We start from the raw sequence: 113,431 nt of genomic DNA on the forward strand, positions 1-113,431 counted from the left end.
TTCTTCACGGCCGCAGTGCCCGTGATGTTCGTCAACACCGTCTACACGTGGCCGAAACTCCTGGCCGCCGGCATGATGGTGGCCGCGCTTGCTGTTCTCGTGGCCGCCATTCGAGGCCGTATCCCGGTCTCGACCGGCAGCGTCCTGGGCGCGGCGCTTTCGGTGCTCGGGGTCCTCGCCCATGGAGGGGGCGCGTTCGTGCTGCCCGCGGTCGGAGTGCTGTGGCTGGTGCTGATCATTCGGTCCCCTCGGCGGTGGCGTGCTGTCTCCGCAGCTCTCGGTGTCGCTGTCGTTCTTTACCTGCCCTGGGCTCTCTTCCAGCGACTCGCGTACCCGCCCGGGGACCGGCTGCTGAAGTGGCATCTCGCCGGCGTCATCCCCATCGATTCTCGGTCGTTCCCGGAGGCCCTTGTCGACTCCTACTCGAAGCTGGGATGGGGCGCGTGGCTTGAGGGGCGCGAAGCGAATCTCTCGCGCGCCTTCGATCCGGGTGTGCTGGCGGATCTCGATTTCTGGGTTCCCGCAGCCCGCTCGGCGCGCCAGACGCTGGAGTTCTCCGCGACCCCTCCCGCGCTCGCGGTCGGCGCCCTCATCCTCTGCGCCTTTTTGATCGCCGCCGTGGTCGGCATCCTGCGCCGCCGCTTCGATGCGGAGCTGCGCTGGCCGGTGATGATCGTCCTCAGCATGGTGGGCTGCATCCTCATCTGGGCGATAGTGATGTTCCTACCCGGGGCGGCCATCGTGCACCAGGGGTCGCACACCTGGATCGTGGTGCTGCTCTGCGTCCCGTTCGCATGGCTCGCATCCCGCAGTCGCGTCATCGCGACGGCGGCCGCGGTCGTCCAGGTCGCCTGGGCGGTAGTTCTGTACAACTCCGCTCCGCTGTCGCCCGCGAGCCGTCTCGACCGCTGGGCGCTACTCCTCCTGGTCATTTCAGCGGTCCTCGCCGTGGGTGCGATGATGTTCAGGGTGCGCAGACCGCTGATGTCCCAGCAGCCGCCCGTCGCCACGACCTGAAATCCAGTCGGTGCGCGTCTACGCCGCGTCTGTTCAGAAAGAGTCATCCATGGATCTCCTCATCGTCGGCTCCGGCTTCTTCGGCCTCACGATCGCCGAGCGGGCGGCCGCATCCGGTCGCAAAGTCACGGTCATCGACCGCCGTCCGCACATCGGCGGCAACGCGTACAGCGAGGACGAGCCGACGACGGGGATCGAGGTGCACAAGTACGGGGCGCACCTGTTCCACACGTCGAATCCCGGAGTGTGGGAGTACGTCAACCGCTTCACCACGTTCACGAACTACGTGCACCGCGTCTACACGAACCACAAGGGCGTCGTGTTCCCGCTGCCGATCAACCTCGGGACCATCAACCAGTTCTTCCAGGCCGCGTACACGCCGGACGAGGCGCGCGCCCTGGTGCACGAGCAGGCGGGCGAGTACGACGCGAAGGATGCCGCGAACCTCGAGGAGCGCGGCATCGGGCTGATCGGCCGTCCGCTCTATGAGGCGTTCATCCGCGATTACACAGGCAAGCAGTGGCAGACCGACCCCAAGGACCTGCCCGCCGAGGTCATCAGCCGACTGCCGGTCCGCTACACCTACGACAACCGCTACTTCAACGACACGTGGGAGGGTCTTCCGACGGACGGCTATACCGCGTGGCTCGAGCGGATGGCGGACCACCCGAACATCGAGGTCAAGCTCGACACCGACTACTTCGACGAGTCGCAGCCACTCAACAAGAAGGCGACCGTCGGACAGCTGCCTGTCGTTTACACCGGCCCGGTGGACCGCTATTTCGACTACGCCCAGGGCGCGCTCTCGTGGCGGACGATCGACCTCGAGCAGGAGGTGCTGGATGTCGGCGACTTCCAGGGAACGTCGGTCATGAACTACGCGGATGCGGACGTCCCGTATACCCGCATCCACGAGTTCCGGCACTTCCATCCGGAGCGCGCCGACCGATACCCCACCGACAAGACGGTCATCATGCGGGAGTTCTCGCGCTTCGCCTCCCGCGAGGACGAGCCGTACTACCCGGTGAATACCGCGGAGGACCGAGCCGGTCTGCTCGGCTATCGCGAACTCGCCAAGGGCGAGAAGGACGTCCTCTTCGGGGGGCGGCTCGGGACCTACCAGTACCTCGACATGCACATGGCGATCGGATCTGCGCTGTCGATGTGGAGCAACCAGCTCGCGTGACGTGCGACGGGATGAGCCGGTAATCCATCGGGGCGGGGTGGCGGGTCAGCGTTGCTGACCGGCCCGGACACAGCCAGGGCGTCGGTCTCGCCTGGGCCCGTGTCCGAGGCGTCGCGTCGGGGGGTCAGCACCACCCGAGGGAAACTATTGAGGACCAGGGATGCTCAGGGGCACTGGTTCACCCGAAACGGTGTAGCTCGGTGCATCTATGTCGCCGCAGTTCACCAGGCTACCGATAGCGGACGAGAGGGCGGCCGGACCGCCGAGAAGAACGGCCCCGTTCGCGTGTCCATTGCGTAGCACGACGTATCCGCCGGCATCCAGGCATTCGGGGCGAGTGAGAGCGATCGGTGCGCCGAGCCTCGCCGCGAGCGGAGCGCCGGCGAGGGCGTCGGGGAAGTTGAAGCCGGTCGCCAAGAACGCGCGGTCCGTTGTCGGGAACGCCCACTCGTTGAGGCGGATCGAGGTTGAGAATCGATCTCCGCCATCGATTCTCTGCACGGGGTAGGTCGCGCCGGAGAGTGATGAGAGTTGCGCCTCGATGCCTGTGGAGACGGCCTGCTCGCCCCCCACGATGATGATCTTGTTGACCATCAGATCGGTAAGGAGCGTTGTGGTCTCACCCGAAAGCTCGGGCAAGGTCCCGTCCACGATCACAACTGGTGCCCTGAGGCGGCTGGCAGCCGGGCCCGCGGATAGAGCGTCCGGATAGTCTCGGCCGGTCGCGACAATGACGGTCTGGGTACCGGGCGACAACGGAACGAATGCATCGCGGACAATGGCTTCCGCCGTAGCGTACCTGTCCGACCCACCCAGCCGCACGACATTCGTCGGAGTCGTGATTCCTGCGGCGTCGGCCGCGGTCGCCGCCACACCGTCCGATATGGCGCTCTTACCGCCGACGACGATGAGACGCTCGGGACGCAGGCGCGCGAGCTCCGTTGCGGTGCTTGACGGCAGCGACGTTGGCGACGTCAGGAGGATCTCGCCATCCTGGATGGCTGCCGCAGGTCCAGCGCTCAGAGCATCAGGATAGTTGAGCCCGTCAACGAGGTACACAACTGGTGTCACCGTCGCCGGATGATCGATTGCAGTTGGACTGCCTGGATGAGCTGCTCTAGACACCGTGACCGCGGTCTCGAAGCGGTCAGATCCCTGCAGGCGGGAGACGTCCTCGACTACGGGGGGAAGATTGACGGTCCCGAGCGCGAAAGTTTGACCCGCGGTGAGCGTGACGTCGGGTGCCGTTTCGAGATAGCGGGCCAGTCCGGCCGGCTCCCAGTATCCCTGGCCGATGTCCTCGCGGACGGGTACGAACTCGATCCGGTAGGTGCCAGGTTCGATGCCCGACTCGGTCCACACTCCGCTCGAATCCTGAATCCAGACGAACGGGGCCGGTGTCGATGAGTAGCTACCATCGCCGGGCTCGTATCGCCAGAACTCGACGCGCAATCCGGCACTTGTGCTCGAATCCGACGGATTAAGGGCGAGCGATGCGGAACCTGGGACGTCGCCCAAGAAGGTCCCCGTCACACTGGCCGTGGGCGGCATGATTGCCTCGACCGGGGTTGGCGTGAGCAATGCGATGGTGGCCGCCAGAATGACGACCGCGAGCGTCGTATGACGAAGCCTCTTCATTTTTCTCCGTATGAGCGGGCGGGGCAGCGCCTCGCACCGTTGAACGATACTCCAAGGACTTTGCGAATGCTGGTTCGCGGCTGGAGTCCCGACTCTTCGGCACGACGGTGTATGCCTCGAACGTGCTACTGTTCCTCGACTCTGTGGAGGTGAACTGATGCTGATGCGCCGTTTAAGCATCACTGTCGTCGCTCTTGTCGTCGCACTCGTTGCGACTGCGGTTGGCGCGACGCCGGCGCTGGCGACTACCGGAACCGGCATCTCCAATCCGGCCGACCTCGTGTTCTCCGGCGACGGTGCCATGGCGTTCGTGGCCGCGGGTATGACAATCTCCGTGATCGAAACGGCGACCGACGCGGTCGTTCGCAGCGTGGAGCTTCCCCAGAAGCCGCTCGTTATCGCAACGCGCGCGGATGACCGCGTTCTTTATGTGATCACCGACTACTGCGACCCAACGCTCGGAAACCAGACCCGAATACTGAGCGTCGACACCGCGACGATGGTGGTTGCTCCGACCGCACTGATCGCGAGCTGCTCTGCGCGTGCTCTTGCTATCACAGCCGATGGCTCGAAGGCCTATCTGCCCGCATATGACGTCCTCCAGGTTCGCGACGTGGCCTCGGGGCAACTCCTCGGGAGTGCGCGACAGTATCAGAGCGGGCCGATCCAGCGAATAGCGCTCGGCCCAGGTGATCGACATGTATACATTCGAACTCTCCCGGCGGACCAGCAGGGAATCTCATACTCGTTGGATGCGGCCACATTGGGCGCGGTCCAGTCGGTCAGCGGTCCCTACGGCCCCCAGATCAGCGACATCGTGCCGCTCTCAGATGACACGAGAGCAGTATTGGCCGATCAGAATGGTTGGCTGGAGACCGGCGGCGAGTCACCGCTCGGCGGCAACCTGATCGACGGGGTGATGTACAACGCGGTATCACAGGTGACAGCGACGCCGGATGGAAACATCCTTCTCGCCGCTCACGGCGACACGATCGACGCGGTCTCTATCACCTCCGGCAAGCGACTGGCCTCCTTCCTGGTGGCAGGCTGGGCGGGCGTCTGGGTGTCGCCGGGAGGCGATATCGCTTATGGAGCGGGCGATACGCTCACACGATTTACGCTCGGGCTTTCCACGAAGCCATCGGCGGAGACAGATCGCATCGCCGGTGATTCGCGCTACGAGACGGCTATCGCATTAAGCAAGGCGAAATACCCGTCTGGTAACCCTGTTGTGTACGTCGCATCTGGTGCGGACTTCCCGGACGCTCTCAGCTCAGGACCCGCGGCGGCAAAGGTCGGGGCGAGCCTTCTCCTCACGACGCCGGGGACTCTGATGCCCGACGTGGCAGCCGAGATCACGCGACTTCACCCGTCGCGGATCGTCGCTGTCGGTGGGCCGGCGGTCATGTCCGCAACGGTACGCGCTGCCCTCTCGGCGGCGGCACCCGGGGCTGAACTCGACTGGGTATATGGGGCTGACCGGTATTCGACGTCTCGAGCGATCGCGAAATATGCCTGGACGTCTGCGCCGGACGTGTATGTCGCCGATGGAAGATCCTTCGCGGACGCGCTCGGGGCGGCGTCTGCCGCGGGGGCACGGAAGGCTCCGCTCATCGTCGTTCCCGGCAACTCAATTACCTATGTGACGAAGCCCTCGGATCAATGGGACTCGAGTCTCTTCGGCCAGATGGTCGACATGTTCGGTGCGATGAAGGTCACGCGACTCTATGTCGTCGGAGGAGAAGCGACGATCACGCCGGACACCTACAACAAACTAGGGATGATGGTGTCGAGCAATATCGTCTATCGCCTCTGGGGCCAGGATCGATTCGGCACATCGCTGTACGCGACCGGCAACGCGATTCCGACAGCTGATCACGCCTACCTTGCAAGCGGATATTCCTTTCCAGACGCGTTGGCTGGAGCTGCCGTCGCTGGAGCCGAGGGCGCTCCACTTTATACGGTGCCTCAAAACTGCGTGCCAAAGCGGACTCTCGTCGACCTCGCCCTTCAGGGAGTGACCCATGTGACGATTCTGGGCGGCACCGTCACACTAGCGTCTGCTGTAGATGCGCTCACGCCGTGCCCGTGAGGTCGTCAGTCCCGAGTCGCCAAGGTCATTGAAACCCCGACACAGCGTTTCGGCTGGATACATCGAACTCCTGGGTGAAAGGCAATCGCTTCCTTTCATGCGATCCCGAGGTGACACCAACCAGCGTTCGCGACGCAGATGGTGACAGGGCAAGACCATAGACTCGTCTCCGTGACTTCAGCCCCGACCGTCGGCGCGCCCGGCTCGCCGCGGCGCTACGCACACTCCCTGTGGCTGCTGTCGGCGCGTGACCTCCGCGTCCGTTATGCGACGAGCGCGCTCGGATACCTCTGGTCGGTGCTCGACCCGCTGGTGATGAGCATCATCTACTGGTTCGTGTTCACCCAGATCTTCCACCGCGGCCACGTCGGCGACCAGCCGTACATCGTCTTCCTCCTGTCCGCCCTGCTGCCGTGGGTGTGGTTCAACGCGGCGGTCAGCGACTTCACCACGGCGTTCAATCGGGATGCGCGGCTCGTACGCTCCACGGCGATCCCGCGCTCGATCTGGATGAACCGCATCGTCCTCAGCAAGGGAATCGAGTTCATCTACTCTCTGCCGGTGCTGGCCGTCTTCGCCATCTTCACCGGCGCCCACCTCACGTGGCAGGTGGTGTGGCTGCCGATCGCCGTCATCCTGCAGGCCGTCCTCCTGGTGGGGCTCGGTCTGATCGTCGCGCCCCTCTGCGTCCTGTGGAAGGACCTCGAGCGCACGACGCGGCTCGTGCTCCGCGCGCTCTTCTACGTCTCTCCGATCATCTACGGGATGCACGACCTTCCCCCGATCTTCAAGTCGATCGCGATCTTCAACCCGCTCTCCGGCATCTTCACGATGTACCGCGTCGCCTTCTTCCCGAATCAGTGGGACACGCCCGCGGTCGTGGCGAGTTTCATCATGTCGTTCGCCTTCCTGATCGTCGGGCTCTTCGTCTTCCGGTCCCTCGAGCGCCCCGTGCTGAAGGAGCTGTGATGGACCGTCCCGCCATCGAGGTGCGCGACCTCGGCATCCGCTTCCGGCGCAATCGCCGTGGACGCCGCAGCATCAAGGACCTCTTCGGCGGCGCGTCGCGCCGCGTCGCGCCGGACGAGTTCTGGGCGCTCCGCGAGGTCACGTTCGATGTCCAGCCGGGGGAGTCGATCGGTGTCGTCGGCCGCAACGGGCAGGGCAAGTCGACGCTGCTGAAGCTCGTCGCGGGCGTGCTTCTCTCGGACGAGGGCCGCGTCCAGGTGAACGGCGGCGTGGCCCCGCTGATCGAGATCACGGGCGGATTCGTCGGTGACCTCACCGTGCGCGAGAACATCAGGCTCACCTCCGGCCTCCACGGGATGGGTCGGGACGAGGTCGCGCGTCGCTTCGACGACATCGTCGGCTTCGCGGAGCTCGGCGACTTCGTCGACACGCCCTACAAGCACCTGTCCAACGGGATGAAGGTGCGACTGGCCTTCTCGGTGGTGTCGCAGCTCGAGGAGCCCATCCTGCTGGTAGACGAGGTCCTAGCCGTCGGCGACAAGGCCTTCCGTGAGAAGTGCTACCGGCGCATCGATGAGCTGCTCGCCGAGGGGCGCACGCTCTTCTTCGTCAGCCACAACGAGAGCGACCTGCGCCGGTTCTGCACGCGCGGCCTCTACCTCGACAAGGGACGTCTGGCGATGGATGCGTCGCTCGCCGAGGTCCTCGACCGCTACAACGCCGACTACAACTGACACCGGCGCATAGTCCGGACTGAGGCGGTGTGGGGGCGACCCCCACGGGGTGCGACCACGGATCCGATACCCACCTTCGGATGCTCTAAAATCGAAGTCTCATGAGCGCCACGGCAGACGACGCAACAACGAATACTGGTTTTCCGATTCTTCGACCGATTCCGCGTTCATGGTTGGTGGTGCATCTCATCACCCTCGCATTGATCGCCATCGTGCTGATCGATGCCGGCCGAGGCCTCTGGTTCTACTACGACGAGTGGGACTTCCTGGCTGCGCGTGCCGAATGGCATCTGCTGACCCCGCACAACGGTCATCTCAGTCTCTTTCCTCAGCTTCTGACGACCCTCGTCAAGGGAGTAGTCGGGCTGCATTCGTATTGGCCCTTTCTAGCCCTGACGTTCGCCGCGCATCTGGCGGCGATCCACATGATCTGGCGCATCATGATGAGGCTCGCGGTCCATCCTGCGATCGCGCTCCTGATGGCGACCCTGTTCGGAGTTCTCGCAGCCGGTGGCGACAACAGCCTGTGGGCCTTCCAGGTCGGATTCATCACGCCGCTCGTCACAGGTATCGGTGCCCTGTTGCTCGCGATGCGCCCCCTGACCGCGTGGCGGACCGCATGGGTCTGCGTCCTGCTGCTGGTTGGCGTGGGCTTTGCGAGTACGGGTCTCCCATTGGCGCTCGCAGTCGTTCTGTACATCTGGGTCAGACATGGCTGGCGGAAGACCGCCATCGTGGGGGGAGTCTTCGCAGTCGTCTACGGTACGTGGTACTTGCTCTTCGCCCGTGGGACGACCGGTGCCGATGGATTCGGCATCCACTCCCTCAAAGACGTCATGCTCAGGGTTCCCGAGTTCTTCAGCCACGGCTTCGTCGACAGCATCGGCAAAGTCTTGCCATTCGCTGGACTCGCCGGCGCGCTGGCGGTGGCAGTGATCATCGGCATGGTCTTGGACCTGCGACGAGCCTCATTGCGCACAATCGACCCCACGTACGTCTTGGTCTTCGCAGCGCTGACGTTCGGCGTCATGACGGCCCTGACACGCGTTGGTCTCGGCAACGACGCCGCGTCCGCCGGCCGGTATGTGTATATCTACGCGGGCCTGCTGACGCCCGTCGTCGGTCGATTGCTGAGCCGCCTCGCCGCAAACGGCCGTGTGGCCGTGGGCGCGATCTGTGCCGTCCTCGTGATCCTCATCGGATACAACGCAGCCGGCTTGGTCGAATTCGGGCGCGGTCTCGCGGCGCGAGAACAGACGGTCAATCGCGCGATCTCAGCGGCGCTCACAATCGATGACGGCCGCGCTGAGCTCGACAAGAGGACGCCGGCAGCGCTCGTAGCCCCCACGCTCACGATGACCGACATCCGCTCATTCGTCGCCCGGGGTCAATACACGCCCGTGCCGTTCACGCCGACAGACCTGCTCGAGGCCCGGGTGAACATGTTCCTGACTCCCGTTCACAAGGCCGCAGCGCCGCCGCAGGGTTCGACGTGCGAGACTCCATCGAGCGGGTACCTGGCGTTCGATCCGGCGAGTCAGTTCGTCTACGTGCCCACCGCCGGCGACGTGGGCGTAGTCGCGAAGGAGGGCGATGGAACATCGACGTACACGCGCACGCACATTCCGACCCCAGGGCTCTACGAGCTGACCGGTCTCGATTCGTCGATCGCTCTGAGTCTCGCGGCGGGGGATGCAGGCGGATTATGCGTGGTAGCGCGTCAATAGGCGTCCGCTGGGCATGCCCACCGCGCCCGGGCCTCGACGGAAGGGGCGCAGATCGCCGGGGCGATGGGAGTTTCCCCGCGCTGGGCGAAGCGGTGGCTTGGCCGCTATTGCGCCGTCACCGTCGCTGAAGCCGATCTCGACGACCGCCCCGTGGTCACCGTGTCGCGAACCGCATCGTGGAAGTCACGGCCACGGAGGTGGTCGCGATGCGTCCGAAGGAGCGGCCTCGGCGTGACGTCCTGATCCGGCCACTCCGCGCTCGGAGGCCGGCCCTCGGCCAGCCGACCACACCACCTGCCGACCGCTTACGGTTAGACGGCGTCGTTCTTGCGGTGCTCGTCGATGGCGGCGTGGTCCTCGACGTATGTGATGAGGTCGTGACCGGGAGTATGGGGAAAGACCCACAGCGTGTAAAGGACGTAGCGCAGAATTGTGGCGAGCGCCTGCCCGATCAACGTGCCGGAGATGTTGTCGGCGAGCACTGTGTCGAGGTGCAGCACGTAACGTGAGAACCCCAGACACGCCAGCTGGACCGCGATCGCGAGCACGTTGACAACGCCGTAGCGCACGACCTGGGCCCAACTGACCGGCTCCTTGCGATCACGGTAGGTGAGCAACCTATTGCCGACGTAAGTGACGACGAGCCCGGCGATGACCGCGATGGTCTTGGCGACCAACGGGGCCGAGTGCAGAGGACCTGCACCGCCCGCGAACACCAGCAGGTTGTAGACGATGGCGTCGACGACGAAGCCCAAGCCGCCGATCGCGAGGAAAATTCCGCCGCGACGGAGATTGCGAATAAGGAAGTCCTGCATGTGGGACATATCGGGAGCGCGCACGGCTGGAGACTTTCGTGATCTTCGAAACCGGCGGGTGCGCGCGTAGACCTGCGCACCCGCCGGCTGTTCGACTAGATGGTGCCTTCGGCGATCGCGTTCTGGATCCAGGGGATGACCTCGTCCAGCATGTCCTCGAGGGTCGTCGTCGCCTCGAAGCCGAGGACCTCCTTGGCCTTCGTGACATCCGGTACACGCTTCTGTACGTCGTACTCGAACGCCTCGTCGTGAATGAGCGTCAGCGGAACATCCGCCCCCTTGATCTTCCGCCAGATGACCTCCGCCAGCTCGGTCACTGTGTGGCCCACGGGCGTCGAGATATTGAAGTCGGTGTTGAGCGCAGCCGGGTGGTTCAGGCTGAGCACGATGCCCCGCGCGAGATCGCCGCCGTATGTATAGTGCCGGATCTGGTTTCCCTCACCCAGGATGTGGAGAGGGTCCTGCCCCTTGAGTACCTTCTGCACGAGGTCCGGGACCACGTGGCTCATTGCGAGCTGGACGTTCCCCGAGTGGATCTCGACATCGCCCAGTGCGCGCGACTCGCCGATGCCGACGCAGTTAAACGGGCGAAGGATCGTGTAGTCGATGTCGTACTGGCCCTTCGCCGCGCGCGCGAAGTACTCCACCGCAAGCTTCTGGAATCCGTAGGACGAGAGCGGCGGCGGGACGATGAGCTCGTCGCCCTCCTTGGACGGCCAACGGTCCGTCGACTCGAAGACCATCGAGGACGACATGTAGGTGACCTTCTTCAGCGGGCTTCCGGCCTTCTTGGCAGCGATCGCCGCGTCGCACGATGAGGCGATGATGCGCTCGTTCGCCGCGATGAGGTCGTACTGGTAGGTGTGGAAGTAGGAAATGCCGCCGATTAGCGCCGCGCCCGCGATGAAGTGATCGCAGTCCATGAGGAGCTCGGTCATCCGGGCCACGTCGGTGACGTCTGCGACGACGAGTTCGTAGTTCGGATTCTCGTCGTACGACTTCTTGACGGGGCCGTACTTCGAATAGTTGTCGACGCCTACGACCTTGAAACCCTGACGCAGGAGTTCTTCGACGACGTAACCGCCGATGAACCCGGCGGAACCGGTGATGAGGACCTTCTGCATTACTTGCTTCCCTTCGCGCCTGCGTGTGCGGCGTCTTTGATCTCGTTGATGGGGAGTGGGCGCCCGAAAGCGAAGAAGTACCAGCGCAAGTACTTTGGGATCCACTTCCGCAGTTGGAAGTTGGACTGGCCCTCGGTGCGGTCGAGCCAGATGGTGGGGAGTTCAGCAACGGGGAGCCGCGCGCGGCGCGCCTTCGCGGTCAGCTCGAGGCCGATCTCGAACCCGTCACGAGACTGAATCGTCACCGTGCGAACGAAGTCTGCGTTGTACGCCTTGAATGAGTTGGTGGCGTCTCGGGTTCCGATGCCTGCGAAGAGATGGAGCGACGTGCCTGCCAGCCTCGATAGCGACCGCTTGAATCGCGGACCGCCGATCTGCTGCCCTCCGGCCATGTAGCGGCTTCCCGCCGCGACGACGACGCCGCGCTCGACGAGTTCGGTAAGAGCGTCGATCTGCCTCGGATCGTCGCTGCCGTCGGCCATCGTAACGACGACGGTTGGTGCCTCCGCCACATCGAACCCGTAGCGGATGGCCTGCGCCGGGCCCCGGCCGTGCGTGTTGATCACCCCTCTGATGCGAGCATCGAGTGCAGTAGCCTCCGCCACTGGAGCCAGGGTGGTGTCGTCGGGCGTATCGACGACGATGAGGAGCTCGAACGGAATCCTGACGGTGCTCTTCACCCGGTCGATGAAGGGACCGATGGCCTCGCCCTCGTTGTAGGCCGGGACGACGATCGATACGCGCGGCCGGTCCTCGCTCAAATCAGAACTCCGTTGCCGAGCAGGTTCCACACGTCCGCGACCGGCTTGTCGGTGGCGAGCTCACGATATTCGTGGTGCGGCGTTGCGATGATGAGGATGTCCGCGCGCTCCAGTACAGCTTCGAGGGGGAGCAAGGAACCGTCCACTCCGGCGGGCACGTGAGGGTCAGTCGCGATGACCTCTCGAGCCTTGAATCGAAGAACACGCTGCAGCTTGTACGAGAGACTCGATCGGATGTCGTCCGATCCGGCCTTGAAGGCCATGCCGAGGATGCCGACCGTCTTGTCCGACAAGTCGTGCGCGGCGTCGAGCTGGCTCGCGATATACAGCGGTAGACCCTCGTTGACGAGCATCGCCGAGTGCCCGAGTTGGAACGTGTTGTCGCTGAATGCGGCGAGCTGCATCGTGTCCTTGAACAGGCAGGGGCCCGCTGCGAAGCCAGGCCCGGGCATGTCCTGCGCGCGCGGGTAATCCTGCGTGAGTCCTGCGCGAACACGTTCGAAGTCCACGCCCTTCGAGTTCGCCATCATGTAGAACTGGTTCACAGCCGCGAACTTGATGTAGCGCCATGTATTGGTGAAGAGCTTTGCCAGCTCCGCTTCTTCTGGGGTCAGCTCGACGATGGCGTCGGTCAGCGAACGGAACAGGTCACCGGCCCGAGCGATCGCTTCCGGGGTGTAGCCGGACACGATCTGAGGGAGCTCGAAAAGCTCCGTCATCGCTTTGTGCTCAGCAATTCGCTCCGGGCAGAACGCGACGTCCATGCGAAGCCCCATGCCGTCCACCATGTCTCGTACAAGCGCTGTCACGCCCGGATAGATCGTGCTCCGCAATGCGAGCAGCTGACCGTCGCGGAAGTACGGTGCGCAGGTCGCCAGAGCCCGAGGGATCGCATTCGGGTCGGGGTTCAGATGCTCGTCGACAGGCGTGCCGATGACGACGATGACGTTCTCGGCGGTCGCCACGACCGCGGGGTTTGTGGACGCTGTCAGCATTCCGTCAGCGACCACCTGTGCGAGGACTTCGTCGGCCCCCGGCTCAATGAACGGCATCTGCGCCATGCGGATGCGCGACACGGCGCTTTCGGCGACGTCGTATACGACGGTCCGTTTGCCGCGACTGGCCAGTGCGATCGCAAGAGGAAGCCCGACATGGCCGCCTCCACCGACAACGACGACATCATGTTCAAAGGCCATCTGCACTACTCCGCTCCGCCGGGGGAAATCCGGTGATCCAATCTCGGGACATACCCGAAAGAGCGTACATTAGGCGGCGCACGCCGAATTGCCGCGCGCTGTCGGCTCGTCGCGTGACACCATGGCCCGCACGCCCCATCGCATTCTCAGCCCGCGCCGCTCAGGCCGCGAGGGGAGGCATCGGCTGCCAGGCGGAGTCGCGGGCGATCTTGCCGCCGTCGCGCAGACCCCTCCAGAGGTTCGAGGTTCCGCGCACCTTGCGCTCGACGGCGACGAGGCGGATGAGCTCCTTCGCGAACGTCAACGCGGTGCCGGCCGCGAACAGGGCGGGGCGGTAGACGCCGGCCGAGCGGTAGTACTGCTTGATGATCGCGCGGTTGCGCATGATGTAGTACCGATACGCATCGCTCGAGGCATTCAGGTGGCGGACGCCCATGTCCCACTGGCGGATCTCGCGCGTGCGCCGCAGCACGAAGTCGTCGACGATCACCGAGGTCGTCCGTTGAGAGGCGAGCCAGCCGTACGTCTGGTCGTCCCAATAGATGAAGAAGCGCGGGTCAGGAAGGCCGATCTGCCGGACGATGTCGCGGTGGATGAACATGCCCTCGAAGCATCCACTGTTCATCACCTTGTAGCGCGTCTCGTCGAAGCCGGCAGGCGCGTAGGGGATCGGGATGGCGAGAGGCTCCGCGATGCGGTACTGCCAATAGAACGGGCTGCCGTCGTAGTCGTAGCGGCGACCCTGGATGCTCTTGAAACGCGGGGCCCAGGCACCCATCTTCGCGAGGCCGTCGGGGATGACCTCGACATCGTCGTCCATGAGCCAGATCCAGGTAGATCCGAGCTCGTAGGCGACCCGCATCCCCTCGCTGAACCCGCCCGAGCCGCCTGTGTTCTCGTCCAGGCGGCGGTAGACGATCTCGGTGCCCACCCGTTCGCGGAACGAGTCGACGACGGCGGTCGTGTCGTCGATCGAGGCGTTGTCGACGATGACGACGTGGCCGGGCTTCGGGTCCATGACGGCGATGCTCTCGAGCAGGCGCGTCAGCAGACCCGAGCGGTTGTACGTGACGACGACGATCGTCGCGGATGCCGGATCGAACGGCGTGGATTCAGTCATGCGGGGAGTTTCGGAGGCGAGAGGCATGGCGGAGCACATCCTATCCTGGCGGCCTGTGGCGAAACGGTGAGCGCACTCACCGCCCCTACTCCGTCGGAAGACCCGCAGCCGGCTGGCCGATCTCGATGCGGTCGCGCCACGAGCGGGACTGGCCGGCGCGCGCGGCACACAGGACGAGCATCACCCATCCGGCGCTCATGAGCGTGAAGCTCTCGAAGAGCGAGTCGATGAGCAGGGCGACGAGGATGAGGGGCGTCCACGCGTAGACGACCGACCGACGCTCGCTCGCCACGAGCCAGGACCGCACGAGCGCGATCCCGGCCAGGGTGAGGAAGAGGAGCAGCCCCACCCAGCCGAGCTGCAGCAGCACGTCGATGTAGGCGTTCAGCGCAGACGCGTTCTTGTCGCCCAGCACGAGGTTGATGACGTTGAACGGGAACTGGTCGGGGTCCCACGGCCCGAACCAGCCCCACCCCTGCACGGGGTAGAAGCCGGAGTAGGTGATCGCGGTGCGCCAGAGGTTGGTGCGGATCGAGAAGTCCGTGCCCGCGCCCATGATCTGCACGATGGGCTGCCGCATGAAGTAGGCCGCAATGAGGCCGACGACGACCACGGCGCCGAGGCCCCACTGCAGCGGGGCGCGGCGCGACGGCTCCGCGTGCCGCACGAGCACGAGGACGCCCGCCGCCGCGGCCACCGACACCCCGAGCACCACGACGGTCGGTGAGTCCGAGAGGACGGCGAGAACCCCGCCCAGGACGACCGAGTAGATGGAGAGCCCGGTCGGCACGGAGGACGTCCGCCACTCGATGAGGAACGTGATGAGCGCGATGACCGCGTAGAAGCCGAGCAGGTTGCGCGTCCCGAAGATGCCCTGGACGGGGCCGAGGGCGGCGATATTGCCCTGGATGCCGAGGAACGTGAAGGGGATGTCGAGCAGGATCCCCGACATGATCTCCAGCACGAGGGAGATCGACAGCAGTACCCGCATGACGTCGCCGAGCGCGCGTGCCGTCTGCAGCGTGTCGCGCACGTGGGCGATGACGATCGCGATCACCGCGAGCCCGCCGACGGAGAACCAGCGGATGACGGTGGCCTCGGTGTCCGAACTCCAGAACGCGCTCGCCAGCGCCCACCCGAGGAACGCGATCACGGAGAGCGGGGCGAATCGGGCGAGGGTGATCTCGCGGCGGCGGGCGACGAGCATCCCGATCCCGATCGCGACCAGCCCGAGGATGATCGTGACGTACGTGACGGTGCTGGTCGTGTGCTCGATCGCGTAGCCGCCGAACACGGCCGCCAGGGCGCTCAGCGTGTACGCACGGGCGAGGTCGGCGGAGCGCAGCACCTCCGCGAGGTAGTGCATCGGCCGATGGCCGTGCGCAGGCGTGCTCACGGTGTGCGGGCCATCATGAGCCCGCTCCGGCAGCGCGTGCGGGCGGCTCGGATGCGGGAGCGGGGTCGGCGGGAGCGGATGCCGATCCCCCTGCGCTCTCCGCCGGCGCCATCCCGTCCGCGCGCACGGCCTCGCCGCGCTCGATCGCCGCGCCGACCTCCGCGGCACCCTGGCCGATCACCGGGGCCTGCTTGATCTTGAAGCTGAACATCACGACGAACATCCAGCCCCACAGGATGAGCGGTCCCGACTCGGCGAGCCCCTGGACGAGCAGCACGGCTCCGACGAGCGAGGGGAGGAGGGTGAGGGAGGAGTAGGGGCGGTCGGCGACGAGATCCCATCGCGGCCGGTCGACGGCGAAGAACCAGGCCCGCCAGATGTACGCGAGGTAGACGCCTGCCATGAGGACGATCCCCACGATGCCCAGCTGCATGAAGAGGTCGACCCACATGTTGTGCGCCTGCATGACGGTCTGGCCGTGGTCGATGATCCAGCGGTCGAAGTGCGGGTCGCCCGCGATCCACGGCGAGGCATAGCCCCACCCCGCGAACGGACGCTCCATGGCGCGGGCGATGACCGAGGCCCAGATGCGCTCGCGGCCGGTCAGATCGGAGGATCGACCGAGGAGGGTGAAGAGCTCCTTGCGCCAGACGACGACGGCGAGGAGGCCGCCGATCCCCACGACCGCGTACGCGATGTAGTAGCGCGTGCGCTCGCCCGGGCGCTTCGTCGTGCGCATGAGGAGGATCGTGGCGAGGACGACGGCGACGACGACGGCCGAGAGATAGGTCGTCGCCGACCCGGCGCGGACGAAGAAGAACGCCGAGATGACGATCCACACGATCAGCATCGGGCGGCGCGGGGAGCGCGCGGCGTAGAGGATCGCGAACACGATGATCGCGAGGAGCGCGACGACGCCGAGGAGATTCGCGTTGCCCCAAATGCCCTGCATCCGTCCGGAGTTGAAGATGTTGCCGCGCGACCAGTAGACGATGGGGTCGAAATGCTCGGTCGGGCGCTCGAAGCCGGGGAGCACGGGGCCGCGGACGAAGATCCCGACGAAGAGCTCGAACAGCAGCGACAGGCCCAAGGTCCACTTGAGCGCCGACCCGATGGCCCGCACCAGTTCGCGCCATGTCAGCACCGCGCCGACGAACAGCGCCTGCAGCGTGGTGATCGCGAGCATGAGCCACGTGAGCGCCGAGACGCCCGGCCACGCGGACCACGCGATGGACAGGGTCGCCCACGCGACGTACGCGAACACCACCCACGGCAGGCGCCGCCACTGGATGAACGGGCGGAGCGTCGCCCAGAGCACGATCGTGAGGACGCCGCTCGCGATCGCGACCGCTCCCGCCACGACGGCGCCGAACGCGTTCACCCACGCGACACCGCTCAGGGCGAGGAACAGGACGAAGATGCACCACGCGCGCAGCATGAGGTGGCCGGTCGTCTCGCGGACCGGCGGTGCCGGCGGAGCCGACACGGGGTGCTTGGTGAAGACCGCCATCGTGCACACAGGTTATCGCGGGGGGATGCACGGAATCCTGTGCGGCGTGCCCGGATCGTGACACGCCGACGGCGCGTCATGAAGGTTCAACTGCGGGATGAGGCTTTAATATCCGCGACTTGACCTCTGCGAATCACAACGGTGTAATTATGCGTACCGGCAGAACTGCCGGGGCGGTACCGGGTTCCGGCGGACACGGCACCGGAGTCGTACAGAGGGGGGAAGCGAGATGGGGGTCTCACAATATCGCTCCGGTGCACCTGAGGACTGGTTCGTCGATCCAGTCGACCTCGGCGTTCCCGGTGTGCGGCGTTTGGATGCGGTGCGCAAACCGCGTCCGGAGGACGACGATGCGCTCGCCTGGCAGACCGACGCGCTCTGCGCGCAGACCGATCCGGAGGCGTTCTTCCCGGAGAAGGGCGGCTCCACACGCGACGCGAAGCGCATCTGCACCTCGTGCGACGTGCGGTCGGAATGCCTCGAGTACGCGCTGCGCAACGACGAGCGGTTCGGCATCTGGGGAGGACTGAGCGAGCGCGAGCGGCGCAAGCTCAAGCGTCGCGCGTGATTCACGCTCCGCGGCGCGTGCGCCCCGGGCAGGGCGAAGGCCCCGCATAGTCTGGCGGGGTCATGCCCCCCCGAGTCCATGCCCTCATCGTCGTTCGTCCCGATGGTCGCGCGCCTGCGGCGTTCCATCTGAAGCGCACGCTGCGCGCGGTGGATGCGCAGACCCGTCGCCCCGACGCGGTGACCGTCGTGCTCTGCGGATCGGACGACGCGCTGGTGACGGCCGCCGCATCCGGTTCCGCCTCGATCGTCACCGCGCCCCCCGGCACGACCTTCGCGGCGGCTCTCGACATCGCACGCCGCGCGGGCGACGGCCCGGCCGACCACGACGGCGGCGACGACGTCCGCGACGGCGCGGCCGTCTGGCTCCTCGCGCAGGACACCGCCCCCGAGCCCGAGACGCTCGCGCGACTGCTCGGGGTGCTCGAGCTCGCCCCTTCCGTCATCATCGCCGCGCCCAAGCTCGTGCGGTGGGACGACCGGACGGAGATCGCATCGCTCGGCATCAGCATGACCCGCTACGGACGGGCCGTGGGGCTCTCCGACGGCGAGCTCGACCAGGGCCAGCGCGATGCCGACGAGGACGTGCTCGGTGCGGACGTGCGGGGGATGCTCGTCCGCTCCGGTGCGTGGCAGCGCCTGCGCGGCCTGGACCGCGGGCTCGCGGGCGCCGACGAGGGTCTGGATCTCTCGGTGCGTGCCCGGCTGCTCGGCACGCGGGTGAGCCTCGTGCCGAGTGCGATCGTGGCCGTGGCCGGAGACGGCGCCGCGGGGCTGCCCATCCCGTCGGACGGCACGCGGCGCAGGCACAACGTCTACGCACGGCGGCGTGCGCAGCTCCAGCGACGGCTCGCCTATGCGCCGGTCGTGGCTGTGCCGGTGCACTGGCTGTCGCTGCTGCCGCTCGCGCTCTGGCGGACGATCCTCGCGCTCGTCGCCAAGACTCCCGCGCGCGTGCTCCCGGAGTGGGGCGCTGCGTTCGTGGCGCTCGTGCGCGTGGATCAGATCGCCCGCGCACGTGCCGGCATCCGCCGCACGCGCGAGATCCCGTGGACCAGGATCGCGCCGCTGCGCGTCAGCCGCGCCCAGCTGCGCGAGCGTTTCGACGCGGACGCCGACGACGGGTCCGCGGAACAGGGAGCCGTGCGCGGCGACCTCCGCTTCTTCACCGGTGGGGGAGCCTGGGCCGTGCTGGGGGCGCTCGTGCTGTCCGTCGCCGCCTTCCCCGCGCTCCTCGCGTGGCCGGTGCTCGGTGGCGGCGCGCTGCAGCCGCTGCCCGCGACCGTCGCCAGGCTGTGGGCGGACGCAGCATACGGGCTGCGCAGCACCGGGCTCGACGGTGCGATGCCCGCAGACCCGTACGCCGGGGTCATCGCGGCCATCGGATCGCTCTCGCCCGCCGATCCCTCGCGCGCCATGGTGCTGCTGTGGATCCTGGCGCTGCCCCTCGCCGTGCTCGGCGGCTGGTTCGCCGCGACCCGGCTCACGGAGCGGCCGCTCCTGCGCATCCTGGCCGGCGCCGCATGGGCGCTCGCCCCCACCTTCCTCGCCGCGCTCGTCGACGGGCGACCCACGGGCGTCCTGGTGCATCTGCTGCTCCCGTGGGCGCTGTTCGCCGGCTCCGTCGCGCACCGGTCGTGGGCGGCCGCGGGGGCGGCATCCATCGTCGTCGCGGCGGTCGTCGCCTGCTCGCCGTCGCTCGCGCCCGCTGTCATCGTCATCTGGCTCGGCATGATCGTGCTGACGGCGGTCGTGCGCTCCGGGCGCGGGCTGTCGCGCGTGCTGTGGCTCGTCGTGCCGACGGTGTTCGTCGCACTGCCGCTGGTCTGGCATCAGCTGCGGGTGGGGAATCCGTGGGGGCTCCTCGCCGATCCGGGTCTCACGTGGGCGGGTCCCCAAGCAGCGTCATCCGTCCACGGTCGCGCGCTGCTCGCCGCCGGGTTCCCGACTGCCGACCCGGGCGGCTGGGGTGCGCTCCTGCACGAATGGGGCCGGGGCACGGCGACCTGGTGGGTGCCGCTGCTCGTCGCGCCGATCGCCGTCCTCGCGCTGCTCGCACCCTTCACGGCGCGCTGGGCCGCCGGCATCGTGCTCCTCTCCGTGAGCGCGCTCGGCCTCGGCACCGCCTTCGCCGCCGCCGCCATCGCGGTCGCCTCGTCCGCCGACATCGCGGTGGCCATCTGGCCGGGCGCGGGCCTGAGCCTCGCGTGGATCGGGGCGCTCGGCGCCGCCGTCGTGTTCCTCGATGCCGGGCTCGCCGCGCGCGTGCGGCTGCTGCGTACCGGACTCGCCGTGCTCGTGATGGCGGCGCTGGCCGTCGTGGCGTTTCCCGCGCTGACCTCCGCGACTCGCGGCACGACGCTCCTGACCAACGGTCCGGCCTCCACGCTGCCGGCTTACGTGGCCGCCGAGGGGCGTCAGGACGCCCAGATCGGCACGTTCACGATCGCGCCCCTGGACAGCGGCGCCGCGGCATCCGACGTCGTCTGGGGCGGCAGTGAGACCCTCGCCGGCCACTCGACCATCCAGGCGTCGACCCCCACGGCCACCCGGGCGGACCGGGAGGTCGCCGCGCTGACCGCGGATCTCGTGACGAGCACATCGCCCGACGTCGTCGCGCGCCTCGCGGCGCGGGGCATCGGCTTCGTCGTGCTCGCGCCGACCCCGGGCGACGAGTCGGATCAGGCGCGCGCCTTGAGCATGCAGGCGAAGACGGCCCTGGATCAGCGCGACGGGCTCGAGCAGGTGGGCACCACGGAGAAGGGCACGCTGTGGCGCGTCGGGCACGCCGTCGCCGACCGCGCCGCGGCCACCGACGACCAGCGGGGCACGGCCGTCCTCATCGCCGTACTGCAGCTCGGCGTGCTGCTGGTCGCCCTGCTCCTGGCCATCCCGACGCGCGCCTCGCGGCGCGCCGCCCGCCACGCCCCGCGTGTCGTCGGCCCTCGCGGACAGGAGGCGCGATGACCGACCGCCGTATGCTCCGGATCGCCACCACGGGCGCCCGCGTGCTCGCCGGGGTGCTGGCATCCGCCGTCTTCGTCATCGCGGTCGTCACGGCCGTCGCGATCCCGTGGCCGACGCATGCGCAGAAGCCGGTGAGCGTCACCGCGACCCCTGCCCCGACCGACACGGTCCTCGTCTGCGGCGGCCCGCTCCTCGCGCTCGGACGGAACGCGCAGAACGCCGGCGCACTCTCGGTCGCGGCGCCCGAGCGACTGACGACCGCTTCGCCGGCCGGGCAGCCCGCGCCGCGGCAGAGCGCCGTCGAGGTGCCCGACGTCGGCAACGGCGGCGCGCCGGTGCTGACGGCGCCGCCGGTGGGCAGCGCGCGCTCGGTCATCTCGGGAGCGGGTTCGGCCACCGTGCAGTCCGACGACCTCACCGGCTTCGCCGCCTCCGCGTGCCAGGAGCCGAGACTGGAGTCGTGGCTCGTCGGCGGCGCGAGCACGACCGGGGCGTCCGATCTGGTCCGGCTCGCGAACCCCGGCACCGTGCCGGCCACCGTGCAGCTGACGGTGTACGGCGCCTCGGGCGGCCAGGTGCCGCCGGGCGGCACCCTCGTCGTCCCGCCGGGAACCGAGCGCGTCGTGCCGCTGGCCGGCCTCATCCTCGGCGAGCAGGCGCCGGTCGTCCACGTCTCGGCGTCCGGAGCGCCGGTGCGCGCCGCCCTGCAGGCGAGCATCACGCGGACGCTGGTTCCGGGCGGCGTCGACCAGGTGAGCGCCGTCCCGACGGCCGAGCGCACGCAGATCGTCCCGGGCGTGACCGTCGTGGCTGCGCCGGCTCAGGGCTCGAACGACAATCCGACCACCGTGCTGCGCCTGCTGTCCGCGACGTCGACGTCGACCGCGACCGTGACGGTGCTGAGCACGTCGGGTGCCACCGAGTCGCGCCAGAGCGTGCCGCTGCAGGCGGGGGTTCCCGCCGAGGTCGCGCTGTCGAACCTCGCACCGGGGCGGCACACCGTGCGCGTCGACTCGGAGGCCCGGGTCGTCGCGGCGGTCTGGTCGACGACGGGCTTCGCTGCGGGGTCGGACTTCGCATGGTACCCGGCGGCGCCGGAGGTGTCGGCATCCACTCTCGTCACCGTCCCGGACGGTCCGTCGACCGTCCTGTCGATCGTGAATCCGGGCACGAAGCCGGCGGTCGTGAAGCTGACCCCGATGGACGGCTCGGCACCGCGCTCGCTCACCATCCCGGCGGGTCAGACGCTCGACGTCTCGGTCGCGGCGCGCTCATCGTTCACGCTCGAGCCGCAGGCGGGCGCACACGTCCGTGCAGCCGTCACCCTCACGGGCTCGGGTGCGCTCGCCGACATCCCGGTGTGGCCCGGGGAGGCCGCCGCGGCGAGCATCGACGTGTATTCGGGCTGACCGCTCGATTCAGAAGTGGAAGCGCTCGGGGCCGAGGTCCCACGGATCACGGTCGAGATACTCGGCCGCCGCGCGGAAGACGCTCGCCTCGATCACCATCCGCCGGTGCAGGTCGTCGTTGCGGTGCAGGTGCGACAGGCGCTCGATCGGGATGCGGTAGAGGATGATGCGCTTCTCCGCCGTCGAGACCGTCCAGCGCGGGATGCCCTCGCCATCGGCCGCGGGCGGCAGATCGCCGATCTCGAATCGCACGTCGCGCAGGTCCGGCCATGCCGAGCGCAGGAACTCCGCCGCCGTGCCGACGGCGAGGTCGAAGCGGTCGATCCGGGTCTCGAGCGGCGGCAGCGGCGGCCGGACGACCGGGCTGCGCCCCTCCCGCCCGTGTCGCCCGTGCCGCGACGGGCGCGCGGTGGGCGTCGCCGTGGTTCGGCTCGTCCGGCGTCGCAGCATGCGACCATCCTAGGTCGGCCTGACCGCGCGCAGTCGCGTCGCCCGCGCAAGACTCCGCCGGACCGGACGGCGCGGCTGCTCGCCGGTGTCCCGGGCTGCCGCTAGCGTGGTGCCGATGCGCGAGAGACAGTGTTCCAAGGTCGGATGCTCCAAGGAGGCCGTGGCGACGCTGACGTACGACTACGCCGATCAGATGGCGGCCGTCGGGCCTCTGGGGCGCGAGGCCGACCCGCACGCGCACGACCTGTGCGCGATACACACCGAGCGGCTGTCCGTGCCGCGCGGATGGGTCGTCATCCGTCACGAGACCATGCGCATGTGACGGCGAGTGCCGCGCCCTCCGACCTCACGCGCCCGCGTGGGAGAATGGCGGGATGCCGCAGACCGACGTTTCCGCCCGCATCGACTACGCCGTGCGCGATCTCTCCCTCGCGGAGGCCGGTCGCCACCAGCTGCGGCTCGCCGAGAACGAGATGCCGGGCCTCATGGCCTTGCGCGCCGAGTTCGGCGAGAGCCGGCCGCTGCAGGGCGCACGCATCGCCGGCTCGCTGCACATGACCGTGCAGACGGCGGTGCTCATCGAGACGCTCGTCGCCCTCGGCGCGCAGGTGCGCTGGGCGAGTTGCAACATCTTCTCGACGCAGGACGAGGCCGCCGCGGCGGTCGTCGTGGGTCCGAACGGAACGGTCGACGACCCGCAGGGCGTACCCGTGTTCGCGTGGAAGGGCGAGACGCTCGAGGAGTACTGGCAGCTGGCCGACCGCGTCTTCGACTGGACCGCAGAGGGCTTCGACGGCCCCAACATGATCCTCGACGACGGCGGCGACGCCACTCTCCTCGTGCACAAGGGCGTCGAGTTCGAGAAGGCCGGAGCGGTCCCCGAGCCGGCGGCCGACGCATCCGAGGAGTACCGCATCGTCCTCGACACGCTCCGGGCCTCGCTCGCGCGCGACCCGCAGCGCTTCACGCGGATGGCCGACGGCCTGCTCGGTGTGACGGAGGAGACGACGACGGGCGTGCACCGCCTCTACGAGCTCGCGGCGTCCGGCGAGCTGCTCTTCCCCGCCATCAACGTGAACGACTCCGTCACGAAGTCGAAGTTCGACAACGTGTACGGCATCCGTCATTCCCTCCCCGATGGCATCAACCGCGCGACGGACGTGCTGATCGGTGGCAAGACCGTGTTCGTCGTCGGCTACGGCGACGTGGGCAAGGGCGCCGCGGAGGCGCTGCGCGGCCAGGGCGCTCGCGTCATCGTCGGCGAGATCGACCCGATCTGCGCGCTGCAGGCCGCGATGGACGGCTACCAGGTCGCCCGGCTGGACGACGTGATCGGCGACGTCGACATCGTCATCACGGGGACAGGCAACACGCGCGTGGTCACGGTCGACCATCTGCTGTCGATGAAGCACCTCGCGATCGTGGGCAATGTGGGCCACTTCGACGACGAGATCGACATGGCCGGCCTCGCCGCCGTCCCCGGTGTCGAGCGCATCGAGATCAAGCCCCAGGTGCACGAGTGGCGACTGCCGACCGGGCGCAGCATCCTGGTCCTCAGCGAGGGGCGTCTGCTGAACCTCGGCAATGCGACCGGCCACCCGTCGTTCGTCATGAGCGCGTCGTTCACCAACCAGGTGCTCGCCCAGATCGAGCTCTACGCCCACCGCGACGCGTACCCGCTCGGCGTGCACGTGCTGCCGAAGGCGCTCGACGAGAAGGTGGCGCGCCTGCATCTGGATGCCCTCGGCGTCCAGCTGACCGAGCTGACCGAGGAGCAGGCGGCGTACATCGGCGTGCCGGTCGAGGGGCCGTACAAGCTCGACCACTACCGCTACTGACGCACGCCCTTCAGCAGCTCCTCGACGCGCACGCCCTCGAGCTCCAGCGCGCGCTGCTCGCGGGCGCGCCGGACCGCGACGACGGCGCGGACCAAGGTTTCCGCGTCGACGGGAGGCACGGGCGAGGTGAAGCGGACGGCCTCGGCGGCGAGGGATGCCGACAGCCGGGCTCGTGCGGCCGGCTCCATGCGATCGGCCTGACGGACGAACTGCGCGCAGCGGCGCGCGAGCGCATCCGGCAGCCGGGCGACGTCCGCCGTCGCGGCCCACGGCTCGAGTCCGGCGGGAAGACCCGCTCCCGGCGCGGGCAGCTTCGGCGTGCGGGTGCGTTCGCTGTAGGTGCCGGCCGTCAGGTCGCCGAGCCGCTGCGAGCGAGGGGTGAACGCACCGGTGACAGCGGCGACGACGCCGAGCGTCATCCAGATCTCGAAGACGCCGACGAGCGCGCGGATGAACGCGTGCCGGAAGCCGGCGGCGCCCCCGTCGGAGCGCACGATGCGGCCGCCGACGGCGAGCTTGCCGAGGCTGCGGCCGTGCGACAGGGTCTCCACCGTCGTCGGGACGACGACGGTGACCAGCGCGACCACGGCGAGCAGCAGGATGCGGGCGGTGGAGGCGTCGAGGAGACCGATGCTCTGCATCCAGCTCGCCGCCCACGTGAACAGGACCAGCACGGCGATGCTCACGACCATGTCGATGGCGAGCCCGAGCGCGCGCAGGAAGAAGCCGATCGGCTGGACGTCGAGGGCGACGGCCTCGCCGGTCAGGATCTCGTCCTGTGCGATCGCGACCGGTGCGGGCATGGCTACAGTAAACCGCATGGACCTCGACGCCCTGGTCGCCGTGCGCCGCGACGAGTGGGCGCGCCTGGACGAGCTCGGTCGCAGGCGCCGCCTCAGCGGGGAGGAGGTCGACGAGTTGGTCACGCGGTACCGCGCCGCCTCGGCCGATCTGGCGGACATCAAGACGTCGGCCGGCCGGACCGTCGCGGGCGATCATGTCTCCACGATCCTGGCGCGGGCGCGCCTGCGTCTGACGGGTTCGCCGGACAACGTCCTGCGGCAGCTGCCCCGCTTCTTCGGCCACCAGCTGCCGGCGGCGCTCTACCGCGTGCGCTGGACCACGCTGGCCATCGCGGTCGGGTTCGGGATCGTCGCATCCCTCATGGCCTTCTGGATCTCACAGGATGCCGCGACCCTCGCCGCGCTCGGCTCGAGGGCGCAGCTGCAGAAGCTCGCCGAGCAGGACTTCGTCGACTACTACCGCGAGAACCCCAACGGCGTCTTCGCCGCGACGGTGTGGACGAACAACGCCTGGATCGCCGTGCAGTGCGTGCTCTTCGGGATCACGGGCATCTGGCCGGTCTACGTCGTGATGCAGAACGCCGTCGGTGTCGGCTCGACGTCGGCCGTCATGATCGCCTTCGGCAAGGGCGACATCCTGCTGCAGTTCATCGCGCCGCACGGGCTGCTCGAGCTCACGAGCATCTTCGTCGCGGCGGCCGCCGGGCTCCACCTGTTCTGGGCGTGGGTCGCGCCCGGTCGGCGACCGAGGGGAGAGGCCCTGGCCTCTGCGGGACGCTCGCTCGCGACCATCGCCGTGGGCGTCATCGGCACCCTCGCCGTCTCGGGCGCGATCGAGGGCTTCGTGACCCCGCGGGAGTGGCCGTGGCAGGTCAAGCTGGCGATCGGCGCGACGGCGCTCGCCGCCTTCCTCGTCTACATGCTCGTCGTCGGAGGACGTGCGTACCGCGCGGGCGAGTCCGGCGACCTGACCGAGTACGAGCGCGGGACCGAGCGCCTCGTCGCCGGCTGACCGCCCTCAGTCGGCGGTGACACCGCCGTCGGCAGGCAGGTCGAAGAGCGCGCGGTAGGCGAAGCCGGCGACGAGTGCGCCGACGATCGGGAAGACGATGAACACCCAGAGCTGCGCGAGCGCCTCGCCGCCGCCGTAGATCGCGGTGGCGATCGACCGGGCGGGGTTGAGCGACGTGTAGTCGATCGGGATCGTCGCCAGGTGGATGACGGTCAGGGTGAGCCCGATCGCCACGCCGGCCAGGCGCGTGCCGCGGGCGGGGTGGGTGACGCCCAGGAAGACGATCACGAACAGGGCCGTGAAGAGCAGCTCGACGATCACCGCCCCGCCGAAACCGAATCCCGACGGAGAGTGATCGCCCCAGCCGTTGGAGACGAAGCCGGCGTCCTGGACGGTCTTCAGCCAGCCGACCGGCCCGGTGAGCCCGATGAGCACGATGATCGTCGTGGCGATCGCGGCTCCCACGAGCTGGGCGATGACGTAGCCGGGCACCCGGCGCCACGGGAAGCGGCCGGCGGCCGCGAGTCCCAGCGTCACGGCGGGGTTGAGATGGCCACCGGAGATCGGGCCGAACGCGTAGAAGCCGCCGATCATGGCGAGCCCGACGGCGAAGGACATGCCGAGGAAGCCCACGCCCTTGTCGGCGGCCGCCGTCCCTTCGCCGAACCCTGCGGCGAACAGGGCCGTGGAGATCAGTGCGAGGACGAGCAGGAACGATCCGAACGCCTCGGCGATGAGGGCGCTGCCGGTGCCGCTGCCCGACGCCGAAGGCGAGGCCGGCGCCGTGCGGGGGGAATCGCTCATGCAAGCTCCTTCGGTGAGGCCGGGGAGAGGACCCCGGATAGACGGTAGTGGATCAATCCCTGAGGCGCAGACGCTGCAGCGACAGGAGGCGTCTGCAGGGTCGCGCGGGGCGGCGCGCGTCCCTGGGAAAGCGCTGACAGTCGGCTAGTCTCTTTGCGTACCCTGTGACGCGCCCTTTCCGCGTCTCGTTCTGACAAGAGGAGAAACCTCATGACGGGCACGCTTCGCAGTGCTATCGCCGAGTTGGTCGGCACGTTCATCTTCGCCTTCGCCGTCGTCGGCGCGGTCAACAGCGCCAGTCCCCTCACCCCGCTGGTGATCGGCTTCACCCTGATGGTGCTCGTCTTCGCCACCGGGCACATCTCGGGCGCCCATCTGAACCCGGCCGTCTCGGTCGGCGTCTGGCTTCGCGGCGCCATCAACGTCGCGACGCTGGTCTTCTACGTCATCGCGCAGCTCGTCGGCGCCGCGCTCGGCGCGGCGCTGAGCCTCGCCCTGTGGCCGGTCGCCAAGGCTCCGATGCACATCGCGATCGGTCCGGCCTTCCTCGTCGAGGCGCTCTGGACCCTCGTGCTCGCGTACGTGGTGCTCAACGTCGCGACCTCGAAGGACAACGCCAACAACTCCTTCTACGGCCTCGCGATCGGCTCGACCGTCTTCGTCGGCGCGGTCGCGGTCGGCGGTATCTCGGGCGGCGGGTTCAACCCCGCGATCGCTCTGGGTCTGTCGATCACGGGCCACTTCGAGTGGAGCGCCTATTGGCTGTACTTCCTCGCCCCGATCGTCGGCGCCATCATCGCGGCGATCATCTTCCGGGTGCTGAATGCGGATGACAAGCTGCCGCAGACGGTCGCGGAGGCCGAGTCCGAGCACGCCTGACGCTTGATACGAACCGGTCCGGGCGCACTGCCCGGACCGGTTCGTCGTCTCTGCGGGTCGGCCAGAGCCGACGGTCAGAGCCGGCCGAGGGCCTTGAGTGCGAGGTACCGGTCGGCGATGCGCGGCGGCAGATCGTCGGCGGGTGCCGTGATCGCCTCGGCCCCCGCGCGGCGGATGGCGGCTGCCACGCGGTCGGCGTCGTGATGCGAGCGCTCGCGCGCAGCGGCCCGGTAGACGTCTTCGATGGATGCCGAGCCCGACTCGTCGACCGGATCGTCGTCGGAGGCCGTGCCCACGAGCACGTGCGAGCCGGCCAGCGCCGGGAGGCTCGCGAGGAAGCCGCGCGAGGCCTCGGGCTCGTCCTGCGCGGTCAGCAGCACGACCAGCGCGGGCCGTGAGTGGAGGGAGCGGGCCGCGGCGAACGCGGCATCCCAATCCGTGTCGATGAGCTGTGGTTCCACGGGCGCCATCGCATCCACGAGCGCCGGCAGCAGCGCAGGACCGTCGACCCGACTGACCCGCGCGCGGGGGACCCGGTCGAACAGGACGACATGCACGTGGTCGCCGGCACGCTGGGCGAGCGCGGCGAGCAGCAGCGTCGCCTCGAAGGCGGCGTCGAGCCGCACTCCGTCGCCGACCCGCGCCGCCGCCGTGCGGCCCGTGTCGACCACCACCACGATGTGCCGGTCGCGCTCGGGACGCCACGTGCGGAGCATCGTCGTCCCCGCGCGCGCCGTGGCGCGCCAGTCGATCGATCGGACGTCGTCGCCGCGGACGTACTCGCGCAGGCTGTCGAACTCCGTGCCTGCGCCACGCACCTGGACGCTCGTGGATCCGTCGAGCTCCCGCAGCCGCGCGAGCCGTGACGGAAGGTGCCGCCGCGCGGTGAACGGCGGCAGGACGCGCAGCGCGCCCGGGGCGGGGATGACGCTCTGACGTCCCGCGAGACCGAGCGGACCGCTCGAGCGCACGACCACGAACTCGCTGCGCAGTTCACCGCGCCGCCGGGGGAGGAGCGGCACCGTGTACGTCTCGTGCTCGCCGGCCGCAAGGTCGATGCGGACGCGGCTCGGCGGCGCACCCGCCGTGGGCTGCCAGGCATCCCGCAACAGCCCGCGGATGCGTCGCGATCCTCCGTTGCGAACGCGAAGTCGCGCAGCGACCGGTTCGCCGACGCGCGTGCGCCTGGGCAGGTCGCGGGAGAGCTCCAGGGTGCGGGGCGATGGGGCGGCGACCGCATCCACCCCCGCGAGGAGCGCGCACAGCACGAGCCACCCCAGTGCCGCGAGCCACGCCGGGGTGCCGGCGAGCGAGAGCAGCACGACGGGCACGACGCCGAGGGCGACGAGGATCGGGAGGCGGCCGCTCAGGAACATCAGAGTGGAACGGGGGTCTGCTGCACCACCGCGGAGAGGATCGCATCGACGGACACGCCCTCGAGCTCGGCCTCCGGGCGGAGGCGGATGCGGTGCCGCCACGTGGGCACGAGCATCGTCTGCACGTGGTCGGGCGTGATGCCCGGCGATCCGTTCAGCCACGCCCACGCCTTCGCCGTCGCGAGCAGCGACGTGGCGGCGCGGGGGCTCACGCCGAGCTGCACGGACGGACTCTGCCGGGTCGCCCGGGCGAGATCCACGATGTAGGCGATCACGTCCTCGGAGGCGTCGACGGATGCCGCGGCCCGCTGGGCGGCGAGCAGTTCGGCGGTCGAGACCACCGAGCCGATTCCGTCGAGTTCGCGCGGCCGGAACCCCGCGGCGTGCCGGCGCAGGACGTCGATCTCGGCGTCGCGCACCGGGACGTCGATGAGGAGCTTCAGCAGGAATCGGTCGAGCTGCGCCTCGGGAAGCGTGTAGGTGCCCTCGTGCTCGATCGGGTTCTGCGTCGCCGCGACGAGGAACGGGTCGGGCAGTGCGCGCGTCACGCCATCGGTGGAGACCTGTCGCTCCTCCATGGCCTCCAGGAGCGCGGCCTGGGTCTTGGGCGGGGTCCGGTTGATCTCGTCGGCCAGCACGACGTGGGTGAAGACCGGTCCCGGGCGGAACTCGAACTCCGCCGTCCGCGCGTCGTAGACGAGCGATCCCGACACGTCTCCGGGCATGAGGTCGGGCGTGAACTGGATGCGTTTCGTGTCGAGGCCGAGCGCGCGGCTGAAGGCCCGCACGAGCAGCGTCTTCGCGACTCCCGGCACACCCTCGAGCAGCACGTGGCCACGGGCGAGGAGCGCGATGAGCAGGCCCGTCACGGCGCCGTCCTGGCCGACGACGGCTTTTCCGACCTCGAGGCGGACGCGGTTCATCGCCTCCCGGAGGGACGGGCCGTCGGCCGCCTGCGGCTGGTCGGCGATGGATGCGGGTGCGGGATCGGTCATCGGGAGCCTCCGGGACGGATGGCCGCGTGGAGTGCGGCCTCGAGATCGGTGAGGTCGGCAGCGAGGCGCGCGAGGTCGCGATCGCCGTGGGGGACGGTGTCGTTCAGGATGCCGCGTACGGCGGCGCGGTCGGCTCCCAGCCGCGCGGCGACGGCGTCTGCGAGGTCATCCGGTGCGGTGGCGGGTGCCAGGCCGAGCAGGCGCGCCATCCGGAGTCGCGCGCCGTACCGCAGCTGGTCCAGGGCGTGCGCGGCATCGTGCGAGCGTGCGTACAGCCGCGCGCGCCCCTCCGCGGTCTCGCCAACGCGGACTGTGACGGGCAGATTCTCGGCCACGAGCGGGCCGAAGCGGCGGCCGCGCCAGATCCCGGCGGCGATGCCGGCCACGAGCAGCAGGACGATGACGGGCGAGACCCACGAGGGCGTGAGAGACCCGAGCGTCGGCGCCGCGGCGAGGTCGCTGTCGTCGATCGTGGGCGTGTACCAGACGAGGGTCGTGCGGGATCCGAGCAGCCCGATGCCGAGCGCGGCGTTGCCGTGCTCCGCCAGATGCGCGTTCGACAGGAGCGACACCCCGTCGAGGGATGAGACGGTCGCCGCGTTGCGGGGCACCTGGAGCAGCACGGCGCCACCGTCGGCCGGATAGCACGCCGTGACCCCGACGCCGGCGCGGGCGACCTCGGCGGGAGACACCGTGCCGGCGCGCTGGGCCGTGGGCAGCTCGCAGGCGGGGGCGACGGCGCGGGATGCGAAGCCCTCCGGCGTCGATTCGTGGAAGAGCAGCCGCAGCGAGCGCGCGCGCGGTTCGATGACGACGGTGTCGGCCGCGGCATCCACCAGAGTCGTCAGCGCGCTGTCAGAGAGGTAAGGACTGTCGGGAAGGGCGAGCGTGGCCGCCGTGCGATGCAGCGCGTCGAGGGCGCTCTGCCGGTCTCGCACCACCTCGACCTGCACGCCGTGCTGCTCGAGGATCTGCACGAGCGCCCTGGCTCCGTCGGGACCGGCGGAGTCGGCATCCATCGGCGCCTTCCTTGCCCAGGGCTGGGCGCCGAAGAGGGCGACACCGAGCAGCGCGGAGAGGACGAGGAAGATGCCGATGGCCGTCCAGACCGCGGCGCGGCGGCCCCGCCCGCGGGGCGAGGCCCACGCGGGGCGTGCAGCGGTGGACTGACTCATGCCGTCGCCCCCGCGACGGCCGGGGCCGTGGTCGCGGTCTCGGCGTCGAGCACCCGGTCGTACAGAGCGGAGGAGCCGGGACGGCGCAGATAGCGAACGTCGTCGAAGGCGCCGGCCGCCGACTCGAGCGCCGCGGCGGCGGAGGGGATGCGGCGCCCCGCAGCTCGGGCGAAGCTGTGGGCCGTGGCGCCCGGGCCGGTCGAGACGATGTCGCGCTCGTCGAGCCCCCGCGCGAGAGCGCGGAAGCGGAGGATGACCGCTTCGTCCCACGCGCCGCGCGCGGCGGCCGCATCGGCGGCGCGGCGCAGCTGGGCGGCCGTGCGGCCCTCGGCGTCGCCGAAGAGTTCGCCGGCCGCGCGTCGAGTGCGCAGGGCGGCGCGCGGCCGGCCCCAGATGAAGAAGGCCGCGACGACCACAAGGACGACGACGATCGCGGCGACGACCCCCACCCACCATGCCCACGCGCCGGTCGGCGCGGACGTGAAGAGGTGGGCGAAGAAGTCGGACACCGCCTGCGCGATGCGGTCGGCGAGTGTCGGCTTCGCCGCGGCGTAGACCGGCTGCGCGAGCTCCTCCTGCGCCCATCGGCGCGCCTGGTCGCCGTCCGGCGCCAGGGGCGGGACGTCGTCGGAGAGGAGGACGAGCATCGGGATCATGAGCGCGGCGAGCTCACGATCCGGGGGGCTCGTCGGGCTGCTGTCCGGGGGCGGTCCACTGCGTGGGGGATGCCGGCGTCTCGCCCTCTGCGGCGGACGGCGGTGGAGTCGGTTGCGGGTACGGCGGGGGCGGTGCGTACTGTCCGTACTGCGGGGGCGGTGCGTACTGTCCGTACTGCTGCGGCGGCGGTGCGTACTGTCCGTACTGCGGCGGCGGTGCGTACTGGGGCGGAACGCCGTACGGCGGCGGAGCCGCCGCGTAGCCGTACCGGACGGGCGCGAGGCGGCCGATGCCCACCGTGTAGGGGTCGGGCAGGTTCGGGGCACCCGCATCCCGCTGCTCGACGTAGGCGAGCAGATCGAGGTCGAGACCCTCGTGACGCATGCGGCAGTCGACGTAGAGCAGCGCCGACGCCGTCGACTGCACGACCGTCGAGATCGCGGAGATGAGCAGTGTCAGCATCTGCACCGCCAGCAGGGTCACGACGAAGGCGATGATCGAGCTCGGGTCGACCGCACCGGTCGGGGCGATCACGGTCGTGAGGGCCGACCCGATCAGGCTGAACGGGATCGACACGAGCTGCGCCAGCACCTGGAAGATCACCGTGATGACGACGACCACCCCGAGCACCGGCCAGAACCGGGTGCGGGTGAGCCGCCAGGATCGCGCGATGCCGCCGCGGATCGTGGCGTGCTCGAGGATGATCGCCGACGGCGTCAGCAGGAGCTTCGTCGAGAGCCACAGCACCAGCACGATCCCGCCGATGATCAGCAGGATCGCGAACAGGATGCCCGCGACCGGCGTCGCCAGCGAGAGCAGCCCCACGAGGAGCACGCCCACGATGAATGCCGCCACGAGCGCGCCGGCCAGCAGCGCCGCGTATCCGATGAGGCGCCAGGCGACGGGGCGGACCTGTCGCCACAGCGCACCGAGGGTCAGCTTCTCGGCGAGCACCTCGTGGGCGACCTCGGTGACGACGACCGCCTGCACGATGACGCCGAGGGCGCCCGCGGCCAGCGCGAGGAGTCCGCCGACGACCGCCGTGATCGCGACGGAGCCCGCCATGATCGCGTCGAAGTCCGCGCTTCCCTCGCGAACGGTGTCGAGCCGCGAGAACAGTCCGACGGCGACGCCGGCCGTGACGACCCCGACGACGAGATACGCCACGAGCTGGACGACGAGGGCGAAGCCGAGGAGCACTCGCGGGTTCTGGCGCAGGGCGGTGAACGAGCGTCCCAGCACGGTGCCGAAGGGCAGCGGATGCAGCGGCACGATCCCTCGCCGTGGGGGCGGCGTCCACGCCGGACCCGCGTGCGGCGGCATGCCCCATGCCGGGTTCGCGGTCACTGTGCTGTCTCCATCCGACGCTGTCTCCATCCGACGGCTCGGCGCGCCGTGTGCCCATGCTGTCACAACCGGGGGGTTCCTCCCACGCTCACGCGATCCCGCGTGCGGAGCCGCCTGACCACGTGGCGGCGCTCAGCATCGCCATAGGATCATCACAGCTTGGCGGCGCCGCCTCTCGGCGCCGCCCCAGCGTCCCTCCATCACCCTCCGAGTGCCGTCGGTTAGTCTTTGGGAAGCGCCCGGGGTTGATTTTCCGCCATTCGCGGGCGCCCTCCACGTCTCAGAAGGACACACGCCGATGGCATCCCGCATCCTGGTGGTCGACGACGACACAGCTCTCGCCGAGATGATCGGCATCGTCCTGCGCACCGAAGGTTTCGAGACGTCGTTCTGCGCCGACGGCGCGCAGGCTGTGGAGGCCTTCCGCACGCAGCGGCCCGACCTCATCCTTCTCGATCTGATGTTGCCCGGCATGGACGGCATCGAGATCTGCACGCGCGTGCGCGCGGAGTCCGGCATCCCGATCATCATGCTCACCGCGCGCACCGACACCGCCGACGTCGTCCGGGGCCTGGAGTCCGGCGCCGACGACTACATCGTCAAGCCGTTCAACCCGAAGGAGCTCGTCGCCCGCATCCGCACGCGCCTGCGTCCGACCGTGGCGACCACGCGCGAGGACCTGCGCATCGGCGACCTCATGGTGGACGTCGCGGGTCACGAGGTGCGTCGCGGCGAGAGCTCCATCGCGCTGACGCCGCTCGAGTTCGAGCTGCTCGTCGCGCTCGCATCCAAGCCTCAGCAGGTGTTCTCGCGCGAGATGCTGCTCGAGCAGGTGTGGGGCTACCACTACAAGGCCGACACGCGGCTGGTGAACGTGCACGTCCAGCGTCTGCGCGCGAAGGTCGAGAAGGACCCCGACAACCCCAAGATCGTCACCACCGTGCGCGGAGTCGGCTACCGCGCCGGTGCCGTCGTGTGAGGCCCTGATGACTCCCGCGAGCGCGACCGCCGCGGCAACGCGTCCGACTGTCACGGCCTGGCGGGACTGGCGGGCCTGGCCGGAGAGCCTGACGAGCCTCTGGCGCCGGTCGCTGCGCTTCCGCACGGTGCTCGTCACGCTGGCGCTGACGGCGCTCGCGATCCTCATCGCGTGCGTGTGGATGGCTCTCGCCATCCAGAACGACCTGTTCCAGTCCCGGCTGCAGCAGGTGGAGTCCGACTCCCGCCGCGCGACCGAGGTGGCCCAGGCCACACTGGATTCCGCGGCAGCCCAAGGCGACGCCGTGCAGATCCAGAACCTCATGGACAGCGTCCGCGACAAGCTCGCGCAGCAGTCGTCGACCGACATGATCGCGGCGTTCCGCATCGGCAAGTCGACGCCGCTCGCCCCCATCGACTTCACGCAGGGCCTCGACAAGGACGTCATCTCGTCCGAGCTGCGCGCCAAGGTGCGCGCCGGCACGCAGCCGCAGTGGTGGCAGTCCGTCGCGCTGCCGGCGGACAACGGCCAGCGGGTGCCGGGGATCGTCGTCGGCCAGCAGATCGTCGTGCCCGAGGCCGGCCCCTACGAGCTGTATCTCGCGTACGACCTGGGGGGCGCGTCGCAGACGCTGTCGTTCGTCCAGGGCACCCTGTGGGTCGTCGGCATCGCCCTCATCGTGCTGATCGGTGCGATCGCGTGGTTCGTCCTGCGGTCCCTGACCGCGCCGATCGGCGCCGCGGCCGAGACGAGCGCGAAGCTCGCAGCCGGCGACTTCAGCGAGCGGCTGCCCGTGCGCGGCGAGGACGAGCTCGCCACCCTCGGCCGCTCGTTCAACGCGATGGCCGACAGCATCGAGTCGCAGATCAAGGAGCTGGCCGACCTGTCGCTCGTGCAGCAGCGGTTCGTGTCCGATGTGTCGCACGAGCTGCGGACACCGCTGACCACCATCCGGCTCGCCTCCGACATGCTCAACGACCGGCGGGACGACTTCGATCCGGCGACGGCGCGAGCCGCAGAGCTGCTGCAGGCCCAGGTGCAGCGGTTCGAGACGCTCCTGACCGACCTCCTCGAGATCAGCCGCTACGATGCCGGGTCCGTGCAGCTCGAACTCGAGCCGACGAGCCTCGCCCACCTCGCCGAGGACGTCATCGGCTCGATGAGCCAGCTCGCCGAGCAGCACGGCACGACCGTCCGCCTCGTCGCACCCGGCGGCTACTCGCCCGTCGACATGGACCCGCGCCGCATCCGTCGCATCGTCCGGAACCTCATCGGCAACGCGATCGAGCACGGCGAAGGGCGGCCGATCGTCGTCACCGTCGACAGCAACCAGCAGGCGGTCGCTCTCTCGGTGCGCGATTTCGGCCTCGGGATGACTCCAGAGCAGGCCGAGCGGGCGTTCGACAGGTTCTGGCGCGCCGACCCGTCCCGCACCCGCACGATCGGGGGCACGGGCCTCGGCCTGTCGATCTCGCTCGGGGACGCGCGCCTGCACGGCGGCACGCTCGCCGTCTGGAGTGCGCCGGGCAAGGGCTCCAACTTCGTCCTGACGCTGCCGCGCGCGGGCCAGCGTCTGGACGGCGCCATGCCGATCCCCGTGGATCCCGGCTCGGATGCGCTGTCGTCGCTCGGTACGACCCAGCCCATCGCTGCGACGTCGGGAGGCAAGTCATGAAGCGCCGGTTCGCGTTCGCCGCGGTCGTCGCGGCGCTCGCCGTCACGCTGACCGCGTGCGCGGGGCTTCCCACGAACGGCCCCGTCCTGCAGGGGCTGCCGGCGGGCGCCGCGGCCGGACCGCCCGCGGTCTCCTTCCTGCCCGACCGTCCGCAGCCCGGCGCGACCCCGCAGCAGATCGTCGAGGGCTTCATCCGCGCGGGCCAGGGATCGTCGGCCGGATGGCAGACCGCGCGGCTGTTCCTCGCCCCCTCGTTCCGCGACGCGTGGAAGCCGACCGCCGGTGTCACCGTCGATGTCTTCAAGGAGCGCTCCTACGCCCCCGACAAGACGGATGCGCCGGACAAGACCGACACGATCGACCTGACGGTGACGCCGGTCGCCAATGTCGACGAGAACGGCACCTACTCGGTCACGCCCGTGGGCGCGACGACGCTGCCTCTGTCGTTCTCGCTCGCACGACAGCGAGACGGCGAGTGGCGCATCACGAAGGCGCCCAACGGGATCATCCTCGACGAGAGCGCGTTCGAGAGCGTCTTCCACCCGTACTCCCTCATGTACTACGACCCGACGTGGACGTACCTCGTGCCCGATGTGCGCTGGTTTCCGACCACGAATGCGGCCTCGCGCATCGTGCAGGCGCTCATCCGGCAGAAGCCGAGCGTGTGGCTCGCGGGAAGCGTCGTGACGGCGTTCCCCGACAACGTCGGGGTGCAGCCCTCCGTGACGAACAGCGCGGGCACGGCACAGGTCGAGCTCACCGGCTCGCCACTGTCGGCCGAGCAGACGACGCTCGACCGCATGCTCACGCAGCTCACGCAGAGCCTGGCGACGGCAGGCTTCTCCGATGTGCGGATGTCGTTCGGGTCGACGCCGATCAACGCGTCGGTCATCCTCCCCACCACGACCCCGCCCGCGCAGCCCGTGGTGCTCACCGCGAAGGGCTTCGGGTTCTACCAGTCCGATGCTGCGGTCGATCCTCTTCCGGGTCTGGACGCCGCGGTCACCCAGCAGCAGCCGAACGCCATCGCGCTCGCCCCGGATCGGCAGAGCGCGGCGCTGCGGATCCCCAGCGGCACCGTCGGCGTCGTGCTCGCCGGTCGCGCTTTCGCCTCCCTCGACACTCGGACCGGCCTCATCGCCCCGACGATCGACGCCCGCGGATTCGTGTGGACGGTGCCCGGGGGCGATCCCACCGCCGTACGCGCCGTGAGCGCGGGCGGCAAGGGCGGCGCGGTCGCGGGCGCCTGGCCCGGCGTCTCCCGGATCAGCTCGATGCAGGTGTCCGCGGACGGCACCCGTCTCGCCGCGATCGTCGTCACCGGCGGTCAACCGGCCCTGGCGGTCGCCGGGGTCGTGCGCGACGGGTCCGGTGTCCCGGTCAAGCTCAGCGACCCCGTGATCGTCGGAACCCTCCCCGGCGACGGGCTGGATCTCGCGTGGCTCGACGACTCGACGGTCGGTGCGCTCGCGCACGACGGGGACGGCATCACCCTGGTCGAGCAGCAGGTGGGCGGCACCGCGATGCAGCTGGATGCCCCGGCGACCGCAGTCTCGCTCAGCGGGGCCTCCACCATCGCCGCGGTGCGCCTGCGGGGCGATGACGGGGCGATCTACGTGCGCCGCGGATCGAACTGGCAGCAGGTCGGAACCGGGGTGCAGGTGCTCGCGCACGTGCAGTAGTCCTCCCCATCGAGGGCGTCGTCGGGAACGATCCACCGATCGTGCGTGCGATGAGCTTCCGTATGGTGTCCGGCCGCACGCTGAACGGATGGATGCCGTCCGCAGTGCGCTCGCTGAGGCGCTCTCGCTGTTCTTCCCCGCCGACTGCGCCGGATGCGGTGAGCTCGACGTCGCACTCTGCAGTGCGTGCCGGAGCGCGCTTCATCCGCGTCCGCGCTCACGGACCCTGGCCGGCGGGCTCGAGGTCCACTCCGGGCTCGCCTTCGAGGGCGTCGCGGCCCGGGTCGTGCGAGCGCTCAAGGAGGACGGGCGCACCGGCCTCGCGCGCTCGCTGGCGCCGGCGCTGGGTGCCGCCGCGGCGGCCGCACATCCCGGATCCGTGATCGCCGTGCCCGTCCCGACGTCCCGCGCCGCCATGCGCCGACGCGGGTACCGGGTCGTGGATCTCATCGCGCAGCACGCCGGGCTGCGGGTCGAGTCCCTCCTGGTCCCCTCGCGCGCCTCGGCCGATCAGCGCGAGCTCGGACGCGACGCACGGCGCCGCAATGTCGTGGGAACAATGCGCGCACGGGATGCCGCGGGCCGCCGCATCCTCGTCGTCGACGACGTCGTCACGACCGGTGCCACGCTCGACGAGGCGATCCGGGTTCTGCGGGCGGAAGGAGCAGAAGTCGTCGGCGCGGCGGCCGTCGCCGCCGTTCCGCTGCACTACCCGGCGCGGGTGAACGCATTCTGAACTCGTACGTGACAGCCCGGTCATCCGTGTCTAGGGTGGGGGGCACAAGGCGACGAAGGTCCGCCCTTGGCCGGGGGGACCGGAACAAGGAGGTCACGGATGGATACCAGCATCGTCGGTGTGGGAGTGAGCGTTTCGGATCGCTTCCGCGGAGTCGTCGAGGAGAAGGTGGCCCGGATCGAGCACCTCGCGCCGCGCGCGCAGGGTCTCGAGGTGAAAGTCACGCACCGCGCGTATCACAACGGTCGCATGGAGGATTCGACCGTGGAGCTCACCTTGACCGGCAAGGGCCCGGTCGTGCGGGCCGAGGCGGTCGACAACGACAAGTTCACGGCCCTCGACATCGCCGTCGACAAGCTCGCCGAGCAGCTCCGGCGCGCCAAGGAGAAGCGCGTCGACGGTCGCAAACACCCTCGCGGCGCCAAGCTCGACAAGGAGAGCGGTTCCATCCACGGAGTCGACGTGCAGCCGGTCTCCGCCGACGTCCTTCGCGCCGTGGCGACCGGGGAGATCCCGATCATCACCGGCAACGAGGATGAGGAGGACTACACGCCGGTCGTCATCCGCACCAAGCGGTTCGACGCGGAGTGGATGACCGTCGAGGATGCCGTCGACCGCATGGAGCTCGTCGGGCACGACTTCTTCCTCTTCATCGACGCGCGCACCGACCACCCCAGCGTCGTCTACCGGCGCAAGGGCTGGGACTACGGCGTCATCTCGCTGACGACGATGGCGCCTCCGGAAGAGGCGCTGGTCTCCTGACCCGATCAGACGACGGTCCCCACGCCCCTCGGGGCGTGGGGACCGTCGTCGTGCGGGCGGTCAGTTGAAGATGTCGTCGATGAGGCCGCCGATGACCAGGCCGCCGAGCACCCCGCCCATGACGTCGCCCATGCCGCTGCGCGGCCGGCCGCCCCAGCCCTGCTGCGGGTACGCCCCGGGCTGGCCCCAGCCGCCGTACGGACGGGCGTCGTCGATGTCGCGCTGTGCGTACTGCAGAGCTTCGCTCGCGAGGTAGGCCACCCGGCGTGCGCCGTCGACGGCGGCGGGGCGATCGTCTTCGGCGAGCGAACGGGCCCCCGGCAGCTCTGCACGCAGCCGCTCGGCCTCGGCGAGGCGTGTGCGGGCGTCGGCGCCGATCCAGCCGCGCTGACCGGCGATGACGTCGCGCGCGACCGACAGCTGCCGGTCGGCGTCGTCGAGGGCGTGCTCGACCTGGGCGACCGTCGGCAGCGGGTTGGCGGCGCGCTCGAGAGCGGCCGCGACGGCGGCGTCCAGGGCCGTGTTCGCTTCGCGCAGCTGCGTGAGCTCGGCGAGCGGATCGCTCTTCTCGCCGGATGCCGGCAGGGCCGCGAGTGCGGCGCTCAATGCGCGCGCGGCCTCGACGACCGCCGGCGACTGCGGAGCGGTGCGCGCGCGGACGAGATCGCTACGCGAGTCGTCGATGACCGCCGCGAGGGTCGACTCGGCGCGCAGTGCCTCGACCTCGTAGGTCTCGAGGGCATCCAGCATGGCCGCGGCGCGGCGCATCGACTCGATCGCCGCCTCGAGGGCCATGTTCCCCTGCTCGCGCTGACCGGACGCGCGGCGTCGCTCGGCGATGTCGGCCCCGTGAACGGCGAAGTCCAGCAGGCGGGCGGTCTCCTCAGGCGTCTGCGCGACCTGGCGGAGGGCGTCGGGGGAGTAGCGCTCGGACAGGCGCGCGAGAGTCTCGCGCGCCGGCTCGATGCGCTCGCGGAGGACGACGGCATCCGTCCGCACGTTCGCCAGGATCTGCGGGGCGTTGCGGGCGAGCGCGATCGGCTGCGCGAGTGCGGCCGTCTTCTCGTCGAGGAGCGCTTCGGCCCACTCGCACAACTGAACGATGCGCGCGTTGCGGGTGCGCAGCTCCTCGGGCGTGTCCGGGATCTCGTCGTGGTTCAACTGATGGAGCTGGAACGCCTCGCCCATGTGCACGCGCACCGAGTCGAGCGCGGCGCGCAGGTCCGCGGTCGCGTTGTCGCCGAGCTCGGCGATCGCGAAGTCGAGCTCGTCCGACGTGAGCCGCATCCGCTCGTCGGCCTCGACGAGGCCCTTCTGCGCGCGGGCCGCCAGATCGGCGTCCGCCGCATCCTGTTCACGATTGCGCTTGCCCCAGAATCCGGCCATCCTCCGATCCTACGGTCGGTGTCCGAGCGTGCGCCCAGTGCTCGCTGAGGGCGTACCGCGCGTGCGTGCAGCCGTGCCGCCGAGGGCGGCAGCCGGGATGCGCCTGCGGATCAGTCGTCGCGGCGGGCGGAGGAGCGCGGCTTCCGGTCGTCGAAGCGGCGCGGAGCGCGGTCGTCGTCGAAGCGGCGGCGCTGGGGGCGCCCGGTATCGGGCCGAAGATCGATCAGCTGGCCCGAGATGCGCGTGTCGGCGAGCCGGTCGAGGGTGTCGCGCGACAGGTTCGCAGGCAGCTCGACGAGCGAGAAGTCGGGCTTGATGTCGATCGCGCCGAAGTCGTCGCGGCGCAGGCCGCCCTCGTTGGCGAGCGCGCCGACGATCTGACGCGGTTCGACGCGTTGGCGGCGGCCGACGGCGATGCGGTACGTCGCGAACCCCTCGCGCGGCGCACGGCGCTCGGAGCGCTCCGGCCGGCCCGCGCGCTCGAAGCGGTCGCCTCGATCCGGCCGCTCGTCGCGGTCGCGGCGCGGCTGGCGGACGGGCTCGGGCTCCGGCTCGAGGAGAAGGGGCGTCTCGCCCTGCGCCACGATGGCGAGAGCGGCTGCCACGTCGACCTCGGGCACGTCGTGGTGGCGGACGTAGTGGGCGACGATGTCGCGGAAGGCCTCGACCCGGTCCGCCTCGCCGAGCGCGGCGGTGATGCGGTCGTCGAAGCGGTTCAGTCGCGTGACATTCACCTCGTCGACGCTCGGCAGGGTCATCTCGGTGAGGTCCTGGCGGGTCGCGCGCTCGATCATCTTCACGAGCCCGCGCTCGCGCGGCGTCACGAAGCTGATCGCATCGCCGGTGCGGCCGGCGCGCCCGGTGCGGCCGATGCGGTGCACATAGGACTCGGCATCCGTCGGGATGTCGAAGTTCACGACGTGCGAGATGCGCTCGACGTCGAGCCCGCGTGCCGCGACATCCGTCGCCACGAGGATGTCGAGCTTGCCCGACTTCAGCTGGTTGACGGTCTTCTCTCGCTGCGGCTGCGCGATGTCGCCGTTGATGGCGGCGGCGGAGTACCCGCGAGCCCGCAGCTTCTCGGCGATCTCCTCGGTGACGATCTTGGTGCGTCCGAACACGATCATCCCGTCGAAGTTCTCGACCTCGAGGATCCGCGTGAGGGCATCCATCTTCTGCTGCCATTGCACGACGAGATAGCGTTGGGAGGTCTTCGAGGACGTCTGGGTCTTGCCCTTGACGATGATCTCGGCCGGGTCGTTCAGGTACTGCGTGGCCATCCGGCGGATCGCAGCCGGCATGGTGGCGGAGAACAGGGCGACCTGCTTCGTGGCGGGCGTCTCCGCGAGGATGGTCTCGACGTCTTCGGCGAAGCCCATCTTGAGCATCTCGTCGGCCTCGTCGAGAACGAGGTACTTCAGCTCGGAGAGGTCGAGCGTGCCCTTCTCGAGGTGGTCGATGATGCGGCCGGGCGTGCCGACGACGATGTGCACACCGCGTCGCAGCGCCGACAGCTGCACGCCGTAGCCCTGACCGCCGTAGACGGGGAGGACGTGCACCGACTTCAGATGCCCGGCGTACTTCTCGAACGCCTCGCAGACCTGCAGTGCGAGCTCGCGCGTCGGCGCGAGAACGAGCGCCTGCGGAGTCTTCTGCGAGAGGTCGAGTCGATCGATGATCGGCAGCGCGAACGCCGCCGTCTTGCCGGTGCCGGTCTGCGCGAGGCCGACGACATCGCGTCCGGCCAGGAGGGTGGGAATCGTCGCCGCCTGGATCGCCGACGGCGACTCGTATCCGATCTCGTGCAGAGCCTTCAGAACATGCGCGCCGAGCCCGAGGTCGGCGAATGTCGCGGACTCGGCGTCCGGCGCCGATGCGGGCGCGGCAGGTGGCACCGTGGGAGCGCCATCCGCGATCTCAGGCTCGAGCGGGGCGTCTTCGGTATCGGAGTTGTGCACAGTTCAGCGTAGCGAGGGTGGGCTGGGAAGCGACAGGATGCGCGTGCCCAGTCCGCTCAGAGGGATGCGGCGGCCGCCGGCCGCCCTCGTCGGGGACGCTCGGTCGACAGTTCGAGGGCGATCGCGTGGCGGGGATGCTGCGCCAGCCGCTGCTCGGTGTGGTCGAGCCAGCGCACCTCCGCCTCCACGGCGAAGATCATCGCGTCGACGAGGAGCGATCGGGCGAGCTCCTGCGGCCCCTCGACGCTCTCGGCGGCCGTCTCCCGGAGCGCCTGCAGCTGGGCGAGCGAAGCCCGGCGCTGCGTGCGGATCAGCTCGGCGACGTCCACCCCCGGTAGGGTCGCGGCGAGCGCCAGCTTGATCGCGAGCTCGTCGCGCGTGCCGGTGCTGCGCTCGACCGGGGAGTCCAGCCAGCCCCGCACCGCGAGGCGCCCCGCATCCGTGATCTCGACGTAGACATGCCCCTGCTCGTCGGCCGCGCCCTTCGCGACCAGACCGTCGCGTTCCAGCCGCTCGAGCGTGTTGTAGATCTGCCCGACGTTGAGCGGCCAGGTCGATCCGGTGCGGCGGTCGAACTCCGCGCGCAGCTGATAGCCGTAGCACGGCCCCTGGTCGAGGATCGCGAGGAGGCTCTGGCGCACCGACATCCGGGCTCCCGTCTGTGCATACTCGGTATCTATTTGCCGAGTATATGGATACCGGGAAACCCCTCGCGCGGCAGCCGGCGAGGGCTGACCCCTCAGCTCGTGGTGACGCGGTAATCGCCGTCGGCGCAGCCGGTGAAGCGCCACCCTCCCGGCTGCTGCTCGAGACGCGCGCCTTCGACGCCCGTCGTGTGCACCGCAGGCTTCGTCGTGCCGGGGATCCAGACATCCAGCCCGCACGTGCGCCGACTCGACGAGCCGGTGAGGAGCAGGCTCGCGCCGTCGCCGTGCAGTGTGTCGATGCGCCCGGGTGCCGACTGCGGGTAGGCGCGGCTGAGCACTCCGAGCAAGTGGCGGTTGCCGGGGGCGTCGGCGCCGGTGGCGCAGTTCTCCGGGACGAGGCCGAGCCCGACGTCGCCGATGCCGTTCTGCGGATCGCCGCACGCCTGCTTCCACACCCAGTAGGCGCTGCCGAGGGCGTGGGCATCCTCCGCCGTCGCGTATCGGTCGATGCGCGACGCGATCGACGCGTCGTCGCCCCAGTAGCCGTACTCACCGGACCACAGGGGGATGCCGTACTCGGCGGCGACGCGCTCCGCGAGGTCGAATTGCCGCTCGATGCTCACGATCGCCGGCAGCCCGAGCGAGGTGTCCATCGTGATCGACTCCGCATACAGATGGGGCGAGAAGACGATGTTGCGGTCGGAGGTGAAACCCGGACGCGGGCCGGTGTCGAATCCGAGGCCCGACCAGAGGATGCTCGGCTCGACGAAGACGATCTGCGGGGCGCCCCCCGTCCGGATCTGGCGGATCGCCGCGTCGTAGTACCTGCCCAGCTGCTGGGAGGTCGTGACGGGAGCGGTCTCGCCGAAGCCGGGCTCGTTCATGAGGTCGTACCCGGCGACGGCCGGCTCGTCCTTGAACTCGGCGGCGAGCTCGCCCCACGTGCGGGCGAGCGCGCTCTGCACGCCGTCGGTGTCGAACCAGAAGTTCTCGAAGGCGCGGTCCCCGGCGGGAGAGATGTCGCGGCCGGTGAAGGCGCAGCGCGGAGCGCCGTCCGAGATCGTCGCCCACGCGGGCGCGCCGTCGTACCCCCACATCGGGTCGGTGCCGGGCCGGCAGACGGTGCCGTCGGTGGTGGCCGCCTTCGACCAGCCGTCCTGGTGCATGTCGAGGACGACACGGATGCCGTTCTCCTTCGCCCAGGCCACGGCATCCTTCACACGCCCGAGGTAGGCGGTGTCCAACTGGCCCCGAGTCGGCTCGAGGGTCGACCACGACAGGTTCAGGCGGACGACGTCGAAGCCGTACGACGCGATGTCGGCGAAGTCCTGCTCGCTGAGCGGCCGCGTCGCCGGCACGTCCCTGCGGGGCTGGTAGAAGTCGACGAGCTGGTTCACGTTCACACCGCGCATCAGCACGTCGTTGCCGTTGCCGTCGGTGATGCGCCCGCCCTCCGCCCGCAAGAAGCCCTGCGGGATGGTCGGCTGCGGGTCCGCGGCCTGCGCGGGAGCGATCGCGGCGATCGTGCTGGCGGCGACGGCGGCCACCACCGCGAACGCGACGACGGATGCGGCGACCGATGCCGCGGCCTCGGAGCGCTCGGCGGCGCCGACCGTGACGTCCCCCGTGCGCGAGCCGCGGATGCGGTCGACGACGGCGGCGGCGACCGCCGGGATCCAGCCGATCGCCGCGCCGTACGACAAGCCGTCGGCGATGTGGACGTACGCGGCCATGAGGGGCCACATGTCGCCGCGCAGGCCGTCGTCCGCGACGAGCCCGAAGAGGGCCTGAAGGATGCCGAGCATCCCCCCGGCCACGAGGGCGCCCAGCCAGATGCCGAGGAGACCGTCGACGCGGCGACGCATCCATCGCATCGAGAGAAGAGCGGCACCGGCGAGCAGGATGACCCCCGAGATCACGGCGAACGGCCCCTGGTCGACGCGGGGTGCGGGGATCCCCGACGTGGAGGTCGCGCCGGTCCACCAGGATCCTGCGACGAGGGGAGCGAGGGCCGCGAGGAGGATGGCGTAGGGCCAGACAGTGCCCGGCGCGCGCAGTTCGACCTGGCCGCGGCGGCCGCCGGCGAGGCGCGTCGCGGCCGCGACGATGAGTGCGGCGGGGATCGCCTTGGCGGTCACGTAGCCGCCGGCCCAGCCCGAGAAGAGCGCGTCTCCGGTCATGACGAGCGCCGTCGCCGCCTGCGCGAGCAGGACGGCGAGGGTCGTACCCGCCGCCGACGTCCAGAATCGCGTGCCGGCGCGCGCGGCGCTCCACCACACGACGGCCACGAGCACCGGGAGGAAGACGACGTAGCGGGCGAGCGGCCATCCGAGCTGCGGCTGGGGTGCTCCGCCGGGCCAGCCGACGAGCGCGAGCAGTCCGGTCGGGTCGGCGACGGCCTCGATGAGGACGAGGACGAGGGCGGTGCCCACGGCGACCAGGGGCCGGCGGACCTTGTTCATGGCACTCCCATGTGCGATCTGGCGGCACCTCGCCGTGCCGGTCTTCGTCGGAGGAAGGCCCACCGCATTCGGGTGTGCGGCGGGCCTCGATGCTGCGGCGCTCCGGGTGGACAGGGCTCTCACCGCGGATTGCTACTGACAGCATGCGCAATAAGAGTGTCCGAACCAAATCCGAGCAACCCTCGGGTTCCATATGGAGCGACTGGATGCCGCATGCCGTGGCACCCGGTACCAGCCGGGTCGGTGCGAGCCTCGTCCTTCGTCCCAGCCACTGTCAAGTCACAGCCGGGTAACATGACGAGGTGTGCCCGTGATGCCCGGGCTCCGCCGGCGTGCCATTCGCGCCGAACACCCGACAGATGGAGACACTCCGTGGCGAACCCTCTCGAGAAACTGCTCCGTGCCGGTGAGGGGCGGATCCTCAGGCGGCTCGAGCAGGTGGTGAAGGCCGTCAACGCCCTCGAGGACGAGTACGGCAAGCTCACCGACGACGAGCTGCGCGGTGAGACCGAAGTGCTGCGTGCGCGCTACGAGAAGGGCGAGGATCTCGACCGCCTCATGCCGGAGGCGTTCGCCGCCGTCCGCGAGGCCGCCAAGCGCACGCTGGGCCAGCGTCCCTATGACGTGCAGATCATGGGTGGAGCGGCCCTTCATCTCGGCAACATCGCCGAGATGAAGACCGGTGAGGGCAAGACCCTCACCGCGACCTTCGCCGTGTACCTCAACGCGATCGCCGGCAAGGGCGTCCACGTCGTCACGGTCAACGACTACCTCGCGAGCTACCAGTCCGAGCTCATGGGCCGCGTGTACCGCGCGCTCGGCATGACCACCGGCACGATCATCGCCGGCCAGACGCCGGACATCCGCCGCGAGCAGTACAACGCCGACATCACCTACGGCACGAACAACGAGTTCGGCTTCGACTACCTGCGCGACAACATGGCGTGGACGAAGGACGACCTCGTGCAGCGCGGCCACTTCTTCGCGATCGTCGACGAGGTCGACTCGATCCTCATCGACGAGGCCCGCACGCCGCTGATCATCTCGGGGCCGTCGTCGGGCGAGGCGAACCGCTGGTTCACCGAGTTCGCCAAGATCGCCAAGTCCCTCGAGGCGGGCGTCGACTACGAGGTCGACGAGAAGAAGCGCACCATCGGCGTGCTCGAGCCCGGCATCGAGAAGGTCGAGGACTACCTCGGCATCGACAACCTGTACGAGTCGGCGAACACGCCGCTCATCTCGTTCCTGAACAACTCGATCAAGGCGCTCGCGCTGTTCAAGCGCGACACGGACTACGTCGTCATGAACGACGAGGTCATGATCGTCGACGAGCACACCGGCCGCATCCTCGTCGGCCGGCGCTACAACGAGGGCATCCACCAGGCCATCGAGGCCAAGGAGAACGTCCCGGTCAAGGCCGAGAACCAGACGCTCGCGACCGTCACGCTGCAGAACTACTTCCGTCTGTACGACAAGCTCGCCGGCATGACCGGTACTGCCGAGACCGAGGCGGCCGAGTTCATGTCGACGTACAAGCTGGGCGTGGTCACCATCCCGACGAACAAGCCGATGATCCGCAAGGACCAGCCCGACCTGGTCTACAAGAACGAGGCGGCCAAGTTCACGCAGGTCGTCGAGGACATCGCGGCCCGCCACGCGACGGGGCAGCCGGTGCTCGTCGGAACGGTCAGCGTCGAGAAGAGCGAGTATCTGTCTCGCCTGCTCGCGAAGAAGGGCATCAAGCACGAGGTCCTGAACGCGAAGAACCACGCGCGCGAGGCCGAGATCGTCGCCCGTGCAGGCCGCCTCGGGGCGGTCACGGTCGCGACGAACATGGCCGGTCGAGGCACGGACATCATGCTCGGCGGCAACACCGAGTTCCTCGCCGTGCAGGAGATGAAGGCCAAGGGCCTCGACCCGGTCGAGACTCCGGAGGCGTACGAGGCGGAGTGGGATGCCGTGTACGACGGCGTCCGCGAGCGCGTGTCCGTCGAGGCCGAGCAGGTCGTCGGTGCCGGCGGACTGTACGTGCTGGGCACCGAGCGCCACGAGTCGCGCCGGATCGACAACCAGCTGCGCGGCCGCTCGGGCCGCCAGGGCGACCCGGGGGAGAGCCGCTTCTACCTGTCCCTGACCGATGACCTCATGCGCCTGTTCCAGTCCGGCGCCGCCGAGGCCATCCTGCAGCGCACGAACTTCCCGGACGACGTCGCCATCGAGTCGGGCATGGTCACGCGCGCCATCAAGAGCGCGCAGAGCCAGGTCGAGGCACGGAACGCCGAGATCCGCAAGAACGTCCTCAAGTACGACGACGTCCTCAGCCGGCAGCGCGAGGCGATCTACTCCGACCGTCGCCACATCCTCGAGGGCGATGACATCGCCGACCGCGTGAACCACTTCATCGAGGACTCCATCGGCGCGATCATCGACGAGCACACCGGCAGCGGGCACACCGAGAGCTGGGACTTCGACGCCTTGTGGACCGAGCTGCGCACGCTCTATCCGGTGGGCGTGACGATCGACGAGGTCGTCGCGGAGGCCGGCACCAAGGGGCGCGTAACCCCGGAGGGCCTCAAGCGCGAGCTGCTGTCGGACGCCACGATCGCCTACCGCAAGCGCGAGGATTCGCTCGGCGAGCAGGCCATGCGCGAACTGGAGCGCCGCGTCGTGCTGCAGGTGCTCGACCGCCGCTGGCGCGACCACCTCTACGAGATGGACTACCTGAAGGACGGCATCGGCCTTCGGGCCATGGCGCAGCGCGACCCGCTGATCGAGTATCAGCGCGAGGGCTACGAGATGTTCCAGACGATGATGGGGCAGATCAAGGAGGAGTCGGTCGGCTTCCTCTACAACCTCGAGGTCGAGGTGCGCCAGGCGTCCGAGGGGGAGGAGAGCGTCGAGGCGAAGGGGCTCACCATCCCGTCGATCGAGAGCCAGCGGCTGGAGTACTCCGCGTCGAACGACAACGGCGAGGTCGAGGTGCGCAACGACCGTGGGCAGGTCCAGCAGGCGGCGACGCAGCGGATGCGCCGTGCGGCCGAGGCGGCGGCCGCGGCTCCTGCGGCCGAACCGGAGCAGCCCGCTGCACGCGGAGCCTTCGGTCAGCGCGTCGACGCGGCGCCCGACCAGGCGCCGATGAACCGCGCCCAGCGCCGCGCCGCGAACAAGTAGCCCGAGTCCGGGGCGGTCGGCGCTCGGCGCTGCGGTCCAGCGCCGGTCGATTGGCCGCCCCGACCCGGCGATATCCTTGACCGATGAGCCCGCTCCGCTCCCTCGACCAGTCCCTGAAGCTCCAGAACGTCCTGTACGAGATCCGAGGCCAGGCACTCGTCGAGGCAGGACGCCTGGAGGCCGACGGCTACTCGGTCCTGAAGCTGAACACGGGCAACCCGGCGATCTTCGGCTTCGAGGCGCCGCACCAGATCGTGCGCGACATGATCGAGGCGATCCCGAACGCCCACGGCTACTCCGACAGCCGCGGCATCATGTCGGCGCGGCGGGCGGTCGTCTCGCGCTACGAGGAGATCCCGGACTTCCCGCCGTTCGACCCCGATGACGTGTACCTCGGCAACGGGGTCTCCGAGCTCATCACGATGACGATGCAGGCGCTCCTCGACGAGGGCGACGAGGTGCTGATCCCGGCGCCGGACTATCCGCTGTGGACGGCGATGACGAGCCTCGGCGGCGGAACGCCCGTGCACTACCGGTGCGACGAGGCATCCGGCTGGCAACCCGATCTCGATGACATCCGCGCCAAGGTGACCCCGCGCACCAAGGCGATCGTCGTCATCAACCCCAACAACCCGACCGGCGCGGTCTACACGCGCGAGGTGCTGGAGGGGATCGTCGACATCGCACGCGAGAACTCCCTCCTCGTGCTCGCCGACGAGATCTACGACCGCATCCTCTTCGACGACGCGAAGCACATCAGCCTCGCGACGCTCGCGCCCGACCTGCTGTGTCTCACCTTCAACGGTCTGTCGAAGACCTACCGCGTCGCGGGCTATCGCTCCGGCTGGATGGTCGTGACCGGACCGAAGGAGCACGCGCGCGGGTTCCTCGAGGGCATCACCCTCCTCGCATCCACGCGCCTGTGCCCGAACGTGCCGGCGCAGCATGCGGTCCAGGCGGCGCTGTCGGGCGTCCAGTCGATCGACGCCCTCATCGCGCCGCAGGGGCGGCTCCACGAGCAGCGCGATGTCGCCTGGGAGGGCCTCGAGGCGATCCCCGGCGTCTCGTGCGTGAAGCCGCAGGGGGCGCTCTACGCGTTCCCCCGACTCGACCCCGAGGTCCACGAGATCCACGACGACGAGAAGTTCATCTACGATCTCCTCGTCGCCGAGCGCGTGCTCGTCGTCCAGGGCACGGGGTTCAACCTCCGCACGACCGACCACTTCCGCATCGTCACGCTGCCGGAGGCGCGGGTGCTGGCGGATGCGGTGGAGCGCATCGGCAACTTCCTCTCGTCCTACCGGCAGTAGGAGTCAACCCCCTGGGAAGAACGGATGCCGCCGCCTACGGTGGCGTCATGGCTACCGAACTGAACAAGCCCGCCGTCGAGCAGGCCCGCTCGCTCATCCGCGACGGAAAGGTTGTGCGCGACGAGCGCGACGATTGGTCGGAGGCGGCGCCGACGGCCCAGCAGGAGAACGACTTCATCGAGCGGGAGGGCTGGACGGCCTTCTCCCACTGGCACCTCGGAGTCGACCGCGACGCCGATCCGGAGACGAAGCAGGCCTACAGCTTCCCGTACGGAGACTTCACGAAGGTGCACCGTTCCGGGGTGATCTCCGCGGAGAGCCGCGCGGGGCAGTACGACCACGACGACATCGAGGACGCGCTCCGCAAGCTCCTCGACCTGATCGACAAGGATCAGGGCGAGGACTGAGCCGGCGCGCCGCTAGAGGAGGGCGAGGGATGTCGCGCGCCAGCGGCGGTCCATGCCCTCCAGCCGGATGGCGATGGCGCGCGTGCGCGCCGGGCCGGCCACGATGACGACGGCCTCCACGACGCTCTCGGCAGGGCTGGAGTGACGCACCGAGAGCAGGGCGTAGCTCGGGCGGGTGGCGGGCACGCCGCGGGCACTGCGGGCGCGAGCGGCAAGGCTGGCCCGCGCAGTCAGCTTGCGGTAGGCGTCCTCGGTCATCCAACGCGACAGCTGCTCCACCTCGCGAGCTCCCGACAGCACTTCGAGCACCCCCACGCTGAGGTTCTTCAGGAGCGGCTCGGGGTCGGGCAGCTCTGCCGCGGCCGTCCGCTGGGGCGCGAAGAATTCGGGGTCGGTCGCGCGGACGGCGCTGGTCACCGGGATGCTGTGGGGCAACGGCATGGGGGCCTCTCAGGAAACGTGGAGGTTTCAGTCCAACAAAGTGATCAATCACGCCCAAGGCATAAATGAGATTGTGGATAACTCCGTCACGCGCAGGCGAGACGGCTACGCTCACGGCGTGCGGTGGGACGGATTCTTCGACGATCTCGAGGATCAGCTGGCCTCGGAGTGGGAGGCGGAGCGTGCCGCGCTCGACACCGAGGCGGAGCGGCTTCGCCTGTCCCGTGTTGCGCTCGGCGACCGCCTGCGCGGGCTGTCCGCGGCGGACCCGTGCGCGTTCGAGTTCGTCGACGGCACTGTGGTCACGGGCGAGGTCTGCGCCGTGGGCGGCGACTGGGTGGGCATCTCGCTCGAGACGACGCGTGGAGTCGTCCTTGCGCCCTTCGGCGGACTGCTGGCCGTCGGCGCGTCGCAGCCGGACCTGCTGCGCAGCGCACGCCCCGACGTCCCTCCCGCCCGTGGGCTGTCGGAGCGCATGACCATCGGCTTCGTGCTCCGAGATCTCGCCCGGCGGCGTCTTCCCGTGGTGCTGCACACCGTCGGTCGCACCTTCACCGGGACGATCGACCGCGCCGGGGCCGACCACCTCGACCTCGCCCTTCACGATCCCGGCGCGCCCCGGCGTGCTGCAGAGGTGCGCGGCTATCGCCTCGTGCCGTTCGCCTCGATCGCGTGGATCGGGCTCGAAGAGCTCTCCGCGCTCGCGTGAGCGGCAGGTGTCAGTCGCCGTGGCGGACGGCGCCGATTCCCCACAGCTCGGGGAAGCTCGCCTCGTTGGACTGCTCCCACAGGGCCATGCGCCGCGCGATCTCGGTCTGGTCGTCGAGGTAAGCCGTGACGCTGGACTCATCGATCCGCCACTGACCGGGCGAGCCCACGCGCACCCCGCGCAACTGCCCGTGCTTGACGAGCTCGATGACCTCGTCGACCGTCACCGACAGCGCCTCGGCCACCGTGGCCGGGGGCACCATCCGCGCAGCAGAGGAGGACTCGGGCATGCCCCCATTATGGCCGCGTGCCAGGGGGGTCGGACGGGAGGCAGGGGTCTGTGGATAACTTGCGGGCGCCTTTGAGCGGATCGGCGACGATGAGGTCATGACAGTCGTCGAGTCCATCCGCCCGCGCCGTCGCGCGCCCTGGGGAGATGCCCGGTTCCTGCTCGGCATCCTGCTGGTCGTCGCATCCATCGCCGGCGTCTGGTTCGTGGTGGCCGCGGCGCGGCAGACCGCGCCCGTGTACGCGGCCGCGCACACGCTGACGCCCGGGCAGCGCGTCGCAGCGGACGACCTGCAGGTCGTGCAGGTCGCCCTCGGCGCCGCCGCCTCCGCCTACCTCGCACCGTCCGGCGCAGACCTCGCCGATGGCGCGGTCGCGACGCGGACCGTCAGCAAGGGGGAGCTCGTGCCGCGGGCGGCGCTGGGGGATGCATCGGCCACCGACGTCACGACGGTCGTCGTACGCAGCTCCGTGGACGTGCCCGCGTCGCTGGCGGCGGGCAGCACCGTGGAGGTCTGGGCGGCGCCCCTCGAGGACAAGGGCTCGTACGGCGAGCCGCGCATCCTCGTCCCCGATGCGACCATCGTCTCCGTCTCCCGCGACGACTCGATGATCGGCGGCGGGAGTGCCTCCCTCGAGCTCGTCGTGCCGCGGGCCGATGTGTCGGAGGTGCTGTCGGCGATGGCCGGCAAGTCGGCCTTGTCGGTCGTGCCGACGGCGGCGGCGCCGTGAGCCCGCGTGCGGCCGTCGGCGGCGGGGCGGTCGTCGTCCTCGCCGTCGACGGCCCTGCGGGCCGCGCCCTCGCCGACGACCTCGCCCGGGAGGGGGTCGGCATCCTGGCGCTGATCCCCGCCGCCTCCCTCGCAGAGCTCGCCGCCGACAGCCTGCTCGGTGCGGACTCGGCCGACCTGCAGAGCCGGCTCGAACAGGCGCAGGTCGTCCTCCTCGACGCCTCGCGCGAGACCCTCGACGCCCGTGTCGTGGCCCTGTGCGATCGACTCGGCATCCGCATCGTCCCGCGCTGCGCGACCCCCGAGGACGAGCGTCTCGCCGCGGCCTTCGGTCTGGCGGGCCCCGTCGTGCCGGACGACGACCCGTCCGTGGTCGCCGAGGCCCTCCGCGCGCACCCTGTGCGCCCCGTGGCGGAGGAAGAGGCGCCGCGCTCCGGCCCGCGCGTCATCGCGGTCTGGGGTGCCGCGGGAGCGCCCGGTCGATCCACCGTCGCCATCGGCCTGGCCGCCGAGCTCGCCCGCGGCGGCGGTCGGATCGCGCTCGTCGACGCCGACTCGCATGCGCCGTCCCTCGCCCTCGCGCTGGGGCTCGCCGACGAGGCGCCCGGATTCGCCGCCGCGTGCCGCCAGGCGGAGCTCGGAACGCTGACGACCTCTGAGCTCACGCGCATCGCCGCCCCCGTGTCCGTTCCCGGGGGCACGATCGACGTGCTCACCGGCATCAACCGTCCATCGCGGTGGCCGGAGCTCGGGCAGAAGCGCGTGGCTGGTGCGCTCGAGGTCTGCCGCGCGTGGGCCGATCACACCGTCGTCGACGTGTCGGCGTCCCTCGAGCGCGACGAGGAGATCGTCAGCGACGTCATGGACGGGCCCCGGCGCAATGCCGCGACGCTGGCGACCCTGCGCGAGGCGGACCTCGTCGTCGCCGTGGCCGCGGCGGATCCGCTCGGGATCTCGCGCTTCCTGCGCGGCTACTCCGAGTTGCGGGCCGCGGTCGGAGCGACGCCGGTGGCTGTGGTCGTCAACAGGCTGCGCACGGGCGCCCTGGGCATCGACGCGCGCGGCCAGGTCCGGCGGACCCTGGAGCGGTTCGCGGGCATCCGCGACGTCTGGTTCGTGCCGGCCGACGGCCGGGCGGCGGATGCGGCGCTCCTCACGGCGCGCCCGATCGCCGACGCCGCTCCGCGGTCTGCGCTGACCCAGGCGATGCGGCGATTCGTCGGGGAAGCCGTCGTGCGGCTCTAGGCTGGGGATCGTGTCGACCCTCAGCGATCTCGTCTACGCCCAGGGGCGCTCCAGCGCCGCCGACGTCGAATGGCTCCACCGCCTGGCCGGTGACGGCCAGCTGCTGGCGGACCTCGCCTTCGCGGACATCGTGGTGTGGGTGCCCACGTCGGACGAGTCCTTCGTCGCGGTCGCGCACACGCGGCCCGGGGGAGCCGCCACGCTCTTCTACCGTGACATCGTCGGCGAGCGCGTGCGTCCGCAGTGGCGCGCCCAGGTGAAGGAGGCGTTCGCCACCGGTACGATCGTCGACTCGGCGTCGCCCGACTGGTTCGAGGAGACGCCCACGCGCGTGCGCGCGGTGCCGATCGTGCGGGAGCGCCCCCGCGACGGGGGACACGCGCCCGTCATCGGCGTCGTGACCCGCCACACCAACCTCGGTGAGATCCGCACGCCTTCGCGGCAGCAGATCACCTTCAACGACTGCGCGGACGAGCTCTTCGGCATGATCGCGTCGGGCGACTTCCCCGACATGACGGCTCCGACCTCGCCGCGCCGGGGTGCTCCGCGCGCCTCGGACGGCCTGATCCGCGTCGACGCCGAGGGCGTCACCACCTTCGCCAGCCCGAACGCGCTGTCCGCGTTCAATCGGATGGGATTCGACGACGAGCTCGAGGGCGAGCCGCTCATCGAGATCATCACGAAGATCCTGCCGTCCAAGCGCGAGTTCGACGAGTCGCTTCCGCTCGTCGCGACGGGCCGTGCGCCGTGGCGGTCGGATGTCGACGCCCAGGGCGTCACGGTGGCCCTGCGCGCCATCCCGTTGCGCGAGCACGGCACGCGCACCGGTGCGATCGTCCTCTGCCGCGACGTGACCGAGCTGCGCCATCGCGAGCAGGAGCTCATCACCAAGGATGCGACGATCCGCGAGATCCACCACCGGGTGAAGAACAACCTGCAGACGGTCGCATCGCTGCTGCGCATCCAGGCTCGCCGCACGCACTCGGAGGAGGCGCGCGAGGCCCTCACCCATGCCATGCGGCGGGTGTCGGCGATCGCGGTCGTGCACGACACGCTCTCGGAAGGCCTCGCGCAGAACGTGGACTTCGACGAGGTGTTCGCGCGGGTGCTGAAGCTCGTCGCGGAGGTCGCCGCCGGTGCGGGCACGCACGCCCGCACCCGCACGGTCGGAAAGTTCGGCACGCTGCCGAGTGAGTACGCCACGCCGCTCGCCCTCGCGCTCACGGAGCTGGTCACCAACGCCGTGGAGCACGGGCTGGCCGGCACCGAAGGGGAGGTCGTCATCGTGGCGCACCGCACGGACGACCGCCTCGCCGTGTCCGTGGTGGACAACGGCGCGGGGCTTCCCGAGGGTCACGTCGGACGCGGCCTGGGCACGCAGATCGTGCGCACGCTCATCCAGGGCGAGCTCGGCGGGACGATCGACTGGCAGACGGTGGTCGGCAACGGGACCGAGGTCACGATCGACATCCCCCTGCGCTACATCGACCAGCCGTTCACCGAGCAGATCGCGATCGTCGACTGACACAGAAGCGCCGCGCCGGGTGGACCGGCGCGGCGCGGATCAGTGCCGGGTCAGCCGGCGCGACGCGCGCGGGCGGCGCGCCGTTTGAGGGCGCGGCGCTCGTCCTCGGACAGGCCGCCCCAGACGCCTGAGTCCTGACCCGTCTCGAGGGCGTACTGCAGGCAGATCTCGGTCACGGTGCAGCGAGCGCAGACAGCCTTCGCCTTCTCGATCTGGTCGACGGCCGGTCCGGTGTTCCCCACGGGGAAGAACAGTTCGGGGTCGACGGTCAGGCATGCGGCTTTGTCGCGCCAGTCCATAGGTGGTGCTCCTTGATCGGATGGACTTCGGGTGGTGCCAGAGGTTGGGATACTCTGAGTGGTGCGCGGGCCTCGGCCCGCCCCACGCCGCTGTGGGAGCACACAACGTGTTCTATGGTTCCACAGCGCCACGGCCGAATCAAGAGTTCGACCGGCGGTTTCTGCGCGTTCGGCTATGTGTTCGCCGGATGCCTTGGAGGGTGGGTACAACACCGACTGCCCGAGTCGAAAGAAGCTAGCCCGATGGCCACAACCCTGCTCGCGCGCGCGGCTTCCGTGCTCGTCGGCCTCGAAGCGCTGGGCGTGCTCGGGGTCGCGGTCTGGCAGGTGGTCGCCGTCGCGGGCGGCGACACGGACTCGGCCGTCAGCTCGATCGCGCTCCTCGTCCTCACCGTCGTCGGCGCGGTCGCCGTGGGTGCGTTCGCGATCGGCATCTGGCGCGGCTGGTCGTGGGGACGCTCGGGCGGCATCGTGACGCAGCTGCTCATCATCGCGGTCGCGGTCGGCGCGATGACCGGCGCGGGCGCCGATCCGCTCCTCGGCATCGGCCTCATCATCCCCGCGCTCATCGTGTTCGTGCTCCTCGTCCTCGTCATCCGCCGTGTCGGGGCCGAGAACGCGGACGACACATCCGCGCGGAGCTGACGCGCAGGATCAGTCGATGCCGAGGGTCTTGCGCAGTCGCGCGACGTGACCCGTCGCCTTGACGTTGTAGAGCGCCTGCTGGATCTCGCCCCGCTCGTCGATGACGAACGTCGACCGGATGACGCCCTCGACCTTCTTGCCGTAGTTCATCTTCTCGCCCCACGCGCCGTACGCCTCGTGCACGGCGTGGTCGGGGTCGCTGAGCAGCGGGAAGGTCAGCCCATCGCGGGCACGGAAGTCGCGCAGCTTCTCGGGGGTGTCGCGCGAGACGCCGACGACCGTGTAGCCCGCGCCCTGCAGCGGGCCGAGGCTGTCGCGGAAATCGCACGCCTCGGTCGTACAGCCCGGGGTCATCGCCGCCGGGTAGAAGTACAGGATCACCGGATGCCCGCGCAGCTCATGCAGCGAGACCGGGGTGTCGTCCTGGTCCTCGAGCGTGAAGTCGGGCGCAGCTGTTCCGGGTGCGAGGGTCATGCCCCCAGCCTAGAGCGGGATGCATCCGCTCAGCGGTCGGAGAAGGTCGTGAGAAGCCGCTGCAGCGAGTCGAGCCGGGCCGGTCCCGTCGGCCCCAGCCGCCCCTCCGCCACCGCCTCCATGATCGCGCAGTCGGGCGCGTCGGGCAGGTGCGTGCAGCCGCGGGGACACTCCTCGGCGACCTCCGCAAGATCGGTGAACGCGTCCAGGATGTGGTCGGGGGCGACGTGCCCGAGCCCGAACGAGCGGACGCCCGGCGTGTCGATCACCCACCCGCCGCCGTGCGGTCCCCGGTAGCGCAGCGACACGGTCGAGCTCGACGTGTGGCGGCCGCGGCCGGTGACCTCGTTGACGTGGCCTGTGGCGCGCCCCGCCGACGGTACGAGGGCGTTGACGAGCGTCGACTTGCCGACGCCGGAGTGGCCGACGAAGACGGTCGAATGCCCCACGAGCGCCGCACCGATCTCGTCGACGGGCATCTCGCCGCGCGCGCTGAGGAAGACATGGAGGTCGAGTCCGTCGAAGTGCTCGAGGAACGTCGTCGGGTCGGTGAGGTCGGTCTTGGTGACGACGAGGAGCGGACGGATGCCGGCATCCAGCGCGGCGACCAGGTACCGGTCGACCAGGCGGGCGCGCGGCTCGGGGTCTGCGGCGGCGACCACGATCAGCATCTGATCGGCGTTGGCCACGATGACCCGCTCGACCTGGTCGGTGTCGTCGGCGCTGCGACGCAGGAGCGTCGTGCGCTCGTCGATGCCGATGATGCGGGCCAGCGTGCCCTCGTCGCCGGTCGTATCGCCGACCACGCGCGCCCGGTCGCCGGTCACGATCGGCATCTTGCGCAGCTCGCGTGCGCGCGTCGCCGTCACCTCGTGCTCGTCGGCGGTGTCCTCGCCCACCAGGACCGTGTACCTTCCGCGGTCCACCCCGAGCACGCGAGCGAGCTGGGCATCGGCGTGTGCCGGGCGGCGCTTCGTGCGCGGGCGGTTCCCCTTCGGGTTCGGCCGGATCCGGACGTCGGCCTCGTCGTACTCGTCGTCGTCCTCGTCGTCGTCGGGCTCGAGCCAGCTCATCGCATAACCGGATCCAGAAGGTGCACGCGTCAGGACGCCATGTCCTGCACAGGGGCGGTGTCTCGGCTGGTGCCGTCGAGCATCCCGGCCCAGAGCTCAGGGAACTCGGGCATCGTCTTGGCCGTCGTGCCGATGTCGTCGACCTCCACGCCGGGCACCGCGAGCCCGATGAGTGCGCCCGTGGTCGCCATCCGGTGGTCGTGGAAGGCGCGCCACAGCCCGCCGTGGAGCGGGCGCGGAACGATCCGCAGGCCGTCGTCGAGCTCGTGGATCTCGCCGCCGAGTGCCCGCAGATCCGCTGCCAGTGCCGCGAGGCGGTCGGTCTCATGCCCGCGGAGGTGGCCGATGCCGTGGAGTGTGGAGGGGCCGTCGGCGAACGCCGCCAATCCGACGATCGTCGGAGTCAGCTCGCCGACCGCCGACAGATCGATCTCGACGGCCTGGATGCGCTCGCCGGCGGTGACGGTGAGGGCCCCGCCGCGGCGGACCGCCCGCGCGCCCATGAGTCCCAGGATGTCCGGCAGGAGTGCGCCGGGCTGGGTGGAGTGGAGCGGCCAGCCGGTGACCGACACCGCACCGCCGACGATCATCGCGGCGGCGAGGAACGGCGCCGCGTTGGACAGGTCCGGCTCGATGGCGACGTCCTTGCCGCGCACCGCGCTCGCCGGCACGACCCACTCGCCTGGCGCGGGGCGCTCGACGTGCACGCCGCGGTGCGCGAGCGTCTCGACCGTCATGTCGATGTGCGGGATGCTGGGCAGCCGCTCGCCGCCGTGGATCAGGTGCAGTCCGACGTCGAACCGCGGTGCCGCCAGCAGCAGACCGGACACGAACTGGCTCGACGCGCTCGCATCGATGACGACCTCGCCGCCGCGCACGTGACCGTGGCCGCGCACGGTGAAGGGCAGCGCCCAATGGCCGCCGTCGTCGATGTCGACGCCGATGTCGCGAAGCGCCTTGATCATCTCGCCCATCGGGCGGTGGAGGGCGCTCTCGTGCGCCGTCAGCGTGACCTCGCCGTGCGCGAATCCCAGGATGGGAGCGATGAACCGCATGACCGTGCCGGCTTGCCCGCAGTCGATCGTCGTGCCCGCCGTCAGCGGCCAGATCGGGTTGACGATGAGGTCGTCGCCGAACGGGCCCCGACCAACGGTCGGTCGGATGTCGGCGCCGAGCGCACGCAGCGCCTCGACCATGCGCGCCGAGTCGTCGGAGTGCAGCGGGGCCGTCAGGCGGCTCGGCGCGTCGGCGATCGCGGCGAGGAGCAGCTCGCGATTCGTGAGCGACTTCGAGCCCGGCACGGTGACCGTCGAGCGGAGCGGACCGCCCGCGGCCGGCGCCGGCCAGGGGCGCGCCGAGCGCGGCACGGGCGCATCAGTGGGAGCCGAGGCATCCGTCTCGGCGTGATCGGGGGAATACCGCGCTTGCGTCATCGGTTTCTACCCTACTGAAGAGGTCACCCACCAGCCGCGAAGGAGAGCCGTGATCGTCACTCTCGAGCGCCCTGCGCACCTCACCGGAGACTCATCGGCCGGGAGCGCCCTCGCCGTAGACTGGCGCGTGATGAACGATCAGGCAGATGCCCTCGTGGATGCTCGCGCGCAGTTCGAGGAGCAGGCGATCCCGTACATGGACCAGCTATACGCGGCCGCCATGCGCATGACGCGCAATCCCGCCGACGCGTCGGATCTCGTGCAGGAGACCTTCGTGAAGGCCTTCGCGTCGTGGAAGACGTTCACGCAGGGCACGAACCTCAAGGCCTGGCTGTACCGCATTCTCACCAACACCTACATCAACACGTATCGCAAGAAGCAGCGCGAGCCCTATCAGGGCACCATCGACGACCTCGAGGACTGGCAGCTCGGGGGAGCGGAATCGACCACGGCGACGAGCACGCGCTCGGCCGAGGCGGAGGCGATCGACCGGATGCCCGCATCCGCCGTGAAGGATGCCTTGCAGGCGATTCCGGAGGATTTCCGGCTGGCGGTGTACCTCGCGGATGTCGAGGGCTTCGCCTACCAGGAGATCGCCGACATCATGAAGACGCCCATCGGCACGGTCATGAGCCGTCTGCATCGTGGCAGGCGAATGCTCCGGGACCTGCTGGCGGACTATGCACGGGAGCGCGGCATCGACACCGCGGCGACCGTGAAGTCCGGGGGCACGAAGTCAACGAGGAGTGCGAAATGACCGACTGCGGTTGCGAGAAGGCGCAGAGGGACCTCGAGGAGTACCTGCGGAACGAGGTCTGCACGACCACGCGTTCGGACATCGAGGAGCATCTCGCCCATTGCACGGGATGCCAGGACGAGGCTCACGTGGCCCGCACCCTGACGGAGGCGGTCGCGCGGGCGTGCGTCGAGTACGCGCCGGACGAGCTGCGCGAGCAGGTGCTGGCGACGATCCGCGCGGCGGACTCCGCGGCGGTCTGAGCCTCACGCGCGCACGAACAGGCGCAGAGCGCTCGGCACGACGTCGACGAGCAGCGGAAGCTCTCCGATGGGGTCCCCGTCGGCGTAGGCGGTGACGCCGGGGGAGTCGAGGCGGATCGAGCGGACCCGCCGCGTCGAGACCTCGTCGAGCGAGGTGTGCGTCCCCTTGTAGACGCGGGGGAGCAGGCGCAGCAGGTGCAGGCGGCCGCCGGGACGCACGAGGGTCACGTCGAGGAGGCCGTCGGCGGGATCGGCGTCCGGGCAGATCGGGATGCCGCCCCCGTACGTGCGCCCGTTGCCGACCGTCGCCATCACGAGGTCGCCCGAGAGCGTCTCCTGGGTTCCGTCGGCCAGCTCCAGGTCGAGGCGGAACGGCACGCCGTGCAGCTGCAGGAACTCGATGAGGATCGCGATCGTGTAGCGCGATCCGCCGCGCGGCCACCGCATGGCGTTGGCGCGATCGTTGACGCGCGAGTCGAAGCCGCTCGCGAGCACGGTGCCGAAAAGCTGCGCGCTGCCGTCGCCGCGCGTCACGCGCGCGAGGTCGACGTGGCGTGTGGCGCCGGCGACGATGGCGTCGGCAGCGGCATCCAGGTCGAGTTCGCGGAGGCCTGCGACCGCGGCCATGTCGTTGCCCGTGCCGATGGGGATGATCCCGAGCGGGATGCCTGTTCCCGCCACCTCCTGGATGGCCAGGTGCACCGTGCCGTCTCCGCCCGCGACGACGACAGCCGTCGCATCCAGGTCGAGCGCGGCGCGCAGCAGGCGCGTGGACTCGGCCGCACTGCCGCCGCTGACCATCGCGACCTCGAGGCCGCCGGCGCGCAGCCGCTCGGCCGCCCGCTCGGCCGGCGCCACGCCGCCGCCGGAGCGCGCCGCCGGATTGGCGACGAGCGCGACGGTCACGACAGGCCCTCGGCCGCCCCCGCCGACACGTCGCGAACGTCCGCATCCTGCGGCGGAGGCACGACATCGGAGATGTCTCGCGCGGCGGCGGGCGGGGCGAGGAGGAGCGCGCCGGGGTTCATGATCCCGCTCGGGTCGAGAGTCGCCTTGACGGCCTCGAGCACGCGCACGCCGAGGGGGCCGATCTCGGACTCCAGGTAGGGGCGATGATCGCGCCCCACGGCGTGGTGGTGGGTGATCGTGCCGCCGGCCGCCACGATGGCGCGGGTCGCCGCATCCTTCGCCCGCCTCCACTGCGGGCCCGGCTCGGCCGTGAGCGCGGCGATGACGGTGAAGTACAGCGACGCGCCGGCCGGGTAGATATGCGAGATGTGGCACATGACGATCGGCTTCGTGCCCTCCGCGGAGAGGGACTCGTCGAGCGCCCGGGTCACCGCATGCTTCAGCGCCGTGAGGCCGGCCCACGTGGTCGCCGTCTCGAGCGTCTCGGCGAGCACCCCGATGTCGAGAAGCGGGTCGCGCAGCGCGGGGGCGGCGAACCGGCCCCGCTCCCAGGAGCGCGCGGGCCCAGGACCGCGATCCCTGCCGTGGTGCTGCGCGAAGACCGCGGCCGTCGCGTCGCGCACCGCTCGCGCCTCCCGTTTCGTCGCGCCCTCGAAGGTCGCGACGGCGAGGCATCCGCGCAGGCGCGACACGTGACCGCCGAGCGCCGCGTTGATGCGCGTCTCGACGCGGTCGCTGAGCCGCACGACGGCGGGATGGATGCCGCGCTGCGCCAGCGCGCGCAACGCCTGCGCGCCGTCCGCGAAGTCGCGGAACCGCCACGCGCCGTAGAGGGTCGCGGCCGGCATCCGTCGCACCCGCAGCGTCACCTCCGTGATGACTCCGAACGCCCCCTCCGATCCGAGCAGGAGCTCCCGCAGGTCGGGACCCGCGGCGCTCGCCGGAGCCCGTCCCAGCTCGAGGTCGCCCGCCGGGGTCGCGGCCCGCAGGGCGTGCACGAGCTCGTCGAACCGCCCGTAGCCGCTGGACGCCTGGCCGCTCGAGCGGGTGGCCGCGAAGCCGCCGAGCGATGCGTACCGGAAGCTCTGCGGGAAGTGTCCGAGTGTGCAGCCGTGCGCGGCGAGCAGCTCCTCGGCCTGGGGGCCGGTGGTGCCCGCGCCGAACGTCGCGAGCAGCGACGTCTCATCGAACGAGAGGAGTCCGGCGGTGCGCACGAGGTCGAGCGCGACCACGGCCCGGTGCGCCCCTGCCTGGGGCTCGACGCCTCCGACGACGCTCGTCCCACCGCCGAAGGGGACGACGGCGATGCCGCGCGCGTCGCAGATCCGCAGCACCGCGGCGACCTCGGCGTGAGATGCCGGCAGCACGATCGCATCGGGCGCCGGCTGCACCAGCTCGCTGCGGCGCGCGAGCAGGTCGGGCGTGCTCTTCCCGCCGAGGTGCAGCGCCCGGGACGCGGCATCCGTCGCCGTCACGGCGGCCTCCCGCAGCGCCTCGAGATCCGTTTCGTCCAGGCGTGACGGCGTGAGTGCCGGGGAGGCGACGCGGGGGACGGGATGGGGCTCACCCGGCAGGACGCGCCCGGCGATGAAGCGGGCGACCGCAGGAAGGCGCCGCGCGTCGGATGCGTCGCCCCACACGTCCCACGTCATCCGGGGGCGGGCGGTGGGAAGCTCGGGCGGCGTCGTCGCGACCATGGGCACAGTATGGCAAACTCGCGCCGTGACCCGTGCGCCCAGGCTCCTCGGACGGACGCCGTGCTCGACCGCCCTGAACGCGCGCCGCCGCGCGCGTGAGCTCGCGGCCCTGGGCGACCGTCCGAGCGTCGACGTCGTCATCATCGGCGGCGGCGTCACGGGCGCCGGACTGGCGCTGGATGCCGCTTCTCGCGGCCTTCGAACCGTGCTCGTCGAGGCGCACGACCTCGCGTTCGGCACGAGCCGCTGGAGCTCCAAGCTCGTGCACGGCGGCCTCCGCTATCTCGCGAGCGGGCAGGTCGGCATCGCCTACGAGAGCGCGTTCGAGCGGCACCTGCTCATGACCCGCATCGCGCCGCACCTCACGCGGCCGCTCGCGCAGGTGATGCCGCTGTACGCCCCCGGGCACATCGCCCGCGGCGCGTACATCGGGTTCGGGTACGAGCTGGGCGATGGCCTGCGCCGCATGACGCGGACTCCGGGGAGCGTCCTCGCCGCGCCGGGTCCGCTCACGCGGTCCGAGCTGGTGCGGCTCGCTCCCGCAGTGCGCCGCGAGGACCTGCGCGGCGGCGTGCGGGGCTGGGACGGCCAGCTGTTCGACGACGCGCGACTCGTCGTCGCCATCGCGCGGACCGCCGCCGGGTACGGCGCATCCGTCCTGACGAGGGCGCGGGCGATCCGCGCGGCCGGCGACCGCGTCGTGGTGCGGGACGAGCTCGGCGGCGGGGAGCTCGAGCTGCGGGCGCGCGCGGTCGTCAACGCCACCGGGGTGTGGGCGGGGGAGGTCGACCCGGACGTGCACCTGCGGCCGAGTCGCGGCACGCACCTCGTCGTCGAGACGGCGCGCCTGGGCTGGTCGGACGTGTCGCTCACCGCACCGCTTCCCGGCTCGTCGAGCCGCTTCGTGTTCACGCTCCCTGCGGCGCACGGCCGCACGTACATCGGCCTCACCGACGTCCCGGCGGACGGGCCGCTGCCCGATGTCCCGCAGGCGACGGATGACGAGATCGACCAGCTGCTCGGCGTGATCGGCACTGTGCTCGCCGCGCCCCTCACGCGCTCCGACGTCGTCGCGACGTTCGCAGGGCTGCGCCCGCTGCTCACCGGGCCGTCCCACGGCGACGAGACGAGCGACCTCTCGCGCCGGCACGCGATCGTCGAATCCGGCTCCGGTCTCCTGTCGGTCGTCGGCGGCAAGCTCACGACCTACCGCCGCATGGCGCAGGACGGCATCGACGCCGTGGCGGCGCGCCTGCGCGACGTGCCCGCGTCGCAGACCCACTCGCTCCCGCTCGTGGGCGCGTGGCCGCGGGAGCGTCTCGACGAGGTCGCGGCATCCCCTCGACTCGTGCGGCGCTACGGCGCGGAGGCGCCGTTCGCGGCCGGCCTGCCCGACGGTCCTGGCGCGGCGCGCGGCGTCACGGCGCAGGAGCTGCAGTGGGGCGTCGAGGTGGAGGGCGCTCTCACGGTCGACGACCTGCTGGATCGCCGCACCCGGCTGGGGCTCGTCGTGGCCGATCGCGAGGCGTCGACGGATGCCGCGGCATCCGCCTTCGAGCGCGCCGGGGTCGGGCCCGCCTGAGGCGCGTCGCGTGTCGGAGGGCCGCCGCATACTGGGCCGTGTGACTCGCGAGCGCGCCCACGGAATCGGCGTCCTGCAGGGAACGGCGCTGTACGTCGCCGCGATCCTCGGCAGCGGCCTGCTCGTGCTGCCCGGGCTGGCGGCCCGTGCCGCGGGTCCGGCATCCGTCCTGGCGGTCTGCGCCGTGATCCTGCTCGCCGTCCCGCTCGCGGGCACCTTCGCCGCGCTCGCGTCCCGATACCCCGATCCAGGCGGAGTGGCGAACTACGTGCGGCGCGCCATCGGGCCGACCGCCGCACGGGCGACCGGCTACTGGTTCTACTTCGGGGTCGCGGCGGGCTTTCCCGTCCTGGTCCTGCTCGGCGGCGACTACGTCACGGCCATCGCGGGGATCGCGCCGTCCGCGGCTCCCGTCGTCGGGCTCGCGATCCTCATCCCGCCGTTCGCGATCAACATGCTCGGCGTGCGCACGGCCGGGTGGGTGCAGTTCGTCCTGACCGGCACCCTGACGGCGATCGTCGTGTTCGTGGTGGCCGCGGCGGTCCGCGCTGTGGAGCCGGCGCGGTTCGCGCCGTTCCTCCCGCACGGGTGGGCCGGCGTCGGCACGGCGATCAGCCTGTTCGTGTGGGCCTTCGCCGGGTGGGAGGTCGGCACGCACATCTCGGGCGAGTTCCGCGACCCGCGCAGGGCCATCCCGATCGCCACCGCCATCGCGCTCGCGATCCCGGGCGCCGCGTACGTCCTGCTCCAGATCGTCACCGTCGGCGTGCTGGGCGGCACCGGCGGGGGCGGGACGGTGCCGCTCGTGACCCTGGCGGCCGACGCGGCGCCGGGCGTCGGGCCCGTCGTCGTCGGCGCTGCGGCGGGCATCGTCTCGCTGGGCGTGCTCAACTCGTATCTCGCGGCGTTCGGAAAGCTCGGAGCATCCCTCGCCGTCGCACGCGATCTGCCTCACGTCCTCGCCCCCGGTGCGGAGGCGGGCGGCGTGCCGCGGCGCGCACTGCTCCTGACGTTCTGCATCGCCCTCGCCTACATCGCCGCGGCGGTCGCGACCGGTGGAGACCTGCAGACGTTCATCCTGATCCACACCGGCAACATGGTCTCGATCTACACGGCGGGCATGATCGCGGCCCTGCGGATCCTGCCTCGGCGCACGCCCGGCTGGTACATGGCGCTCGTGGCCGCGGTGCTCTCGATCGCGCTGCTCGTGCTGAACATCGCACATCTCGCGCCGGCGATCATCCTCGCCCTCGCAGCCGTCGGGGTGACCCTGTGGCGCAGATGGCGTCGGCGGCACCGCACCCGACGTGCGGAGGCGGCGCACAGCCTGAGCTGAGCGCCGCGCGCGGTCGCCGAGGTCACACCCCGGCTGACGTCCGTCAGAGCGTGAGGGTCGCGTGCAGGATGCCGGCGGACTCCGCGGCGTGCACCTTCGGGGAGCCGGTCGCGGTCGATGCCATCGGCGGACGCGAGATGACACGGATGCTGCGGCCCCCGAGCTCCGGGGCGACTTCGAGCGCGATGAACGGCCACGCGCCCTGGTTCTCGGGCTCGTCCTGCATCCACACGAGCTCCGCGTTCGGGTACTGCCCGAGCACCCGGTTGAGCTCGGCGACGGGGGCCGGGTAGAACTGCTCGAGGCGGACGAGGGCGATCTCGGCGTTCGGGTTCTTGTCGAGCTCGGCGCGGAGGTCCCAGTACGGCTTGCCCGCAGTGAGCACGACGCGGCGGACTGCATCCTTCACGACGCCGCGGTCGTCGTCGAGCACCGGCTCGAAGCGGCCCGACGTGAAGTGCGACACCGGGCTCGTCGCCCCGCGCAGGCGCAGCATCGCCTTCGGCGTGAAGACGACGAGCGGGCGGCGCGGGCGCGAGTACGCCTGGCGGCGCAGCAGGTGGAAGTACGAGGCGGGCGTCGAGGGGCGCGCGACGCTCATGTTGTCCTGGGCGGACAGCTGCAGGTAGCGCTCGATACGCGCCGACGAGTGGTCGGGTCCCTGACCTTCGTATCCGTGCGGCAGGAGGAGGACGACGCTCGACTGCTGCCCCCATTTCTGGTCGGCAGACGAGAGGTACTCGTCCACGACCGACTGCGCGCCGTTCGCGAAGTCGCCGAACTGGGCCTCCCACAGCACGAGGGCGTCGGGACGCTCGACCGAGTAGCCGTACTCGAAGGCCATCGCCGCGTACTCGCTGAGGAGCGAGTCGTACACGAAGAACCGACCCTGGTTGTCGGACAGGTTCGCCAGCGGCAGCCACTCCTGGCCGTTCGCGCGGTCGTGCAAGACGGCGTGGCGCTGGACGAATGTGCCGCGGCGGGAGTCCTGTCCGGCCAGACGCACGTTGGTTCCCTCGACGAGGAGGGAGCCGAAGGCGAGCAGCTCGCCGAAGGCCCAGTCGATGCCGCCGTTGCGGCTCATGTCGTAGCGCTTGTCGAGCAGCTGCTGCAGCTTGGGGTGGACCGTGAAGCCGTCGGGCTTGTTGACGAACGCGTCGCCGACGAGGTTGACCACCTCGGCCGGCACGCCGGTCGTCTCGGGCTCGCCGACCACGGGGGACAGATACGCTTCGGCGTTCACCACCGGCGATGCGCCGGTCTCGGCCTCGTGCGTCTCGGCGAACGCGACCTCCAGGCGGCCCTGGAAGTCTCCCTTCGCCCGGTCGTACTCCTCCTCGGTGATGTCGCCGCGGCCGACGAGAGCCTCGGTGTACAGGCGGCGCACGGAGCGCTTGGCCTCGATGAGGTTCGTCATGAGGGGCTGCGTCATCGACGGGTCGTCGCCCTCGTTGTGACCGCGGCGGCGGTAGCAGACGATGTCGATGACGACGTCGCGGTGGAACTTCTGGCGGTAGCGGAACGCGACCTCGGCGACATGGACGACGGCCTCCGGGTCGTCGCCGTTGACGTGGAAGATCGGCGCCTGGATCGTCTTGGCGACGTCGGTGGCGTACACCGAGGTGCGGCCGTCGACGGGAGTCGTCGTGAAGCCGACCTGGTTGTTGACGACGACGTGGATCGTGCCGCCCGTGCGGTAGCCGCGCAGCTGGGACATCTGCAGCGTCTCGACGACGACGCCCTGGCCGGCGAAGGCGGCCTCGCCGTGCACCAGGATCGGCAGCCACGTGAAGGTGCCGATGGGCTTGCGGTCCTGCTTGGCGCGGGTGATGCCCTCGAGCACCCCGTCGACGGTCTCGAGGTGCGACGGGTTCGCGGCGAGCAGGACGGGGAGCTCCTCGCCGCCGTCGGCGACGAACGTGCCCTCGGTGCCGAGGTGGTACTTCACGTCGCCCGAGCCGCTCTTGGAGCCGATGGCCACCGAGCCCTCGAACTCGCGGAAGATCTGGCTGTACGTCTTGCCGGCGATGTTCGTCAGCACGTTGAGGCGGCCGCGGTGCGCCATGCCGATCGCGGCGCCGTCCAGGCCCTCGGTCGCGGCGCCCTGCAGGATCTGGTCCAGCAGGGGGATGAGCGATTCGCCGCCCTCCAGGCTGAAGCGCTTCTGGCCGACGTACTTCGTCTGCAGGAACGTCTCGAACGCCTCGGCCTCGTTGAGCTTGCCGAGGATGCGCATCTGCTCGTCGTGGCCGGGCTTCTGGTACTTGACCTCGATGTTGTCCTGGAACCACTTGCGCTGGCCCGGATCCTGGATGTGCATGTACTCGATGCCGATCGTGCGGCAGTACGAGTCGCGCAGGACGCCCAGGATGTCGCGCAGCTTCATGACCCGCTTGCCGCCGAAGCCGCCGGTCACGAACTCGCGATCGAGGTCCCAGAACGTGAGGCCGTGCGTCTCGATCTCGAGGTCGGGGTGCATGCGCTGGCGATACTCGAGCGGGTCGATGTCCGCCATGAGGTGACCGCGGACGCGGTAGGAGTTGATGAGCTCCTGCACGCGCGCCGTCTTGTCGACGCGCTCGGCGATGTCGACGTGGATGTCCGCGTTCCACCGGATGGGCGCGTAGGGGATGCGCAGGGCAGCGAAGATGTCGTCGTAGAAGCCGCGCTGGCCGATGAGCAGCTCGTGCACCTTCTTCAGGAACTCGCCGGAGCCGGCGCCCTGGATGACGCGGTGGTCGTACGTGCTCGTCAGGGTGATCGTCTTGCCGATGCCGAGCTCGACGAGCGTCTTCTCGCTCGAGCCTTGGAACTCGGCGGGGTACTCGAGGGCGCCGGCGCCGACGATGCATCCCTGCCCCTTCATGAGGCGGGGGACCGAGTGGACCGTGCCGATGCCGCCGGGGTTGGTCAGCGAGATCGTCGTGCCCTGGAAGTCCGCGGCCGTCAGCTTGTTGGCGCGGGCGCGCCCGATGAGGTCCTCGTAGGAGGCGAGGTACTCGCCGAAGGTGAGGGTGTCGGCGCGCTTGATGCTCGGGACGAGGAGGGCGCGCGTGCCGTCCGGCTTCGGAAGGTCGATCGCGATGCCCAGGTTGATGTGCGCGGGGGCGACGACGGAAGGCTTGCCGTCGATCTCGGCATAGAAGACGTTCTGGCTCGGGAACTCCTTGATCGCCTGGATGAGGGCCCAGCCGATGAGGTGCGTGAAGCTGACCTTGCCGCCGCGTGTGCGCGCCATGTGGTTGTTGATGACGATGCGGTTGTCGATCATCAGCTTCGCCGGGACGGTCCGGACGCTGGTGGCGGTCGGGATGGTGAGCGACTCGTCCATGTTCGCGGCGAGCGTCTTCGGCATGCCGCGCAGGACGGTGACGACATCGTTCTCGGGGGATGCCTCGCCCACCGAGGGCTCGACCTTCGGCGCCTGCGCGGGGATCGGCTGCGGGGCGGCCGGACGGGCCGTGGTGCGCGCGACGGGCTGGGTGCCGATGACCGGGACGGGAGCCGTGACCGGGCGGGTGTCCGTCGCCGCAGGGGGCTGGGTGGTGCGCGGCGCGGGTGCCGCTGTCGCGGCCGTCGCGGCCGCCGCAGCGGCATCCTTGGAGATCTGTGCCGCGCCGTAGGATTCGAGGACCGGCCACCACTCCTTGTCGACCGCGTTCCGGTCCTTCGAGTACTGCTCGTAGAGCTCCTCCACGAGCCACTCGTTGGCTCCGAACTCTCCTTCGTTTGCGGTACCGGCGCCGGTCACCTGGCTCGACACAGTCGATCGCCTGCTTTCATCGGTGAGGATCGTGTTTGCGGACGCGTGCAGCGGCACGCGCGCGACTGTTAAGCCTAACCCAGTCTCCTCAGCCGATGTCCGGGCGTGTCGCGCTCCCAGGTATCGCCCGGCTCGGGCAGGACGGGAGACGGAGGAACCGCGATCACTAGGCTGGCAGCATGGAATTCTACGGCGACGAGCCCGAGGTCGACCTGACCTATTCCGACGTGTTCCTGGTTCCCCGCCGATCGGGCGTCGCGAGCCGGCTCGATGTCGATCTGTCGCCGGGCGACGGAAGCGGGGCGACCCTCCCGCTCGTCTCCGCGAACATGAACTCGGTCACCGGCGCCCGCCTCGCCGCGACGCTCGCCCGCCGCGGCGGCATGGGCGTCCTCCCGCAGGACATGCCGTTGCAGGAGCTGGATGCGGCGATCCGCTGGGTCAAGGATCAGCCGGTGTCCTGGGACACGCCGCTCGTGCTGCCGCCCCACGCGACCGTGGCGGACGCGGCCCGTCTCCTGCCGCCGATCGACGGCCACGGCGTCGTCGTCGCCGAGGCGTCGGCCGACGGCATCCGCATCGAGGACATCTCCGGAATCGTCCCCGCGGCGCGCCTCGGCACCGCCCTCTCCGACGCGCGCCTGGGCGACCTCGCGCACACCCGCCCGACGGCGATCGACGCCGATGACGTCGAGAGCGCCCGTCATGCGTTCGACCTCATCGTCGACAGTGACGCCGAGATGGTCTGCATCCTGCACCACGGCCTGCTCGTCGGCACGCTCTCGCGCCGCAGCGCCCTGCGCTCCACCCTGTACCGCCCTGCGGTGGACCGCTCGGGGCGACTCATCGTGGCCGCGGCCATCGGCATCAACGGTGACGTCGCCGCCAAGGCCCGTGCGCTCGCGGGCGCCGGCGTCGACGTGCTCGTCGTCGACACCGCGCACGGTCACCAGGAGGGGATGCTGCGCGCCCTGCGGGCCGTGGCCGACCTGGATCTCGGCATCCCGCTCGCTGCGGGCAACATCGTCACGGCCGAGGGCGTGCACGATCTGGTCACGGCGGGCGCCTCGATCCTCAAGGTCGGCGTCGGGCCGGGCGCCATGTGCACGACGCGCATGATGACCGCGGTCGGGCGGCCCCAATTCTCCGCGGTGCTCGAGACGGCCGAGGCCGCCCGCATCATGGGTGCGCACGTGTGGGCCGACGGGGGCGTGCGCTATCCGCGCGACGTCGCCCTCGCGCTCGCGGCCGGTGCCGCATCCGTCATGATCGGCTCCTGGTTCGCCGGCACGATCGAGGCCCCGGGCCTGCTGCAGACGGACGCGGCGGGACGCCTCTACAAGGAGTCGTGGGGCATGGCATCGACCAAGGCCGTGCACGAGCGGTTCGGCCGGCTCGATCCCTACGAGCTCGCGCGCAAGGAGCTGTTCGCCGAGGGCATCTCGTCGTCGAAGATCTACCTCGACCCGCTGCGGCCGGGCCTGGAGGACCTCATCGACATGATCACGTCGGGTGTGCGGTCCTCGTTCACGTACGCGGGAGCAGCGACGGTGCCCGAGTTCCACGAGCGCGCCCTCGTCGGGCTGCAGTCGGCCGCCGGCTACGAGGAGGGCAAGGCCCTCCCCGTGAGCTGGTAGCCCGCATCGCCGCACGGGGGGAAGGCCGGAGCCCGGCATCCACCCTCCCGTACAATGAATCGCACGATGGACGACCCGCCCAGTTGCAGACGCCCGCCCCACCGACCCGCCCCCCGATCGAGGGGGTGACGCGTGATGGACTACGTCATGCTGGGCGTGGGGCTGCTTCTGACAGTCGGCACGGGCCTGTTCGTGGCCAGCGAGTTCTCGCTCATCACACTCGATCGCGCCGACCTCGAGGCCCGCGAGGCGCGGGGTGAGACGCGGCTCGGGCTGACGATCCGCGCGCTGAAGTCCACCTCGACGCAGCTGTCGAGCGCGCAGCTCGGCATCACCCTCACGACGCTGCTCGCCGGCTACACGATGGAGCCGGCGATCTCGAGCCTCGTCCGTCCGCTGCTGGCGGGCGCCGGTCTCCAGGCCGCCGCCACACCCCTCTCGGTGTTCATCGGCGTCGCGGTCGCGACGATCCTGTCGATGATCCTCGGGGAGCTCGTGCCGAAGAACTTCGCGCTCGCGCTGCCGCGCGCCACGGCCAAGCTCGTCATGCCCTTCCAGGTCGGGTTCACGACCGTGTTCAAGCCGGCCGTCGCACTGCTCAACGGCAGTGCGAACGGCATCCTGCGGGGGATGGGCTTCGAGCCGAAGGAGGAGCTCTCCGGTGCGCGCACCGCCGAGGAGCTGTCGAGCCTCGTGCGCCGCTCCGCCAGTGCCGGCGTGCTGGAGGAGGACACCGCATCCCTCCTCGACCGCTCGCTGAACTTCGCCCGCCTCACGACGGCGGACGTCATGACCCCGCGACCGAGCATGCACGCGCTGCAGGCGGAGGACTCGGCCGACGACGTCGTGCAGCTGGCGCGCCGCACCGGTCACAGCCGGTTCCCCGTCTACGGCGAGTCGATGGACGACATCGTCGGCATCGTCCATCTGAAGGCCGCCGTCGGCGTCCCGCGCGAGCGGCGCCCGGACGTCCCGGCGGCGGCCCTCGCCACCGAGCCGCTGCGCGTGCCCGAGGCGGTGCACCTGGATGCCGTGATGTCCGAGCTGCGGGCCCGCGGCTATCAGATGGCCGTCGTGGTGGACGAGTACGGCGGCACCGCGGGCATCGTCACGCTCGAGGATCTCGTCGAGGAGATCGTCGGCGAGGTGCTGGACGAGCACGACCGTCGCAGCGCGGGAGTGGTGCGCGGCGAGGACTCGCTGACGTTCCCCGGCGATCTGCGGCCCGACGAGCTGCGGGACCGCGCCGGCGTGCGCGTGCCCGAGGGCGACGTCTACGACACCGTCGGCGGCTTCCTCATGAGCGTGCTCGAGCGCATCCCCATGGTCGGCGACGAGGTCGAGACCGACGGCGGCACGCTCAAGGTCGTGCGCATGGACGGGCGCCGTGTCGAACGGGTGGAGTTCACGCCCGCGCCCGCCGAGCCCCGGAACGGGGGCGACCGATGAGCGATTGGGCGGGAATCGTCTGGCTCGTGGTGCTGCTGATCGCCAACGGGTTCTTCGTCGCCGCCGAGTTCGCCGTGATCTCCGCGCGACGCTCGCAGATCGAGCCGCGCGCGGAGCGCGGGTCGCGCTCCGCGAAGACCGCGCTGTACGCCATGGAGCATGCGACCCTCATGCTCGCGACGAGCCAGCTGGGCATCACGATCTGCTCGCTCGTCATCCTGAACGTGTCCGAGCCCGCCATCCACCACCTCCTGGCCGGCCCGCTGGGACTCACGGGCCTCTCGGTGGCGGCGGTGGATGCCATCGGCTTCGCGGTCGCGCTGGTGCTCGTGAGCTACCTGCACGTGGTCGTCGGCGAGATGGTGCCGAAGAACCTCGCCTTCTCGATGCCCGATCGCGCCGTGCTGATCCTCGCGACGCCGCTCGTGTGGGTCTCGGTGGTGTTCCGGCCGGTGATCGTGGCGCTCAACTGGACGGCGAACCACGTGGTGCGCCTGTTCCGGGTCGAGCCGAAGGACGAGGCGAACTCGACCTTCACGCTCGACGAGGTCGCGACGATCGTCGAGCAGTCGCGTGCCGAGGGCGTCCTCGACGACGCGGCGGGAACCGTCGCGGCCGTCGTCGAGTTCACCGACAAGAAGGCGAAGGACGTCGCGGTGCCCGTCGGCTCGCTCGTCACGATGCCGCTGACCACGACGCCGGACGAGATCGAGCGCGCGGTGGCCAAGCACGGGTTCTCGCGCTACGTGATCGTCGATGACACCGGTGCGCCGGTGGGCTACGTGCACCTGAAGGACGTGCTGCGCGCCTCGGAGGGGCCCGATGCCGAGACGGTCGCCATGCGGCCGATCGAGGCCAGGCGCATCCACATGATGGTGCCGCTGCAGGAGTCGACGGACCTCGAGGATGCGCTGGCCGCGATGAGGGATTCGGGTCGCCACCTCGGCGAGGTGCGCGACGAGGCCGGCGGCACCACGGCGGTCCTCTTCCTCGAGGACGTGCTCGAAGAGCTCGTCGGCGAGGTGGAGGATGCGACGCGCCGCGGGCGCCGACGGTGACGCCCGGGACGGATGCGGAGGACCGGGCGTAGCCTGAGTCGATGGAGTGGACGCTCGCCGATACGGCCGGCATCGTGCGGATGCCGACGACCCACGACGACAAGTACACCCGCGGGGTCGTGGGCATGCGCACCGGCTCGGAGGCCTATCCCGGCGCCGCCGTCCTCGGCGTCGAGGCCGCATCGCGCGCGGGCGCGGGCATGGTGCGGTACGTCGGTCCGGAGCGCGCGCAGAACCTCGTGCTGCAGCAGCGGCCGGAGACGGTCGTCGGCGTCGGGCGCGTGCAGGCGTGGGTCATCGGATCGGGGACGTCCGCCGAGGGCCGCAGCGACGACGAGACCGACGCGCTGCGCGGCATCCTGGAGGGTCCCGAGCCCGTCGTCGTCGACGCCGGCGCCCTCGACCTGGTCCATCGCGGCGGAGGCCGCTGGATCCTGACGCCGCACGACGGGGAGCACGCGCGGCTGCGCGCCCGGCTGGGCCTGCCGGAGGTCGATCCCTCCGATGGAGCCCGCCGGGCGGCATCCGCGCTGGACACCGCGACCGTCCTCGGCGCCGTCGTCGTGCTGAAGGGGGCGGTGACCGAGATCGCGGAGCCCGGGGGGTGGACGGCGCGCGTCCACCTCGCGCCGCCGTGGCTCGCCACCGCGGGCGCCGGCGACGTGCTCGCGGGCACGATCGGAGCGGTCGTCGCGGGTGGACCGCCGTCGCAGGACACGGCATCCCTCGCCCGCCATGCCGCCGCCGGTGTGTGGCTGCACTCTCAGGCCGCGGCGATGTGCGCGGGCCAGATGGCGCCGCGCGGCGGACCGATGACCGCGATGGACGTCGCAGCCTGCCTTCCCCGCGCCGTCGCCGTGGTGGTCGGATCGGTGCCCCGCCCGGAGTAAGACGCGCGACGGTCGTGCGACGCGTGTGCAGGAGCCGTCGATGGACGCACCCTAGGATTGGTCCTCGTGTCGAGACGAGCCGTGCTGTGGGTCGCCTTTCTGATCGTCCATGCCGGTGTCGCGCTGCTCGGCTACCTGCTGCCGACCGAGCCGATGGGCGACGTCTACAAGGTCTACCAGCCGTGGTCCACGGCGGCGATCACCGGCCACGGCATCGTCGGCATCACCGAGCCGTGGGTGTATCCCCAGCTGGCCCTGATCCCGATGATCCTCGCGCACGGGTTCGTGTGGATGACCGGGACCTACACCGTCGCATGGGCGCTCCTCGTGACGTGCGCCGACGCGCTGGCGTTCTGGATGCTCGTCGGTCGCGGCCGTTCGGTCGGGCGCAATGTCGGCGCGTGGTTCTGGCTGAGCTTCATCGCCCTCCTCGGCCCGATCGGCATGTACCGCCTCGACGGCGTCACGGTGCCCCTCGCGATCGCGGGATGCCTCTGGCTCGTGGGACGGCCGTGGCTGGGGAGCATCCTGCTCGCCGTGGCCACCTGGATGAAGGTGTGGCCGGCCGCGCTCGTCGCCGCGGCGATCATCGCCGTCCGCCGCCGGCTGGCGGTCCTCGGCGGCGCCGTCGTGGTGTCGGCGCTGACGCTCCTCGGCGTGGTGGTCGCCGGAGGCGGCCGCTACGCGTTCAACTTCATCGGCGACCAGACCGGCCGCGGACTGCAGGTCGAGGCGCCGGTCTCCACCGTGTACGTCTGGCAGGCCGTCGCGCGGCTCCCCGCCTCATGGATCTTCTACGACGCCCGGCTCAACACCTTCAACGTGCACGGTCCCGGTGAGGAGGTCGTCGTCGCCTTCATGACGCCGCTGCTCGCGATCGCCGTGCTCGCCCTCGCCGTGATCGGCGCGTACAAGGCCTGGCACCGCGCATCCTTCCACGCCCTCTTCCCGCCGCTCGCGCTCGGGCTCGTCCTCGCGTTCATCGTGTTCAACAAGGTCGGCTCACCGCAGTACGTCACGTGGGTCGCCGCGCCTCTGGTCGTCGGACTCGTGATCGACCGGCGGCGCTGGGCGGGCCCGGCGACGCTCGGACTCGTGCTCGCCTTCGTGACGCTGCTCGAGTATCCGATCTTCTACGAGCAGGTGCTCGAGGCGCAGGCCTTCGCCGAGGCCATCCTCACATTGCGCAGCGCGCTCGAGATCGCCCTGCTGGTGTGGACCGTCGTGCGGCTCGTGGCGGTGCCCGTGCCGGGACGCGAGCGCGCACCCCGCGCGATCGCGGCGCGCTAGCGTGGAAGGATGCTGGTCGCCTTCTCTGTCGCCCCGAGCGGGACGGGCCGTGCCGACGGCTCGGTCCACGACGCCGTCGCCGCTGCCGTGCGGATCGTCCGCGAGTCCGGTCTGCCTCATCGCACCACGTCGATGTTCACCGAGATCGAGGGGGAGTGGGATGACGTCTTCGACGTCGTCAAGCGCGCGACCGAGGCCGTGGGCGCCTTCGGCTCCCGGGTGTCGCTCGTGCTGAAGGCCGACATCCGGCCGGGATACGTCGGCGAACTCGACGCGAAGGTGGAGCGGCTCGAAGCGGCGCTCGACGCCACCGCCGACGACGCCGTCGACACGCCGGCCGACGACATCGACCTCTGATCGCGCCGCGCGTCCCTCCCGTGGGCGGCCCACAACGTCCCGCGGGAGGCTCTCGAATCGATTCGACGACGGCAGGTCGTCGGCGGTAGCCTGAACGCATGACCTCCGCCACCGCGTCTCGCGGCGCCGCGTCGCGCGCGCTGCTCGCCCTCGCGATCGGCAGTTTCGGCATCGGCATGACGGAGTTCGTCGTCATGGGTCTGCTGCCGAACATCGCCGAGGCGCTGCTGCCCGGGCAATGGGCGGCGAGCCCCGAGACGGGCATCGCGCACGCCGGCTGGCTCATCTCGCTCTACGCCCTGGGCGTCGTCGTCGGCGCGCCGACCATCGCGGGGGCGGTCGCGCGCTTTCCCCGGCAGCGGGTCATGTTCGGCCTCGCGCTCGCGCTCACGGTGTTCAACGCCCTGACCTTCCTGGCGCCGAACTTCGAGCTCGTGGCCGTCTCGCGCTTCCTCGCCGGCCTCCCGCACGGGGCGTACTTCGGCATCGGGGCGCTCGTCGCCGCAGACGTGCTCGGTCCCGGCAAGCGCGCGCGAGGCGTCGCGTTCGTGCTCACGGGTCTCACGGTCGCCAACGTCGTGGGCGTGCCGCTCGGCACCTTCCTCGGTCAGCAGCTCGGCTGGCGCGCCGCGTTCATGGTCGTGGCGGGGATCTTCGCCATCGCGACGGTCGCCATCGCCTTCTGGGTGCCGGAGCACGAGGGCAGCCCCGAGCGCACGCTCCGCAAGGAGCTGGGGGTGTTCCGCATCGGACAGGTGTGGCTGGCCCTCGGCGTCGGCGCCATCGGGTTCGGCGGCTTCTTCGCCGTCTACAGCTACGTCGCTCCGCTCGTGACCGAGGTCGCCGGCGCGCCCACATGGGCAGTGCCGATCGTGCTGGTGATCATGGGCGTCGGCATGACCGTCGGAAACCTCGTCGGCGGGCGCCTCGCCGACCTCGACCTCGCGCGCACGCTGCTGGTCGGCCTCGTGGGACTGGCCGCGGTGCTCGTCCTGCTCGCCCTCACCGCGCAGTGGATCATCGTGCTCGCGTTCTTCGTCTTCGCGGTCGGCGCCGTCGCCTCGACACTCAGCCCCACCATCCAGACCCGGCTGATGGATGTCGCGCAGGACAATCAGTCCATCGCGGCCGCCCTGAACCACTCAGCCTTGAACATCGGCAACGCCCTCGGCGCCTTCCTCGGCGGCATCGTCATCGCGATCGGCTGGGGCTTCGCCGCCCCGGCGTGGGTCGGCGCCGTGCTCGCCGTGGCGGGACTGGCGCTCGCGCTGACGAGCCTCGGCATCGAGCGTCGCCGTGCCGCGGTGCCGGTGCACGCGCTCTGAGCGGCGCCCGCGGCGGCGCGCGGGCCTACGCTGAGGGGATGCCGGATACGCCGCTGGACCGCGCACTCAGGGATCTCGTGGATGGTTCCGCCGCGGGCGATTCGGACGACCGGGAGCTGCCCGTCGCCGGGACCGCGCTCGTGGTGCGCGACGGGGATGCCGGCATCCAGGTCCTGCTCATCCAGCGGCCCGACACGGGCTCCTTCGCGAGCGCGTGGGTGTTCCCGGGCGGCAAGCTCGAGGCATCCGATCGCGACGGGCTGCCCGAGGACGCGACCGAGGAGGATGTCGCGCGCCGCGCGGCCGTGCGGGAGACGCTCGAAGAGGCCGGCCTCGTCATCCGGCCCGCCGCGACCCTCTCGGTGTGGGATCCGCCCGCCGGGGCGAAGCCGCGCATCCGCACGTGGTTCTTCCTCGCCGCCGATCCGGCAGGCGACCTGGCACTGGCCGAGGGCGAGGTCGTCGGGGCCGAGTGGGTGCGTCCGCGCGATCTGCTCGACCGCCATGCGAGCGGTGAGGCGACCCTCTACCCGCCGACGTGGGTGACGCTCACGGCGATCGCGGATACGCCGGACTTCGCCACGCTGGTCGCCGGCATCCGCTTCGAGCGCTTCACGACGTCCGCGCGCCGCGGCGCATCTGGGCCGATGCTGCTGTGGCCGGACGACGCCGAGTACGACGGGGATGCGGCGGGCTCGGCGCGTCACCGCCTGGAGGTCGGCTCGCTGCCCTGGGTCTACACCCGCACGGGCGAGGCGTGAGAAGGCCCCGAGTTTCGCCCAGCTTTGGAGTAAGGTCGATCCGCGCGATAGACAAGCGCGCAGAAGGATGCGTCGATGCGCCGGTTTCTCGCACCCGTCCTCGTGGTCGTGCTGGCGCTCGCAGGAGTGATTTCGGCTTCGCCTGCAGCCGCCAGTACGAGCATGACGGGCCAAGTCGACGGCATCTCGGTCACGTACTCGTACGGACCTCAACTCAACGTGTACGGGTGGACCGATACGATCGGGCCGGAGAACGGTAACAACAATCTCGTAGAGGTCACTCTTACCGGCCCAGACGGGGCCGCCGTACCGACCGACATCGGCCAGCCGCTGCTGGCCACTCTTCAATTCTCGAACGGTTACGACGACCATCCGGTCGCCGATTCTTTCGGTCGCGTCGTTCACCATGGCTTCTGGACCTCGGCCCGGGTCGACAAGCCGGGCGTCTACAAGGCGTGCGTCCAGGTCGCGCCGGGATACCCGACTCCCACCGCCGGAAGCTGGGCGAGTCTCGGGTGCGCGACGGTCACGGTGGCCGCGCGCGTGATGGGGGGTGCGATCACCTCGATCGGCCCGCACGCCGGTCAATCCGGCCTGTATGTGGACGGCTGGATGAGCGACAGCTGGAGCGAAGAGTCCGGTTATGCGCAGTTCGACGTCTCATACACCGATGGTGTCCCGGCCGCCGACCATCCTGCCGGGCCGATCCAAGGAGGCCCGTATTTTGGCGCGCCTTCCGCGACCCTCTCGGCCCAGCATCCTGGAGTTGTGGGCCTGACGCCGGTCACAACAGTCATCGACCCTGCGCCGCCCGGCACCTACAGTATCTGCGCAAGGTTCACGGACTCCACCGCTGCGGTGTCGTCTCCCAGCTCATGCATGACGGCAACGATCACGTCCGCCTACGACACCAAGACGTGGACACCCCCCGCCTCTGCCACCCTCGGCGTCGGAACGAGCGTCCGTGCATCCCCTGCGGTCTGGTCTCCCGATGATGCTGCGGTCGTCGATCGACTCGTGCTGGCGGATGACTTAACGAACCCGGACGTCGTCACGGTTCTCGCTCAGGCGTCTCCGGGCGGCGACCTACTCGTGCCGCCGACCGTGGCCGGCCACCGTGTCTGCATCCTCGAGACCGCCACCGTCCCCGGTGGTGTGCCGACAAGCCTGAGATCCTGTTACGAGGCGGATGTCGTCGGTGTGACGGTCGGCCGCGTCAGCGGCGATGATCGATATGCCACCGCCGCGGCGATGTCACGGACTGCGTTTCCCGTAGACGGTCCCGGGACGGTTTACGTCGCGTCCGGCGTCTCGTTCGCAGACGCGCTGTCGGTGGGGCCCGTCGTGACGAAGACGCACGCGGGACTGCTCCTGACCGACCCCTCAGGACTTCCCCCAGCGACGCAGACGGAACTGGCTCGGCTCCGTCCGGCCAGAATCGTCGTCGTTGGCGGTCCCGCAGCGGTGTCGGACACGGTGCTCGCACAGCTTCGGGGCCTCGCTCCCGCGGTGACCAGAATCTGGGGTTCAGACCGATATGCCACATCTCGCGCCGTCGTCGAGTCCGCGTATCCGCCGGGCTCGAGCGCACGCGTGCTGGTGGCGACGGGCGCGAACTACCCCGACGCCGAAGCAGCGGTTCCCGCAGCTGCGGCGCTTTCCGCACCGATCCTGCTCGTGAACGGAAGCGCGTCGGCCGTCGAGAGCGCGACAGCCGCCGAGCTGGCCCGCCTCGGCGCCGATCGCGTGACCGTCCTCGGAGGTCTTAACGCCATCTCGGCAGGGGTTGCGTCCACGATGGGCAGCAACGTCACGGTGGACCGTGTGGCAGGTGCGGATCGCTACGAGACAGCGGTCGCGATCGCACACCTCGCCTCGCCGGCGACCTCGGCGGATGCATACATCGCGTCCGGGGAGAACTTCCCCGACGCGCTTGCAGCGGCCACCCTGCTGGGTGCTGCACCCGGGCCTATCTACCTGTCGCCTCGCGATTGCGCGCCTCCGGACGTCGTGGCGGATGTCATCCGGATTGGAGCGACCACGGCGACCATCCTCGGCGGACCCGCGGTCCTGTTGCAGGATCGGTTCTACACCTGCACGAGCTGACGCGTCAGACCGGGGTGTCGAGGAGCCGGCGCAGGTGCATGCCGACGACGGCGGTCTCGATGAGGAACCCGTCGTGGCCGAAGTCGCTCGAGATGACGACGGCCGTGTCGCCGTCGAGCGTGTTCGGGATGGAGCGGGCGATGCGGTGCTGCCCGTCGATCGGGAAGAGACGGTCGCTGTCGATGCCGAGCACGAGGGCCGTCGCGGTGATGGATGCGAGCGCCTCCTCGACGCCCCCGCGACCGCGGCCGACATCGTGCGAGTTCATCGCCTCGACGAGCGTGATATAGCTGTTCGCGTCGAAGCGTCGTGTGAACTTGTTGCCGTGGAAGTCGAGGTACGACTCGACCGCGAAGCGACCGCCGTGCCCGAGCGGGCTCACACCCGATTGCCATGACCGCTGGAAGCGCAGGTTGAGCTCGGCCGGGCTGCGGTAGTTCAGGAGGGCCATGCGCCGCGCGAGCGCGAGGCCCCGGTGGGGTCCGTCGCCGTCGCCGGCGTCGTAGTAGTCGCCGCCCTGGAAGCGCGGATCGATCTGGATCGCCTCCAGCTGCACGGAGTTGAGCGCGATCTGGTCGGCCGTGTTGACCGGGGGAGCGGCGAGGATGCCGACGCGAGCGACGCGATCGGGGAAGGTCGCCGCCCACTCGAGCGCGTGCATGCCGCCCATCGAGCCGCCGATGACCGCGGCCCACGTCCCGACGCCGAGCGCGTCGGCGAGGTGCTCCTGCGCCGCCACCTGATCACGGGTCGTGAGGTAGGGGAACCGCGCGCCCCACTCGGTGCCGGTCGGACCGATGCTCGCGGGACCCGTGGAGCCCTGGCATCCACCCAGCATGTTCGGCGCCACGACGAACCACCGATCCGTATCGATGGGACCGCCCGGGCCGACGATGTCGTCCCACCAGCCGCTGGTGGCGTGCCCCGGGCCCGCCGCTCCCCGTACGTGGCTGTCGCCCGTGAGCGCGTGCAGCACGAGGACGGCGTTGTCGCCGGCGTCATTGAGCTCGCCCCACGTCTCGTACGCGATGCGGAACACCGGCAGCTCGCGCCCGCCCTCGGTGCGGAAGTCGCGGAACGTCGCGAACCGTCGATCGCCGACGGGGTCGCCGTCGCGCCACGCCCCGCTCGCCGGAGGACGGCCGAGGAGCGACCGGGCGTCGGCCTCCGTGACGGGTGCCGAGGGCACCGTGTCTTCGGAGGTCTGCCAGTCCATCCGTCCATTCTCCCGGATGGGTGCGGTGTGCCCCCGTCTGTTACGGGTCGGTCAGCTGCGCACGCGGTAGCGGAGGTGCGTGACCCGGTCGGAGGAGAGGACCTGCAGCGGCTCCAGCTCGATGCGGTCGTCGCCGAGACCCTCGAGCAGGCGCACGCCGTCGCCGAGGATCACCGGGACGACGTGCAGGTGCAACTCGTCCAGGAGGCCCGCGGCGATCACCTGCTGGGTCACCGCGGCCCCCATCACGGCGACATCGCGGTCGCCGGCAGCCTCCCGAGCGCGATCGACGGCCTCGCGGATGCCGCCCGCGAAGTGGAAGACGCCGGTGCCGGTCGCGATGTCGTCCTGCGTCCGATGGGTCACGACGAACGTCGGCGCCGGGAACGGAGTGCCGTCCCAGTGGGCCCTGCCGACGTCGTAGGTCGTCCGGCCCAGGACCACGGCACCGACGGAGTCCGCCATTCTGCGCACGACCTCGGCATCCACCGCATCCGAAGGCGACGGCGAGAGCCATCGATGCAGGCGCTCCCCGCCGAGGCCCATCGGATCGCGCACGCTCACTCTCGGGCCTGCGGCGAATCCGTCCAGCGAGACCGAGACATCCGCCAGCACCGCATTCATGACACCACGCTCCTTCGCCGACGACCGATTGCATTCTGCAATCGCTTCGTCCGAGGCTAGCGAGAGTGAGGAGGACACGCTCCTCACGCGCACCCCGGCATCCCACTGCCGGCGGGAGCGCCCCGGACGAGCGATGAGCTGCGGGCCGCGTACGCGAGCTCGCACGATGACGCGGGCGACGCTCGCTAGCGGCACGCTGTGCGTGTCGGCGGGTGTCGGTAGCGTCGCGCGCATGGACGTCATCGAGTGGATGCTGGACTCCGACCCCGCGATCCGGTGGCAGGTCCTGCGCGACCTGACCGACGCGCCCGAGGCGGACGTCGCGGCGGAGCGTGCGAGGGTCGCGACCGAGGGGTGGGGTGCTCAGCTGCTCGCGCTGCAGGGCGATGACGGCCTCTGGGACGGCGGCGTGTACCGGCCGGGGTGGGCGCAGGAGGACCGGCCCTTCTTCGACGCGTGGACCGCAACGCACTTCACGCTCGAGCAGCTGCGCGAGTTCGGGCTGGATCCGGCGAGCGCCCAGGCACAGCGCGCGCTCACGCTGGTGCGCGACAACGCCACGTGGGAGGGACGGCCGTATTTCGACGGCGAGATCGAGCCGTGCATCAACGGCACGGTGCTCGCGACCGCCGCCTACGTCGGCGAGGGAGGGGAGCGGGTGACGGAGACGCTCGTCGAGACGATGCTCGCCGACGGGGGCTGGAACTGCTGGGCCGAGTACGGCTCGCGCGTCTCGTCCTTCCACTCGACGATCTGCGCCCTCGACGGACTCCTCGCGTGGGAGCAGCACAGCGGACGGTCGGACCCCGCGACCGCCGCGCGTCACGCCGGTGAGGAGTACCTCCTCGAGCGCGGGCTGTTCCGCCGCAAGTCGACCGGGGAGGTCGCGGATCCCCGGTTCACCATGCTGTCGTACCCGACGCGCTGGTTCTACGACATGCTCCGCGGGCTCGACTACCTGCGCCGTGCGGACCTGCGCGACGAGCGTGCCGCCGAGGCGATGGAGCTGCTGCGCGGCAAGGCCGATGCCGATGGGCGATTCCGGCTCGAGAACATCCATGAGGGGCCGACGTGGTTCGGCCTCGACCAGCGCGAGGGCGCGCCGAGCCGCTGGATCACGCTGAAGGCGCTGCGCGTCCTGCGGTGGTGGGACGGGGCCTGACGCACCCTCGCTGCGGCGTCTCGGCTGCGAATCGCGGGTGCGGATACAGGCATCCAGGTATCAGTCGGAGGGCGCGGCCGCTCCGTCCGGTATGGAAACCGCCGCCGTCGTCGAGGAGCAGACGCAGGCCGCCCCCGTGGCCGCGCTGTGGAACCTGCGGCGTCGGGCTCTGTGGTTCTGGATCAAGCGCTATGCCCCGCCCGAGATCGCCGGCACGCTCACGATGGTGCTCGCCGGTGTCGCCGTCTCCGCGCTCGGGGCTCCCGTCTGGCTCGTGGGCGTCACCGCGGCCGTGGCGGAGGGCGTCGGCTTCTACGCCGTCGCCGGGATCGCGGTCTGGAGGGAACAGCGTCGAGCGTTTCCCGAGCGTGGGCGTGTCCGCATCCTGACCCGCGTCCTCGGCCTGCTGCTCTTCGAGTTCGGGTCGGCCGAGCTGCTCGACACCTTCCTCGTGCGGCCGGTCGCGATCATGATCGGCGTGCAGCTGCTGCCGCACGTCGCCGGGGGCCTCATCGCAGGCAAGCTCGTCGCGGACATCGCGTTCTACGTCCTCGCCGCGACCGCCTTCCGTGTCAGCGAGAAGACCGGCGTGCGCGGCACCTAGAGGAGACGATGGATGCCGCACACCCGAGGGTGTGCGGCATCCATCCCTTCGACGGGCTCAGGGACCGCCCTTCGACGGGCTCAGGGACCGCCCTTCGACGGGCTCAGGGACCGCCCTTCGACGGGCTCAGGGACCGCCCTTCGACGGGCTCAGGGACCGCCCTTCGACGGGCTCAGGGACCGCCCTTCGACGGGCTCAGGGACCGCCCTTCGACGGGCTCAGGGTCCGCCCTTCGACGGGCTCAGGGACCGCCCTTCGACGGGCTCAAGGGTCGGACGGTTTACGCGCGAGCGGCCTCCGACAGCCGACGCGCTGCGGCGAGGGCCTGGTCGAGGTCCGCCTTGAGGTCTTCGACGTTCTCGAGGCCGACGGAGAGGCGCACGAGGCCCGGCGTCACACCGGTCGTGAGCTGCTGCTCCGGGGTCAGCTGCGAGTGGGTCGTGGAGGCCGGGTGGATGACGAGCGAGCGCACGTCGCCGATGTTGGCCAGGTGGCTGAAGAGGGTCAGCGAGTTGACGAACTCGCGGCCCGCCTCGACACCGCCCTTGAGCTCGAACGACAGCACCGCGCCGACGCCCTTCGGGGCGTACGTGTTGGCAGCCGCGTACCACGGCGACGTGGGCAGGCCCGAGTAGTTCACCGAGGCGACGTCCTCGTGGTTCTCGAGCCACTCGGCGATCTCCTGCGCGTTCTGCACGTGCCGCTCGACGCGCAGCGACAGCGTCTCGATGCCCTGGATGAGCAGCCAGGCGCTGTTCGGCGAGATGGCCGCACCGAGGTCGCGCAGCAGCTGTACACGCGCCTTGATGATGTAGGCGAGGCCGTCGCCGACCGCGGTCGTGTACGACGCGCCGTGGTAGGAGGGGTCGGGCTCGGTGAGGCCGGGGAACTTCTCGACGTTCTTCGACCAGGCGAACGTTCCGCCGTCGACGATCACGCCGCCGATGACCGTGCCGTGGCCGCCGAGGAACTTCGTCGCCGAGTGCACGACGATGTCGGCGCCGTGCTCGAACGGACGGATGAGGTACGGCGTCGCGATCGTGTTGTCGACGATGAGCGGCACACCGGCCTCGTGCGCGACATCGGCGACGGCGCGGATGTCGAGCACGTTGATCTTCGGGTTGCCGATCGTCTCCGCGAAGAAGAGCTTCGTGTTCGGGCGCACCGCACGACGCCACTCCTCGGGGTCGTCCTGGTTCTCGACGAACGTGACCTCGATGCCGAGCTTGCCGAGCGTGTACTTGAAGAGGTTGTAGGTGCCGCCGTAGATGGAGGTCGACGAGACGAAGTGGTCGCCGGCCTCGGCGATGTTCAGGATCGCGAACGTCTCGGCCGCCTGGCCGCTCGCGACCAGCAGTGCGCCGGTGCCGCCCTCGAGCGCGGCGACGCGCTGCTCGACGACATCCTGCGTGGGGTTCTGGATGCGCGTGTAGATGTTGCCGAACTCGGCCAGCGCGAACAGGTTCGCGGCGTGGTCGGCGTTGTCGAACACGTACGACGTCGTCTGGTAGATCGGCGTCGCACGGGCCTTCGTGACGGGGTCGGGCTGGGCGCCGGTGTGGATCTGCTTCGTCTCGAAGCGCCAGTTCTCGGTAGCGGTCATGTTCGAACTCCTGTGGTCTGATCGGGTCTCCTCGAACAGTACGACTGCCTGGCCATGGCGACAACGGAAGGGAAATGTTGCGTAACCGGCGCCCGCGGCGCGGCCGGTAGCGTAGGGGCATGACGAGACGCGCTGTTGTCACGGGAGCCAGCTCGGGGATCGGAGAGGCGACCGCACGGGCGCTTCGGGCGAGTGGATGGGACGTCGTCGCGGTCGCGCGGCGGGCCGACCGTCTCGCAGCCCTCGAGGGGGAGACCGGCGTGGCGGCCTTCGCGGCCGATCTCACGCAGCAGAGCGACATCGACGCCCTCGCCGGCTGGCTGCTCCAGTCCGGCCCGGTCCACGCCGTCGTCCACGTCGCCGGCGGCGCCCGCGGCACGGAGCGCGTCGAAGACGGGGATCCCGAGGACTGGCGCTGGATGTTCGAGGCCAACGTGCTGTCGGTGCAGCGACTCACGGCGGCCCTGCTGCCGCAGCTGCGGGACGCGGCATCCGATCCGGACTCGCGAGGCGTGCCGCACGCCGACGTGCTGTTCGTCACCTCCACGGCCGCCCAGCTGGCCTACCCGGGCGGCTCCGGCTACAACGCCGCCAAGGCGGGCGAGGCGATGCTGGCTCACGCGCTGCGCCTCGAGCTGAACGGCGAGCCGATCCGCGTGGTGGAGATCGCGCCGGGCATGGTCCGCACCGAGGAGTTCGCGCTCAATCGGCTGCACGGCGACGAGCACGCGGCATCCAAGGTCTACGACGGCGTCGAGGATCCGCTGAGCGCGGAGGATGTCGCCGACGTCATCGCCTACGCGCTCAACGCGCCGGGGCACGTCAATCTCGATCTCGTGACGATGCGCCCTGTGGCGCAGTCCGCCGCGCACCTGCTCGCCCGCGGTCCGTTGCGGGTCAGGGGCTGACGCGTGGGGATCCACCTCGTCGGCGGCGGCTGGCAGGACGAGCCCGACGGGCGGGCGTATGCGGCCTTCGTCGCCGAGGCGACCGAACGCGGCCGCACAGAAGGACGTGAGACCCCGCGGGTCGCCGTGGTCGCCATCCGCGAGGACGCCGCGGATCACGCGGCGAAGCTCCTCGCGGCCCTCGAGCCGGCGGGCGAGATCGACCCGTGGGTCACCGCCGTGCCGGAGGGCGCTCGCGTCTCGCACGACGCGTTCGCGGATGTGGACGGGATCATCGTCGGCGGCGGCCTGACTCCCGCGTACCGCGATGCGCTCGCGCCGCAGTTCGGCACGATCCGGGATCTCGTCGGCGACGGCGTCCCCTACCTGGGCTTCTCCGCCGGTGCGGCGATCGCCGCGAGCAACGCGCTCGTCGGCGGATGGCTGATCGGCGGCGTGCCGGTGTGTCCCGAGGACACGGCGGAGGACCTCGAGGAGGTCACCGTCCTTCCCGGCATCGGCCTGATCGACGTCTCGGTCGACGTCCATGTCGCGCAATGGGGCGCGCTGTCGCGGCTGGTGGCGGCGGTCGAGGCGGGACTGGTGGATGCGGGCGTCGGGATCGACGAGAACACCGCGCTGATCGCCGGCAGCGGTGCGCTGCGGGTGGCCGGCGCGGGGAGCGTCTGGCGGGTGACGACGTCCGAGCAGGGCGTCCTGGTGAGCACGATGGGCGGCACGGCATGATGCAGGGGCGGGAAGTCCTGACCTGGGACGGATTCGGCGCGGCGACCCGCGCGATCTGTTCCTTCGCGTCGACGGACCAGTGGATCGACTTCCCGTGGTCGGCGCGGGGCACGGTCGTCGAGGAGGACTCCGGCGCCGTGAGCCCGGCCTGAGAGGGGGCGGGTCCGCTGATGGCGATGTCGCTGCCCGAGCTCGCGGATGCGGGCCTCATGGATGCCGGCTGGGCCGCTGCCCTGGAGCCCGTGGGTCCGGACATCGCCGCGCTCGGCGAGCGCCTGCGGGCCGAGGTCGCCGCCGGCCGCCACTACCTGCCCTCGGGCGATCGCGTGCTGCGGGCCTTCGGCCGCCCGCTCGACGATGTCAAGGTGCTGATCGTGGGGCAGGACCCCTACCCGACGCCCGGGCACCCGATCGGCCTGTCGTTCGCCGTCGACGCGCACGTCCGGCCGCTGCCGCGCAGCCTCGCGAACATCTACACCGAGCTCGAATCCGACCTCGGCATCCCGCGCGCCGCGCACGGCGACCTGTCGGCGTGGAGCGACCAGGGCGTCATGCTGCTGAACCGCGTGCTCACGGTGGCGCCGGGCGCGCCCGCATCCCATCGCGGCTGGGGCTGGGAGAAGGTGACCGAGCACGCCATCCGCACGCTCGCGGCGCGCGACCGTCCGCTCGTCGCGATTCTGTGGGGGCGGGATGCGTCGAACCTCCGGCCGCTGCTCGGGACGACGCCGTACATCGAGTCGGCGCATCCCTCGCCGCTGTCGGCGAGCCGGGGCTTCTTCGGCTCGCGCCCGTTCTCGCGCGCCAACGAGCTGCTCGAGCGTCAGGGAGCGGAGCCCGTCGACTGGCGGCTCCCCGAAATCACGGCGTAACGGCGCTGACGTAGGCTGGCGCCCATGCTCGAGGAGGAATACGAGAAGGGGCGTCGGCGTCTGCCCGCCCGCCTGCGGCCTGCGCCCGCCGTCGAGCCGGCGTTCTCGTTCACCATCCGGCCCGCCGAAGAGCGGGACATCCCGCACATCCGCGAGATCTACAACTACTACGTCACGAACTCGGTGGTGACGTTCGACGAGAAGCGCTGGACGGTCGCGCAGTGGCGCGACAAGTTCGCCCACCTCCACAAGCTCGGACTGCCGTTCCTCGTGGCCGAGTCGCCGAGCGGACAGCTCCTCGGCTACGCGCTCGTGCAGCCGTGGGCGGGCAAGACCGCGTACCGGTACACGGTGGAGGACTCGATCTACCTCGGGCAGGCCGCCTCCGGAAAGGGACTCGGACGCGCGCTCCTGGAGGCGCTGATCGAGGCGTGTCGCGAGAAGGGCCTGCGCGAGATCGTCGCCGTCATCAGCGACAAGGGGGCCGAGTCATCCATCGCCCTGCACGAGCGGCTCGGCTTCGTCGAGGTCGGCCGCATGGGCCGGGTGGGCTTCAAGTTCGGCCGATGGCTGGGCACGATCTACCTGCAGAAGAGCCTCAAGCCCGAGAAGAAGAACCGGCTCTTCGCCCGCTGAGGCTCTTCCGGATCGCTTCTTAAACCATTTGGCGATATTCGGTATCACGATGCCCGGCACGCGCTCCTGATCACCGGGCCTGGAGCGCACACCTGTTGCGCCCGCCCGCCGCGACGCACCCCGCGCCGTGTGCTCCGGAGGCGCGACCCGCGCCCGCATCAAGGAACCGACATGTCCGACATGACCCTCACCCTGTCCGTCCCGGCTCTGCGAGAGCTGGTCGGAGATCTCTCCGGCTCGATCGTCGTGCCCGGCGACGACGACTGGAACGACGCCCGCCGGGCGTGGAACCTCGCCGTCGACCAGCAGCCCGCCGCCGTCGCCCTGCCCGAGACCGCGGACGACGTCGCGGCCATCGTCCGCGCCGCCGCCGACCTCGGTCTGCGCGTGGCCGCGCAGACGACGGGCCACAACGCCGGTCCGCTCTCGAACGCCCCGCTCGACGACACGATCCTGCTGCGCACCTCGGCGATGCGCGGGGTGACCGTCGACGCCGAGAACCGCTGTGCCCGGGTCGAGGCCGGCGCCGTCTGGGCCGAGGTCGTCGAGCCCGCGGCACGCGTCGGACTCGCCGCGCTCGCCGGCTCCGCGGCCGACGTCGGCGTCGCCGGCTACGTGCTCGGCGGCGGCCTCAGCTGGCTCGCCCGCGCGAAGGGCCTCGCCGCCAACCACGTCCTCGCCTTCGAGGTGGTGACCGCCGATGGCGAGCGTCGCACGGTCGACGCGGAGCACGACGCCGAGCTCTTCTGGGCGCTGCGCGGCGGAGGCGGCAATTTCGCCGTCGTCACGGCGATCCACCTGCGCCTGTTCCCGATCACGAGCGTCCAGGCGGGCGCCCTCCTGTGGCCCGCCGAACGCGCCGAGGCCGTGCTCTCCGCGTGGCGACAGTGGACCCGGACCGTCCCCGACGAGCTCACGTCGGTCGGCCGCATCCTGCACCTGCCGCCGATGCCCGAGCTGCCGCCGCACCTGGCCGGCCGCTCGCTCGTCGCGATCGAGGCCGTCTCGCTGCTCGACGCCGAGCTCACCGCCGCGCTCCTCGCGCCGCTGCGTGCTCTCGCGCCCGAGATCGACACGTTCCACGAGACGCCGATGACCGACCTGCACCTCCTGCACATGGACCCTCCGGGACCGGTGCCCGGAATGGGCGACGGGATGCTGCTGGAGACGGTGGATGCCGACGCCCTGGCGGCGATGGTCGAGGCCACGGGAGCCGGCTCCGGAACCGCGCTGCTCTCGATGGAGCTGCGCCACCTCGGCGGCGCGCTCTCGCCGGACCGCGCGCCGGCGGACGGCGGTGCGGTCGCGGCCTTCGACGCCGAGTTCGCCGCCTTCGCCGTGGGCATCGCCCCGCACCCGCAGGCCGCGGCCGCCGTGCACGCGTCGCTCGCCCGCGTCATGACGGCGCTCGCGCCCTGGCGTGCGGCGCAGAGCTACATCAACTTCGTCGAGAGCTCGCGGGCGGCCGACGAGATGTGGGACGACGGGCTCGATCGCCTGCGGGCGGTCAAGAGCGCGTATGACCCGCTGCGGGTCATCCGCTCGAACCACCCGGTCGACTGAGCCGGGCTCAGCCCGAGGACGCTCCGCAGCTCAGCCGAGGTCGTCGGGCGACACCGCGAGGCCCCTGGCACGCACCTCATCCACGAGGGCGCGCCAGGGGCCCTGCAGTCCGTGGTCGGGGAGCGACGTCGTGCGCTCGTCGGCGACCGCCGATTGCGGCGTCTTGCAGTGCGCGACGATCCGCCAGGTGAACTGATCGGCCCCGATCGGGTCGGGGGCCGGCTCGTCCCACGGGCACTCATCGATGAGCGCGACCCAGCGAGGCGCGTCGGCCGGCGCCGCATCGGCGCGCCAGGCACGCCGCATCCCCGCGATGCCGCCGCTGCGGATCACCGCGATCGTGACGCTCGCGTCATCCGTAAGCCGGGACGTTGGCACTGATCACACCGACCGTCGTCCACGCGCTGCGGATCGCGTCGGCCTCCTTCGAGTCCTCACCGTACTCCGCGACCGCGGTCGCGGTGGTGGCTGCCGCGAACTCCGCGAACGTCGTCGACGGCGCGAGGGAGCCCGCGGTGAGCGTCTTGTACCAGACGAGCCCGGCGCGCTCCCACGCGTTGCCGCCGATCGCCGTCGCCGCGAGGTAGAACGCGTGATTGGGGATGCCCGAGTTGATGTGCACGCCCCCGTTGTCGTCGGCGGTATCGACGTAGCCGCCCATGGTTGCCGGCTGGGGATCCTTGCCGAGCACCGGGTCGTCATAGGCGGTGCCGGGCGCCTTCAGGGAGCGGAGGGCTCGGCCCTTGACGCGCGCCGTGAAGATGCCCGCCCCCACGAGCCACGAGGCCCGCTCGGCGGTCTGCCCCTGCGCGTACTGCTCTGCGAGCACGCCGAACACGTCCGAGATCGACTCGTTGAGCGCACCGGGCTGGTCGCGGTAGTCCAGACCGCCGGAGGCTTGCGTGATGCCGTGGGTGAGCTCGTGGGCGATGACCGACAGCGACCCCGTGAAGCCCGCGAACACCTGGCCGTCGCCATCCCCGAACACCATCTGCTCGCCGTTCCAGAAGGCGTTGTCGTAGTCCTCGCCGTAGTGCACCGTGGCGAGCAGCGCCTCCCCGGTGCCGTCGATCGAGTCGCGCCGGTAGGCGCCCCAGTAGAACCGGTGCGTGTCGCCGAGGCCGTCGAAGGCCTCGTTCACGGTCGCATCCCCGACGGCGGGGTCGTCCTCGCCGCGCACCTTCGTGCCGGGAAGGTTCTGCGTGTGCGTCGCGTCGTAGACCGTGCGATCGGGCGCCGGATTCGCCTGCGCGACGAGCGCCCCGCCGTCGACGGAGAGGTCGAGGGTCACGCGCTGCAGCCGGGCGGCGCGGGCCACCGTCGGCCGCGGCGTCGCCAGTGTCGCCTTCGCGGCACCGGCGGCGCGCGCCAGGTGCGGCTCGTCGCTCGCGGCGATGCGGTCGAGCAGATACGGGGGGACGATGGCGTGCATATCCCGAGGCTATCGGCGGACCCCGACAGGCTCGGGGAGTCGGGGTCAGCGCGCCGGAAGGGACGGGATGGATGCGAGCAGGTGCCGCGTGTAGTCCGCCTGCGGCCGCAGCAGGACCGTCGCCGTCGGGCCCTGTTCGACGACACGCCCGTCCTTCATGACGACGACGTCGTCGCAGAGGTTCTGGACCACGCCGATGTCGTGCGACACGATCACGAGGGTGAGGCCGTCGCGCTCGCGCAGCGTCGCCAGCAGCTCGAGGATCTGCGCGCGCACCGTGACGTCGAGCGCCGACATGGGCTCATCGCCGATGAGGAGGCGCGGCCGGTGCACGACGGCGCGCGCGAGCGCGATGCGCTGACGCTGACCGCCGGAGAACTCGTGCGGGTAGCGTCCTGCCGCGTCCGGCTCGAGGCCCACGTCGGCGAGCGTCTGCGCGACCCGAGCGCGGCGGGCTGCGGAGCTCTCCAGCAGATCGAGCGCCCGCAGCGGCTCGCCGACGGCGCGACCGATGCTCATACGGGGGTCCAGCGACGCATACGGGTCCTGGAACACGATGCCGGTCTGGCGCCGCAGCCAGTGCAGGCGGCGGGCGGAGGCGCCCGCATCCACGAGGCGTCCGTCGAACTGGACCGTCCCCTCGGTCGGGGAGTCGAGGCCGAGCATCAGGCGCACGAGAGTCGACTTGCCCGATCCGGACTCGCCGATGACGCCGACGGCGCTGCCCGCGCGCACGTCGACGTCGACGTCGTCCAGAGCGGTGCTGTAGGCCGTGCGTTCGAAGAGCATCGACTTCGGGACGCGGTGCCTGCGGGTGAGCCCGCGAACGCGCACGAGGGGATCGGTCACGACTGCTCGCCTCGCTCCACGTCCGGATCAGTGGATGCGGGGCGCCACAGCGTCGCGGTCGCATCGCGTACGAGCGCCTGGGTCACCGGCGAGGCCGGCGCGGTGAGCAGCTCGGCCACCGACCCCCGCTCCACGACCCGGCCGTGGGCGAGGACGACGGCATCCGTCGCGATGCGGGCGAGCACCGCGAGGTCGTGGGTGATGAAGACGAGCGACATGCCGTCATCGGCGACGAGCGTGCCGAGGAGGTCGAGGATCTCGGCCTGGATGGTGACGTCGAGCGCCGTCGTCGGCTCGTCCGCGATGAGCAGGCGCGGCCGGCAGGCGAGGGCCATCGCGATGGCCACGCGCTGGCGCTGTCCGCCCGAGAGCTGATGCGGGTAGCGGTCGACGGTGCGCACGGGGTCGGGAAGTGAGACGCGCCCCGCCTCGGTGATGGCCCGCGCCCGCGCCTGAGCGCGGGAGACGCGCTCGTGGATGCGCACGGACTCGGCGATCTGGCGGCCCACGGTCCGGATCGGGTTCAGGGCCGTCTGCGGTTCCTGGAAGACGATGCCGATGTCATCGCCGCGCAGCTCAGCGAGCTCCCTGTCCGGAAGGCCCAGGATCTCGCGGCCGTCCCAGCGGACGCTGCCGGTCGCACGCACGCCGTCGGGGAGCAGCCCCAGGATGGCGAGCGCCGTCAGGGACTTGCCCGACCCGGATTCGCCGATGAGTCCCATGCGGGCGCCGCTCGGCACGTCGAACGAGACGCGGTCGACGACCCGGCGGCCGTCGATCTCGACCGTGAGGTCGCGCACGTCGAGGCTCACGAGACGACCTCCGGCTGGTGCTGCCGTGCTCGTCCCGCCGAGGGGGAACGCCGACGCGAGAGCGTCGGATCGGTCGCCTCGCGCACGCCGTCGCCGAGGAGGTTCAGACCGAGCACCGTGAACGCGATCGCCAGGCCCGGCCACAGCACGGACAGCGGGTGCACGGTCAGATACTGCTGGAGCTCTGCGAGCAGCACGCCCCACGAGGGCGTCGTCACCGGCGCGCCGAACCCGAGGTATGACAGGCCCGCCTCGGCGAGGACGGCGACCGCCATGCCCCACGACAGCTGCACGATGAACACCGGCGCGACGTTCGGCAGCAGGTGGCGCCACAGGTTCTGCGCCGGGGTCAGCCCCGCCGCGCGCCCCGCGAGCACGAAGTCGCTGTGCAGCACACGGCGCAGCTCGGGCCGTGTCACGCGGGCGATGTTCACGCCGAACCCGATCCCGACCGCCCAGATGACGACCCACAGCGACCCCCCGAACACGGCGGCGATCATCATCGCGATGATGAGCACCGGGAACGCCACGAGGATGTCGACGAACACCGCGACCGACTCACGCAGCCATCGGGCGGTCAGAGCGCCGAGCGCGGCGAGCGCCACCCCGATGACGGTCGCGATGATGCCGGCGCTCACCGCGACGATCACCGTCGTCCGGGCGCCCGCCATGATGAGACTCAGGATGTCGCGCCCCGTCGCATCCGTACCGAGCAGGTGCGTCCAGCCGGGCAGCGCCCAGCGGTTCGCGACGTCGGTGGTCCTCGGGTCGTAGGGCGTCCAGATCAGCGACACGATCGCGCCGGCGATGACGACCATGACGACGATCAGCCCGAACCGGGCCGTCGACACACTCCACAGACGGCGGATCCAGGCCATCAGGCCTCCCGCTGACGCGGGTCGATCAGCCGGTGGACGAGATCGACGACGAATCCGACGACGAGCACGAAGCTCGTGAGCACCAGCAGCTCGCCCTGCACCTTCGGCAGGTCGCGGGCCGCGACGTCGGAGACCAGCATCCGTCCGATCCCGGGCAAGGAGAACAGCTGCTCGATGATGACGGCGCCGACGATGATGCCGGCGATCTGCAGGCCGAGCACCGTGATGATCGACAGGCCGACGCTCGGGAGTCCGTGGCGCACCAGGGCCTGGTTGCGCGTCAGGCCCTTCGCCGCCGCCGTGCGCACGTAGTCCTGCCCGACGGCCTGCAGAGTGGCGCTGCGGACGAAGCGCATCAGCATCGCACCCTCGACGATCCCGATCGTGATAGCGGGCAGGATCAGGGCGCGCAACGCGAGCCAGGGTGTCTGCCACCCGGTGCGGGGGAAGCCCTGCGCGGGCAGCCAGCCGAGCCACACCGCGAAGACGACCACGAGCATCATGCCGGCCCACACGACGGGCACCGCCGCGAGTGCCTGCGCTCCGACACTCAGCGCGGTGCCGTCCGGGCGGCTTCGCCGCATCGCCGAGAGCACGCCGAGCGGGACGCTGAAGACGATCGCGACCGTGAGCGCCAGGATGCCGAGGGGGACCGTCACCTGCGCCTTGTCCGCGATCTCGCTCGCGACGGTCGACCCCGTGCGCAGCGACGTGCCGAGGTCGCCGCGCGCCACGCCGCCGATCCAGTCGGCGAACTGGCCGAACAGCGGCTCGTCGAGCCCCAGCTGGGCGCGGATCGCGGCGATCTGGGCATGGGTGCTGTTGGTCCCCGCGATGAGGGTGGCGATGTCGCCGGGCAGCACCCGCAGCGCGAGGAAGATGAGCACGCTGGCCACCACGAGCCCCACGACGAGCAGGGCCAGGCGGGTCAGCGCGTAACGGATCACCCCTTGCTCTTGGCGAGCTCTGCGGCGTCGATGCGGGCGTTGACGTTGTCGGTCGGCATCCCGGACACGTCCGTGCCGACCGCGACGACGGAGTTCCAGTTGTAGAGCCAGTCGGCCGCCATGTCCTCGGACACGATGCGGGCCGCCTGCGTGAGCAGGTCGGATGCCTGAGCGTCGCTGGTCGCGGCCAGCGACTTTTTGAAGAGGTCCTGCACCTTCGCGTTGTCGTAGGTGAAGTAGTAGGTCGGGTCGGCCCAGTTCTCGAAGTCGCGGGCCTCGGCGTGGTCGACGAGGCTCAGCTGGTAGTCCTTGTTCGTGTAGACGTCCTGCAGCCAGGTGGAGAAGTCGACCGAGTTCACCTTGAGGGTCACGCCCACCTTGTTCAGGTCGGACACGAGCAGCTGCGGGATCGTGGTGCCGTAGAACGACGGCATCGTCAGAGTGAGCGTGAGGTCCTTCTCGCCGGCGTCGGTGAGGAGCTTCTTGGCCGCCTCCGGGTTGTACGGCGCGACCTTGGACAGGTCCTCGTAGCCGGGGTCGGTCTTCGGGATCGGACCGTACAGCGGAACGCCGGATCCGACCGCCTTCACGATCGCGTCGTGGTCGATCGCCTGGCGGATCGCCTGTCGCACCCGCTTGTCGGCCAGCGGGCCGCTCTTCTGGTTCATCGCCAGCACGAACTTGTCGGTCGCGCTGCCGAGCTTGAGGGAGAAGTCGCCGTTCGCCTCGATCTGCTGCTTGAGGGTCGCATCGAACCCCGTGACGACGTCGAGCTCGCCGGCGAGGGCGCCGTTGAGCGCGGCCTGGTTGTCGGGGATGTAGTCCCAGACGATCTCCTTGGCCTTCGCCTTCGTGCCCCAGTAGCTGTCATTGCGCTGGAACGTGATGCTGTCGCCCTGCTTCCAGGACGTCAGGATGAACGGACCTGTGCCGTTGGCCTTCGTCTTGTAGTCGACGGTGTCGTCCTTCTTCAGGATGATCCCGGCGCGGCCGGTCAGGTTCCACAGCAGGCTCGAGTCCGGCTGGGAGAGCGTCAGCGTGATCTTCTGCCCTTCGGCGGCGATGCTCGAGACGTTCGCCAGGCGTGCGGAGTCGCTCCAGGCGGCGGTGTCCTTGCGGGTCTGCAGCGACCACACGACGTCCTCGGGCGTCAGCTGCTGCCCGTCGTCGAACGTGACCCCCTGTCGCAGCGTGAACGTGTATGTCAGGCCGTCGGTCGAGACGCTCCAGTCGCTGGCCAGCGCGGGGACGATCTTCTGCTCCGGCGTGCGGGACACGAGCCCCTGGTACACGTTGTCGATGAGGATCTGGTCGAGCGCGGCTCCCGCCGTCTGCCGGATGTCGAGGTTGCCCGGCTCGAGCACGAGACGCACGTTCACCGTCGCATTCGGGTCGGCCGCGGCGGACGACGTGCTCGGCGCGGACGCGCCGCCGGTGCAACCGGTCAGCGCGAGCGCAGCGGCCGCGAGCAGGGCGGCGGCGGCCAGAACGGGGGCGCGGCGGGGCATTCGGGGTCCTTTCGCATGCTTCAGGGCCGCGCGTTGCTGTGCGGCGATGGTGCGCCTACAGCCTAGGACGTCGGTGCGACGCGGGCTTCCCGCACGTTTCGTCCAACGTCACGATCGGGCCGCGTGTTCCGCGCGGCCCCCCTGCTCAGCCCGCGATGCCGCTCAGCAGACGGCCGAGGTCGGCGGGGATCTCCTCCTGCACGTTGTGCCCGGTGGGCACGACATAGAGGGATGCGGCCGGCACCCGCCGGGCGAACTCCCCGGCGTCGGCGTCCGTCACATAGCCGTGGTCTCCACGGATGAGCGTGATCGGGGCGGACACGGCATCCAGATCGTCCCATCCCGTCTCGGAGAGGACGGCGGTCAGCTCGTCATCCGTTCCGCCTTCGGTCTCGGGCGCGTTCGCGGCCGCCGCCGCGAGGTGCGCGAAGTGGTGCTTCCACTCGACGCGCCCGTCGTCGCGCACACGCGAGTTGAGGTAGACGCCGCGGGTGGCGGCATCCCGCGATCCGCCGAGCCCGAAGGCGAGCGCCTTCTCGACCAGCTCCTCGCGTGAGGCCCAGTCCGTCGGACCGGCGAAGAACGCGCGGATCTGCGAGGGGCCGGCGCTCTGGTCGATGCCGGGAGTGATGTCGATCATGACGAGGTCGCGCACGCGCTCGGGCGCGGATGCGGCGACGGCCGCGGCGACCAGCGCGCCGAGCGACTGTCCGACGAGCACCTGCGGCCGGTCGGTCCAGGTCTCCAGCGCCGCGATCACGTCCGGGGCGAGCACCCGCGCGAGGTACGCCGCATCCTCCCGCCACGACGAGTCGCCGTGTCCGGCGAGGTCGATCGCGAGCGCGGGGAGACCGAGCGCCAGGATGGTGGTGTCCCACGTGTGGGCGTTGAGGCCGGCGCCGTGCAGGAATGTGACGACGGGCGGGTCCTCCGTCCCGGCAGGCACGTAGCGCAGCGCGCTCAGCGTGCGCCCGTCGGGAAGCGTGAGGCTCACGCGCTCGCCGCGGGGGAGGGGCGCGTCCACGCCGACGTCTGCGGCCTGAGCGGGGAGGAACGAGAACTCGTCGAAGTCGTCGGCCATGCGCGGCATCCTATCCGCCGTGCCCGACCCGCCCCCGCACGGGACGCTAATAGTCTGGCGGCATGAAGAAGGAAGAGCGCCGCGTCCACCTGTCCCGCTCCGCGATGGATGCCTACCGGGCCCTCGACAGCTTCACTCAGACGGTCAACGAGATCGCCGCCGCGTCCGGCATCGACGACCGGTTCAAAGAGATCATGATGATCCACGCCTCGCAGCTCAACGGCTGCGCGTTCTGCGTGCGGGTCCACCTCGACAAGGCGCTCGAAGCGGGTCTCGACGCCGACGTGATCTCGCAGATCGCGACGTGGCGCGACTCGGGCGTCTTCACCGAGCGCGAGCGCGCGGGGCTCGAACTCACCGAATCGTTCGTGTACATCCACGACGGCGGTGTCTCCGATGAGGTCTACGACCACGTCGGCGGCATCCTGTCCGAGAAGGAGTACGTCGCCCTGAGCTGGCTGCTCGTGTCGATCAACTCGTTCAACCGCATCGCGATCGCCGGTCGCTACCCGGTCCCGCCGCGGAAGCCGAAGCCCGCGGCATGAGCGATCCGGAGGTCCCCGGGGCGGTGAACTTCCGCGACGTGGGCGGGTTGCCGGCGCGCGCGGGCACCGTGCGGAGAGGGATGCTCTTCCGCTCCGGCAATCTCGCCCGCCTGAAGCCGGCGGGCACCAGGGCGCTGGCCGCGCTCGGCATCCGGAGCATCATCGACCTGCGCGACGACGACGAGGTCGCGCATGCGCCCAGCCGGCTCGACGGCGTCGAGGTGCACGTGACGCGCCTGCCGCTGTTCCTCGGATCGGTCGAGTCCTTCTTCTCGAACGACGTCTCGCTCGCCGACCTCTACCGTTCGCTGGTCGACGAGTCCGCGGCGACGATCGTGGAGGCCGTCCGGGGGATCGCCGAGGGCACGCCGGTGCTCGTCCACTGCACCGTCGGAAAGGATCGCACCGGCGTGACGATCGCGCTCACGCTGGCGGCTGCGGGCGTCGAGGAGCGAGCGATCGTCGCCGACTACGCCCGCACCGAGACGCTGCTGCCCGCGGAGCGCAACCGCAAGGTGGTGGCGCGGCTGCGGGCGCTGCATCCCGATGCCGTGCATCTGGAGGAGCTCGCGACGCGCTCCCCGGCACCGGTGATGGAGGGGATGCTCGCGCACATCGCCGCCGAGCACGGCTCGGTCGCCGGGTACCTGCGCGACAGCGGGCTCGAGCCCGAGGTCATCGACGCACTTCGGGGCCGGCTCATCGCGGAGTGAGCCCGTGAAGTTAGGCTTGCCTACCCTTCGGTTACGATGGAAGAGCCATGACCTCCGTGCTTCCGACTCGCGCCCTCCGACGCTCCGCGCGTCGCGCCGGTGCGGCGTACCTCGTCGCGGCCGACGAGTCGTCGCTCGCCGAGCTGGAGCTTCTGCTGGCGACCCTGCCGCTCTGTGCCACCGGTCGGGTCTTCGTCGAGGTGCCGGACGCGTCCTGGATCGTCCCGTTCGACGCACCCGCCCGGATGACCGTGACGTGGCTCGACCGCTCGGTGCGAGCGGGTGAGCCGGGCACGGCGCGACGCTGCGCGCACGGCCGGGCGCTCACGCGTGCCGTCACAGGCTGGGCGGACGAGATGCTGTGCGAGCCGGGGGAGGGGGTGCGCATCCACCTCCTCGGCGGATATCTCGGAACCGCGGACATCCTCGAGCACCTGACCGACAGCCTCTGCGTTCCCCTCGACGCCATCAGCACGCCCGCGCGCTTCGGCCTCACGTCGTCCCGCTGATCCGCACCTCGGTGGTGCGGTCGCGCGTTCGTCTGGGTCGCTGCGCTCCCAGCCGCCGGTCGTTGGTGAGCGGAGCGAGTCGACCGGGGCTTGCCTCTCGCCGGTCGTTGAGCGAGCGGAGCGAGTCGAAACGGGGTTCGTGGTGTCGCGTTTCGTCTCGGTCGCTGCGCTCCCTCGCTCAACGACCGGGCGTGCCTCACGCGGTCGGGCTTGCCTCTTGCCGGTCGTTGAGCGAGCGGAGCGAGACGAAACGAGGTTGAACGGAGCGTCCGAGGTCAGGTCTACCGTCGGCTGATGGCTTTCACCTACATCCTTCGCTGTGCAGACGGCACGTTCTATGCGGGCAGCACGGTCGATCTCGGTCGGCGACTCGAGGAGCATCAGGCCGGGCTCGGGAGCGCATACACGTCTCGCCGGCTGCCCGTGACCTTGGTATGGAGCGCAGAGTTCGCTCGGATCGACGACGCCTTCGGGTGGGAGAAGCGAATCCAGGGCTGGAGTCACGCGAAGCGACGAGCGTTCATGGATGGCGGTCTGGATGGGGTCCGAGGCTGGAGCGCCCGCACCCGAGCCGCCGGTCGTTGAGCGAGCGGAGCGGGTCGAAACGGGGTTCGTGGTGTCGCGCGTTTCGTCTCGGTCGCTGCGCTCCCTCGCTCAACGACCGGGTTGCCTCACGCGGTCGGGGTTGTCCCGCCGGTCGTTGAGCGAGCGGAGCGGGTCGAAACGGGGTTGTGCGGTCGCGCGTTTCGTCTCGGTCGCTGCGCTCCCTCGCTCAACGACCGGGCGTGCCTCACGCGGTCGGGGTTGTCTCCTGCCGGTCGTTGAGCGAGCGGAGCGGGTCGAAACGGGGTTCGTGGTGTCGCGCGTTTCGTCTCGGTCGCTGCGCTCCGTCGCTCAACGACCGGGCGTGCCTCGCGCCGGACGTGCGTCAGACGTAGTTGCCGTCGGCCAGGCCGGCCTCGATCTCGAAGCGGTTGCGCAGCGGATTGCGGCCGGCCAACGCATAGAGCACGGGCATCAGGAAGCCATACCGCCGCCACTGGGCCTTGTGCACGGCCTCATGCCGCAGCACGGCGTCGGTCACGGGCCCGTCGCCGGTGAGGTAGCAGCCGCCGACGCACACGCCGCCGCGAGGGAAGGCCCACACCGGCAGTCCGCGAAAGACCCAGAGTCCCGCCCGGTGCTCGATGGCTCCGGTGCTCCACAGCGCGCCCCACACCCAGCCCACGGTGCAGCCGTACCAGTAGCCGACGAGGCTGATCGGCGAGTCGAGGAGGAAGGTCGGGATGGCCCGGTCCCACCGCCGCCCGCGGGCCACGATGCGAGCCGCCTCCTCCTCCCACCCCACCGTCACGCCAGCGCCCCGACGATCCGCAGGATCGTGCCGAGGTCGTCCACGGCGGAGGCCGGAGTCGAGGGGGCGAAGCCGGTGATGCTCCCGCCCGCGTAGGTGAGCCGCGCCCGCAGGGCGGCGATGGCGACCACGAGCTCGGCGCCGCTCACCCCGAAAGGGACAGGAGCGGTGAGACCCGCCAGATCGGCCGGATCCAGCACGTCGAGATCGACGTGGATGTACACGGCATCCGCCCCGGTCGCGGCGACGGCGTCGGCGAAGCCCTCCGCGTCGACGACGTCCTGGACGTCTCGCACGGAGATGCCCACCGTGTTCACGGCCTCCTCCTCGGCGGGGTCGTAGTCGCGCGCGCCGACGAGAACGACGCGCTCGGCGAGAACGGTCCCGGGTTCGAGCCCGAGGGGCGCCGGCACTCCGCCCAGGACGGCCCGCAACGCCATCCCGCTGAACGCGCCGGATTCCGACGTCGCCGGCGTGTGCAGATCGGGATGCGCGTCGAACCAGACGACCGCGAGCTTCTCGTGATGCGAGGCCGCGCGCTCGACGGCGGGCACCGCGATGCCGCAGTCGCCGCCGATCAGCACGACGTCGTCACCGTGATCGTGCTGGGCGAGTGCCTCGACGGCGAGCGCGCGCACGCGAGCGAGGGCGCTGAACCGGTGGATGCCGGTCTCCACCGCCTCGCCGGCCTCGTAGGGGATCTCGACGATCGTGCAGGATGACCGTGGCAGATCGCCGGCGATCGCCTGCGCGCCGTCGATCAGCTGCATCGCACGCGGCGAGGGCGAGCCCTGCCACTGCGGAACGATCACGAAGCGGGCCATCAGACCATTGTGACCCGTCGAGACTGCATTGTGGCGCCTTCGAGGGGGGTGCGGCGCCGCCGGCCGCACCCCGGGGGCCAGGACTATTCCTGGCCGGCCTCGAGGGCGGCAGGCTCGGGCGCCGCGGTGACGGCCGCGGAGCCGTTGCCGGACTTCAGCGCGGCGAGCCGCGCCTCGACCTCGGTGAGCTGCCCCATGTCGTCGAGGCTCTCGAACTGCGCATCGAGAGAGGATGCGGCGAGCTCCTGCTTGCCCTGGGCGAGCGCCTCCTGACGGCGGACCTTCTCCTCGAAACGGCCGATCTCGCTCGTGGGGTCGAGGACGTCGATCGACTTGACGGCGTCGGCGACCTTGTTCTGCGCTTCGGCGGTCTTGGCGCGGGCCAGCAGCTCGCTGCGCTTGACCTTCAGCTGGTCGAGCTTGGTCTTCATGCCGTTGAGGCCGACCTTGAGCTTCTCGACGACCTCGGTCTGGGTCGCGATGGTCGGCTCGGCCGCCTTCGCGTCGTTCTCGGAGCTGATCTGGCGCTGGAGCGCGATCTTCGCCAGGTTGTCGAACTTGTCGGCGTCGGCGGTGTTGCCGGCCCGGCGCAGCTCGTCGGCTTTGCGGCTGGCGGCGAGCGCCTTGCCGCCCCACTCGGCGGCGGCCTGGACGTCCTCGGCGTGATCGCGCTCGAGCAGCCGCAGGTTGCCGATCGTCTCGGCGATCGCGGACTCGGCATCGGCGATGCTGTTGGTGTAGTCGCGCACGAGCTGGTCCAGCATCTTCTGCGGGTCCTCGGCGGAGTCGAGGAGCGCATTGGTGTTCGCCTTCAAGAGCGTGGAGATGCGCCCGAAGATGGACTGCTTGGCCATCGGTTCTTCCTTTCCTTCGGTCTGTATAGAGGATGCCGCGTGCCCGGCCGGGCTAGAAGCGGCCGCCTCCCCGGCGACTGCGGGTTCCGCCGCCGCCGAAGCTTCCCGGGCTGAATCCGCCCCCGCCGAATCCCCCGAACCCGCCGCCGAAGCCGCCGCGCGATCCGCCGCTGAGGAGCGAGTTGATGAGGATGCCGCCGAGGACGGCTCCCATCATGTTCCCCCCGCCACCACCCATGGGGGCGCCGGCGGGCGCGAACGAGTCGACGTCGTTCTGCGCGAGGGTGAGTGCCTCGGATGCCAACTGGTTCGCGCGCTGCGCGTGGCTGAGGGCCTGCGCAGCATCCGTCGCCTGCAGCTGCTGGGCCTGCACGAGCTCGGCTCCCGCCTGCGCGAGGCGGGTGCGCGCGTCGGCCCCGATGGCGCCGCGGCGGGCGGTGAGATAGTCCTCGGCGGCCGAGACCTGCGCCTGCGCCTGCAGCATCTGGTGGTCGAGCATCTGCCGGGCGCGCTCGGCCTGGGCCGCCGCATCCCGCGCCCCCTGAACCACCGCGTCGATCTGCGCGTTGGCGGCTTCAAGGCTCTGCAGGGCGAGCAGGGGGCGCTTCATCTCGCTGCGCGCGACCTCGGCCTGCGCGTCGCTCACGGCGAGCTGCGCGGTGACGATGGAGGCCGAGATCTTGCCGTCCGGATCCGGCAGGGCATGCGCGGTCGCGATGTCGCCCTGCACCTCGTCGATGAGGGAGGCGAGGTGCTGTACGGCCGACTCCAGGTCGGCGCCGAGCTTGTCGATCGCCTGCTCGAGCAGTCGCGCCTGGGCGACGGCCTCCTCGGCCGCGCGGATGTGCACGGCCGCCGCTCCCGCATCGCCGCCCGTGAGCGCGGTCTGCGCGGCGGTCAGCTGCGCGGCGGAGAAGTCCAGGCGCTGGGTGGCTTGGGTGACGTTGTCGGCGACGAGGGTGAGCGCCTCGGGCGCGAAAGTCGTGGCGAGCTCGGCCAGGTGCCGCTTCGCGGTGTCGATCTCAGCCGAGACGGCCTCGCGGTCGGCTGTCGTGCGGGCGATCGCACCGGAGGCGTCCTGTTCGAGCTGCCGCAGCTCGTCGAAGTCCTTGGCCTTCTCGTCGAGACCGTCGTTGGCGCTCGTGCAGAGATCCAGGATGCGGTTGCTCCACTCGGCCCGCTGCTCGATCGTGTCGGGGACGTCGTCATCGAGCTGCTGTTTCAGGCCGAACGCCTCGTCGAGGTTCGCCTTGGCGGTCTTCAGCGCGGCCTGGAACTCGGTCGTCGAGGCGTCTCCGAACTGAGCGGTCGCGAAGCCGAGCTCCTGCTCGCTGGTGCGGATCGCGTCATCCGTCGCGACGAGGGCGGCGGAGGCATCCTGCTCGAGCTTCTTGACGTCCGCGGGCCGCAGCTTCGCCGGCTGCGGCGCGGCCCCGGCGGCGGCGCCGTGCCCCGGGGCGCCCGCGCCGAGCTTCGCCCTGCGCCTGCGCAGGAGCACGACGACCACCACGATGACGACGATGATCGCGATGATCAGGAGCACCCACGTCAGCGCGCCGCCGAATCCGCCGCCCTGGACGGCCGCGGTCAGTCCGTCGGCGGCCGCGATCGCCGCTCCGGACCAGTCCTGCTTCGCGAGCCTGGGCTGGATGTCCTGCTGCTCGATCTGCGTGAGCTGCGAGTCCGACACCGGGCCCGACGAATCGCCGGACAGGTAGAACTGCCGGGTGCCGGTCGCGACGGCGAGCAGGTACTGGCTCGGGCCGAGGCCGTTGTCCTTCGCGACCGTGTTCGCCCATTCCTCGGCGCTCGACGGGTCGCTGAACGAGTCGACATATACGACCCAGAGGTCGAGGTGCGTGTCGGTCTTGAGCTTCTCGAGCCGCGTCTGGACTGTGGCGGTCTGCGCGGAGCCGAGCACGGCCGACTGGTCGAGCACGTACCCCGTGCCGAGCGTCACCGGAGGGACGGCGGATGCCGCGGGCGCGACCATGAGGGCCACCCCGAGCGTGACGGCCGTGACGACGGCGGCGATCGCCGCGATCCTCGACCTGGTCACCGGCGTTGCCGCGTTCCCGACGCGCATCGATCCCCCTCCGACGGCGGTTCCGCCCGTCGTCTGCGGCGCGTCTGCCGAGCACAGAGGCCGTTGTCCGAGTCTATGCAGACGGCCGGACAACGAGGTAGGCGCGGGCTGCGGAATCGGCGCGGATGCCGGGACCGGCGGGCGTCGCACGCTACGCTCCCCTCCGGAGGTGGACGTGGACGACCGGTACGGATCCGACGTGCTCGCACCCGGGTGGAAGAAGGCGCACGAGCGCCCGCTGCCGCGGGTCGAGGCATCCCGCGATCTCGTCGTCGAGGTGATGGAGGACGGCTTCTGCGGAGCCGTCACGGGCGTCTCCGGCGGGCTCGTGGAACTGGAGGACCGGCACGGTCGCCGGCGGCTCTTCCCGCTCGGGCCCGGCTTCCTCGTGGAGGGCCAGGGCGTCGTGCTGATCGTGCCGGCAGCGAAGGCTCCCGCCGCGCCGCAGCGCACGGCATCCGGTTCGTTCGCGGCGCCCGACGCTCGCGCGCGCACCGCCCGCGCCAGCCGGATCTTCGTCGAGGGGCGGCACGACGCCGAGCTCGTCGAGAAGGTGTGGGGCGACGACCTGCGCCACGAGGGCGTGGTCGTCGAGTACCTGCAGGGCGTCGATCTGCTGGAGGCGGCGCTGCGCGACGAGCCGCCGACCGACGAGCGGCGATACGGCGTGCTCGTCGACCACCTCGTTCCCGGGTCGAAGGAGTCGCGCATCGCCCAGGCGATCGAATCCGGGCCGCACGGCCCGTACGTGCGCATCGTCGGGCACCCGTTCGTCGACGTGTGGCAGTGCGTCACCCCGCGGGCACTCGGCATCGACGCGTGGCCCGAGGTGCCCCGCGGGATCGAATGGAAGGTCGGCGTGTGCCGCGCGCTCGGCTGGCCCGCGGACGATCAGGCCGATCTCGCCCGTGCGTGGCAGTACATCCTGTCGCGCGTGACCTCCTACCGCGATCTGGAGCCGGCGCTGCTCGGACGTGTCGAGGAGCTCATCGATTTCGTCTGTGTCGGTTAGAAGCGACGTCGTCGCCCGGCGCGAGAGCCGTGACCGAGACCGAACGCCAGTGCCGCTCGAATACCCTTGATGGATGCCTGAGACGCCGATCTACCGTGACCGCCCGGTGTCGTTCGTGCGTCGCAGCGGCAGGATGTCCGAGGCTCAGGAGCGCGCCTGGACGCAGCTCGCGTCCCGCTACATGCTGACCTTCGACCGCGGGAGCGCGGCGACGAGCGTGGCGCACGGAAGCGCGGTCGACGTCACCGGCGTCTACGGCCGCCGAGCGCCCCTCTTCGTGGAGATCGGCTCGGGTCAGGGGCACGCGATCGTGCATGCGGCATCCACCCGACCGGATGCCGACTTCCTCGCGGTCGAGGTCTTCCGGGCGGGGCTCGCCCGCACCATGCTCGACGCCGACCGTGCCGGTCTGACCAACCTCCGTCTGGCGGAGGCGAATGCGCCGGAGGTGCTCCAGCACCTGCTGCCCGCGGCATCCGTCGACGAGCTCTGGGTGTTCTTCCCCGACCCGTGGCATAAGACGAAGCACAACAAGCGCCGGCTCGTGACGCTCGAGTTCACCGCGATCGCACGCGATGCGCTGCGTCCGGGAGGGATGCTGCGCCTCGCGACCGACTGGGAGGACTACGCGCTGCAGATGCGCGAGGTGATGGATGCCGCTCCGGGCTTCGCCCGCGCGTTCGAGGGGGAGTGGGCCCCGCGCTTCGAGGGCCGGGTCGTCACGGCTTTCGAGCGGAAGGGTGCGGCGAAGGGCCGCGACATCCGCGACCTCGTCTACCGTCGCGCCTGACCGGGGACGCTGCCCAGGGGCCGCCCAGGAGCGTCGGCTAGCGTGGGATGCGGATCCTGAACCGGATCCCCGGACGACGGATCAGTACCCGGTGCGCGACAAGACTGGCCATGGAGACAGCCATGTCGTGGGTCATCCTCATCGTGTCCGGCGTGCTCGAGGCCGTCTGGGCGACGGCGCTGGGCAGGTCCGAGGGTTTCACGAAGCTCTGGCCGACCGTCGTCTTCGGCGTGGGCCTCGCCGCGTCGATGGGCGGTCTCGCGTGGGCGATGCGCGACATCCCCACCGGAACGGCCTACGCGGTCTGGGTGGGCGTCGGCGCCGCCCTCACCGTCGGCTACGCCATGATCACGGGCGCGGAGCCGTTCTCGATCGTCCGGATGCTCCTCATTCTCGGCCTCGTCGGCTGCGTCATCGGCCTCAAGGTGGTGGGCGAGCACTGACCTCTATTCGAAGGCGCTGAGCGCGGGCGGGATGGCGGCGGCCCCCGCCGCGCTCAGCACCCAGGTCATGCCCGCCGCGGCCGTGCGGTAGGGCTCGTCCGAGCCCGTCATCACGGAGCGCGCGTTCGACATTTCGTACAGCGCCAGCAGCGCGAAGGCGAGGGTGCGCGCATCCCCCTGCAGCTCGCCGTTCGCGATCGCATACGAGACCTGGGCCTGCAGGTACCCCTCCCACTGCGCGATGTGCACGCGCAGCGCGTCGCGCACCGGGCCCGGCTTCGAGTCCATGTCGGCGATGCAGGCCTGGAAGAAGCATCCGCCGGAGAACACGCGTCGGCGCGAGTACGAGATGATGCCCGCCAGGAGTGCGACGACCCGCTCGAGTCCGCGCGGTATCTCGTGCGCCGGTTCGACGACCTCGCGGCGGAAGATCTCCGCCGCCGCGTCCACCGTCGCGAGCTGCAGGGACTCCTTGCTGCCGAAGAGGGTCGAGATGCCGCTCTTGCTGTGACCGGTCGTCTCGGCGAGCGCGCCGATCGTGACACCATCCAGTCCCACGGTCGAGGCGAGGTCGGCCGCCTCCGCGAGGATTCGCTCGCGGGATGCGGCGCCCCGTGCGCGGCGCCCGTCCGTCACGATGGTGCTCATGCATTGAGTATACGACCGTTCGTACGTATAGTTCCAGCATGGACACACGATGGGTGGATGCCGCGTCCCGCCGGATGCCTCGGGTCACAGCCCGGATCGCCGCCGCCGCGATGCTGGCACCGGGGCGACGGATGCGGGTGCGGCCGGGGCAGCGCGAGACGATGACTCGCGCGGCGCGCGAGACGCTCATCGTCGGGCGACACCGGGTCGCGGTATACCGCTGGGGCACGGGAGAGCGGCGGATGCTCCTGGTCCACGGCTGGCAGGGGCGCGCGGCGCAGTTCGCCGAGGTCGTGTCGCGCTTCGAGGAGTCCGCGACGATCGTGGCTTTCGACGCGCCGGCGCACGGCGGCTCGCGGGGGATCACCGCCGACATCGGCATGTGGATCCAGACGATCCGCGCCCTCGATGCTCAATTCGACTTCGATGTCGTGGTCGCGCACTCGTTCGGCGGGCTCGCCGCGCTGCGGGCCCGGCTCGCGGGCCTCGTACGCGCGCAGGTGGTGGCCATCTCGGCTCCGCCCTCGACGGGTGCCGTCATGCACGCGTACGCGACGCAGGTCGGACTGACGGATGCGGTGGCCTCGCGGGTGAATGAGGCGCTGGCGCGCCGGCTGGGCCCGGTGATGGCGTCGATCGCGATGGGCTCCCGTGCCGACGCCCCCGCGGGCGCATCGCAGATCCTCGTCATCCACGACCGCGCCGACCGAGCCGTGCCCGTCGTCGCGGCCCGCACGATCGAGTCGACGTGGCCCGACGCGGCGACGCTCATGCTGACGGATGGGCTCGGGCACAACCGCATCCTGGCCGCGCCGCCCGTGCTGGACGCGATCGCGTCCTTCGCCGCGGACGCTTCGCACGCTGACGCGTCTGCGCAGGCGGTCCCCGCGGCGTGAGGCGCCGCCCGCAGGTGATAACCTCGATCGGTACGCCTCCGTAGCTCAGGGGATAGAGCGTTGGTTTCCGGTACCAAAGGTCGCAGGTTCGATTCCTGTCGGGGGCGCCAGTAAACAGTAGGGAGTCGGGTTACCGGCTCCCCTTCACTGTACCCACGACTGCACCCGAACCGGTCATGGGAGGCGGTAACGGGGCACAGACGACCCCACGACCCGCAAAGCAACGCGTCGCGCTGGGCGGTGAGATCTTGATCTGCGGTCCAGACCCTGGCGTAGCCAATCTGTATCCCATCCATGCGCTCAGCGTCCCGCCGGCGATTGGCGCCCCTCCGGGTCCACCCGCGCACTCAGCGCGCTGATCCGTTCTCTGCATACGGTGGCGAAGGTATCGACGTGTCTTGGTGGGTTGGAAGCAGTTCCGGGGCGCTAGGCTTTCGGGGCCATGACCCCGGACACCCCTAGCCACCCCGCGTGGGTCGCGCCATACCTGACCAGGCTCGGCGTCGACTCCGTGGAGTCGCTCGGAGCGCCGACACTCGACACGCTGTGCGGGCTGCACCGGGCGCACGTCGAGCGCATCGCGTTCGAGAACATCGACATCCAGCGTGGACGTCCGCAGGGCATCAGCCCGGAGGAGTCCATCGACCGGATCCTCGCGGGCCGCGGCGGGTACTGCTTCAACCTGAACAACGCGTTCGCCTCACTGCTGACCGCCCTCGGGTACGACGTGACCCTTCATCGCGGGCAGATCAACGGCAGCGTCGAGCAGGCGAAGGCCACCGCCGACGAGTACGGCACGCACATGGCCTTGACAGTCCTGATCGAGGGGGAGCGGTGGTCGATCGACGTCGGGCTGGCCAACTCGCATTACGAGCCGATCCCCTTGCGCGAGGGTGTGCACACCCAGGGCCCGTTCACCTTCCGGCTTGAGCCGTTGCCCGAGGTCGGGCCGGACGCGTGGCGGTTCTTCACCGACCCCGTGCAGACGACCTTCCACAGCATGGACTTCACCCTCGCACCGGCGCGCTGGGAGGACTTCACCGGGTACCACATCAAACTCTCGACGTCGCCGAAGTCCGGGTTCGTGCAGATCGGCGAGCTCTTCCGCCGCGACGCGCTCGGAACCGACTTCGTGCTCAACGACGAGCTGACCCGCGACGACGCGGGCGGACGTTCGACACGCATCCTGACGTCCGCCGCCGAGTGGTTCGGGATCGCTGAGGATATGTTCCAGCTGGACCTGTCGGACATCAACGACGCTGAGCGCGCCCAGCTGTTTGATCAGATGCAACGCGCAGAAGCGGCCTGGCGGGCCTCACAGCAAGCGGCGAACGTTTAGACCCCAGCCATCCCGCCCGGGCGCCGAATGTCACGATTGGTGCCTCCTTCGCGAGCGCGCGGATGTCAGTGGGTCGTGCGAGCAGTCGGCCGGGATGAGGTGGCACCATCCTCGGCGTGGTGATGTGATCTGGGCGCGTCGAAGGGTCCTCGACCGTGCGGAATCCATCGCTCTACGCACCGATGGGGATACCGCTCTCGCGCAAGGCCAGCTCCAGATCCGCGCTGCTGGTGTAGTGGTGCGTGGTGATCCCAAGGGTCGCGGCGCCGGCGAGTTTCGCAGGCGAGTCGTCGGTGAAGAACACTGCGCTCGCGGGCACGCCCATACTGTCGAGCACGTACTGGAACGCTCGCGGGTGAGGCTTCGCGTAGCCGATGGTCGCGGAGTTGAAGATCGCGTCGAAGTGGGCGTCAAGCCCGAGTTCTGCCGTCTCTGCCGGGATGGTGTCGGTTCCGTTCGTGAGGATCGCAGTTCGCAGGCCGAGGGCGCGAAGAGCATCGGCGAGGGCGAGCATCGCCGGGTCCGCGTCGAAGGGCTGGCGTCCCCACTCCGCCGCGGCCTCACGATTTCCGAGGTGCTCCGCAATCCGATCCAGCCAGTCGCGCCTGGAAATGCGGCCCGTCGTGACGTCCTCGATGAGCGGGCTGCTGAACGCGACGCGATCGATCGCGCCCGCCTCGATGCCGTGCCGCGTCTCGATATCCTCGACGCTGCTCCGGCTGAAATGACGCACCACTCCATCGAGGTCGAATAGAACAACAGCGATCACAAGCCCATCCTGCCGGACCCGCTGAAGGCTGTCCGCAAGCCGGTCCGGTTCCGGGCACCCCGGTCACGGGGCTGCGTCCAGGTCCGAGCTACGTGAGCTGGAATGCGAACCGATCCTCCGGTGCGAACAGGTACTCGTCGTCGCAGCGGAACCCTCGCAGCCATTGCCGGCCGTCGACAACGCGTAGGTAGAAGCCTTTCGGGAACGCCACGTCGTCGCTCACGGGTGCCGACGCGACCTTCAGCGAGCCGGAAGGCGATCGGCCGGCGGACAGAATCGAGTCCGGCGCATTCGGCTGCGACGCCATGGCGAGCCGGAGATACGGTGCGGTGTCCGGCGGGCAGAGCGCGAGTCCTTGATCCGCGGCGGCCGCGAAGACTTCCAGGAGTACCGCGCCCGTGCTCCGATCGAGATCACCTACGCTGCGCTCGATGACGCCGATCTCCTCGCCGTCTCGGGCATCGAATATCGGCTGATCGAGCAGCGCTTCTGCGTGCGCGTTGAGCAAGACGCCGTGCTCGCGCAGCCTCGTCCGCAGCTGGGCCCGGGTCAAACCGCCCACGCGAAGACGCCGGACGCTTGTCTCATCGCTCTCGCGCACAGCGCAAGGCTACGCGCTCACCAGCCCGAGTCGAATCGAGCCACGAAGGGTCGTCATGCGCGCGGCCGAACTGGTCACGCTGGGCGATCTGCCGTGGTCGGAAATCACAGTTGTGGATACCGGCGAGGTAAAGCCGGTCACCGGCAACAAGGCCGCCACGCTCCGCATCACCTTCGACGATGAGTCGGCAACGCTCGGGAGCCCGATCGAACTGATCGTCCGAGGCGAACCATTGTCACAGGCGCTCGATCGCATCCTCGCAGCGCGAGAATCCAATCAAGAACCGCATGATCGTTGATCCCGTCGGGCGATCATCGGGTAGCGACTCAGCGGATCCCACGGCCGCACGTCAATCGGTCCCGCTGCGGCACGTCGTCCACGGTGATGTGTTGGCACGCCCCGCAGCCCGAGTGAGCGAGGTCGCGAGCGATTTGATGGTGCTACCGCATCCTGGAAATGAATCGTCCGGCGATTGCCGTGCTGACCGCGATCAGAGTGATTGTCGCCAGCCAGATCCAAATGTTCGTCGGCACACCCAGAAGCGACTGTTGATAGGAGCTGCAGAGCGACTGTCCCGAGCCGGGTGCGTCCGCGCACCATCCCACCTGGATCAGCGGGGCGAGGAACAGAGAGGCGACTCCGGCTGCCGCAACCCCCGACCACATGACCCCGGCGAGGCACTTTCGACGCCGTGGTTTCACAATCACCATCCAATCGTGTTGGTCCCGACGGCGCGACGGGACCCCCTGCGAGGAGCGGGTGACCTATTTGGGTCTCGCGGCTGGAGGCTAGACCGGATGGTCGAGATCGGCGCGTCGCTCGGTGCGGGGTGGCTCGGTTCGCCAAGTGGCGCGGAGGATTTGGAGGATGTCCTCGAGTTGCAGGCCCTCCCGTTCTGAGACGTCGATGAGGTGGCGCGCGGCATGGACGACGTCGATGGAGATCGCGGAGGCGCGTGTGCTGACGCGGGTGCCGGCGCCGATACGGGTTTCGATCAGGCGCTCTTGCTCGAGCTGTTTGTAGACCTTGGCGATGGTGCCTGGGGCGACTTGCAGGTCGACGGCGAGTTGCCGCACGGAGGGCAATCGTTCGGTGGCGGCCAGTGCGCCGGTGGTGATCAGGCCGCGGATCTGGTCGTGGATCTGTTCGGCCGGGGTCCCGCCCGTCGGGGACAGCGCAATGATCATGATGCGGTTTCGACGCTCGTCCGCGCACGGTTCATCTCTGGTACCGCGGTCAGTGTGACGGTCAGGCACACCGCCACCGCGACACAGGTTGCCAGGACGCTGCTGGCTTGGAGGACGGGCGCCAGTGCGGCGAACGGCGAGTGCACGGTGATGTCGCCGGCCGTGGCGCTGGGCACCGTTCCGGTCAGGGATGCCGTCCCGGCAAGTGACTGCAGGATCACCGCCAGGTGGAACGCGATCCCGCCGGTGATGACAGCGGCGATGTTCCGGCTCCGAGTGCGGCGGGCAGCGATGTCCACGTCGCGGGTATCGGCAACCGGCGGGCGGGCGATCAGCCAGAGGGCTGTCCATCCGGCGGCGAGCAGGATGATGAGCAGGATGAGAGCGGGCGCGGAGGCGTGCCAGCCGTAAATCGTGGTCCCCACCGTCATGGTGCCGATCGGGAAGCTGAATGTGTCGTCGTCACCCGTCGACAGCAGGCCCGCCGCGCAGGTCACGACGACGGTGCCGACGGTGACCGCGGCAAGGGTGATCACCCAACCGCGTGGCAGGAATGTGAACGCGGTGCGCCGGGCGATATCCGCGGCCGGTACGAGGCGAGGGCGTCGCCCGGGGATGCTCAGGATCAGGATGCCGAGGATCCCCGCGACCAGAGGGGCGATGAACCGGGCGTCCTGCAG

General features: G+C 70.3%; 106 protein-coding genes, 1 tRNA gene and 1 riboswitch (2 of these 108 only partly in view). Of the genes, 58 read left to right on the top strand and 49 right to left on the bottom strand.

The features are described from left to right. Positions 1-1,017, top strand: partial view of a hypothetical protein gene (locus SM116_RS05910; RefSeq protein ID WP_320943531.1) — the 3' portion only. Its footprint begins 159 nt before the window's first position; only the last 1,017 of its 1,176 coding nucleotides appear in the window; its start codon lies off the left edge, out of view; it ends in the stop codon at positions 1,015-1,017. 49 nt (positions 1,018-1,066) lie between these two features. Beyond that, positions 1,067-2,203, top strand: a complete 1,137-nt coding sequence (glf, locus tag SM116_RS05915) for a UDP-galactopyranose mutase (RefSeq protein WP_320943532.1) — start codon at positions 1,067-1,069, stop codon at positions 2,201-2,203. A gap of 144 nt (positions 2,204-2,347) precedes the next feature. Here glf and SM116_RS05920 read toward each other — a convergent pair whose 3' ends face one another. Next, entirely contained in the window at positions 2,348-3,841 is a 1,494-nt protein-coding gene (locus tag SM116_RS05920) for a cell wall-binding repeat-containing protein (protein ID WP_320943533.1), read from the bottom strand. Between the two features lie 157 nt (positions 3,842-3,998). Between SM116_RS05920 and SM116_RS05925 the strand changes: the two genes are divergently transcribed. The 4 genes from SM116_RS05925 to SM116_RS05940 all read left to right on the top strand — a co-directional run bounded on the left by SM116_RS05925 (position 3,999) and on the right by SM116_RS05940 (position 9,363). Further along, on the top strand, positions 3,999-5,933 hold the full coding sequence (locus tag SM116_RS05925; RefSeq protein ID WP_320943534.1) for a cell wall-binding repeat-containing protein: 1,935 nt from the start codon (positions 3,999-4,001) through the stop codon (positions 5,931-5,933). A 138-nt stretch (positions 5,934-6,071) separates the two neighbouring features. Continuing rightward, positions 6,072-6,902 carry an ABC transporter permease gene (locus SM116_RS05930; protein WP_320943535.1) on the top strand — a complete coding sequence of 277 codons (831 nt, stop codon included), beginning with the start codon at positions 6,072-6,074 and terminating at the stop codon, positions 6,900-6,902. Next, a complete protein-coding gene (locus tag SM116_RS05935) occupies positions 6,902-7,636 on the top strand; it encodes an ABC transporter ATP-binding protein (RefSeq protein ID WP_320943536.1) in 735 nt (244 codons plus the stop codon). The genes SM116_RS05930 and SM116_RS05935 overlap by 1 nt, the downstream gene beginning before the upstream one ends. 101 nt (positions 7,637-7,737) lie before the next feature. Next, positions 7,738-9,363, top strand: coding sequence for a hypothetical protein (locus SM116_RS05940; RefSeq protein WP_320943537.1), 1,626 nt, complete (start codon positions 7,738-7,740; stop codon positions 9,361-9,363). A 311-nt stretch (positions 9,364-9,674) separates the two neighbouring features. Here the strand turns inward: SM116_RS05940 and SM116_RS05945 are convergent, their stop codons facing one another. The 7 genes from SM116_RS05945 to SM116_RS05975 form a co-directional block, all read right to left on the bottom strand. Continuing rightward, complete coding sequence (locus SM116_RS05945; RefSeq protein ID WP_320943538.1) at positions 9,675-10,202, bottom strand: GtrA family protein; 528 nt, start codon at positions 10,200-10,202, stop codon at positions 9,675-9,677. A 71-nt stretch (positions 10,203-10,273) separates the two neighbouring features. Beyond that, on the bottom strand, positions 10,274-11,302 hold the full coding sequence (locus SM116_RS05950; RefSeq protein WP_320943539.1) for an NAD-dependent epimerase/dehydratase family protein: 1,029 nt from the start codon (positions 11,300-11,302) through the stop codon (positions 10,274-10,276). Continuing rightward, positions 11,302-12,063 carry a glycosyltransferase family 2 protein gene (locus SM116_RS05955; protein WP_320943540.1) on the bottom strand — a complete coding sequence of 254 codons (762 nt, stop codon included), beginning with the start codon at positions 12,061-12,063 and terminating at the stop codon, positions 11,302-11,304. Before SM116_RS05955 ends, SM116_RS05950 begins: the two co-directional genes overlap by 1 nt. Further along, positions 12,060-13,259, bottom strand: a complete 1,200-nt coding sequence (locus tag SM116_RS05960; protein ID WP_320943541.1) for a nucleotide sugar dehydrogenase — start codon at positions 13,257-13,259, stop codon at positions 12,060-12,062. The genes SM116_RS05955 and SM116_RS05960 overlap by 4 nt, the downstream gene beginning before the upstream one ends. Positions 13,260-13,419: 160 nt before the next feature. Beyond that, positions 13,420-14,379: a glycosyltransferase family 2 protein gene (locus tag SM116_RS05965; RefSeq protein ID WP_320943542.1), complete on the bottom strand. Its 960-nt coding sequence runs from the start codon at positions 14,377-14,379 to the stop codon at positions 13,420-13,422. An 85-nt stretch (positions 14,380-14,464) separates the two neighbouring features. Continuing rightward, positions 14,465-15,775, bottom strand: a complete 1,311-nt coding sequence (locus SM116_RS05970; RefSeq protein ID WP_320943543.1) for an O-antigen ligase family protein — start codon at positions 15,773-15,775, stop codon at positions 14,465-14,467. Between the two features lie 13 nt (positions 15,776-15,788). Then, a complete protein-coding gene (locus SM116_RS05975; protein ID WP_320943544.1) occupies positions 15,789-17,285 on the bottom strand; it encodes an O-antigen ligase family protein in 1,497 nt (498 codons plus the stop codon). Positions 17,286-17,514: 229 nt separating this feature from the next. On the opposite strand from SM116_RS05975, the gene SM116_RS05980 reads away from it, so the two are divergent. From SM116_RS05980 to SM116_RS05990, 3 genes are all read left to right on the top strand, one after another. Then, positions 17,515-17,853 carry a WhiB family transcriptional regulator gene (locus tag SM116_RS05980; protein WP_320943545.1) on the top strand — a complete coding sequence of 113 codons (339 nt, stop codon included), beginning with the start codon at positions 17,515-17,517 and terminating at the stop codon, positions 17,851-17,853. Between the two features lie 62 nt (positions 17,854-17,915). Then, positions 17,916-20,819 carry a glycosyltransferase gene (locus SM116_RS05985; protein ID WP_320943546.1) on the top strand — a complete coding sequence of 968 codons (2,904 nt, stop codon included), beginning with the start codon at positions 17,916-17,918 and terminating at the stop codon, positions 20,817-20,819. Further along, entirely contained in the window at positions 20,816-22,228 is a 1,413-nt protein-coding gene (locus SM116_RS05990; protein WP_320943547.1) for a DUF5719 family protein, read from the top strand. Before SM116_RS05985 ends, SM116_RS05990 begins: the two co-directional genes overlap by 4 nt. Before the next feature lie 9 nt (positions 22,229-22,237). Here the strand turns inward: SM116_RS05990 and SM116_RS05995 are convergent, their stop codons facing one another. After that, a complete protein-coding gene (locus SM116_RS05995; protein WP_320943548.1) occupies positions 22,238-22,678 on the bottom strand; it encodes a metallopeptidase family protein in 441 nt (146 codons plus the stop codon). A gap of 115 nt (positions 22,679-22,793) precedes the next feature. On the opposite strand from SM116_RS05995, the gene SM116_RS06000 reads away from it, so the two are divergent. Both SM116_RS06000 and ahcY read left to right on the top strand, forming a co-directional pair. Beyond that, positions 22,794-23,000 carry a DUF3499 family protein gene (locus SM116_RS06000; RefSeq protein ID WP_320943549.1) on the top strand — a complete coding sequence of 69 codons (207 nt, stop codon included), beginning with the start codon at positions 22,794-22,796 and terminating at the stop codon, positions 22,998-23,000. Positions 23,001-23,052: 52 nt separating this feature from the next. Further along, positions 23,053-24,516, top strand: a complete 1,464-nt coding sequence (gene ahcY / locus SM116_RS06005) for an adenosylhomocysteinase (protein ID WP_320943550.1) — start codon at positions 23,053-23,055, stop codon at positions 24,514-24,516. Here the strand turns inward: ahcY and SM116_RS06010 are convergent. Beyond that, the gene (locus tag SM116_RS06010) at positions 24,510-25,319 is read right to left on the bottom strand and encodes an RDD family protein (protein ID WP_320943551.1); all 810 of its coding nucleotides are present in this window, start codon (positions 25,317-25,319) and stop codon (positions 24,510-24,512) included. The two genes, ahcY and SM116_RS06010, sit on opposite strands and share 7 nt — an antisense overlap. A gap of 16 nt (positions 25,320-25,335) precedes the next feature. On the opposite strand from SM116_RS06010, the gene SM116_RS06015 reads away from it, so the two are divergent. Continuing rightward, positions 25,336-26,331, top strand: coding sequence for a stage II sporulation protein M (locus SM116_RS06015; protein ID WP_320943552.1), 996 nt, complete (start codon positions 25,336-25,338; stop codon positions 26,329-26,331). Between the two features lie 6 nt (positions 26,332-26,337). Here SM116_RS06015 and SM116_RS06020 read toward each other — a convergent pair whose 3' ends face one another. After that, entirely contained in the window at positions 26,338-27,135 is a 798-nt protein-coding gene (locus SM116_RS06020; RefSeq protein ID WP_320943553.1) for an aquaporin, read from the bottom strand. 210 nt (positions 27,136-27,345) lie between these two features. Between SM116_RS06020 and SM116_RS06025 the strand changes: the two genes are divergently transcribed. After that, positions 27,346-28,014, top strand: coding sequence for an MIP/aquaporin family protein (locus SM116_RS06025; RefSeq protein ID WP_320943554.1), 669 nt, complete (start codon positions 27,346-27,348; stop codon positions 28,012-28,014). Positions 28,015-28,088: 74 nt separating this feature from the next. Here the strand turns inward: SM116_RS06025 and SM116_RS06030 are convergent, their stop codons facing one another. Genes SM116_RS06030 through SM116_RS06050 form a run of 5 tightly spaced genes read right to left on the bottom strand, consistent with a single transcriptional unit; the run spans position 28,089 to position 33,564 of the window. Further along, on the bottom strand, positions 28,089-29,390 hold the full coding sequence (locus tag SM116_RS06030; RefSeq protein WP_320943555.1) for a DUF58 domain-containing protein: 1,302 nt from the start codon (positions 29,388-29,390) through the stop codon (positions 28,089-28,091). After that, positions 29,390-30,385: an AAA family ATPase gene (locus tag SM116_RS06035; protein ID WP_320943556.1), complete on the bottom strand. Its 996-nt coding sequence runs from the start codon at positions 30,383-30,385 to the stop codon at positions 29,390-29,392. Before SM116_RS06035 ends, SM116_RS06030 begins: the two co-directional genes overlap by 1 nt. Next, entirely contained in the window at positions 30,382-31,560 is a 1,179-nt protein-coding gene (locus SM116_RS06040) for a DUF4350 domain-containing protein (RefSeq protein ID WP_320943557.1), read from the bottom strand. The genes SM116_RS06035 and SM116_RS06040 overlap by 4 nt, the downstream gene beginning before the upstream one ends. Then, positions 31,557-32,207, bottom strand: a complete 651-nt coding sequence (locus SM116_RS06045) for a DUF4129 domain-containing protein (protein WP_320943558.1) — start codon at positions 32,205-32,207, stop codon at positions 31,557-31,559. Before SM116_RS06045 ends, SM116_RS06040 begins: the two co-directional genes overlap by 4 nt. A 22-nt stretch (positions 32,208-32,229) precedes the next feature. Next, positions 32,230-33,564, bottom strand: a complete 1,335-nt coding sequence (locus SM116_RS06050) for a DUF7847 domain-containing protein (protein ID WP_320943559.1) — start codon at positions 33,562-33,564, stop codon at positions 32,230-32,232. A 298-nt stretch (positions 33,565-33,862) separates the two neighbouring features. Here SM116_RS06050 and mtrA point away from each other — a divergent pair, with 298 nt between their 5' ends. The 5 genes from mtrA (at position 33,863) to hpf (ending at position 39,398) form a co-directional block, all read left to right on the top strand. Beyond that, a complete protein-coding gene (mtrA, locus tag SM116_RS06055; RefSeq protein WP_320943560.1) occupies positions 33,863-34,543 on the top strand; it encodes an MtrAB system response regulator MtrA in 681 nt (226 codons plus the stop codon). Positions 34,544-34,550: 7 nt separating this feature from the next. Then, a complete protein-coding gene (mtrB, locus tag SM116_RS06060) occupies positions 34,551-36,218 on the top strand; it encodes an MtrAB system histidine kinase MtrB (RefSeq protein ID WP_320943561.1) in 1,668 nt (555 codons plus the stop codon). Then, entirely contained in the window at positions 36,215-37,900 is a 1,686-nt protein-coding gene (locus SM116_RS06065; RefSeq protein ID WP_320943562.1) for an LpqB family beta-propeller domain-containing protein, read from the top strand. The genes mtrB and SM116_RS06065 overlap by 4 nt, the downstream gene beginning before the upstream one ends. Positions 37,901-37,988: 88 nt before the next feature. Beyond that, positions 37,989-38,636: a ComF family protein gene (locus tag SM116_RS06070; RefSeq protein WP_320943563.1), complete on the top strand. Its 648-nt coding sequence runs from the start codon at positions 37,989-37,991 to the stop codon at positions 38,634-38,636. A 99-nt stretch (positions 38,637-38,735) separates the two neighbouring features. Continuing rightward, positions 38,736-39,398 carry a ribosome hibernation-promoting factor, HPF/YfiA family gene (gene hpf / locus SM116_RS06075; RefSeq protein WP_320943564.1) on the top strand — a complete coding sequence of 221 codons (663 nt, stop codon included), beginning with the start codon at positions 38,736-38,738 and terminating at the stop codon, positions 39,396-39,398. A gap of 60 nt (positions 39,399-39,458) precedes the next feature. Here hpf and SM116_RS06080 read toward each other — a convergent pair whose 3' ends face one another. The 4 genes from SM116_RS06080 to SM116_RS06095 all read right to left on the bottom strand — a co-directional run bounded on the left by SM116_RS06080 (position 39,459) and on the right by SM116_RS06095 (position 45,851). Continuing rightward, complete coding sequence (locus tag SM116_RS06080) at positions 39,459-40,784, bottom strand: hypothetical protein (RefSeq protein ID WP_320943565.1); 1,326 nt, start codon at positions 40,782-40,784, stop codon at positions 39,459-39,461. Between the two features lie 110 nt (positions 40,785-40,894). After that, positions 40,895-42,679 carry a DEAD/DEAH box helicase gene (locus tag SM116_RS06085; protein ID WP_320944108.1) on the bottom strand — a complete coding sequence of 595 codons (1,785 nt, stop codon included), beginning with the start codon at positions 42,677-42,679 and terminating at the stop codon, positions 40,895-40,897. Between the two features lie 119 nt (positions 42,680-42,798). Continuing rightward, the gene (locus SM116_RS06090) at positions 42,799-43,389 is read right to left on the bottom strand and encodes a PadR family transcriptional regulator (RefSeq protein WP_320943566.1); all 591 of its coding nucleotides are present in this window, start codon (positions 43,387-43,389) and stop codon (positions 42,799-42,801) included. Positions 43,390-43,481: 92 nt separating this feature from the next. After that, positions 43,482-45,851: a cellulase family glycosylhydrolase gene (locus SM116_RS06095; RefSeq protein ID WP_320943567.1), complete on the bottom strand. Its 2,370-nt coding sequence runs from the start codon at positions 45,849-45,851 to the stop codon at positions 43,482-43,484. 372 nt (positions 45,852-46,223) lie between these two features. On the opposite strand from SM116_RS06095, the gene secA reads away from it, so the two are divergent. The 3 genes from secA to SM116_RS06110 all read left to right on the top strand — a co-directional run bounded on the left by secA (position 46,224) and on the right by SM116_RS06110 (position 50,739). Continuing rightward, positions 46,224-49,022 (top strand): preprotein translocase subunit SecA, encoded by a 2,799-nt coding sequence (gene secA / locus SM116_RS06100; protein WP_320943568.1) that lies wholly within the window; start codon positions 46,224-46,226, stop codon positions 49,020-49,022. Between the two features lie 83 nt (positions 49,023-49,105). Beyond that, complete coding sequence (locus SM116_RS06105) at positions 49,106-50,332, top strand: pyridoxal phosphate-dependent aminotransferase (RefSeq protein ID WP_320943569.1); 1,227 nt, start codon at positions 49,106-49,108, stop codon at positions 50,330-50,332. Between the two features lie 47 nt (positions 50,333-50,379). Continuing rightward, on the top strand, positions 50,380-50,739 hold the full coding sequence (locus SM116_RS06110) for a hypothetical protein (RefSeq protein WP_320943570.1): 360 nt from the start codon (positions 50,380-50,382) through the stop codon (positions 50,737-50,739). A 12-nt stretch (positions 50,740-50,751) separates the two neighbouring features. Here SM116_RS06110 and SM116_RS06115 read toward each other — a convergent pair whose 3' ends face one another. Then, positions 50,752-51,180 carry an Rv3235 family protein gene (locus SM116_RS06115; RefSeq protein WP_320943571.1) on the bottom strand — a complete coding sequence of 143 codons (429 nt, stop codon included), beginning with the start codon at positions 51,178-51,180 and terminating at the stop codon, positions 50,752-50,754. A 118-nt stretch (positions 51,181-51,298) separates the two neighbouring features. Here SM116_RS06115 and SM116_RS06120 point away from each other — a divergent pair, with 118 nt between their 5' ends. Beyond that, positions 51,299-51,889: a hypothetical protein gene (locus SM116_RS06120; RefSeq protein WP_320943572.1), complete on the top strand. Its 591-nt coding sequence runs from the start codon at positions 51,299-51,301 to the stop codon at positions 51,887-51,889. 10 nt (positions 51,890-51,899) lie between these two features. Here the strand turns inward: SM116_RS06120 and SM116_RS06125 are convergent, their stop codons facing one another. Further along, entirely contained in the window at positions 51,900-52,178 is a 279-nt protein-coding gene (locus SM116_RS06125; RefSeq protein WP_320943573.1) for a helix-turn-helix domain-containing protein, read from the bottom strand. Between the two features lie 97 nt (positions 52,179-52,275). Between SM116_RS06125 and SM116_RS06130 the strand changes: the two genes are divergently transcribed. The 3 genes from SM116_RS06130 to SM116_RS06140 are packed head-to-tail and all read left to right on the top strand — an operon-like array spanning position 52,276 to position 55,677. Continuing rightward, positions 52,276-52,908 (top strand): SAF domain-containing protein, encoded by a 633-nt coding sequence (locus SM116_RS06130; protein ID WP_320943574.1) that lies wholly within the window; start codon positions 52,276-52,278, stop codon positions 52,906-52,908. After that, complete coding sequence (locus SM116_RS06135; RefSeq protein WP_320943575.1) at positions 52,905-54,152, top strand: CpaE/TadZ family protein; 1,248 nt, start codon at positions 52,905-52,907, stop codon at positions 54,150-54,152. Before SM116_RS06130 ends, SM116_RS06135 begins: the two co-directional genes overlap by 4 nt. 10 nt (positions 54,153-54,162) lie before the next feature. Continuing rightward, entirely contained in the window at positions 54,163-55,677 is a 1,515-nt protein-coding gene (locus tag SM116_RS06140; protein ID WP_320943576.1) for a sensor histidine kinase, read from the top strand. 50 nt (positions 55,678-55,727) lie between these two features. Here SM116_RS06140 and SM116_RS06145 read toward each other — a convergent pair whose 3' ends face one another. Further along, entirely contained in the window at positions 55,728-55,976 is a 249-nt protein-coding gene (locus SM116_RS06145) for a WhiB family transcriptional regulator (RefSeq protein WP_286289331.1), read from the bottom strand. Between the two features lie 243 nt (positions 55,977-56,219). Between SM116_RS06145 and SM116_RS06150 the strand changes: the two genes are divergently transcribed. Continuing rightward, a complete protein-coding gene (locus SM116_RS06150; protein WP_320943577.1) occupies positions 56,220-56,621 on the top strand; it encodes a histidine kinase in 402 nt (133 codons plus the stop codon). A gap of 9 nt (positions 56,622-56,630) precedes the next feature. Here the strand turns inward: SM116_RS06150 and bcp are convergent, their stop codons facing one another. Genes bcp through aroA form a run of 3 tightly spaced genes read right to left on the bottom strand, consistent with a single transcriptional unit; the run spans position 56,631 to position 59,601 of the window. Beyond that, entirely contained in the window at positions 56,631-57,095 is a 465-nt protein-coding gene (gene bcp, locus SM116_RS06155; protein WP_320943578.1) for a thioredoxin-dependent thiol peroxidase, read from the bottom strand. 29 nt (positions 57,096-57,124) lie between these two features. Further along, positions 57,125-58,168, bottom strand: a complete 1,044-nt coding sequence (gene rsgA, locus SM116_RS06160; RefSeq protein ID WP_320943579.1) for a ribosome small subunit-dependent GTPase A — start codon at positions 58,166-58,168, stop codon at positions 57,125-57,127. Positions 58,169-58,197: 29 nt separating this feature from the next. Beyond that, complete coding sequence (aroA, locus tag SM116_RS06165; RefSeq protein WP_320943580.1) at positions 58,198-59,601, bottom strand: 3-phosphoshikimate 1-carboxyvinyltransferase; 1,404 nt, start codon at positions 59,599-59,601, stop codon at positions 58,198-58,200. Positions 59,602-59,731: 130 nt separating this feature from the next. Between aroA and SM116_RS06170 the strand changes: the two genes are divergently transcribed. Together SM116_RS06170 and SM116_RS06175 are read left to right on the top strand one after the other, a co-directional pair. Beyond that, positions 59,732-60,358 carry a sigma-70 family RNA polymerase sigma factor gene (locus SM116_RS06170; protein ID WP_320943581.1) on the top strand — a complete coding sequence of 209 codons (627 nt, stop codon included), beginning with the start codon at positions 59,732-59,734 and terminating at the stop codon, positions 60,356-60,358. Beyond that, positions 60,355-60,600, top strand: coding sequence for an anti-sigma factor family protein (locus tag SM116_RS06175; RefSeq protein ID WP_320943582.1), 246 nt, complete (start codon positions 60,355-60,357; stop codon positions 60,598-60,600). Before SM116_RS06170 ends, SM116_RS06175 begins: the two co-directional genes overlap by 4 nt. A gap of 3 nt (positions 60,601-60,603) precedes the next feature. Here the strand turns inward: SM116_RS06175 and SM116_RS06180 are convergent, their stop codons facing one another. Next, positions 60,604-61,506 (bottom strand): diacylglycerol kinase, encoded by a 903-nt coding sequence (locus tag SM116_RS06180; RefSeq protein WP_320943583.1) that lies wholly within the window; start codon positions 61,504-61,506, stop codon positions 60,604-60,606. Then, positions 61,503-63,206, bottom strand: a complete 1,704-nt coding sequence (locus SM116_RS06185) for an FAD-binding oxidoreductase (protein WP_320943584.1) — start codon at positions 63,204-63,206, stop codon at positions 61,503-61,505. The genes SM116_RS06180 and SM116_RS06185 overlap by 4 nt, the downstream gene beginning before the upstream one ends. Before the next feature lie 25 nt (positions 63,207-63,231). Here SM116_RS06185 and SM116_RS06190 point away from each other — a divergent pair, with 25 nt between their 5' ends. Together SM116_RS06190 and SM116_RS06195 are read left to right on the top strand one after the other, a co-directional pair. After that, complete coding sequence (locus tag SM116_RS06190) at positions 63,232-64,788, top strand: glycerol-3-phosphate dehydrogenase/oxidase (RefSeq protein ID WP_320943585.1); 1,557 nt, start codon at positions 63,232-63,234, stop codon at positions 64,786-64,788. Between the two features lie 40 nt (positions 64,789-64,828). After that, entirely contained in the window at positions 64,829-66,124 is a 1,296-nt protein-coding gene (locus SM116_RS06195; protein WP_320943586.1) for an APC family permease, read from the top strand. A gap of 43 nt (positions 66,125-66,167) precedes the next feature. On the opposite strand, the gene SM116_RS06200 is transcribed toward SM116_RS06195, so the two are convergent. Continuing rightward, positions 66,168-69,887: a multifunctional oxoglutarate decarboxylase/oxoglutarate dehydrogenase thiamine pyrophosphate-binding subunit/dihydrolipoyllysine-residue succinyltransferase subunit gene (locus SM116_RS06200; RefSeq protein WP_320943587.1), complete on the bottom strand. Its 3,720-nt coding sequence runs from the start codon at positions 69,885-69,887 to the stop codon at positions 66,168-66,170. 179 nt (positions 69,888-70,066) lie between these two features. Between SM116_RS06200 and guaB1 the strand changes: the two genes are divergently transcribed. The 9 genes from guaB1 (at position 70,067) to SM116_RS06245 (ending at position 80,760) form a co-directional block, all read left to right on the top strand. Next, complete coding sequence (guaB1, locus tag SM116_RS06205) at positions 70,067-71,524, top strand: GMP reductase (protein ID WP_320943588.1); 1,458 nt, start codon at positions 70,067-70,069, stop codon at positions 71,522-71,524. A gap of 135 nt (positions 71,525-71,659) precedes the next feature. Beyond that, a complete protein-coding gene (locus SM116_RS06210; protein ID WP_320944109.1) occupies positions 71,660-72,973 on the top strand; it encodes a hemolysin family protein in 1,314 nt (437 codons plus the stop codon). Further along, positions 72,970-74,031, top strand: a complete 1,062-nt coding sequence (locus tag SM116_RS06215) for a hemolysin family protein (RefSeq protein WP_320943589.1) — start codon at positions 72,970-72,972, stop codon at positions 74,029-74,031. Before SM116_RS06210 ends, SM116_RS06215 begins: the two co-directional genes overlap by 4 nt. 41 nt (positions 74,032-74,072) lie before the next feature. Continuing rightward, positions 74,073-74,921: an ADP-dependent NAD(P)H-hydrate dehydratase gene (locus SM116_RS06220; RefSeq protein WP_320943590.1), complete on the top strand. Its 849-nt coding sequence runs from the start codon at positions 74,073-74,075 to the stop codon at positions 74,919-74,921. A gap of 66 nt (positions 74,922-74,987) precedes the next feature. Next, positions 74,988-76,211 carry a glycosyltransferase 87 family protein gene (locus SM116_RS06225; RefSeq protein WP_320943591.1) on the top strand — a complete coding sequence of 408 codons (1,224 nt, stop codon included), beginning with the start codon at positions 74,988-74,990 and terminating at the stop codon, positions 76,209-76,211. A 9-nt stretch (positions 76,212-76,220) separates the two neighbouring features. Next, entirely contained in the window at positions 76,221-76,568 is a 348-nt protein-coding gene (locus SM116_RS06230) for a thiamine-binding protein (protein ID WP_320943592.1), read from the top strand. A gap of 98 nt (positions 76,569-76,666) precedes the next feature. Continuing rightward, positions 76,667-77,893, top strand: coding sequence for an MFS transporter (locus SM116_RS06235; RefSeq protein WP_320943593.1), 1,227 nt, complete (start codon positions 76,667-76,669; stop codon positions 77,891-77,893). Positions 77,894-77,931: 38 nt separating this feature from the next. After that, positions 77,932-78,654, top strand: a complete 723-nt coding sequence (locus SM116_RS06240; protein WP_320943594.1) for an NUDIX hydrolase — start codon at positions 77,932-77,934, stop codon at positions 78,652-78,654. A gap of 162 nt (positions 78,655-78,816) precedes the next feature. Beyond that, a complete protein-coding gene (locus tag SM116_RS06245) occupies positions 78,817-80,760 on the top strand; it encodes a cell wall-binding repeat-containing protein (protein ID WP_320943595.1) in 1,944 nt (647 codons plus the stop codon). 4 nt (positions 80,761-80,764) lie between these two features. Here the strand turns inward: SM116_RS06245 and metX are convergent, their stop codons facing one another. Continuing rightward, positions 80,765-81,976, bottom strand: coding sequence for a homoserine O-acetyltransferase MetX (metX, locus tag SM116_RS06250; RefSeq protein ID WP_320943596.1), 1,212 nt, complete (start codon positions 81,974-81,976; stop codon positions 80,765-80,767). Between the two features lie 51 nt (positions 81,977-82,027). After that, positions 82,028-82,600, bottom strand: a complete 573-nt coding sequence (locus SM116_RS06255) for a dihydrofolate reductase family protein (RefSeq protein ID WP_320943597.1) — start codon at positions 82,598-82,600, stop codon at positions 82,028-82,030. Between the two features lie 232 nt (positions 82,601-82,832). On the opposite strand from SM116_RS06255, the gene SM116_RS06260 reads away from it, so the two are divergent. After that, the gene (locus tag SM116_RS06260; protein WP_320943598.1) at positions 82,833-83,762 is read left to right on the top strand and encodes a hypothetical protein; all 930 of its coding nucleotides are present in this window, start codon (positions 82,833-82,835) and stop codon (positions 83,760-83,762) included. Between the two features lie 91 nt (positions 83,763-83,853). Further along, positions 83,854-84,366, top strand: a complete 513-nt coding sequence (locus SM116_RS06265; protein ID WP_320943599.1) for a hypothetical protein — start codon at positions 83,854-83,856, stop codon at positions 84,364-84,366. A gap of 280 nt (positions 84,367-84,646) precedes the next feature. Here SM116_RS06265 and SM116_RS06270 read toward each other — a convergent pair whose 3' ends face one another. Further along, positions 84,647-86,008 (bottom strand): bifunctional o-acetylhomoserine/o-acetylserine sulfhydrylase, encoded by a 1,362-nt coding sequence (locus tag SM116_RS06270; RefSeq protein WP_320944110.1) that lies wholly within the window; start codon positions 86,006-86,008, stop codon positions 84,647-84,649. A gap of 80 nt (positions 86,009-86,088) precedes the next feature. On the opposite strand from SM116_RS06270, the gene SM116_RS06275 reads away from it, so the two are divergent. The 6 genes from SM116_RS06275 (at position 86,089) to SM116_RS06300 (ending at position 90,674) form a co-directional block, all read left to right on the top strand. Beyond that, positions 86,089-86,877 (top strand): SDR family oxidoreductase, encoded by a 789-nt coding sequence (locus tag SM116_RS06275; RefSeq protein WP_320943600.1) that lies wholly within the window; start codon positions 86,089-86,091, stop codon positions 86,875-86,877. 3 nt (positions 86,878-86,880) lie between these two features. Continuing rightward, on the top strand, positions 86,881-87,603 hold the full coding sequence (locus SM116_RS06280; RefSeq protein WP_320943601.1) for a type 1 glutamine amidotransferase family protein: 723 nt from the start codon (positions 86,881-86,883) through the stop codon (positions 87,601-87,603). Next, entirely contained in the window at positions 87,600-87,755 is a 156-nt protein-coding gene (locus SM116_RS06285; protein WP_320943602.1) for a hypothetical protein, read from the top strand. Before SM116_RS06280 ends, SM116_RS06285 begins: the two co-directional genes overlap by 4 nt. 18 nt (positions 87,756-87,773) lie before the next feature. Beyond that, positions 87,774-88,475, top strand: coding sequence for a uracil-DNA glycosylase (locus tag SM116_RS06290; protein WP_320943603.1), 702 nt, complete (start codon positions 87,774-87,776; stop codon positions 88,473-88,475). Positions 88,476-88,499: 24 nt separating this feature from the next. Next, complete coding sequence (locus SM116_RS06295; RefSeq protein ID WP_320943604.1) at positions 88,500-89,111, top strand: GNAT family N-acetyltransferase; 612 nt, start codon at positions 88,500-88,502, stop codon at positions 89,109-89,111. Between the two features lie 171 nt (positions 89,112-89,282). Continuing rightward, positions 89,283-90,674: an FAD-binding oxidoreductase gene (locus tag SM116_RS06300; RefSeq protein ID WP_320943605.1), complete on the top strand. Its 1,392-nt coding sequence runs from the start codon at positions 89,283-89,285 to the stop codon at positions 90,672-90,674. A 30-nt stretch (positions 90,675-90,704) separates the two neighbouring features. On the opposite strand, the gene SM116_RS06305 is transcribed toward SM116_RS06300, so the two are convergent. The 8 genes from SM116_RS06305 to SM116_RS06340 all read right to left on the bottom strand — a co-directional run bounded on the left by SM116_RS06305 (position 90,705) and on the right by SM116_RS06340 (position 98,181). Beyond that, positions 90,705-91,052: a protealysin inhibitor emfourin gene (locus SM116_RS06305; RefSeq protein WP_320943606.1), complete on the bottom strand. Its 348-nt coding sequence runs from the start codon at positions 91,050-91,052 to the stop codon at positions 90,705-90,707. Further along, entirely contained in the window at positions 91,027-92,106 is a 1,080-nt protein-coding gene (locus tag SM116_RS06310) for a M4 family metallopeptidase (protein WP_320943607.1), read from the bottom strand. Before SM116_RS06310 ends, SM116_RS06305 begins: the two co-directional genes overlap by 26 nt. Positions 92,107-92,151: 45 nt before the next feature. Then, positions 92,152-92,895: an ABC transporter ATP-binding protein gene (locus SM116_RS06315; RefSeq protein WP_320944111.1), complete on the bottom strand. Its 744-nt coding sequence runs from the start codon at positions 92,893-92,895 to the stop codon at positions 92,152-92,154. Positions 92,896-92,951: 56 nt separating this feature from the next. After that, a complete protein-coding gene (locus SM116_RS06320; RefSeq protein WP_320943608.1) occupies positions 92,952-93,767 on the bottom strand; it encodes an ABC transporter ATP-binding protein in 816 nt (271 codons plus the stop codon). Further along, entirely contained in the window at positions 93,764-94,645 is an 882-nt protein-coding gene (locus SM116_RS06325; protein WP_320943609.1) for an ABC transporter permease, read from the bottom strand. Before SM116_RS06325 ends, SM116_RS06320 begins: the two co-directional genes overlap by 4 nt. Beyond that, entirely contained in the window at positions 94,645-95,592 is a 948-nt protein-coding gene (locus SM116_RS06330; RefSeq protein ID WP_320943610.1) for an ABC transporter permease, read from the bottom strand. Before SM116_RS06330 ends, SM116_RS06325 begins: the two co-directional genes overlap by 1 nt. Next, on the bottom strand, positions 95,589-97,100 hold the full coding sequence (locus tag SM116_RS06335; protein WP_320943611.1) for an ABC transporter substrate-binding protein: 1,512 nt from the start codon (positions 97,098-97,100) through the stop codon (positions 95,589-95,591). The genes SM116_RS06330 and SM116_RS06335 overlap by 4 nt, the downstream gene beginning before the upstream one ends. Before the next feature lie 145 nt (positions 97,101-97,245). Next, positions 97,246-98,181 carry an alpha/beta fold hydrolase gene (locus SM116_RS06340; RefSeq protein WP_425563246.1) on the bottom strand — a complete coding sequence of 312 codons (936 nt, stop codon included), beginning with the start codon at positions 98,179-98,181 and terminating at the stop codon, positions 97,246-97,248. Positions 98,182-98,243: 62 nt separating this feature from the next. On the opposite strand from SM116_RS06340, the gene SM116_RS06345 reads away from it, so the two are divergent. The 4 genes from SM116_RS06345 (at position 98,244) to SM116_RS06360 (ending at position 100,533) form a co-directional block, all read left to right on the top strand. Next, a complete protein-coding gene (locus SM116_RS06345) occupies positions 98,244-98,726 on the top strand; it encodes a carboxymuconolactone decarboxylase family protein (protein ID WP_320943613.1) in 483 nt (160 codons plus the stop codon). Further along, entirely contained in the window at positions 98,723-99,439 is a 717-nt protein-coding gene (locus tag SM116_RS06350) for a tyrosine-protein phosphatase (protein ID WP_320943614.1), read from the top strand. Before SM116_RS06345 ends, SM116_RS06350 begins: the two co-directional genes overlap by 4 nt. 47 nt (positions 99,440-99,486) lie before the next feature. Then, the gene (locus tag SM116_RS06355) at positions 99,487-99,948 is read left to right on the top strand and encodes an SIP domain-containing protein (RefSeq protein ID WP_320943615.1); all 462 of its coding nucleotides are present in this window, start codon (positions 99,487-99,489) and stop codon (positions 99,946-99,948) included. A gap of 294 nt (positions 99,949-100,242) precedes the next feature. Beyond that, on the top strand, positions 100,243-100,533 hold the full coding sequence (locus SM116_RS06360; protein ID WP_320943616.1) for a GIY-YIG nuclease family protein: 291 nt from the start codon (positions 100,243-100,245) through the stop codon (positions 100,531-100,533). Between the two features lie 343 nt (positions 100,534-100,876). On the opposite strand, the gene SM116_RS06365 is transcribed toward SM116_RS06360, so the two are convergent. The 4 genes from SM116_RS06365 to SM116_RS06380 form a co-directional block, all read right to left on the bottom strand. Further along, positions 100,877-101,302, bottom strand: a complete 426-nt coding sequence (locus tag SM116_RS06365; protein ID WP_320943617.1) for a Fe-S oxidoreductase — start codon at positions 101,300-101,302, stop codon at positions 100,877-100,879. Next, positions 101,299-102,126 carry an arginase family protein gene (locus tag SM116_RS06370; protein ID WP_320943618.1) on the bottom strand — a complete coding sequence of 276 codons (828 nt, stop codon included), beginning with the start codon at positions 102,124-102,126 and terminating at the stop codon, positions 101,299-101,301. Before SM116_RS06370 ends, SM116_RS06365 begins: the two co-directional genes overlap by 4 nt. A gap of 83 nt (positions 102,127-102,209) precedes the next feature. Continuing rightward, the gene (locus tag SM116_RS06375) at positions 102,210-102,980 is read right to left on the bottom strand and encodes a PspA/IM30 family protein (protein ID WP_320943619.1); all 771 of its coding nucleotides are present in this window, start codon (positions 102,978-102,980) and stop codon (positions 102,210-102,212) included. 52 nt (positions 102,981-103,032) lie between these two features. After that, positions 103,033-105,066, bottom strand: coding sequence for a TPM domain-containing protein (locus tag SM116_RS06380; protein WP_320943620.1), 2,034 nt, complete (start codon positions 105,064-105,066; stop codon positions 103,033-103,035). Positions 105,067-105,241: 175 nt separating this feature from the next. Here SM116_RS06380 and SM116_RS06385 point away from each other — a divergent pair, with 175 nt between their 5' ends. The 3 genes from SM116_RS06385 to SM116_RS06395 all read left to right on the top strand — a co-directional run bounded on the left by SM116_RS06385 (position 105,242) and on the right by SM116_RS06395 (position 107,311). Then, on the top strand, positions 105,242-106,078 hold the full coding sequence (locus tag SM116_RS06385; RefSeq protein WP_320944112.1) for a DUF3097 family protein: 837 nt from the start codon (positions 105,242-105,244) through the stop codon (positions 106,076-106,078). Between the two features lie 73 nt (positions 106,079-106,151). Beyond that, the gene (trmB, locus tag SM116_RS06390; RefSeq protein WP_320943621.1) at positions 106,152-106,868 is read left to right on the top strand and encodes a tRNA (guanosine(46)-N7)-methyltransferase TrmB; all 717 of its coding nucleotides are present in this window, start codon (positions 106,152-106,154) and stop codon (positions 106,866-106,868) included. A gap of 48 nt (positions 106,869-106,916) precedes the next feature. Beyond that, positions 106,917-106,981, top strand: a riboswitch (guanidine-III (ykkC-III) riboswitch). Positions 106,982-106,990: 9 nt separating this feature from the next. Beyond that, a complete protein-coding gene (locus SM116_RS06395) occupies positions 106,991-107,311 on the top strand; it encodes a DMT family transporter (RefSeq protein ID WP_320944113.1) in 321 nt (106 codons plus the stop codon). A 3-nt stretch (positions 107,312-107,314) separates the two neighbouring features. Here SM116_RS06395 and SM116_RS06400 read toward each other — a convergent pair whose 3' ends face one another. Beyond that, positions 107,315-107,959, bottom strand: coding sequence for a TetR/AcrR family transcriptional regulator (locus SM116_RS06400; protein WP_320943622.1), 645 nt, complete (start codon positions 107,957-107,959; stop codon positions 107,315-107,317). A gap of 38 nt (positions 107,960-107,997) precedes the next feature. Between SM116_RS06400 and SM116_RS06405 the strand changes: the two genes are divergently transcribed. From SM116_RS06405 to SM116_RS06415, 3 genes are all read left to right on the top strand, one after another. After that, positions 107,998-108,855: an alpha/beta fold hydrolase gene (locus tag SM116_RS06405; RefSeq protein ID WP_320943623.1), complete on the top strand. Its 858-nt coding sequence runs from the start codon at positions 107,998-108,000 to the stop codon at positions 108,853-108,855. Between the two features lie 34 nt (positions 108,856-108,889). Beyond that, positions 108,890-108,965 (top strand) — tRNA-Arg (locus tag SM116_RS06410). Positions 108,966-109,297: 332 nt separating this feature from the next. Next, complete coding sequence (locus SM116_RS06415; RefSeq protein ID WP_320943624.1) at positions 109,298-110,194, top strand: arylamine N-acetyltransferase family protein; 897 nt, start codon at positions 109,298-109,300, stop codon at positions 110,192-110,194. Between the two features lie 172 nt (positions 110,195-110,366). Here SM116_RS06415 and SM116_RS06420 read toward each other — a convergent pair whose 3' ends face one another. Continuing rightward, on the bottom strand, positions 110,367-110,963 hold the full coding sequence (locus SM116_RS06420; RefSeq protein ID WP_320943625.1) for an HAD family hydrolase: 597 nt from the start codon (positions 110,961-110,963) through the stop codon (positions 110,367-110,369). An 88-nt stretch (positions 110,964-111,051) separates the two neighbouring features. After that, the gene (locus tag SM116_RS06425) at positions 111,052-111,564 is read right to left on the bottom strand and encodes a hypothetical protein (protein ID WP_320943626.1); all 513 of its coding nucleotides are present in this window, start codon (positions 111,562-111,564) and stop codon (positions 111,052-111,054) included. 55 nt (positions 111,565-111,619) lie between these two features. Here SM116_RS06425 and SM116_RS06430 point away from each other — a divergent pair, with 55 nt between their 5' ends. Then, positions 111,620-111,862, top strand: a complete 243-nt coding sequence (locus tag SM116_RS06430; protein WP_320943627.1) for a hypothetical protein — start codon at positions 111,620-111,622, stop codon at positions 111,860-111,862. 490 nt (positions 111,863-112,352) lie between these two features. Here the strand turns inward: SM116_RS06430 and SM116_RS06435 are convergent, their stop codons facing one another. Then, positions 112,353-112,751, bottom strand: coding sequence for a GntR family transcriptional regulator (locus SM116_RS06435; RefSeq protein ID WP_320943628.1), 399 nt, complete (start codon positions 112,749-112,751; stop codon positions 112,353-112,355). Then, positions 112,748-113,431 carry the 3' portion of a hypothetical protein gene (locus SM116_RS06440; protein WP_320943629.1) on the bottom strand. The gene runs 222 nt beyond the window's last position, so the window shows 684 of its 906 coding nt (coding positions 223-906); its start codon lies beyond the right edge, outside the window; the stop codon is at positions 112,748-112,750. The genes SM116_RS06435 and SM116_RS06440 overlap by 4 nt, the downstream gene beginning before the upstream one ends.

The sequence above is a fragment of the Microbacterium rhizosphaerae genome, from assembly GCF_034120055.1.
Classification (GTDB): Bacteria; Actinomycetota; Actinomycetes; order Actinomycetales; family Microbacteriaceae; genus Microbacterium; species Microbacterium rhizosphaerae.

Bases quoted from the DNA above. Each gene is read 5' to 3' on its own strand.
- glf (WP_320943532.1), top strand. From the start codon at position 1,067: ATGGATCTCCTCATCGTCGGCTCCGGCTTCTTCGGCCTCACGATCGCC.
- SM116_RS05920 (WP_320943533.1), bottom strand. From the start codon at position 3,841: ATGAAGAGGCTTCGTCATACGACGCTCGCGGTCGTCATTCTGGCGGCC.
- SM116_RS05925 (WP_320943534.1), top strand. From the start codon at position 3,999: ATGCTGATGCGCCGTTTAAGCATCACTGTCGTCGCTCTTGTCGTCGCA.
- SM116_RS05930 (WP_320943535.1), top strand. From the start codon at position 6,072: ATGGTGACAGGGCAAGACCATAGACTCGTCTCCGTGACTTCAGCCCCG.
- SM116_RS05935 (WP_320943536.1), top strand. From the start codon at position 6,902: ATGGACCGTCCCGCCATCGAGGTGCGCGACCTCGGCATCCGCTTCCGG.
- SM116_RS05940 (WP_320943537.1), top strand. From the start codon at position 7,738: ATGAGCGCCACGGCAGACGACGCAACAACGAATACTGGTTTTCCGATT.
- SM116_RS05950 (WP_320943539.1), bottom strand. From the start codon at position 11,302: ATGCAGAAGGTCCTCATCACCGGTTCCGCCGGGTTCATCGGCGGTTAC.
- SM116_RS05960 (WP_320943541.1), bottom strand. From the start codon at position 13,259: ATGGCCTTTGAACATGATGTCGTCGTTGTCGGTGGAGGCGGCCATGTC.
- SM116_RS05965 (WP_320943542.1), bottom strand. From the start codon at position 14,379: ATGACTGAATCCACGCCGTTCGATCCGGCATCCGCGACGATCGTCGTC.
- SM116_RS05975 (WP_320943544.1), bottom strand. From the start codon at position 17,285: ATGGCGGTCTTCACCAAGCACCCCGTGTCGGCTCCGCCGGCACCGCCG.
- SM116_RS05980 (WP_320943545.1), top strand. From the start codon at position 17,515: ATGGGGGTCTCACAATATCGCTCCGGTGCACCTGAGGACTGGTTCGTC.
- SM116_RS05985 (WP_320943546.1), top strand. From the start codon at position 17,916: ATGCCCCCCCGAGTCCATGCCCTCATCGTCGTTCGTCCCGATGGTCGC.
- SM116_RS05990 (WP_320943547.1), top strand. From the start codon at position 20,816: ATGACCGACCGCCGTATGCTCCGGATCGCCACCACGGGCGCCCGCGTG.
- SM116_RS05995 (WP_320943548.1), bottom strand. From the start codon at position 22,678: ATGCTGCGACGCCGGACGAGCCGAACCACGGCGACGCCCACCGCGCGC.
- SM116_RS06000 (WP_320943549.1), top strand. From the start codon at position 22,794: ATGCGCGAGAGACAGTGTTCCAAGGTCGGATGCTCCAAGGAGGCCGTG.
- ahcY (WP_320943550.1), top strand. From the start codon at position 23,053: ATGCCGCAGACCGACGTTTCCGCCCGCATCGACTACGCCGTGCGCGAT.
- SM116_RS06010 (WP_320943551.1), bottom strand. From the start codon at position 25,319: ATGCCCGCACCGGTCGCGATCGCACAGGACGAGATCCTGACCGGCGAG.
- SM116_RS06015 (WP_320943552.1), top strand. From the start codon at position 25,336: ATGGACCTCGACGCCCTGGTCGCCGTGCGCCGCGACGAGTGGGCGCGC.
- SM116_RS06020 (WP_320943553.1), bottom strand. From the start codon at position 27,135: ATGAGCGATTCCCCCCGCACGGCGCCGGCCTCGCCTTCGGCGTCGGGC.
- SM116_RS06025 (WP_320943554.1), top strand. From the start codon at position 27,346: ATGACGGGCACGCTTCGCAGTGCTATCGCCGAGTTGGTCGGCACGTTC.
- SM116_RS06030 (WP_320943555.1), bottom strand. From the start codon at position 29,390: ATGTTCCTGAGCGGCCGCCTCCCGATCCTCGTCGCCCTCGGCGTCGTG.
- SM116_RS06035 (WP_320943556.1), bottom strand. From the start codon at position 30,385: ATGACCGATCCCGCACCCGCATCCATCGCCGACCAGCCGCAGGCGGCC.
- SM116_RS06040 (WP_320943557.1), bottom strand. From the start codon at position 31,560: ATGAGTCAGTCCACCGCTGCACGCCCCGCGTGGGCCTCGCCCCGCGGG.
- SM116_RS06045 (WP_320943558.1), bottom strand. From the start codon at position 32,207: ATGCTCGTCCTCCTCTCCGACGACGTCCCGCCCCTGGCGCCGGACGGC.
- mtrA (WP_320943560.1), top strand. From the start codon at position 33,863: ATGGCATCCCGCATCCTGGTGGTCGACGACGACACAGCTCTCGCCGAG.
- mtrB (WP_320943561.1), top strand. From the start codon at position 34,551: ATGACTCCCGCGAGCGCGACCGCCGCGGCAACGCGTCCGACTGTCACG.
- SM116_RS06065 (WP_320943562.1), top strand. From the start codon at position 36,215: ATGAAGCGCCGGTTCGCGTTCGCCGCGGTCGTCGCGGCGCTCGCCGTC.
- SM116_RS06070 (WP_320943563.1), top strand. From the start codon at position 37,989: ATGGATGCCGTCCGCAGTGCGCTCGCTGAGGCGCTCTCGCTGTTCTTC.
- hpf (WP_320943564.1), top strand. From the start codon at position 38,736: ATGGATACCAGCATCGTCGGTGTGGGAGTGAGCGTTTCGGATCGCTTC.
- SM116_RS06080 (WP_320943565.1), bottom strand. From the start codon at position 40,784: ATGGCCGGATTCTGGGGCAAGCGCAATCGTGAACAGGATGCGGCGGAC.
- SM116_RS06090 (WP_320943566.1), bottom strand. From the start codon at position 43,389: ATGTCGGTGCGCCAGAGCCTCCTCGCGATCCTCGACCAGGGGCCGTGC.
- SM116_RS06095 (WP_320943567.1), bottom strand. From the start codon at position 45,851: ATGAACAAGGTCCGCCGGCCCCTGGTCGCCGTGGGCACCGCCCTCGTC.
- SM116_RS06105 (WP_320943569.1), top strand. From the start codon at position 49,106: ATGAGCCCGCTCCGCTCCCTCGACCAGTCCCTGAAGCTCCAGAACGTC.
- SM116_RS06110 (WP_320943570.1), top strand. From the start codon at position 50,380: ATGGCTACCGAACTGAACAAGCCCGCCGTCGAGCAGGCCCGCTCGCTC.
- SM116_RS06115 (WP_320943571.1), bottom strand. From the start codon at position 51,180: ATGCCGTTGCCCCACAGCATCCCGGTGACCAGCGCCGTCCGCGCGACC.
- SM116_RS06125 (WP_320943573.1), bottom strand. From the start codon at position 52,178: ATGCCCGAGTCCTCCTCTGCTGCGCGGATGGTGCCCCCGGCCACGGTG.
- SM116_RS06130 (WP_320943574.1), top strand. From the start codon at position 52,276: ATGACAGTCGTCGAGTCCATCCGCCCGCGCCGTCGCGCGCCCTGGGGA.
- SM116_RS06145 (WP_286289331.1), bottom strand. From the start codon at position 55,976: ATGGACTGGCGCGACAAAGCCGCATGCCTGACCGTCGACCCCGAACTG.
- SM116_RS06150 (WP_320943577.1), top strand. From the start codon at position 56,220: ATGGCCACAACCCTGCTCGCGCGCGCGGCTTCCGTGCTCGTCGGCCTC.
- bcp (WP_320943578.1), bottom strand. From the start codon at position 57,095: ATGACCCTCGCACCCGGAACAGCTGCGCCCGACTTCACGCTCGAGGAC.
- rsgA (WP_320943579.1), bottom strand. From the start codon at position 58,168: ATGAGCTGGCTCGAGCCCGACGACGACGAGGACGACGACGAGTACGAC.
- aroA (WP_320943580.1), bottom strand. From the start codon at position 59,601: ATGACGCAAGCGCGGTATTCCCCCGATCACGCCGAGACGGATGCCTCG.
- SM116_RS06170 (WP_320943581.1), top strand. From the start codon at position 59,732: ATGAACGATCAGGCAGATGCCCTCGTGGATGCTCGCGCGCAGTTCGAG.
- SM116_RS06175 (WP_320943582.1), top strand. From the start codon at position 60,355: ATGACCGACTGCGGTTGCGAGAAGGCGCAGAGGGACCTCGAGGAGTAC.
- SM116_RS06185 (WP_320943584.1), bottom strand. From the start codon at position 63,206: ATGGTCGCGACGACGCCGCCCGAGCTTCCCACCGCCCGCCCCCGGATG.
- guaB1 (WP_320943588.1), top strand. From the start codon at position 70,067: ATGGAATTCTACGGCGACGAGCCCGAGGTCGACCTGACCTATTCCGAC.
- SM116_RS06210 (WP_320944109.1), top strand. From the start codon at position 71,660: ATGGACTACGTCATGCTGGGCGTGGGGCTGCTTCTGACAGTCGGCACG.
- SM116_RS06215 (WP_320943589.1), top strand. From the start codon at position 72,970: ATGAGCGATTGGGCGGGAATCGTCTGGCTCGTGGTGCTGCTGATCGCC.
- SM116_RS06220 (WP_320943590.1), top strand. From the start codon at position 74,073: ATGGAGTGGACGCTCGCCGATACGGCCGGCATCGTGCGGATGCCGACG.
- SM116_RS06230 (WP_320943592.1), top strand. From the start codon at position 76,221: ATGCTGGTCGCCTTCTCTGTCGCCCCGAGCGGGACGGGCCGTGCCGAC.
- SM116_RS06235 (WP_320943593.1), top strand. From the start codon at position 76,667: ATGACCTCCGCCACCGCGTCTCGCGGCGCCGCGTCGCGCGCGCTGCTC.
- SM116_RS06240 (WP_320943594.1), top strand. From the start codon at position 77,932: ATGCCGGATACGCCGCTGGACCGCGCACTCAGGGATCTCGTGGATGGT.
- SM116_RS06245 (WP_320943595.1), top strand. From the start codon at position 78,817: ATGACGGGCCAAGTCGACGGCATCTCGGTCACGTACTCGTACGGACCT.
- metX (WP_320943596.1), bottom strand. From the start codon at position 81,976: ATGGACTGGCAGACCTCCGAAGACACGGTGCCCTCGGCACCCGTCACG.
- SM116_RS06255 (WP_320943597.1), bottom strand. From the start codon at position 82,600: ATGAATGCGGTGCTGGCGGATGTCTCGGTCTCGCTGGACGGATTCGCC.
- SM116_RS06260 (WP_320943598.1), top strand. From the start codon at position 82,833: ATGGACGTCATCGAGTGGATGCTGGACTCCGACCCCGCGATCCGGTGG.
- SM116_RS06265 (WP_320943599.1), top strand. From the start codon at position 83,854: ATGGAAACCGCCGCCGTCGTCGAGGAGCAGACGCAGGCCGCCCCCGTG.
- SM116_RS06275 (WP_320943600.1), top strand. From the start codon at position 86,089: ATGACGAGACGCGCTGTTGTCACGGGAGCCAGCTCGGGGATCGGAGAG.
- SM116_RS06285 (WP_320943602.1), top strand. From the start codon at position 87,600: ATGATGCAGGGGCGGGAAGTCCTGACCTGGGACGGATTCGGCGCGGCG.
- SM116_RS06290 (WP_320943603.1), top strand. From the start codon at position 87,774: ATGGCGATGTCGCTGCCCGAGCTCGCGGATGCGGGCCTCATGGATGCC.
- SM116_RS06295 (WP_320943604.1), top strand. From the start codon at position 88,500: ATGCTCGAGGAGGAATACGAGAAGGGGCGTCGGCGTCTGCCCGCCCGC.
- SM116_RS06300 (WP_320943605.1), top strand. From the start codon at position 89,283: ATGTCCGACATGACCCTCACCCTGTCCGTCCCGGCTCTGCGAGAGCTG.
- SM116_RS06310 (WP_320943607.1), bottom strand. From the start codon at position 92,106: ATGCACGCCATCGTCCCCCCGTATCTGCTCGACCGCATCGCCGCGAGC.
- SM116_RS06315 (WP_320944111.1), bottom strand. From the start codon at position 92,895: ATGCTCTTCGAACGCACGGCCTACAGCACCGCTCTGGACGACGTCGAC.
- SM116_RS06325 (WP_320943609.1), bottom strand. From the start codon at position 94,645: ATGGCCTGGATCCGCCGTCTGTGGAGTGTGTCGACGGCCCGGTTCGGG.
- SM116_RS06335 (WP_320943611.1), bottom strand. From the start codon at position 97,100: ATGCCCCGCCGCGCCCCCGTTCTGGCCGCCGCCGCCCTGCTCGCGGCC.
- SM116_RS06340 (WP_425563246.1), bottom strand. From the start codon at position 98,181: ATGGCCGACGACTTCGACGAGTTCTCGTTCCTCCCCGCTCAGGCCGCA.
- SM116_RS06345 (WP_320943613.1), top strand. From the start codon at position 98,244: ATGAAGAAGGAAGAGCGCCGCGTCCACCTGTCCCGCTCCGCGATGGAT.
- SM116_RS06350 (WP_320943614.1), top strand. From the start codon at position 98,723: ATGAGCGATCCGGAGGTCCCCGGGGCGGTGAACTTCCGCGACGTGGGC.
- SM116_RS06355 (WP_320943615.1), top strand. From the start codon at position 99,487: ATGACCTCCGTGCTTCCGACTCGCGCCCTCCGACGCTCCGCGCGTCGC.
- SM116_RS06360 (WP_320943616.1), top strand. From the start codon at position 100,243: ATGGCTTTCACCTACATCCTTCGCTGTGCAGACGGCACGTTCTATGCG.
- SM116_RS06370 (WP_320943618.1), bottom strand. From the start codon at position 102,126: ATGGCCCGCTTCGTGATCGTTCCGCAGTGGCAGGGCTCGCCCTCGCCG.
- SM116_RS06375 (WP_320943619.1), bottom strand. From the start codon at position 102,980: ATGGCCAAGCAGTCCATCTTCGGGCGCATCTCCACGCTCTTGAAGGCG.
- SM116_RS06380 (WP_320943620.1), bottom strand. From the start codon at position 105,066: ATGCGCGTCGGGAACGCGGCAACGCCGGTGACCAGGTCGAGGATCGCG.
- trmB (WP_320943621.1), top strand. From the start codon at position 106,152: ATGCCTGAGACGCCGATCTACCGTGACCGCCCGGTGTCGTTCGTGCGT.
- SM116_RS06395 (WP_320944113.1), top strand. From the start codon at position 106,991: ATGTCGTGGGTCATCCTCATCGTGTCCGGCGTGCTCGAGGCCGTCTGG.
- SM116_RS06400 (WP_320943622.1), bottom strand. From the start codon at position 107,959: ATGAGCACCATCGTGACGGACGGGCGCCGCGCACGGGGCGCCGCATCC.
- SM116_RS06405 (WP_320943623.1), top strand. From the start codon at position 107,998: ATGGACACACGATGGGTGGATGCCGCGTCCCGCCGGATGCCTCGGGTC.
- SM116_RS06415 (WP_320943624.1), top strand. From the start codon at position 109,298: ATGACCCCGGACACCCCTAGCCACCCCGCGTGGGTCGCGCCATACCTG.
- SM116_RS06430 (WP_320943627.1), top strand. From the start codon at position 111,620: ATGCGCGCGGCCGAACTGGTCACGCTGGGCGATCTGCCGTGGTCGGAA.
- SM116_RS06435 (WP_320943628.1), bottom strand. From the start codon at position 112,751: ATGATCATTGCGCTGTCCCCGACGGGCGGGACCCCGGCCGAACAGATC.